This window comes from Pseudomonas schmalbachii (assembly GCF_017589465.1).
In the GTDB taxonomy this organism is placed as follows: domain Bacteria; phylum Pseudomonadota; class Gammaproteobacteria; order Pseudomonadales; family Pseudomonadaceae; genus Pseudomonas; species Pseudomonas schmalbachii.
Window position 1 is genome coordinate 228,946 of record NZ_JAELYA010000006.1, and the last position, 115,343, is coordinate 344,288.

Here is a 115,343-nt window from a genome sequence, read left to right on the forward strand (position 1 = left end):
CCGGCATGTTCCAGCACCCAGGCCAGCATGCTGCTGGTGGTGGTCTTGCCGTGGGTACCGGCGGCGGCCAGCACCCAGCGGCCCTGCAGCACATGGTCGGCCAGCCATTGCGGGCCGGAGACGTAGGGCAGGCCCTTGTTCAGCACGTACTCGACCGCCGGGTTGCCGCGCGACAGCGCATTGCCGATCACCACCAGGTCCGGCGCCGGCTCCAGGTGCGCGGGGTCGTAGCCCTGCATCAGCTCGATGCCCTGCGCTTCGAGCTGGGTGCTCATGGGCGGGTAGACGTTGGCGTCGGAACCGGTCACCCGGTGGCCGAGTTCCTTGGCCAGCACGGCCAGGGAACCCATGAAGGTGCCGCAGATGCCGAGAACGTGAATGTGCATGCAGACTCCTGCAGGAATGCGTGGAATGGGCGGCAGATTAGCACAGCGCCGCCTGCCGGCGGCGGGGCTGGAGGCATCAGACGACGGCGGCTGGCGAGGGTTCCGTGGGGGCCACGAGCCGCGACGCCGTGCAGGTCGCTCCGCCAGCCGCCCGGCGGATTCTGATCTAGAGTTCCATCATCCCGTGCGCATTCGGGAGGCATGCCGTTTCTTCGCCATACATGCCCTGAACCCGGCCTTTTCAATGCTTTTCCCAGCCAGTCCGGAAATCGCCCGGGGCGATGGCGAACAGCTGCGGCGCGCGTTCCCGGGCGCAGCCCTTGTGGAGGACTTAAGGATGACTTCCCCCCTCACCCTGAACGAACTGCGCAAGCTGGCCGCCGCCGGCACCGTCGATACCGTCCTCGCCTGCATCGTCGACATGCAGGGGCGGCTGATCGGCAAGCGTTTCCAGGTCGAGTTCTTCCTCGATGTGGCCCACGAGGAAACCCACGGCTGCGACTATCTGCTGGCCAACGACATCGACATGGAGCCGGTGCCCGGCTACGCCGCCGCCAGTTGGCGGAAGGGGTACGGCGATTTCGTGTTCAAGCCCGACATGTCCACCCTGCGCCTGGTGCCCTGGGTGGAAGGCGCCGCGCTGGTGCTCTGCGATGTGCAGGACCACCACGGCCATGACCTGCCGCACAGCCCGCGCGGCATCCTCAAGCGGCAGATCGCCCGTCTGGAGGAGCGCGGCTACAAGGGCATGTTCGCCTCGGAGCTGGAGTTCTACGTATTCGACGAAAGCTACGAGTCGATCCACCGGCGCAACTACCACCAGCCGAAGACCGCCAACTACGACATCGAGGACTACGCCATCCTGCAGACCATCCGCGAGGAGCCGGTGATGCGCGCGATCCGCCGCAACCTGCAGGCGGCGGGGATTCCGGTGGAAAACTCGAAGGGCGAATGGGGGCCCGGGCAGGAAGAGATCAACGTGGTCTACGCCGACGCGCTGACCATGGCCGACCGCCACAGCATCATCAAGCACGCCTGCAAGGAAATCGCCATGCAGCACGGCAAGGCGCTGACCTTCATGGCCAAGTGGCGCTACGACCTGGCCGGCTCCAGTTGCCATATCCACAACTCGCTGTGGAGCGTGAAGGGCACCAAGGCGCTGTTCCACGACGCCAGGGCCGAGTTCGGCATGTCCGCGCTGATGCGCCAGTGGGTCGCCGGGCAGCTCAAGTACGCCCGCGACATCAGCTACTTCCTCGCGCCGTACATCAACTCCTACAAGCGCTTCCAGGTCGGCACCTTCGCTCCGACCCGCGCAGTGTGGAGCCGCGACAACCGCACCGCCGGCTTCCGCCTGTGCGGCGAGGGCGGCAAGGCGGTGCGCATCGAATGCCGCATCGGCGGCGCCGACCTCAATCCCTACCTGGCCTACGCCGCGCTGATTGCCGCCGGTCTGGCGGGTATCGACGAGAAGCTGGAACTGGGCAAACCCTATGAAGGAGACGCCTACCAGAACAGCCGCCTGCCGGAAGTGGCCAAGACCCTGCGCGACGCCACCACCGCGCTGAAGGGCTCGAAGATGCTCAAGCAGGCCTTCGGCGACGAAGTGGTCGCCCACTACCTGCACACGGCCAACTGGGAGCAACTGGAATACGACCGGCGCGTCACCGACTGGGAACTGCGCCGGGGCTTCGAGCGGTATTGAGCAAATGATCGACTTCCGGGTCACAATTCGTAGGGCACGCAAGGCCGGAGCACATTGCTCTTCGTAGGAGCCAGCTTGCTGGCGATCCCGGATTTACCGGCAATCGCACGGCAATCGGCTGGCACGGTCGATCGCCAGCAAGCTGGCTCCTACAGGTAATCGACGTAGGGCGGGTGCAACCCGCCAAACAATCGATCGAAGGGGGATACGCATGAGCGACAGCATCATCCGCCTGATTTCCCCGGTCGACGGCAGCACCTATGCCGAGCGGCCGTACAGCGACACCGTCGCCATCGACCACGCCGTGCACGAGGCCGAGCAGGCCCAGCGCGCCTGGCGCCGGCGACCGCTGGAGGAACGCGCGGCGTTCTGCAACGCGGCGGTCGACGCCATGCTGGCGATGAGCGACGAGATCGTCCCCGAACTGGCCTGGCAGATGGGTCGCCCGGTGCGCTACGGCGCCGGCGAGCTGCGCGGCTTTGCCGAACGCGCGCGCTACATGATCGACCTCGCGCCCGCCGTCCTGGCCGACATCGATCCGGGACCGAAGCCCGGCTTCCGCCGCTACGTGCGCCGCGAACCGCTGGGCACCGTGCTGGTCATCGCGCCGTGGAACTACCCCTATCTGACTGCAGTGAACTCGGTGATCCCCGCACTGATGGCCGGCAATGCCGTGCTGCTCAAGCATGCCAGCCAGACCCTGCTGGTCGGCGAGCGCTTCGCCGAGGCGTTCCAGCAGGCAAAACTGCCCGCCGGGCTGTTCCACAACCTGGTGCTCGACCATGAGCAGACGGCGACGCTGATCGGCTCCGGGCGCATCCAGCAGGTCAACTTCACCGGCTCGGTGGCCGGCGGCCAGGCCATGCAGGAGGCCGCCGTCGGCCAGTTCATAGGCCTCGGCCTGGAACTCGGCGGCAAGGACCCGGCCTACGTGCGCGCCGACGCCGACCTCGGCCACGCGGTGGAGAACCTGGTGGACGGCGCCTTCTTCAACTCCGGGCAGAGCTGCTGCGGCATCGAGCGCATCTACGTGGACAAGGCGGTCTACCCGCAATTCATCGAAGCCTTCGCCGCGCTGACCCGCCAGTACGTGCTCGGCAACCCGCTGGACCAGTCCACCACCCTCGGCCCGCTGGTCAACCCGAAGGCCGCCGCCTTCGTCCGCGGCCAGATCGCCGCCGCCGAGGCGCAGGGCGCACGGGCGCTCGTCGACCCGAAGGGCTTCGCCGCCATGCCGCCGGACAGCGCCTACCTGGCGCCGCAGGTGCTGGTCGACGTCGATCACCACATGGCGGTGATGCGCGAGGAAAGCTTCGGCCCGGTGGTCGGCATCATGCCGGTGTGCAGCGAGGAACACGCCATCACCCTGATGAACGACAGCCCCTTCGGCCTCACCGCATCGATCTGGACCCGCGACCTCGCCGCCGCCGAACGCATCGGCGATGCGCTGGCCACCGGCACGGTGTTCATGAACCGCTGCGACTACCTCGACCCGGCGCTGGCCTGGACCGGCGTGAAACACAGCGGCCACGGCGCCACCCTGTCGCCGGTCGGCTACGAATGCCTGACGAGGCCAAAGTCGTTCCATTTGCGTCATGAGTTATGACCGGAGGCTGCCGTTGTAGGAGCGGGCCATGCCCGCGAAAAATTCGTGCCACGCCATATCGCGGGCATGGCCCGCTCCTACGGGAACGGCGGCGTTGGGATTCCCTCACCCCAGCCCTCTCCCGGAGGGAGAGGGGGCAGATCGGCGTCGGGATGAATGCCGTGCCAACCGGCAACACTGAACAGTCCCCTCTCCTTGGGGAGAGGGCTAGGGTGAGGGAGAAGCAGCTGCGCCAATACCACAGAACCAACGGGATGACCCCATGACCAAAACCGCCAACTGGACCTACCCCACCGCCGTCCGCTTCGGTGTCGGGCGCATCAGGGAACTGCCGGAACTGTGCCGCGCCCAGGGCATCCAGCGCCCGCTGCTGGTCACCGACCGCGGGCTGGCCAGCGCGCCGATGACCGCCGACATCCTCGCCTCGCTGCGGGAGGCCGGGTTCGGCGTCGCGCTGTTCAGCGATCTCAAGCCCAACCCGGTGGAAGCCAATCTTGCGGACGGACTCGCGGCCTACCGCGCCGGCCAGCATGACGGCGTGGTCGCCCTCGGCGGCGGCAGCGGACTGGACATGGGCAAGCTGATCGCCTTCATGAGCGGCCAGACGCGCCCGGTGTGGGACTTCGAGGATATCGGCGACTGGTGGACCCGCGCCGACGCCAGCGCCATCGCCCCGGTGATCGCCATCCCCACCACCGCCGGCACCGGCTCGGAAGTCGGCCGCGCCGGCGTGCTGACCGACAACCGCACCCACACCAAGCGGATCATCTTCCACCCGGGCATGATGCCGAAGGTGGTGATCAGCGACCCGGCGCTCACCGTCGGCATGCCGGCGAAGATCACCGCCGGCACCGGCATGGACGCCTTCGCCCACTGCCTGGAAGCCTACTGCGCACCCGGCTTCCACCCGCTGGCCGACGGCATCGCGCTGGAAGGCATGCGCCTGGTGGCCGGCGCGCTGAATCGCGCAGTACATACCCCGGACGACCTCGACGCCCGCGCCGACATGCTCGCCGCCGCCGCCATGGGCGCCACCGCCTTCCAGAAGGGCCTCGGCGGCATGCACGCGCTGTCGCACCCGGTCGGCGCGCTGTACGACACCCACCACGGCATGACCAACGCGGTGTTCATGCCCTATGTGCTGCAGTTCAACCGTCCGGTTATCGAGGACAAGATCGCCCGCGTGGCCGCCTATCTCGGACTGCTGCCGCCGGGGTTCGAGGCGTTCCTCGATTTCGTCCTGGAGCTGCGCGCAGAGATCGGCGTGCCGCATACGCTGGCCGAGCTTGGGGTGGACGATGCGCAGGCGGAGTTGATCGCGAAGATGGCGGTGGTCGATCCGTCCGCCGGGGGCAATCCACGGCCGTTGGACGAGGCGGATGCGGCGGGGATATTTGCGGCGGCGATGGCGGGGAGGATTTGAAAACCGCATGGGTATCGCTTCGCTCAACGCCATCCTACAAAAGCCGACTCCGTAGGATGGCGTTGAGCGAAGCGATACCCATCGATTGAAGGCACAGAAGCCGGACGCTTTTCTGTAGGAGCCAGCTTGCTGGCGATCCCAGAGCCACCGGCAATCATGGAGCAGCCGATTGGCACGGTTGATCGCCAGCAAGCTGGCTCCTACAGGGTTCGTGAACCGTCACACCGCGCGGCTTATCCCATGCCTGCGCAACTTCCGATACAACGTATTCCGGCTGATCCCCAGCTGCTCCGCCACCCGGCTCATGTGCCAGCGCTGGCCTTCCAGCACCGCCAGCAATGCCGTGCGTTCGGCGTTCAGCAGCGGGTCGGCGGCAGGTTTCTGCGCCGTCTGCGGAACGGCCTGGCGAATCTCCGCCGGCAGGTCGCCCAGGCGAATCCGCCCGTCCTCGCACAGCGCCACCAGCGTGCGCAGCACGTTGCGCAGCTGCCGCACGTTGCCCGGCCAGGCATAGGCGAGCAGTTGTCGCCGCGCATCCTCGTCGAGCAGCGGCGGGCGGCCCCTGGACTCCTCGCACAATAGATGGTCGAGCAGATCGGCCTTGTCCTCGCGCTCGCGCAGCGGCGGCAGTTCCAGCACCAGGCCGTTGAGGCGGTAGAAGAGGTCTTCGCGGAAGGTGCCGGCGGCGACCAGTTCCGCCAGGTTGCGGTGGGTGGCGCTGATCAGGCGCAGGTCGACCGCTTGCGCCACGCCGTCGCCCAGCGGCACCACCTGGCGCTCTTCGAGCACGCGCAGCAGGCGGGTCTGCAGGGCCAGCGGCATGTCGCCGATCTCGTCGAGGAACAGGGTCCCGCCGTCGGCCTGCAGCAGCTTGCCGCGCATGCCTTCCTTGCGCGCGCCGGTGAAGCTGCCGCCGCGATAGCCGAACAGTTCGCTCTCGATCAGGCTTTCCGGAATCGCCGCGCAGTTCAGTGCGACGAACGCCTTGCCGGCACGCTCGCCGGCCTGGTGCACAGCCTTGGCCATCGCTTCCTTGCCCGAGCCGGTTTCGCCGTGCAGCAGCAGCGGCACGTCATGGGCATACACCTTCAGCGCCCGGCGGAATTCGTTGGCCAGTTGCGGATCGCCCAGGCACAGCCCCGGCGCCAGCGGTTTCGCCACCGCCACCGGGACCGGCACGCTGCGCGGCTGCCCGCGCAGCAGCGCGTAGACCATCCGCCCGGACTGGGTGCGCAACGGCCAGCTCGCCGCCGGCTGCACCTGGGCGCGCGCCAGCAGGTCGTCGAGGCGGCAGTCGAAGAAGTGTTCCACGGAGCGTCCGACCAGGCTTTCGCGGTTGCGCCCGAGCAGGTTGATCGCGCTCTGGTTGGCCGCCTGGATGCGTCCGTCACCGTCGAAGGCGACCAGGCCCTCGCTGAACAGCCCGACCGACTCCGGCTGCAGATGGAAGCGCAGCAGCCACTGGTCCTCGAAGCGCCGGAGGAAGTAGCAGCTCTCGATGGTCTTGGCCGACAGGTTGACCAGCGCCATGGTGTGGAACTGGCTCTGCCGCGACACCTCGCGGCGCGCGGCGGAGACGTCGAGCACCGCCAGCAGATCGCCGTGCGGGTCGAATACCGGGCTGGCGGAACAGGTGAGGCCGGTGTGGCGGCTGCGGAAGTGTTCGTCCTGGTGGATGGTCAGCGCCTGGCGCTCGACCAGGCAGGTGCCGATGCCGTTGGTGCCCTCGTGCGGCTCGCTCCAGTCGGCGCCGAGCCACAGGCCGGCCTGTTCGAAGGTGCGGCGGTCGGCGGCATCGTTGACGCAGTTGAGGATCACCCCGCGCGAGTCGGTGAGCAGCACCGCGTTGCCGGCGCCGGCGAGCTGCTGGTGCAGGCTGGTCATCTCGCCGTTGGCGATTTCCAGCACCTGCTGCAGGCGCTCGCGGCATTCGAGCATGCGTGCGTGTTCGAGCACGACCGGCGCCCTGCTTTGCGACGGATCGAGACGGTACTGCTCCAGGCAGCGCAGCCAGGAGCGGGCGATGGAGGGATCGGCCGCCGGGCCGCTGGCCTGCAACTGGCCCTGGGCCACGGTCATGACCTGGCGGGCGTGGCGACTCAAGTCGTTCGCGCTCATTGTTCTTGTTCTCCGCAACGTGGTCGGATTTTTCAGGCAAGTTCCGACTCGGTTTCCGCAGCATCCTCCGAGTCCGGATGCATTGCAATGTTCGCCCGACCGTCAGGTCAGGACTGTCACGGAAACGGTACAAACTGTCACCCGGCACTGTCCCAGCCCCGCTACAGCGCCGCCTCCGGGATTTCCCAGAAGTCGGCGGAAGCCAGCAACGGCAAGGCTTTCGCTGGCATGGCCCACCCCTTGCACTAGGCTTGAATACATCAACCGCGTCCTCCCAACAAAGACAAGATCCAGGAGACCACCATGCGTTACGCCCACCCCGGTACCCAAGGCGCCCTCGTTTCCTTCAAGTCCCGCTACGGCAACTACATCGGCGGCGAATTCGTCGCGCCGGTGAAAGGCCAGTACTTCACCAACACCTCGCCGGTGAACGGCCAGCCGATCGCTGAATTTCCCCGCTCCAGCGCCGAGGACATCGACAAGGCCCTGGATGCCGCCCATGCCGCTGCCGACGCATGGGGCCGCACCTCGGTACAGGATCGCTCGAACGTCCTGCTGAAGATCGCCGACCGCATCGAGCAGAACCTGGAACTGCTCGCCATCACCGAAACCTGGGACAACGGCAAGCCGATCCGCGAAACCCTGAACGCCGACATCCCGCTGGCCGCCGACCACTTCCGCTACTTCGCCGGCTGCATCCGCGCCCAGGAAGGCGGCGCCGCCGAGATCAACGAGAACACCGTGGCCTACCACATCCACGAGCCGCTGGGCGTGGTCGGGCAGATCATCCCGTGGAACTTCCCGCTGCTGATGGCCGCGTGGAAACTCGCCCCGGCGCTGGCCGCCGGCAACTGCGTGGTACTCAAGCCGGCCGAGCAGACCCCGCTGGGCATCTGCGTGCTGATGGAAGTGATCGGCGACCTGCTGCCGCCGGGCGTGCTCAATGTCGTCCAGGGCTTCGGCAAGGAAGCCGGCGAGGCGCTGGCCACCAGCAAGCGCATCGCCAAGATCGCCTTCACCGGCTCGACTCCGGTGGGCTCGCACATCCTCGAATGCGCGGCGAAGAACATCATCCCGTCCACCGTCGAGCTGGGCGGCAAGTCGCCGAACATCTACTTCGAAGACATCATGCAGGCCGAGCCGGCGTTCATCGAGAAAGCCGCCGAGGGCCTGGTGCTGGCCTTCTTCAACCAGGGCGAAGTGTGCACCTGCCCGTCCCGCGCGCTGGTGCAGGAATCCATCTATCCGGCGTTCATGGCCGAGGTGATGAAGAAGGTGAAGGCGATCAAGCGTGGCGATCCGCTGGACACCGACACCATGGTCGGCGCCCAGGCCTCCGAGCAGCAGTTCGACAAGATCCTCTCCTACCTGGAAATCGCCCAGCAGGAAGGCGCCGAAGTGCTCGCCGGCGGCAAGGTGGAAAAACTCGATGGCGACCTGGCCACCGGTTACTACATCCAGCCGACCCTGCTGAAGGGCAACAACCGGATGCGCGTGTTCCAGGAGGAAATCTTCGGCCCGGTGGTGGGCGTCACCACCTTCAAGGACGAAGCCGAAGCCCTGGCCATCGCCAACGACACCGAATACGGCCTCGGCGCCGGCGTCTGGACCCGCGACATCAACCGCGCCTACCGCATGGGCCGCGGCATCAAGGCCGGCCGCGTGTGGACCAACTGCTACCACCTGTACCCGGCGCACGCCGCCTTCGGTGGCTACAAGAAGTCCGGCGTCGGCCGCGAAACCCACAAGATGATGCTCGACCACTACCAGCAGACCAAGAACCTGCTGGTCAGCTACGACATCAATCCGCTGGGCTTCTTCTAAGCCCCGGCAAGTCTCCCCCAGCTCTCTCCTGCGCGGCCTCCGGGCCGCGTTTTTTTGCCCTGAGCCCGTAGGGCGGGTGCAACCCGCCACGCCGCCGCCACATTGGCGGGTTGCACCCGCCCTACACGCTCTGCACCGGTCGTCACCCTGCGATTCCCTACCCCGGCACAGCGCTAGACTGGAGCCCCGGTACGCACGCGCGAGCCTCATCGCCTTGCCATGCGCCCTCTCCCACAACGGAGGACATGCCATGGACGAAGCCAAACTCAACGAATTCATGGGCCGTCTGGTCAGCGACATGGGCGGCGCGGCCATGCTCGCCAGCGTGCTGCTCGGCGACGAGCTGGGCCTGTACAAGGCCATGGCCGACAACCAGCCAGTCACTCCCGATGAACTGGCCGAACGCACCGGCTGCAATCCCCGGCTGCTGCGCGAATGGCTGAGTGCGCAGGCCGCTTCCGGCTATCTCGAACATGCCGACGGACGCTTCCGCCTGCCGGAAGAACAGGCCCTGGCGCTGGCCGTGGAGGACTCCCCGGTGTACGTGGCCGGCGGCGCGAGCGTGCTGGCCGCGCTGTACCAGGACAAGGACAAGCTGGTCGCCGCCATGCGCGGTGACGGCGCGCTGCCCTGGGGCGATCACCATCCCTGCCTGTTCCGTGGTACCGAGCGTTTCTTCCGCCCCGGCTATCGCGCGCATCTGGTGGAGGAATGGCTGCCCGCGCTGGATGGCGTGGTCGACAAGCTGCGCAGCGGCGCGCGGGTGGCCGACATCGGCTGCGGCCATGGCGCGTCCACGGTGATCATGGCCGAGGCCTTCCCGGCTTCGCAGTTCTTCGGCTTCGACTACCACGCGCCCTCGGTGGAAACCGCCAGCCGGCGCGCCCACGAGGCCGGTGTCGACGAACGCGCGCAGTTCGCCCAGGCCAGCGCCAAGGACTATCCCGGCGAGTACGACCTGATCTGCTTCTTCGACTGCCTGCACGACATGGGCGACCCGGTGGGCGCGGCACGCCACGCCGGCCAGCGCCTGGCAGCGGACGGCAGCGTGCTGCTGGTCGAGCCCTACGCCGGGGACAGCCTGGAGGACAACCTGACGCCGGTGGGCCGGCTGTTCTATGCCGCCTCGACCTTCATCTGCACGCCCAACTCGCTGTCCCAGGAAGTCGGCCTCGGCCTCGGCGCCCAGGCGGGCGAGGCGCGTTTGCGGAAGGTGTTCGAGGAAGCCGGCTTCACCCGCTTCCGGAGGGCGGCGGAAACGCCGTTCAACCTGATCCTCGAAGCGCGGCGGTGAGGTGAAGGCGAAACGAAGCTGCCGTAGGTTGGGCTGAGGTACGAAGCCCAACGATTTCGCTTCGATGCGCCCCCTCACCCCAGCCCTCTCCCGGAGGGAGAGGGGGCACCATGGCGGAACGCGGAGCTCCGAGCTTCCCGGCAACTTCGAACAATCCCCTCTCCCTCCGGGAGAGGGCTGGGGTGAGGGAATACCAGCGACGTCCTATCGCCCCTCGCTACGCCACTGCCTCGGGCTGACGCCGAACCAGCGGCGGAAGGCGCGGGAGAAGGCGCTGGTCTCGGAATAGCCGAGCAGCAGCGCCAGTTCGGAAACAGCCCTGCCCGGCTGGCGCAGGTAGTGCAGCGCCAGTTCGCGGCGGGTGTTCTCGACCAGTTGGCTGAAGCTCAGCCCGGCTTCGCGCAGGCGGCGCTGCAGGCCGGCCGGGGTCAGTTCCATACGTTCGGCGATCACTTCCAGCGCCGGCTCTCCTTCGGCCAGCGCCAGGCGAATCTGCGTGCCGGCATCCTCCAGCAAATCCGGGCGATTGTTCTGCTCGCCGAGGCGGCGGATCACGTCCTGCACCAGGAACAGCAGGTTGGCGTCGCGCTCAGGCATCGGCCGGTCGCGGATGTCGGCCTTGGGCACCAGCAGCGAGTTACACGGGCGCTCGAACAGCAACGGCGCGTCGAACACCCTGGCGTGCTCCTGCCAGCCTTCCGGTCGCGCATGTTCGAAGCCCACCGCGCGCGGCGCCCAGTCGCGGCCGAGCACGTGGCGCAGCAGGTTGACCGCCATGCCCATGGTCAGCTCGGCGTCCTGCCGGCGGTCGAGGATCGCGCCGTGGCGCACCTGGTAGTCGAAGCGATAGCACTCGCCGCAGTCCACCAGGCGGATCAGCGTGTTGTGCTGGTGATAGGGGAAGGCGGCGACGAAGTTCTTCAGCGCTGCTTCCAGATTTTCCGAACAGAGCCCGACGTAGCCCAGCAGGCCGAGCTCCTGCGGGCGGAACTGCTGGCCGTAGCGCAAACCGAAGTTGTCGCAGCCGGACTGCCGCGCCGCCTCTTCCAGCACCTCGCAGTAACTGGTCAGCGCCAGGCTGAGGGTCGGATGGCGCAGGCGCTCGGGATCGACGCCGGCGCTGCCGAGCACGCGGTCGAGGTCACCACCCTGGGCGGTGATGAAGCCATCCAACCCGCTGGCGGCGGCGGACAGTACACCGAGGTTGCTCGCCAGCGGCGCGCCGGGGGTGGCACAGGAAAACAGGGACGGAGTCATGGTGGGCACGCTCGTCGTTATGGGTTGTGAATCGCACGTCGGAAAAGAACGCAGCAAACTCCGTGCCGCGCCCGCGCGATGACTCCGCACGGCACGCGCGCCGCCACTCACGGCCATGAGAATCAGCCCCGTAGAAGAATGGCCCCGCCCCATCCTGGGGCATTGTGTAACACCCCGACACAAGTTGACCGCAGGCGCCGCACGGCGTGCCCGCGGGTCAAGTCCTGGCGGTTTTCGCTCGCTACCATCGGACCCAGGTAACCGTCCACGCCCCGCGGGGCAGAGGAGTCCGCAATGAGCGCATCACAATTAAAACCGACGCTTGGAACCTTGCATCTATGGGGGCTCGCCGTGGGCCTGGTGATCTCCGGCGAATACTTCGGCTGGAGTTACGGCTGGGCCGCCGCCGGCACCCTCGGCTTCCTCGTCACCACGCTGCTGGTGGCGGTGATGTATACCTGCTTCATCTTCAGCTACACCGAACTGACCACCGCCATCCCCCATGCCGGCGGGCCGTTCGCCTACAGCCTGCGCGCCTTCGGCAAGAACGGCGCGATGGTCGCCGGGATGGCCACGCTCATCGAGTTCGTCTTCGCCCCGCCGGCCATCGCCATGGCCATCGGCGCCTATCTCAACGTGCAGTACCCGGAGCTCGAACCGAAGTGGGCGGCGGCCGGCGCCTACCTGATCTTCATGACGCTGAACATCCTCGGCGTGAGCATCGCCGCCACCTTCGAGCTGGTCGTCACCGTCCTCGCCGTCGCCGAGCTGCTGGTGTTCATGGGCGTAGTGGCGCCGGGCTTCAGCTTCAGCAACTTCGTGCTCAACGGCTGGGCCGGTTCCGATACCTTCGGCATGCCGGCGCTCTCCGGCATCTTCGCCGCCATCCCCTTCGCCATCTGGTTCTTCCTCGCCATCGAGGGTGCGGCCATGGCCGCCGAAGAGGCGAAGGACCCGAAACGCACCATTCCGCGCGCTTACATCGCCGGCATCCTCACCTTGGTGACCCTGGCGATCGGGGTGATGATCTTCGCCGGCGGCGTCGGCGACTGGCGCCAACTGGCGAACATCAACGACCCGCTGCCGCAGGCGATGAAGGCGGTGGTCGGCAACGACTCGACCTGGATGCACATGCTGGTGTGGATCGGCCTGTTCGGCCTGGTGGCCAGCTTCCACGGCATCATCCTCGGCTACTCGCGGCAGTTCTTCGCCCTCGCCCGCGCCGGCTTCCTGCCCAGCGGACTGGCCAAACTGTCGCGCTTCCAGACGCCGCACCGGGCGATCCTCGCCGGCGGCGTGGTAGGCATCGCAGCGATCTTCAGCGACAACCTGATCAGCCTGCAGGGCATGAGCCTGACCGCGGCGATGATCACCATGTCGGTGTTCGGCGCCATCGTCATGTACATCATGAGCATGTGCAGCCTGTTCAAGCTGCGCCGCAGCGAACCGCACCTGGAGCGCAGCTTCCGCGCCCCCGGCTACCCTGTAGTTCCGGCCATCGCCCTCGGCCTGGCACTGCTCTGCCTGGCGGCGATGGTCTGGTTCAACCAGGTCATCGCCCTGGTGTTCCTCGGGCTGATGCTCGCCGGCTGCGCCTGCTGCAATATCGTCGTCAGCGCCAACCGCGGAATGCCGGTGCGCTTCGCCAGCGAAGGTTGATCGATAGCTGCGCCGGGCGCTCATGCGCCCGGCGCCGAACCACCAAGGAGTTTCCATGCCCGGATACGCACACAGCATCGGCGGCCAGACCTGGCGCTTCGACAGCCTCAGGGAACTGATGGCCAAGGCCAGCCCGGCGCGCTCCGGCGACTGCCTGGCCGGGGTCGCCGCCGGCAGCGATGCCGAGCGCGTCGCCGCGCAGATGGCGCTGGCCGACGTCCCGCTCAAGCGCTTCCTCGACGAGGCGCTGATCCCCTACGAAGAGGACGAGGTCACCCGCCTGATCATCGACAGCCACGACCGCGCGGCCTTCGCCCCGGTCAGCCACCTGACCGTCGGCGGGCTGCGCGACTGGCTGCTCGGCGAACATGCCGACGAGGCCGCGCTGCGCGCCCTGGCGCCGGGGCTGACGCCGGAGATGGCGGCGGCGGTGTCGAAGATCATGAGCGTGCAGGACCTGATCCTGGTGGCGCAGAAGATCCGCGTGGTCACCCGCTTCCGCAACACCCTCGGGCTGCTCGGACGGCTGTCGACCCGCCTGCAGCCGAACCACCCCACCGACGACCCCGCCGGCATCGCCGCCAGCGTCCTCGACGGCCTGCTCTACGGCAACGGCGACGCCATGCTCGGGATCAACCCGGCCACCGACAGCCTGGCCTCGATCTGCACGCTGCTGGAGATGCTCGACGCGATCATCCGGCGCTACGAGATTCCCACCCAGTCCTGCGTGCTGACCCACGTCACCAGCTCCATCGAGGCGATCAACCGTGGCGCGCCGCTGGACCTGGTGTTCCAGTCCATCGCCGGCACCGAGGCGGCCAACGCCAGCTTCGGCATCAACCTGGCGATCCTCCGCGAAGGCTACGAGGCCGGCCTGTCGCTGAAGCGCGGCACTGTCGGCGACAACCTGATGTACTTCGAGACCGGCCAGGGCAGCGCGCTCTCGGCCAACGCCCACCACGGCGTCGACCAGCAGACCTGCGAGACCCGCGCCTACGCGGTGGCGCGGCACTTCAAGCCGTTCCTGGTGAACACCGTGGTCGGCTTCATCGGCCCGGAGTACCTGTACAACGGCAAGCAGATCATCCGCGCCGGGCTGGAGGACCACTTCTGCGGCAAGCTGCTCGGCCTGCCGATGGGCTGCGACATCTGCTACACCAACCACGCCGAGGCCGACCAGGACGACATGGACATGCTCCTGACCCTGCTCGGCGTGGCCGGGATCAACTTCATCATGGGCATCCCCGGCTCCGACGACGTGATGCTCAACTACCAGACCACCTCCTTCCACGACGCGCTCTACGCCCGCCAGGTCCTCGGCCTGAAACCGGCGCCGGAGTTCGAGGCCTGGCTGGAGAAGATGGGCATCTTCACCCAGGCCAGCGGCCGGGTACGCTTCGGCGACAACCTGCCGCCGGCATTCCGCCACGCCCTGGCGCAACTGGCCTGAGGACAGCGCATGAGCAAGGACATCGACGAACCGACAGCGGGCGTGATCGACAGCCCCTGGCAGCAATTGCGCGCGCTGACCCCGGCGCGCATCGCCCTCGGCCGCGCCGGCACCAGCCTGCCGAGCCGCGCGCGGCTGGACTTCCAGTTCGCCCACGCACAGGCGCGCGACGCCGTGCACCTGCCCTTCGAGCATGCCGCGCTGAGAGAGGGCCTGGCCCGCCGCAACCGGGCGAGCCTGCTGCTGCACAGCGCGGCGGCGGACCGGCATGTCTACCTGCAGCGCCCGGACCTTGGCCGCCGCCTGTCCACGGAATCCGCTGAACGCCTGCGTGAATACGCCGCCGGCCACGCCACGCCGGTCGATCTGGCGATAGTGGTGGCCGACGGCCTGTCCTCGCTGGCCGTGCACCGCCATGCCCTGCCCTTCCTCGAACGCCTGGAGGAACTGGCGCAGGCCGAAGGCTGGACGCTGTCGCCGGTGGTACTGGTGGAACAGGGACGCGTGGCGGTGGCCGACGAGGTCGGCGAACTGCTGCGGGCGAAGATGAGCGTGATCCTGATCGGCGAACGCCCCGGCCTCAGCTCGCCGGACAGCCTCGGCCTGTACTTCACCTGGGCGCCCCGGGTCGGCCTCACCGACGCCTACCGCAACTGCATCTCCAACGTGCGCCTGGAAGGCCTGAGCTACGCCATGGCCGCCCACCGCCTGCTCTACCTGATGCGCGAAGCCTGCCGCCGGCAGCTGTCCGGGGTGAACCTGAAGGACGAAACAGAAGTCGCGACGCTGGACGACGGCGACAACCGCCCCACCGCCAACTTCCTGCTGACCACGTAGGTTGGCGCTGAGCGTAGCGAAGCCCAACATCTTCCGGACGTGGCATCGTTGGGCTTCGCAGGCTCAGCGCCAACCTACTATTCAAACGCCCGCTTTGATTGCGCTTTCAACTCGACTTGTGCAGCATCGGCCGGACTGCTGGCATGACATCTGCAGTATTCCGGCAGCCCGCTCACCGAAAAGACGAGGACCGTCATGCGCATCGTGCAAGCTACCCTCGAACATCTCGACCTGCTCGCGCCGCTGTTCGTCAAATACCGCGAGTTCTACGGAATGCTGCCCTACCCCGAATCCTCGCGGAAATTCCTCGAGAAGCGCCTGCGCCGCAAGGAATCGGTGATCTACCTGGCCTTGCCCGACGACAGCGACAGCAAGCTGCTCGGCTTCTGCCAGCTCTATCCCAGCTATTCCTCCCTGTCGCTCAAGCGCGTGTGGATTCTCAACGACATCTACGTCGCCGAGGATGCCCGCCGCCAGTTGGTCGCCGACCACCTGCTGCAGACCGCCAAGCAGATGGCGCGGGATACCCAGGCCGTGCGCATGCGGGTTTCCACCAGCGTCGACAACGAGGCGGCGCAGAAGACCTACGAGTCGATCGGCTTCCACGAAGACAAGGAATTCAAGAACTACATACTGCCGATCACCGACGAACTGACCTGAGAGCCTGTTTACGATCTGCTGCGCGTCGGCATAACTGCGTTGAAAACGGGCTCGGGATGCTCATTTACTGCGTGTAAACTCCGCTCCCTCGCCCGTTTTCGCCTTGTTCTGCTCTAGCTCGCGAGATCGTAAAAAGCCTCTAAGGCTGCTCACCCGCCGCCAAGCTGCCAGGCGACGCTCAACAGCAGGACGCCGGCCAGCACGCCGATGGCGACCAGTTGCCGGCGCCGCAGACGCGGGGCCGGCGAATCGGCTTTTTCCAGAAGCCGGGCGAGCGCCTGGACGAACTCGGACAGCGCCTCGTAGCGCTGCCCCGCGTCCGGCGCCAGGGCGCGCGCCAGCACCGCATCCCAGCCTGCCGGCAGGCTGCGGTCGTGTTCGGCCAGGGGCGCATAGCGGCAATCCTCCCCATTGTCCGCCAGCGCCGCCTGCGGCCAGCTTCCACTCAGTAGCCAGTAGGCCAGCGCCGCCAGGGCGAACTGGTCGGCGCGGCCATCGGCCGGCAATCCGGCGCGCAGCTCCGGCGCCAGCGGCACCACGCCTTCGGGCAACGCCTGGCGCGGCACGCCCGGGACGATGGCGGCGTGCTCGGGCAGCAACAGTAGCCGCCCGCCTTCGTTGACCAGCACCTGCCGCGGCTCCAGCCAGAGTCCCTGCATGCCGCGCCGTTGCAGCGCGCGCACCGCTTCGACCAGTTGTTCGAGTAATGCCATCAGGCTGAAGGGGTCCAGCGGACGGCGGCTGGCGATCCAGTCCGGCAGGCTGCGCCACTCTCCCTGCGGCATGGCGAACAGCTGGAAGGCATGCTGGCGCGGCACGCGGGTGGACAGCACGCCGGGCAGGCTGGCCACCTTGCAGCGACGCAGCGCCCATTCGCGCTGCCAGAAGGCCTGGTCGGCGGCTGTCGCGGAGGGCAGCAACAGCGCTTCGCGACCATCGGCGTGGCGGGCGCGGAACAGCCGTCCGGGCGGTCCATAGGCGCAGCCTTCGAGCAGGGTCCAGCGTTCCAGCCGATCGCCCGCCCGCAAGGTGCCGGGAGCCGGCCACACGCTCACCGGCACCGGCGCCAGATAGGCCTCGCGATTGCCCGGCAGCACCAGCGCGGCGGCGCCCGGCGCGTGAAGGAAGGGCTCCAGCAGCGTGTCGAGGGTTTCCTCGCGCAGATCGCGGCAGCCGTCCTGCAGCCTCTGCCGGTCGATCACCGTGAGCAGCGGCTGTGGCGCCAGCAACAGCGCATCACCAGCGTGCAATGCCAGGGCGTGCTGGGTCAGCGCCAGTTCGGCCTGGGCGCCGAGGCTACGCCCCTCGTGTCCCGCCAGCTCATGCAGGACGCCATCGCGATAGCGCAGCAGGCCGACATTGCCGCTCTGCAGGAACTGCGCGTCGTCGCCCTGGATCAGCAGGATGCCGGCGGACAGCTCCGGCAAATCCTCGCGTCCACTCTGCAGGCCGCGATACCAGAGCATGTTCAGCGAGGCGAGCACCTGGCGCGCCGCCTGCGCCTCGGACCAGGCCTCGGGGGTGCAGGCGTAGTCGGCGAACAGCGCATCGAGCTGCAGTTCGAGGGTCTGCACCACATTGGCGCAGCCGCGCCCCCAGAGCAGTGCGAGCATGAACACCGGCGGCCGTCCGTGCCGGCCGCCCAGCCATCGCGCGCGCACCCGCGCCGCCTGGGTCGGCAGGTCTATACCGGTGCCCAGGGCCATGTTGATCGCCCCGCGGGCGCTGGAATGAGTACTCATTGCCGCTCCTTGCTCAAGCGGGTCGAGTACCTGACTTGCAGCCTTCATGCCGGAAGGAGCGTGTAATATCCTGCAAACAGTCGCCGATAGCAGGACACGATAAAGCGCGCTCCACTGGTCAGAATCGCCTGCCTATAATGGCCGGCCTTGCAGTTCACCCCCGTCGTATTTCACAGGCGTCTAATGGATTTCAACCCGATCGATCTCATCCTTCACCTCGACACCTACCTGTCCATTCTGGTCAGCGACTATGGCGTCTGGATCTACGCCATCCTGTTCCTGGTGATCTTCTGCGAAACCGGTCTGGTGGTGACGCCGTTCCTCCCCGGCGACTCACTGCTGTTCATCGCCGGCGCCATCTGCGCCACCGGCGGCATGGACCCGTGGCTGCTCGGCAGCCTGCTGTTCATCGCGGCGGTGAGCGGCGACAGTACCAACTACGTGATCGGCCGAACGCTGGGCAAACGCCTGTTCAGCAATCCGGATTCGAAGGTGTTCCGCCGCGACTACCTCGACCAGACCCACGCCTTCTACGAACGCCACGGCGGCAAGACCGTGACGCTCGCGCGCTTCCTGCCCATCGTGCGGACCTTCGCGCCCTTCGTCGCCGGCATGGCCTACATGCCCTACCTGCGCTTCCTCGCCTTCAGCGTCGCCGGCAGCGTGCTCTGGGTCGGTGGTCTGGTCGCCCTTGGCTTCTTCTTCGGCAACGTGCCGTTCATCAAGCAGAACCTCTCGCTGATGATTCTCGGCATCATCGCCTTCTCGCTGGTACCGATGCTGATTGGCGTGATCCGCCACAAGATGCGCCCGGCCGCCAAGCCGCAGACCTCGCAGCGCTGACCGATCGATGTGGTCGTTCAGCGCCTGGCGCCGGCGCCGCACCCTCGCCCGCAATCCGCTGGACCCGGCGCTGTGGACAGAAGTCGTGCACGGCCTGCCGATCCTCGACGGTCTCAGCGCCGACGAGCTGCAACTGCTCGGCGAGCGTGCCGTGCTGTTCCTTCACGCCAAGCGCGTGTCGGCGCTGCCCGGCGTCGAGCTGGACGAACGCCGCCGCCTGCACCTCGCCGCCCAGGCCCAGCTGCCGCTGCTGCACCTGCCGGAGCTGAACTGGTACGGCGGCTTCCATGAACTGGTGCTCTACCCCGACGACTTCGTCAGTCCGCAGAAACACCGCGATCCGGCCGGCGTAGTACATGAGTTCGACGACGAACGCAGCGGCGAAACCTCCCTGCAGGGCCCGGTGGTCCTCGCCTGGCCCGGCGTGGAAAGCGGCGGCGGCTGGGACGCCTACAACCTGGTGATCCACGAACTGGCGCACAAGCTGGACATGCTCAACGGCGGCGCCAACGGCCTGCCGCCGCTGCACCGCGAAATGCGCGTGAGCGACTGGGCCAGCGCCATGCAGTCGGCCTACGACGACCTCAACCGCCAGCTCGACCACGATCCGCACGCCAACACCGCTATCGATCCCTACGCGGCGGAAGACCCGGCGGAGTTCTTCGCCGTCACCAGCGAATACTTCTTCAGCGCCCCCGATCTGCTGGAGCACGCCTACCCACAGGTCTACGCCCAGCTGCGCCTGTTCTACCGCCAGGACCCGCTGGCGCGCCTGCACAAACTGCAACACGAACACCCCGATTATCAGGAAGCAACGCAGGGTTGAACGAAAGTCTGTGGCCTGCGCCGAACAATCTGCCTATAATCGCGCCCACTTTTTTGGCGTGCCCCCTTGGAGTCGACCATGAGCTACAGCAAAGTCCCGGCTGGCAAAGACCTGCCGAACGATATCTACGTTGCCATCGAGATCCCGGCCAACCACGCGCCGATCAAATACGAGATCGACAAGGACACCGACTGCCTGTTCGTCGACCGCTTCATGGCCACCCCGATGTTCTACCCGGCCAACTACGGCTACATCCCGAACACCCTGGCTGACGACGGCGACCCGCTGGACGTGCTGGTAGTCACCCCGTATCCGGTGGCCCCGGGCTCCGTGATCCGCGCCCGTCCGGTCGGCGTGCTGAACATGACCGACGAAGCCGGCGGCGACGCCAAGCTGATCGCCGTCCCGCACGACAAGCTGAGCCAGCTGTACGTGGACGTGAAGGAATACACCGACCTGCCGGCCCTGCTGCTGGAGCAGATCAAGCACTTCTTCGAGAACTACAAGGACCTCGAAAAGGGCAAGTGGGTGAAAGTCGAGGGCTGGGGCAACGCCGACGCCGCTCGCGCAGAAATTCTGAAGGCGGTTGCTGCTTACCAGAAGTAAGTCCGGACCACCCCCTGAAAACCCGGCCACAAGCCGGGTTTTTTAATGCCTGAAAAACGTCTGAAGCCGACCCAAGGCGTCGCTACCAAAGCAGAGCAATAACAAAGCGAGATCTATCGTTGCCCAGAAAACCTGCGCTCATCCTGGTCGGACGTGACAACTGGCAGAAGGATGAATCGCTGAATCAGTTGCTGCTGGGACGCTTCAGCAGACGCAACGACATCCGGATCATCTGGGAAGACCCAGCGGCCGAAGTCATCCAGCGGGCGAGAAGGCTCGAAAGCAGGCTGACCTGGCTACCGGCATTTTCCCGCCGGCTGACGCTGCGACTGACCCAGATCCTATACGGCCTCGCGAACCCATCCTATTTCGTCTACCTGTACCGGCGACGCGGCAACTCCATCCCCGCCCGCTGCCACGACCTGCGGGAGATCGTCGGGAAACTCGGCGCCGAATACACACCTATCGTTCTGTCCCGCTCCGCCGGTGGCAGAGTCGCGTCCCTGATCGCCGACAGCTCGAACATCGAGCAGATCATCTGCATGGGCTACCCGTTCAAGCATCCGCAAATGGGCGATGAGCCTGAGCGATACATGCACCTGCAGCACCTGAAGACGCCGATGCTGATTTTGCAGGGAACGCGGGACGAATACGGTGGACATGACGTAGAGGAACGTTACCGGCTCAGTCCAAGCGTCGAGGTCTTCCTGGTCGAGACGAGCCATGACTTTGCGCTTAATGAGCTGCAGGCCAGTACAGTCTTCGAAAAGATCGAGAGCGTGATAGCCCGGCAGGCTGGAAGGCAGCAGCAAGCCACTCACTGACACCGGCAGCGATCATGCAGCCGATACCACTCCATACATCAGTCTTGTGCAGACTGGGGGCGAGTCTGCCGCCGCCCACGCCAACGGTCGATCAGATGCACCGCCAGCCAGGCATACAGCGCCACGCCGATGAACAGCGCCAGGCGGACGGCGAAGGCGGTGTAGACGTCCTTGCCGGTCTGGCTGTCCTCCACCGACTGGCCGAGCAGCAGGATCAGCGTAGCCAGGGTGTTCAGCCAGAAGCCCGGGCTGGCGCGGCTTGGTGCAAGGCGAAACAGGCGGCGGGCGAGCAGCAGGCTGAACAGCAGCAGCCACAGGCAATACATGAGCAGGCTGGGTTGCAGGGTCAGCAGGCTCCACAGCAGCAGCGCCAGGCCGCCGCCCAGCAGGGTCGAGCCGACCAGTTCGCGGCCGGCGTTGCGGGTTTCGTGGCTGCATACCTGCTGGCCGAGGGCGACCGACTTGAGGATCAGTGCCAGGTAGCGACTGGGATCGATCAGTGCGAGGAGCAGCGCGGGCAGTACCACCAGGGTGGCGCGCAGGGCGATCCAGTTGGCGTCCAGCGGGCTTTCCTGCGCCGGTGCGGGCGGCGCCGAGGCGTCGGCCGGTTCGGGGAACAGCGCGTGGGCGAGGATGGCCGCCAGCACGGCGAGCAGCAGGGCCTTGGCCAGCGCCTCGATCACCGTCAGGGCCAGGTCGAAGCTGGCGGTGCCGGCGCTGGTGATCATGGTCAGGCCGATCACCACGAAGGTGCCGAGCAGCGCGTTGCCGCCGCGCAGGGTGAAGCGGAAGCAGTGGAACAGGCACAGGGCGATCAGCAGCAGGCCGCTGAGCGGCGTGTGCTGCAGCATCGGGATGAGCAGCAGGCCGAGGCTGGTGGTGAGCATCACCAGCAGCGGCAGGGCGAGCGCCGCCTTGAGTGGCAGCGCCTGGCTGCGCAGCGCCAGCAGGTTGGCGGTGAGCAGCGCGGCCAGGAACGGCAGCGGCACACCCAGCCCGTAGCCGGCGGCCAGCGCCAGGGCGGTGCCGCAGGCCAGGCGCAGGGCGCGCCGTGGGCGGGGGTCGCTGGCGGCCATTTCAGTAGGCGAACGACAGCCAGCTCATCACCCGCAGGAACAGACGCCCCAGCAGGTTGAGCGGGTTGCCGGAGGTCGGATAGGCCATCACCTCGGCCTGGCCGCCGACGCGGATCTGGCTGAAGTCGTCGAGTTCCCCCGGAACGAACTCGACCACCACCGGGAAACGTTGCGCGGCGCGCAGCCAGTCGCGGTTGTTCTGCACGCTGGGCAGGTTGCCGGCCGGCGCGTCCTGGCCGACGCTGACGCCGCGGCCGATGCTGCGTATGCGCCCGGCGAAGACCCGCCCCGGCATGGCGTCGAGGACGATGCCGACCGGGCTGCCCTCCTTGAGGTGGCCGAGGTTGTTCTCGGTGAAGTCGGCGGCGATCCACATGTCCTGGATGGCGATCAGGGTCATCACCGGGCTGCCGGCGGCGGCGTACAGGCCGACCTCGGTGCGCAGGTCGGTGATCAGGCCGTCGGCGCGGGCGCGTATCTCGGTATTGCGCAGGTCCAGCCGGGCCTTTTCCAGGGCGCTGGCGGCGCTGCGCAGCTTGGCGTTGTCCTCGCCGCTGCCGCCCTCCTGTTCTCTGGCGCGCTGCACCTCGGCGATGGCGGCGGCGACCTGGCTGGTGGCCTGCACCAGGGTCGCCCGCGACACTTCCAGGCGGCGCAGGGAGATGGTGCCGGGGTCCTCGCGGTACAGGCGTTCGAGGCGGTCGCGATCCTGCCGCGCCTTGAGTTCGTTGGCCTCGGCGGCGCGCTGGTTGGCCAGCGCCGATTCGATGCCGGCGCTGCTGGCGCCGATCTGCCGGCGGGTGCTTTCCAGGTCGGCCTGGGCGCGCTCGACGGCGATGCGGTACTGCTCGTCGTTGACCGCGAACAGCAGGTCACCGGCGCGCACCCGCTGGTTGTTGCGCACCTCGACGCGGGTCACCCTGCCCGCCACTTCGGCGGCCACCGGCACCACGAACGCCTGCAGCCGCGCCTGCTGGGTGTAGGGCGTGTAGCGGTCGGCGAGCAGATACCAGAGCAGGGTCACGCCGATCAGGACGGCGACCAGCCGGGTGCCACGGCGCGATGCGTCGGCCGCGGCGGCGGGTTTGGGCTCAGCGCTCATCGGGAGAGTCCTCGCGGCGGGGCGGATAGGCGGTGTCGAGCAGCTCACCCCAGTCGCTGCGCTTCTGCATCTGCGCGCGGGTGGCGGCGCCGAGCGGGTCCTGCGTGCTCTGCCAGCCGCCACCCAGCGCGCGGTACAGGGCGATCAGGTTGCTCACCGCACTGCTGCGGTTGACCAGGTAGGTGTCCTGCTGGAAGAGCAGCGCGCGCTGGGCATCGAGCACGCGCTGGAAGTCCGAGTAGCCCTCGCGGTACTGCGCGCTGGCCAGCTCCAGCGAGCGCTGCGCGGCAGCTTCGGCCTCGCCGAGGATGCGGTCGCGCTCCAGCGCCTTGAGCAGCCCGGTGGCGGCGTCGTCGGCCTCTTGCGCAGCCCGCCGCACGGTGTCGCGATAGGCCTCGATGAGCTGCTGCAGGCGGGCGTCCTGGGTGAGGATATTGCCCTCGATGCGCCCGTGGTCGAACAGGTTCCACACCAGGCTGGGGCTGCCAAGCAGGTCGCGGGTGACCGAGCTGCCATCCAGCGAGGTGCCCGTCCAGACCAGGCTGCCGAGCAGCGCGATGGACGGGTAGAGATCGGTGGTGGCCACGCCGATCTGCGCCGACTGCGCGGCGACCGACCACTCCGCGGCGCGCACGTCGGGACGGCGCAGCAGCAGCCGGGCCGGCACGTCGTTGAGGTGCGCACGTTCGGGCAGCGGGATCAGTCCATCCTGCTCGCCAAGTTCGCCCAGCGCTCCCGGCGGCCGGCCGAGCAGCACGGTCAGCGCATTGCGGGTGCGCGCCAGTTGGCTCTCGAACTCGGGGATGGTGCTGAGGGTGCCGAGGTACTGGGTCTTGGCCTGTTGCAGGTCGAGCTCGGCGCTGTTGCCGCTGCGGAACAGGCGTTCGGTGATCTCGTAGCTGCGCTTCTGCTTGGCGGCGTTGTCGTGGGCGATGCGCAGGCGCGCCTCGGTGGTGCGCAAGCTGAAGTAGGTGTCGGCGACCTGCGCGCGCAGCAGCACCAGGGCATCCTGGTAATTGGCCTGGCTGGCGAAATAGGCGGCGTCGGCGGATTCGATGGCGCGGGCGAAGCGCCCCCAGAAGTCCAGTTCCCAGGCGATGTCGAAGCCGCCGCTGTACTGCCAGAGATGGCGGTCCACCGGCAGGTTGCCGCCGGACTGGTGGCTGTCCAGGTAGAAGGCATCGGCGCTGGCCTGCTGCACCTGCGGGTAGCGGCCGCTGCGGGCGATGCTCAGCTGCGCGCGGGCCTCCAGCACACGCAGGCCGGCGATGCGCAGCGACGAGTTGCCGGCCTCGGCTTCGGCGATCAGGCGGTCCAGCTGCGGATCGCCGAACTGGCGCCACCACTGCACATCCTCCGCCGGCGAGCGCTGCTCGGTGCTCTGGTCCAGGGCGGTACTGCGCCACTGCTCCGGCCAGTCCTCGCGCGGCGACTCGAAGTCCGGCCCCAGCCGTACGCAACCGGCCAGGCCGAACAGCATGGCGCCGAGCAGCAGTGACTGGCGCTGCATGCCGGGATGGTCAGTCGGCGGACTGCGTCGGGGTTTCCGGCGGCACCTGTTCGTCGACCCATTGCCAGAACAGCTTGTAGCCGACCGCCAGCAGCACCGGGCCGATGAACAGGCCGATGATGCCGTTGCTGACCATGCCGCCCAGCGCGCCGATCAGCACCACCGGCATCGGCACGTCGACACCGCGGCCGAGCAGCAGCGGCTTGAGCACGTTGTCGACCATGCCGGCGACGAACACGTAGATGGAGAAGACGATCACCCCGGTGGTCGGCCCCTCGGTGGCGAACATGAAGGCGATCACCGGCAGCGTGATCAGCGTCGCCGGCAGCTGCATGATGCCCAGCAGCAGCACTCCGAGCGCCAGCAGGCCGGCGGCGGGGACGCCCTTGACGACGAAGCCGAGGCCGACCAGCAGCATCTGGATGAAGGCAATGCCGATCACCCCCAGCGCCACGGCGCGGATGGTGGCGGTGCACAGCTCGACGATCTTGCCGCCGCGTTCCGGGCCGGACAGCCGCATGGCGATCCGCCGGGCGCTGTGCGTGCCGGTCTGCCCGTAGGCCATGATGATGCCGGCGACGATCACCGCACCGATGAAGACCATGAACCCGGCGCCCAGCCCGGCCAGCTTGCTGAGCAGGACGACGGAGAAGTCCCTGATCTGCGGGGCGGCCTTCTGCAGCACGCCGGTGAGGTCGGTGGCCGCCTGCAGCCAGAAGCCATGCACGGCCTTGCCGACCAGCGGCCAGCTTGCCACCGAGTCCGGTGGCAGCGGGATGTGCAGGGCGCCGCCGTGCAGCGCGGTGGCGGCCTCCCGCGCCGATTCCACCAGCGAGCTGCCGAGCAGGTACACCGGCACCAGCAGGATGATCAGGCCGATCAGCGTCAGCAGCGTCGCCGCACGCCCGTCGTGCTGGCCCATGTAGCGGCGCAGGCGCAGGTGCAGCGGATAGAGGGTGATGGCCAGGATCAGCGCCCAGAGCATCAGGTTGAGGAACGGGTTGAACACCTGGTAGCAGAACATGACCAGCACCAGGATCAGACCGGCGCGGATCAGCACGTCCAGCAGGCCCTGGGCTCGACGACTTGGCATCGGCATGGAAAGGCTCCCTTCTTCTTTCGCGTATCCGGCCTCGTGATGTCGATCATATGGAAAGAGGCCCCCACTGGAATGCTAGCGGGTGTTTGCAACTCCGCTATGGCAGACGGCATCGATCACGGCGGCAAAATGACGGAAACATGGCGCGATTCCCATTGGATCGGCGGACGGTTTTCATCGCGTGGCGGCGCCATGGGAGGTGCAGGAACGCCCCATGGGCGCGAATCGCGGTCATGGCCCTACAGATACTCCGGCGTTGCGATCCCCTCACCCCAACCCTCTCCCGGAGGGAGAGGGGGCGCGACGGTGTGAGATGGTACACCATGCCAGCCGGCAACTCCGGACAGTCCCCTCTCCCTCGAGGGAGAGGGCTAGGGTGAGGGGGAAGCATCACGACCATGCAAGACAGTTGCTCCTACGGCCACCGTAGGTTGGCGCTGAGCAACGCGAAGCCCAACATCGCCATCGTTGGGCTTCACTGCGTTCAGCACCAACCTACGTGAGTTCCGGCCCAGCCGTGTAGTGCAATCACTACAAGCGATTCGTGATTTTCCGATCCCCCGTCCCCTGGCCGGCGCGCGACGATCGCGAGCAAGGAGCGACGCGTTTTCCCAGGACACCTACTGGCTGGCCCAGACCGCCAACCGCGGGTTCCAGGGCTCGGCCGATATCGACGCGGACATGATCCGCTACCAGGACTTCAACTTCCTGATCTATTTCGACCCGCAGGGCGCGGTCATCGGCGAAAGCTGGGACATTCCCGGCCGGGAACGCCTGCGGCCGGACGATCCTCGACGGCAAAGGACCGGATTTTCCGTCTCGGCGGCGACGAATTCACCGCCGTGCTCGACGACGTCGAAGAACTGCAGGCCGCCGGCGCGGTCCGCCTGATGGCGACACGGGAGCCATGATGGTTTCGCTCCGAAACGGCGGAGGCGGTATCCGCCCTTGTAGTTCCTGTAGGATCGGGCCAGAAAAAATCTTTCAGATAAGTCCTACAGAAGAACATAAGACGGCTCTGACTTCAGTCACCCGCCCGACAGCGGCTCCTGAGACAGGATGCCACCTTCGAACCCCACCCGAAAAACACCCAAGTTGCGGTACTGCGTATGTCGAACCTACTCAACGCCCGGCGCCTGAGCTCGCTCTATGTGCTCTGTGCCAGCCTGTGGATACTGCTCAGCGACCTCTGGCTGGGGCGTAGCGAAAACACCACCTGGCAGGTCGTGCAGGCGGAGATGTACAAGGGCATGGTCTTCGTCGGCCTGACCGGCCTGCTGCTCTACCTGGTGCTGCGCCTGCACGAGCGGCAACAGAGTCGGCAGCACCGCGCCCTGCTCAAGGGACAGGAGCGGCTGAGCCAGGCGGCGATCGTGTTCGAGTCCACCCAGGAAGGCGTCCTGGTCACGGACCCGCTTCTGCGCATCACCTACATCAATCCGGCCGTCAGCCGTATCACCGGCTACACCGAGGCCGAGATGTTCGGCCAGACACCGCGCCTGCTGCAATCGGGCCGGCACGACGCGCAGTTCTACCGCAGCATGTGGTGCAGCCTTGCCGAGCAGCAGCACTGGAGCGGCGAGATCTGGAATCGCCGCAAGGATGGGACGCTCTACGCGCAGTGGCAGTGCATCCGGGCGATACACGACAGGCAGGGCGAGGTCAGCCACTACGTCGCCGTATTTTCCGACCTGAGCGCCATCAAGCGCAGCGAAAGCGAGCTGCTCCACCAGTCGCTCCACGACGCCCTGAGCGGTCTGCCCAACCGCCTGCTGTTCATCGACCGCATCACCCACGCCCTGGCCCGCTCGCGGACGGACCAGGTCTCAGGCGCGGTGATGCTGCTCGACCTCGACCACTTCCAGCACATCAACGACAGCCTCGGCCATAGCGTCGGCGATCAGTTGCTGCAGCAGGTCGCCCAGCGCCTGCGCAATACCTTCGCGGAAAACATCACCGTGGCGCGCATGGGCGGAGATGAGTTCGCCCTGCTCTGCGAACATTGCCCGAAAGCCGAACAGGCGATTGCGATTGCCGAACAGATCCGCAAGCTGATGGCCGCGCCCTTCCATATCAACGGCCACGACTACAGCATGTCCACGAGCATCGGCATCACCCTGTATCCGGGCGATGCACGCACCGCCGAAAACCTGCTGAGCAACGCCGACTCGGCGCTGTTCAACGCCAAGAGCAAGGGCCGCGCGACCTATGCCTTCTACAGCCAGGAGCTGACCGAGCGCTCGAGCCGCCTGCTGGAGCTGGCCCGCTCGCTGCGCCAGTCCCTCGCCAACAACGAGTTCCGGGTCCACTACCAACCGATCCATGACATGCAGGATGGGCAACTGGTCGGCGCCGAGGCCCTGGTGCGCTGGCAGCATCCGAAACGCGGGCTGGTTCCGCCGGGCGAGTTCATTCCGCTGGCGGAACAGAGCGGCATGATCGCCAGCATCGACCTGTGGGTGCTCGAACAGGCCTGCAATCAGCTGCAGGCATGGCCGGGGCTGCGCTACATCTCGACCAATATCTCTTCGCGGCTATTCTGCGAAGACGACTTCGATATCCGGGTCGCCCGGATCCTCGGCAGGACCGCCGTCGACCCGCGCCGGGTGGAACTGGAAATCACCGAGAGCACCGTGATGCACGATCCAGTCGCAGCACAGGACATGATGGTTCGCTTGCGCGCCCTGGGCGTACAACTGTCCATCGACGATTTCGGCACCGGACAGTCGTCGCTGACCCGTCTCAAGCATTTCCCGGTGCACAAGCTGAAGCTCGACCAGAGTTTCGTCCGTGGCCTGCCGCACGACAGCGCCGACATGGCCATCGCCCGCTCGATCATCACCCTCGGCCACAGCATGGGCATCACCGTGCTGGCGGAAGGCATCGAGCAGGCCGCGCATCGCGACACGCTGCGCGCGCTCGGCTGCGATCTCGGCCAGGGCTACTTCCTCGGCCGGCCGCAACCGCCGGAGAAATGGACTGAGGCTCCCGTCGATATGGCGCCCCGACGGCTGTCGGCCTGCTCAGGGACAAAATGAACACCCGGAAGGACGAAAACCAGACAGCTCATTCCACTCCCCGAGACCCGCCCCATGAACTTGCGCAAGCGCCTGTTCTGCCTGGCCCTCCCCCTCCTGCTGCTGACGCTGCTGGTGATCGGCGCCATGTCGCAGGCGATCCTGCTCACCCGCTTCGATGCGAACGACCGCCAGCAACTGCGGGGCGAAGCCAACAGCATCGCCGTGCAACTGGACAACATGATCACCCGCAGCCAGAACGTCCTGCGCGCGTCGGCCTGGTCGAACCGGCTCTACATGGACATCCAGTACCAGTCGGACCCGCGCAGCCGGTACGAATTCCTGGACATCGACACGGTGCGCAACCAGGACTTCCATTTCGAACTCATCTTCGACAACCAGGGCCGCGCGCATGCTACGCAGTGGGTGCCCCCGGACCTGGACAACCTGCTTCCGGGCCCCCGGCAGCCGACCATGGAAGACCTGCAGCGGGGCGTCCTGGAGCACATCCGGAAGATCGGCCTTGTCGTTGGGCGTCGTGACTCCAGCGGCGCCACGGCGCAGATGGTGCTCATCGAAGGCGTGCCGACGGTGCTGCTCAGCAGCCCGATCAGCAATGACAATGGAACGGCGACGCCGGTGGGCGTGATGGTCGCCGGGCGCTTCCTCGGCACCCAGCGCCTGAATCTGCTGCGCCACCTGATTTCCGGAGACCTGCAGTTCCTGCCGGTGCAGACCGATGCCGCGCAGCACTGGCTGCCCATCTCCAGCCGGGAATTCCTGCACAGTGTCGATATCAAGATCGGTCCGCCCCATGCCACGGCACAGCAGCAGCATGTGGACCTGCAGTTCAGCAACCACCGGCACGAACCCGAGCTGCTCATCCGCATCGTCCAGCCGCGGGAGTTCTACGAGAACGGCAAGCGGGCCATCTGGCTCTTCGTCGGCCTTGCCTCGGTGGCGGCGCTGTTCTCCCTGCTGCTCGTCTATATCGGCCTGGAGCGCTGGGTGCTGCTGCGCGTCCGGCGCCTCAACCGCGAGGTCGCCAGCATCGACCCCCACGATGTCCGGCCGATCCTGAGCATCACCGGCGACGACGAGATCAGCCAGATGACCCGCGGCCTGAACCGAATGCTCGAACAGCTGTCGCGCAGCGAACTGCGCGGCCAGGCGGTGCTCGACTCGATCAAGGAAAGCTATTTCGAGATCGACACCGAAGGCCGGATCGTCCACGTCAACCGCGCGCTCCAGCGTCTCACCGGCTTTACCCAGGAGCAATTGGTCGGCCGCCCGTACAACGAGCTGCTGACCCAGGTGAAGGATCAGCTGGCTATCGACGAGGTGCTGCAACGCCTGCGCGTGAAACCGCTGGAGAACTTCAGGCTCCGCGTGAAGGGCCGCGACGGCGCCCTGCGCTGGCTGGAGGCGAGCTGTTCCGCCGCGCAGGATTCTTCCGGGGCCGTCATCGGCATTCGCGGCTTCCTGCGCGACATCAGCGACCAGGTGGTCTACCAGAACCAGCTACTCGACCTGGCCTACCGCGATCCGCTGACCGGGCTCGGCAATCGCAAGGCGTTCGACGAAAACCTCGAACAGCAGTTGGCCGGTGCGGCGACGAGCGCAGAGACCACCGCACTGCTGTTCCTCGATCTCGACCACTTCAAGGATGCCAACGACCGCCATGGCCACGACCTCGGCGACCAGTTGCTGCGCACCGTGGCCGAACGCCTGCGCAGCAACCTGCGGGGACCGGACAAGTGCTTCCGCCTGGGCGGCGACGAGTTCACCGTGATCCTGCAGCAGTCCGACGAGCAAAGCGCAATGGCCCTCGGCGAACGCCTGCGCCGGGCCCTCTGCGCGCCGTACCAGTTCGACGGGATCTGCATCGACTTCATCTCGCCGAGCATCGGCGTGGCGCTCCACCCGCGGCATGCCACGGCCGCCGAGGCGCTGGTCAAGGCCGCGGACAGCGCCATGTACATGGCCAAGCGCCGGCGCAACTGCTGCTGCCTGTACGACGAGGACGCCGCACCGGCAACTGCCACGGGGGCATCGGCGGGCTGAGCGAGTGCGTAGGGTGGACAACGCGAAGCTTGTCCACCTTCTGTTTCGACATGCCGCTTCGGTGAAAACGCGGGGGCGACCATCCGCTTCGCGGTTTTCACCCTACGGTTCCCCTCGTAGGGACGACTGTCTTATTCCCCTCACCCTAACCCTCTCCCAAAGGGAGAGGGGACTGTCCGGAGTCGCCGGCTGGCACGGCGCGTCACTCCACGCCAATGTACCCCCTCTCCCCCTGGGAGAGGGTTGGGGTGAGGGCGTCGGCAACGCGAGAGCCTCTTCGTAGGAGCGCGCCATGCGCGCGATTCGCGGGCATGGCCCGCTCCTACGCTTCGGTACGGCGCATATGTAGGATGGGTTGAGCTTGCGATACCCATCCTACGTACCACGTCCCCGGCGTTACTCGCTTGCCACGCGGCCGAAGATCTTCTTCGCCAGGCTCATGCGGTGCACTTCGCTCGGGCCGTCGTAGATGCGGAAGGCGCGGGCGTCGCGGAAGATGCGCTCGACGATGGTTTCGGCGGTCACGCCCTGGCCGCCGAGGACCTGTACGCTGCGGTCGATCACGCGCCAGATGGCTTCCGAGCTGATCACCTTGGCCATGCTCGACTCGGTGTTGCCCCTGCTGCCCTGGTCCAGCACCCACGCGCAATCGCGGATGGTCAGGCGGGTGATGTGCATGTCCATCTCGTTGTCGGCCAGCATGAAGCCGACGCCCTGGTGCTCGCCCAGGCGCTTGCCGAATGCCTCGCGCTTGCGTGCGTAGTCGCAGGCGACGTCGTGGGCGCGGCGGGCCTGGCCGAGCCAGCGCATGCAGTGGGTCAGGCGCGCCGGTGCCAGGCGTATCTGGGCGTAGCGGAAGCCCTTGCCGAGCTCGCCGAGCACGTCGCTGGCCGGCACCCGCAGGTTCTCCAGGCGCAGCACGCCGTGGCCGCCGGTGAAGCAGGTGTCGAGGGAATCCATCATGCGTTCGACGATGAAGCCCGGACGGTCGGTATCGGTGAGGAACATGGTGGCGCTGCCGTCTTCCATGCGCGCCATGATGATGGCGAAGCTGGCGCCGTCGAGGCCGGTGATCAGCCACTTGGTGCCGTTGATGACGTAGTCGTCGCCGTCACGCACGGCGGTGGTGGTCATCAGCGACGGGTCGGAGCCGGCGCCGTCCGGCTCGGTCATGGCGAAGCAGGAGCGGATGTGGCCCTGCACCAGCGGGCGCAGCCAGCGTTCCTTCTGCGCCGGGGTGGCGACCACTTCCATCAGGTGGATGTTGCCTTCGTCGGGCGCGTGGATGTTCATCGCGGTCGGACCGAGGGTCGAGTAGCCGGCCTCCTCGAAGACCACCGCCTTGGCCATGTGCGACAGGCCGAGCCCGCCCATCTCGCGCGACGCGTGCGGGGTCAGCAGGCCGTGGGCGCGGGCCTTCTCGACCAGCTCCTGGCGCAGTTCGGCATTCGGACCGTGGGAGGTCTGCCGCGGGTCGCGCTCCATCGGAACGATTTCCTCGGCGATGAAGCGGCGGACCTTGGCCTGCAGGGCAAGCAGTTCTTCAGGCATGGTGAAATTCATGGCGGTTACCTTTGGGTTGGATCAGGGCGTCACGGCCGACGGGTCCATGGACCGGTGCAGGTTTTCCATGACGGTGTGGCGAATGGCGGATTTGTGCGGGTCGTACGGGGTGAAGTTGAGGGTGCGGATGATCGCCCCCTGCACCTGCCCGCCCTGGGTATCGACGTCCAGCACGTTGAGGCAGGCGTTGTCCTGTTCGTAGGCGGCGATGCCGGCCAGCCCGGCGCCGCTGGCCCAGGCCAGCAGCACGCGGTTGACCGCGTCGTGGGTGACCAGCAGCGCGCTGTTCCACTGCGGATCGGCGAGCAGCTCGAAGAAGGCGCCGAGCACCCGCTGCTGGAAATCGACCCAGGGTTCGCCGCGCAGGAACGCAGCGCCCGGCTCGGCGGCACGGCGATAGGCGCCGGAGACTTCGTGCCGATAGCATTCGGCGGGAATCTCGCGCAGGCGCCCGGCGCGGATTTCCTTCAGCGCGGCCCACTCCTCGATCGGCATGGCGCGCTCGCCCAGCACCAGCTCCAGGGTCTGGCGCGTACGCGGGTAGACGGAGCAGATCGCGCGGTCGAAGGCACTGTCGCCCAGCACCTGGCCCAGCGCGCCCGCCTGCTCCACCCCTCTGGGCGACAGCGGCACCTGGCGCGGGTCGAAGGGACGCCCGTCGGCATCGAAGTAATCGACATGGCCGTGGCGTACCAGGTAGCAGCGGCGCCGTCGCACGGCGGCGTTTTCATTCCGGCTTTCCGGCCCGGTGTGGTTCATGCTGGATCGGTCTCGCAATTTCGACTGTGTCGACAAGAGAGCAAGAGCGATGCCAGTTGAACAGACCATCCGGCGAATTTAGTTTTCCCTTGTAAAACAGGTAGTTGAAAAATTTCCCGGCAAATATCCCGGACCACCCGTTTCACATCCGGTATTTTCATCTCAATATTGGAAATATCCGATCAAGGTTGAAACGACACATGAACGCCCAGCCCTCCCTGCCACGCCTGATCGCCCTGCTCACCCACCAGCGCCAGCCGCTGGGCATGAGCCGGGTGGCGCGGATCGTCCAGCAGGTCATCCCGGACTACGCCAACCGCGCCCGCATCGAGGTCATCGATACGCCGCTGGGCGGCGCGCTGGAACTGGCCCGCCGGCTGGAGGAAAGCCAGGCCGTCGATGCCTTCATCTGCACCGCTGCCACCGCCAACTACCTGCGCCAGCACCTGGACACCACCGTGCTGCCGATCCACATGGGCGAATACGACCTGATCCGCGCCCTGGACCTGGCGCGCAGCCACGCCACCCGCGTCGGCGTGATCAGCTTCCAGCAACCGCACCCGGAACTGGCGCGCATGGCCTCGCTGTTCACCGTGGATATCCGCCAGGCCGCCTATACCAACCTGGAAGAGGCGCGCCGTCAGGTCCGCCGGCTGGTGGAGGAAGGCTGCGGGGTGATCGTCGGTTCCTCGACCGCCATCGAACTGGCCGAGGAAGCCGGCGCGCGCGGCGTTTCCGGGCTTGGCGCGGATGCGATCCGCCGCACCCTGGACGATGCGCTGGCGATCTACCGCAGCCGTACCCAGGCCGACGTCCAGCAGCAGCGCCTGAATGCCGTGCTGCGCCACCTCAGCGACGGCGTCATCGCGGTGGACGGCAGCGGCCTGGTGCAATCGCTCAACCCGCGCATGGCAGAACTCATCGACATCTCCCCGGAACAGGCGCGCGGCCGGCCGATCGGCGAAGTCCTGCCGGGCGTGGAAGACCTGCTGGGAACCGGCAGCGGCGAGGAAAACCGCCTGCTCAAGGCCGGCGCCCGAACCCTGGCCGCCACCGTCACGCCGATGTTCGACAATGGCGAGCCGGACGGCATGGTCGTCACCTGCCAGGAAATCAACGAAATCCAGCGCGCCGACCGGCGCATCCGCAGCCAGGCGCGGCCCCGGCAGTTCACCGCGCGCTATCGCTTCGAACAGATCGTCGGCGAGTCCCCGGCGCTGCGCGAGGTACTGCGCCTGGCCGAACGCTATGCGCACACCGACTCGACGGTGCTGATCACCGGCGAGAGCGGCACCGGCAAGGAGCTGATCGCGCAGAGCCTGCACAACGCCAGCCCGCGCCAGCCGGGGCCGTTCGTGGCGATCAACTGCGCCGCGTTTCCCGAGTCGTTGCTGGAGAGCGAGCTGTTCGGCTACGAGGAAGGCGCCTTCACCGGCTCGCGCAAGGGCGGCAAGACCGGCCTGATCGAAGCCGCGCACACCGGCACGCTGTTCCTCGACGAGATCGGCGACATGCCGGTATCGCTGCAGACCCGCCTGCTGCGCGTGCTGCAGGAGCGCGAGGTGCTGCGCCTGGGCGCTTCCGAGCCGACGCCGGTGGATATCCGGGTGATCGCCGCCACCCACTGCGATCTGGTCGCGCGCATCGCCGACGGGCGTTTCCGCGAGGACCTCTACTACCGCCTGAACATCCTGCGCCTGGCGGTGCCGCCGCTGCGCGAACGGCACGGCGATATCGGCATCCTCGCCCGCGCCATCCTGCGCCGCATCCCCGCCCTGCACGGCACGCCGAGGGACGACGAGGAACTGCTGGGACGCCTGCTGCCGCATCTGCTGGAGCATCGCTGGCCGGGGAATATCCGCGAACTGGAGAACATCCTCGAACGCGCCGCGCTGTCCGCCCGCGAACTGGCCCAGGCGGGTTCCGTCGCGGAATTGCGCGCGCTGTTCCCGGAGTTGTTTGCCGCGGCAGCGAATGCCGCCCCGCAGCCGGCGCCGGTGCATGACCTGCGCCAGTTGGGCAAGGCCGCCGAGGCCGCCCATGCCCGCCAGGTGCTGGAGGCCTGCGCCGGCGACCTGGAGGAAGCGGCGCGGCGCCTCGGGGTCAGCCGCTCCACGCTGTGGCGGCGGCTGAAGGCGGCGCGGGGCAACTGAGCCCGGCCGCCTCCGCCCGGGCGACCGTTACTGGTCGCCGCCGACGTTCACCCGCTTGGTGGCGAACAGGCCGCCGATCAGCAGGTCGCCGTCTTCCAGCAGCGCGGTGATGCCGCCCCAGGCGTTCCACTTGCGGCTGTCGTCCGGGAACTGCCAGCTGGCCTTCTGCTTGCCGGTCTTCCAGTCCAGGCCGACGTACTCGTAGTCGCCGTTCTGCTTGCTGGCGAGGTAGATCATGTCGCTCTTGGCGGAAATCACCGGGACCATCACGTCGGTGTTGTCCACCTCGGTGTTGACCCAGGACTTCTTGAACGACTTGCTGGAGGTATCCCAGTCGAATTTCACCACGCCCTTCGGCGCCGGGCGGGTGACGCCGGCGGTCATGGCGTTGCCCCAGATGTCCGCGGCGGCTTTCTCATAGGTGTTGTTGAGCAGCGCCACGCCGTAGCCGAGCACCGCCGGCGACGGTTCGACCGTGGCCTTGGAGATTTCCAGCGGGATCTGGTCGGCGATACGCGCGGACTTGGTGCCGGGCTTCTGCTTGAAGCCTGCGGGAATCTCGTCGCGCCAGAAGGCCACCAGGTTGGCGCCCTTCGAATCGCCGTCGGAGATCACCACCAGCTTGTCCGGGTCGTTGCCGAAGCCCATCAGGGTCGGCGTGGTGCCGGAGCCGCCGGAGCGGGTCAGCGCGCCCATGCTCGCCGCCTGTTCCGGGCTCATGGTGTTGTACTCGGTCTCCCAGCCGCCGTCGGCCTCGTCGTAGGACAGCTTGGTGCCGGTCCAGACGACCTTCAGCATGCGCTTGGAGGTGACGACGTAGATGCCGCCCTTCTCGTCGATGCAGATGCTGTTCTCCACCGCCTCGCCGGGGAACAGCAGGGTGCCCATCAGATTGAGGTCGCGGTCGACAAGCATCAGCGCGCCGTGGGCGGCCGCGGCGATGTGCCCGTCGTAGGTCATGCCCATGCCGACGATGGCCGACTTCTGCAGTTCGGCAGGCAGGGCGCTGGCGAAGTTCTGCGACTTGACCACCCGCAGCGGCTTCTGCGGATCGTTGTCGTCGGTGCTCTTGAGGATCTGCAGGCCGCCGAACGCCGCGTAGTGGTTGCCGTCCTTGTCGATCATGTTGTACACGCCGTTCGGCACGAAGCGGCGCTCGAAACCGAGGGCCTCGACCTTCTTCGACAGGGCGAGCAGCTTGCCGTCGTCACCGGCGCGGCGGGCCGCATCGGTTTCCTCCAGCAGGGCCTGGATCGCTTCCGGCGAGGCCTTGGCGTTGTACGCCTCCAGCCCCGGATACGGCAGCACGGAGACCAGGTCGTAGCGCTCGCCGGTGGCGTTGATCTTGCGGATGCCATCGATGCCGGCGGCGATGACGATGGTCTGGTCGCCTTCCTTCTTCACCGTCGGGTTGGAGGTGAACACGGTGGGTACCGACTTCACATCCGCCGCACCCAGCTTGCGGCCCTTGGTCGGACCGGCGTGGGCGACCGAGTCGGTGGCAGCGGGGTTGTCGTGGGAAATCGGGTAGACGCTGTCGGTCAGCCAGGTGTTGCGATTCGGCAGGTCCTGGGCGTTCGCGCTGCTGGCGGCGGCCAGGGCGATGGCGAGCGAGGCCAGGGCAAAGGTCTTCATGGATGGGTCTCCGCTATCGGTTCTTATCGTTAAAAGTCGGGTGCCAGAGGAGGATTCTGTCCGTTTGCCGGCGCAATTCAATTGTCGCTTCGGACGATTTTGCACTCGTCTCCCGGCCGGAAACCCCACCGCGACGGCACCGCTGGCAGTCGCCCGAATTTGCCCGCAAGCCGCGTCTCTGCTAGTGTCGCCGGGTTCCGAACTGCCCGCCGAGAAGTCCCCATGGCCCGCAAGAAAGCTTCCCTCGATTTCGAACAGTCCCTCGCCGAACTGCAAACCCTGGTGGAACGCCTGGAAAGCGGCGAACTGTCGCTGGAAGACTCCCTCGGCGCCTTCGAGCAGGGCATCCGCCTGACCCGCGAGTGCCAGACGGCGCTGAGCCAGGCCGAGCAGAAGGTGCAGATCCTCCTCGAACGCGACGGCGAACTCAGCGAAGCGCCCTTCGCCCCGGAAGGCGACGAGGCATGATTCCGACCTACCAGGCGCGCAGCCAGGCGCGCGTCGATGCCGCGCTGGAAAAACTCTTCACCCCGCCCCGCCAGGAACTCGCCCGCCTCTACCAGGCCATGCGCTACAGCGTGGTCAACGGCGGCAAGCGCGTGCGCCCGCTGCTGGCCTACGCGGCCTGCGAAGCCCTCGGCGGCGACCCGGCCCGTGCCGATGGCGCGGCCTGCGCGGTGGAACTGATCCACGCCTACTCGCTGGTGCACGACGACCTGCCGGCGATGGACGACGACGACCTGCGCCGCGGCCAGCCGACCACCCATATCGCCTTCGACGAAGCCTGCGCGATCCTCGCCGGCGACGGCCTGCAGGCGCTGGCCTTCGAAGTGCTGGCGGATGCCGAACGCAACCCGCAGGACGCCGAAACCCGCCTGCAGATGACCCTGGAACTGGCCCGCGCGGCCGGTTCCGCCGGCATGGTCGGCGGCCAGGCCATCGATCTCGAAGCCGTCGGCCGCAGGATCGACCAGGCCGCGCTGGAAACCATGCACCGGCACAAGACCGGCGCGCTGATCGAAGCCAGCGTGCGCCTCGGCGCCCTCGCCAGCGGCCACGCCAGCGCCGCCAGCCTCGACGCCCTCGGCCGTTATGCACAGGCCATCGGCCTGGCCTTCCAGGTGCAGGACGACATCCTCGACGTGGAAAGCGACACCGCCACCCTCGGCAAGACCCAGGGCAAGGACCAGGCCCACGACAAGCCCACCTACCCCGCCCTGCTCGGCCTAGACGCCGCCAAGGCCTACGCCCTGGCCCTGCGCGACCAGGCGCTGGCAGCGCTGGAAGGCTTCGACGAACGCGCCGAACCGCTGCGCGAACTGGCCCGCTACATCGTCGAACGGCGCAGCTGAACCCGATCCGCGGATTGTCGCGGATCAGCCGATTGGCGGGCTTGCTTGGGCCAATCCGGCGCTTCGGGTAAACTCCCGCATCTTTGAATGACCTAATAACGATCAGCCTGATGCCCACGACGTTCCACGAGATTCCCCGGGTGCGCCCCGCCACCCCCGTGCTCGACCGCGCCGATACGCCGGTCGAGCTGCGCCGTCTCGGCGAGGCGGAGCTCATCACCCTCGCTGACGAACTGCGCCAATACCTGCTCTATAGCGTCGGCCAGACCGGCGGGCACTTCGGCGCCGGCCTCGGCGTGATCGAACTGACCATCGCCCTGCACTACGTCTTCGACACCCCGGACGACCGTCTGGTGTGGGACGTCGGCCACCAGGCCTACCCGCACAAGATCCTCACCGGTCGCCGCGAGCGCATGTCCACCCTGCGCCAGAAGGACGGCCTGGCCGCCTTCCCGCGTCGCTCCGAGAGCGAGTACGACACCTTCGGCGTCGGGCACTCCAGCACCTCCATCAGCGCCGCCCTCGGCATGGCCATCGCCGCGCGGATGCAGGGCTCCAGCCGCAAGTCGGTGGCGGTGATCGGCGACGGCGCGCTGACCGCCGGCATGGCCTTCGAGGCGCTGAACCACGCCTCCGACGTGCAGGCCGACATGCTGGTGATCCTCAACGACAACGACATGTCGATCTCGCGCAACGTCGGCGGCCTGTCCAACTACCTGGCGAAGATCCTCTCCAGCCGCACCTACAGCAGCATGCGCGAAGGCAGCAAGAAAGTGCTGTCGCGCCTGCCCGGCGCCTGGGAAATCGCCCGCCGCACCGAGGAATACGCCAAGGGCATGCTGGTCCCCGGAACCCTGTTCGAGGAGCTCGGCTGGAACTACATCGGCCCCATCGACGGCCACGACCTGCCGACCCTGATCGCCACCCTGCGCAACATGCGCGACCTCAAGGGCCCGCAGTTCCTGCACGTGGTGACCAAGAAGGGCAAGGGCTTCGCCCCGGCCGAGGCCGATCCGATCGGCTACCACGCCATCACCAAGCTGGAGCCGGAAGGCGCCCCGGCGCACTCCGCGCCGAAGAAGGGCGGGCCGAAGTACTCCAGCGTGTTCGGCCGCTGGCTGTGCGACATGGCCGCCCAGGACCAGCGTCTGGTCGGCATCACCCCGGCGATGAAGGAAGGTTCGGATCTCGTTGCCTTCAGCGAACGCTACCCGGGCCGCTACTTCGACGTGGCGATCGCCGAGCAGCACGCCGTGACCCTCGCCGCCGGCATGGCCTGCGACGGCGCCAAGCCGGTGGTGGCGATCTACTCGACCTTCCTCCAGCGCGGCTACGACCAGTTGATTCATGACGTCGCGGTACAGAACCTCGACGTGCTGTTCGCCATCGACCGCGCTGGCCTGGTCGGCGAGGACGGCCCGACCCACGCCGGCAGCTTCGACCTCTCCTACCTGCGCTGCATCCCCGGCATGCTGGTGATGACCCCCAGCGACGAGAACGAACTGCGCAAGCTGCTGACCACCGGCTACCACTTCCAGGGCCCGGCGGCGGTGCGCTACCCGCGCGGCACCGGCCCGAACACCCCGATCGAGCCGGAACTGACCCCGGTGGAAATCGGCAAGGGCGTGATTCGCCGCCAAGGCGCGGCCGGCAAGGTGGCCTTCCTGGTGTTCGGCGTGCAACTGGCCGATGCCCTGCAGGTCGCCGAGAAGTTCGACGCGACGGTGGCCGACATGCGCTTCGTCAAACCACTGGACGAGGAACTGGTGCGCCAACTGGCCGCCAGCCACGACCTGCTGGTGACCATCGAGGAAAACTCAGTGATGGGCGGCGCCGGCGCCGCGGTCAGCGAATTCCTCGCCCGCGAGAACCTGCTGCAACCGGTCCTCCATCTCGGCCTGCCGGACTACTACGTCGAGCATGCCAAGCCGGCGCAGATGCTGGCGGAGTGCGGGCTTGATGCGGCCGGGATCGAGAAGTCGGTCAGCGAACGACTGGCGCTGCTGAAGGGCTGATCCGAGCGTAGGGTGGATGGCGCTCTTCCATCCACCATTGCGGGGCCGCATGCGCGGCCATGGTGGATCGATGGAGCGGGATCCACCCTACGCACCGGTGATCGCCTGCCACGCAGGATGGCGTTGAGCGAAGCGATACCCATCACAAGAAGCCATGAGCAGAAACCGCCGCCGATCCACGTAACCCCTTATTGATATTGCCATCCACGGGCGCCCCCCTTAAGGTGCGCCCGTTTTCGTTCGAGGTAACGGGAAGCAGGTGAAAGACCTGCGCTGCCCCCGCAACGGTAACCGACGCGGCATCCAGTGCCGCAGCATCGCCAAGGCCACTGCTTTACGTGGGAAGGCGGCGATGTGACGTCGGCAGCCCGGAGACCGCCCTCGACGCGATCCGACAGGTGTTGCGGAGGGCATCACCGTCAAGCGCGGCTCCCCCTGTCTCTGCCCGCCCTTGCCTACGCCCTCCTCGAAAGACGACTTTTGAGGAACCATCCAATGAAACTCTCCCGAATAGCACTGGCCGTGGGCCTTCTGCCCGGCGTCGCATGCGCGGCCGGCAACGACGTGCTCGACCTCGCCCCGCTGGTAGTCACCTCCGGCCGCTACGCCGAACCGCTGCCCAAGGCCACCGCCGCCACCACCGTCTTCACCCGCCAGGACATCGACCGCCTGCAGGTCCGCAGCGTCGGCGAGCTGCTCGAACGCGTGCCCGGCGTGACCGTCAGCCGCACCGGCGGCGCCGGCAGCCTGACCAGCGTGCTGATGCGCGGCACCAGCAGCGCGCAGACCCTGGTGCTGGTCGACGGCCAGCGCATCGCCTCCGCCTCCAGCGGCACCACCAGCCTGGAATTCCTCGACCCGCAGCAGATCGAGCGGATCGAAGTGGTGCGCGGCGCGCGTTCGGCGCTGTATGGCTCGGACGCCATCGGCGGGGTGATCCAGATCTTCACCCGCAAGGGCGAAGGCGACGGGCTCAAGCCCTACGTGCGCCTCGGCGCCGGCAGCGACAGCACCTTCGAGCGCAATGTCGGCCTCTCCGGCGGCGACCAGCAGACCCGCTTCAACCTCGGCGCGGCGCTGAACGAAACCGATGGCTTCGACGTCACCCGCGACAGCTTCGGCGCCAATGGCGACGACGACGCCTACCGCAACCGCTCGCTGAGCATGAACCTGTCGCACCGCTTCAACGACAGCCTGGAAGCCGGCTTCAGCGCCCTCGACCAGCGCGGCCAGATCGAGTTCGACGATCCGTTCTTCGGCTCGCTGCCGACCGTGGACTTCCAGCTCAGCAGCTTCTCCGGCTACCTCGACGGCAAGCTCAACGACAGCTGGAGCAGCCGCCTGGACATCGGCCACGCCGAGGACAAGCGCGACACCACCGACGACCTCGGCCTGACCGACCCAACCCAGTTCAACACCTACCGAGACTCGGCGAGCTGGGTGAACACCCTGAGCCTGAACGACAGCCACAAGCTGCTGGTCGGCGCCGACTGGTACGAGGACCGCGTGCACGGCACCACCGATTTCGTCGAGGACTCGCGCTGGAACCAGGCCGCCTTCATCCAGCACCGCTATAGCGGCGACGCCTTCTCCACCGAACTCGGCCTGCGCCACGACAAGAACGAGCAGTTCGGCAGCGAGAACACCTGGAACGCCGCCCTGACGCTGCCGCTGAACGCCGCCAACGACCTGGTCTTCTCCTACAGCGAAGGCTTCCGCGCGCCGACCTTCAACGACCTGTACTTCCCGGACTTCTGCTTCGGCGGCGCCTGCTTCGCCAGCGCCAATCCGAACCTGCAGCCGGAGAAGTCGAAGAGCTACGAAGTGCAGTGGCGCAGCCGCTACGCCGAGAAGGGCTCGCTGGAAATGTCGCTGTACCGCACCGACCTCGACGACGCCATCGTTCTCGACCAGAACTTCATCCCGCAGAACATCCAGACCGCACGGGTGAATGGCTTCGAGGCGGCAGTGCGCCAGGAACTGTTCGGCTGGCAGGGCAGCCTCGCCCTCGGCATCACCGACCCGCGCGACCGCGACAGCGGCCACACCCTGCCCCGCCGCGCCAAGCGCACGCTGTCCCTGGACCTGGACCGCGCCTTCGGCGACTTCTCGGTGGGCGCCGGCTGGCGCGCGGTCAGCAGCCGCTACGACGACGCCAACAACACCGTGGAGATGGGCGGCTACGGCCTGTTCGGCCTGCGCGGCGAATGGCGCGCCACCAGGGAACTGGCGCTGCAACTGAAGCTCGACAACCTGTTTGACAAGGATTACGAGGAAGCCACCTACAGCACTCCGAACGGCCGCTTCGGCTACAACACCGCAGGCCGCACGGCGATGTTCGCGGTGACCTGGACGCCTGAGCTCTGATCGATGGGTATCGCAACGTTGTGTAGGGCGGGTGCAACCCGCCAGGGCTGGCGCGCCATTGCGGCGGGTTTCACCCGCCCTACGACTCCATCCCGGGGCCGCATGCGCGGCCATGGTGGATCGGTGGAGCGTGATCCACCCTACGCGGCGCAATCCCACCACGTAGGGCGGGTGCAACCCGCCAAGATTACCCCAACACCCCCGCCATCCGCCCCAGCTCCGCGCAATCGCGCGCGTGCCAGTCGGTGATCTCCGGCCAGGGGTTTTCCGGCAGGTTGACCAGCGCCGTACGTGCCCCCGCAGCGCGGCCGCATTCGAGGTCGAAGCGGTAGTCGCCGACCATCACCATCCGCGCCGGCTCGACCCGCCATTGCCCGGACAGGCGCAGCAGGCCGTCGCCGCTCGGCTTCGGCCTCGCCTCACCGCGGCCGAATATGTCCTCGCTGACGAAGCATTCGCCCAGGCCGATGGTCTGCAGGGTCAGCAGCGCCAGCTCATGGGCGTTGCGGGTGAGGATGCCGAGCCGGCAGCCCGACTCGTGCAGCGCCCGCACCAGTTCCACGGCACCGGGCGCGGCGGTGGAGATCAGCGCCAGCTCACGCTCGTGCTCCAGCAGCCAGGCATGCTTGGCCGCCGCCTCGTCCTCCGGCAGCGCCGCCAGGTGGCCGAGGATGTCGTCTTCCTGCGGAATGCCCAGCGCGCGCTTGATCGCCGGGAAGTCGTGCACGGCCAGGGTCAGGGTGCCGTCCATGTCGAACACCCAGTGGCGGATGTCGCCGAGCCTCATGCCCGGTCCTTGCGCTGGCGGATCAGGCCTTCCTGGGCGGTGGACGCCACCAGTTGGCCTTCGCGGTTGTAGATGCTGCCGCGGGCGAAACCACGGCCGTTGCCGGACCACGGGCTGTCCATGGCGTACAGCAGCCACTCGTCCGCACGCAGGTCGCGGTGGAACCAGATGGAGTGGTCGATGCTCGCCACCTGCATGGTTTCCTGCCGCACCGACACGCCGTGGGGCATCATCGACGTGGTGATGAAGTCGAAGTCCGAGGCGTAGGCCAGCAGGTACTTGTGCAGCGCCGGGGTGTCCGGCAGCTTGCCGTTGGCGCGGAACCAGTAGTACTTCACCGGCTCCATGGGCTGCGGATCGTAGGGATCGACGTGGCTGACCGGGCGGATCTCGATGGGTTTCGGGCACAGCAGCTTGTCGCGAATGCGCTCGGGAATCAGGTCGGCGTGCTTGCGGGTCAGCTCCACTTCGGTCGGCAGGTTCTCCGGGCCGACCACGTCGGGCATCTGCCCCTGATGCTCGAAACCTTCCTCGTCGTACTGGAACGACGCGCTGAGGAAGAAGATCGGCTTGCCCTTCTGGATCGCCGTGACCCGCCGGGTGCTGAAGCTGCCGCCGTCGCGCACGCGGTCGACGTGGTAGACCACCGGCTTGCTGGCATCGCCGGGACGCAGGAAGTAGCCATGCATGGAATGGACGTGGCGGGTTTCCTCCAGCGTCTGGCTGGCCGCCGACAGCGCCTGGCCGATCACCTGGCCGCCGTAGAGCTGACGGAAACCGAGGTCCTGGCTCACGCCGCGGAACAGGTTCTCCTCGATCTGCTCCAGTTTCAGCAGCGCCACCAGGTCGTCGAGAATCTGGGTCATGAACACTCCTTACTGATCGGATGGGGCCTAGTCGCGCCGGGGTTCGGGGTATGCGGGCAGACTGGTCAGACGAGTGTCCCACACCGCGCGGCCGATGGTGAAATGATAAAGGCTGACCAGTGAGTCGCCATCGAGACCCAGCAATTCGTGCACCGCCGGGTCGAAGAAGCAGCCGATACCGGTGCCGGAAAGCCCCGCCGCTTCGGCTTCCAGATAGAGCAGTTGGCCGATCTGCCCGCACTCCCAGTACAGCCGCGGATAGCACCAGGCGCCCTCGGCCAGCGCCGCATCGAGGTCGGCGAGCATGGCGAAGGCCACGCAGCCGTCGCTGGCGATGTCCTGCCCGCAGGAGAGGAAGGCCGACAGCCCGCGCGCATCGCCCTGCAGCAGACGGTACAGCGGCAGCTCGTCGTCGACCTTCTGCCAGAGGAAATCCTCGCGCAGCCCCGCCGCCGGCCGCCCGCTACGCGCCAGCCAGTACAGACCGGGATCGAGCCCCTGCACGCGGTGGACGAACAGCAGCAGATCGACCCGCGCCGGCTCGCCGGTACAGACGAAAGGCACTGGCGAGTTGGCCGGCAGCAATCGGCGCAGCCAGGCCAGCAGCAGTTCCGCCTGGATGCCGCCGCGACCATCCAGCGCCTGCGCGCTGCGCCGCCGGTGCAGGATGGGGCGCAACGGCAGCCCCGGGTTATCCACAGTCGATTGCGCGAGCGCTGCCTGCCATGGCCGTGGCGGTAAGGCCGGAGCACGGCACAGGCCATGCACCCGCTCCAGCTCGGGCCAGTCGCGGTACTGGCGCGACAGGCGATTCGGCCGGCCGCTCAGTTCCAGTGCCTGCAGTCCGGCCAACAGGCGTTCCGGCAGCACGGGCTCCACGTCCTGCGGAGGACCGATCCAGAGCAGCGCATCCACCGCCTCGCGCTCATGGAAGCCGTCGCGATCCAGGCCGAACAGCGCATCCAGCCGCATCTCGCCAATCCCGCGCAGCAGACGCACTTCCCAGCCCAGCACGCTGGCGGCGATGGACAGGCAGGCCAGCGCATGGCCGAGATCGTGGTGGCAGTAGCGATAGGCGCGCTCGCCGTACTTCCACGCCTCGCGCCAGGGAATGCTGGACAGCGCCAGCAGCAGGCCGCCGCCAGGCAACTCATCGGCCAGCGCCGCCGGCAGTTCGGCGCGCACCTCCAGCGCATGCGCCTCCGCCGTGTAGTGCGCCAGCACGGCGGACGTGTCCACAGCCCCGGCGGGCAGCAGCAGATAGGCCTCGGTCGGATGCAGGTTGCCGCTGGACGGATTGACCCGCAGCGCCCAGCGGTTGCCGCCCGCCTCCTTCCAGGCCGACAGCGCCAGGCTGTCGTAGAGCAGTTGCGACACGCCGGCCAGATCGAGCGGCGCCGGCTCGCCCAGCGGACCGGCAAACACGCTGTCGTACGGCGGCGATTCCTCCTGCGGGCGATGCAGCAGCTCGATCAACCGCGCCCCGTCGTAGCGGCGGAACGGCGCCGGCTGGGTCGCCCAATCCAGCCGTCCGGGGCCGGGGGCGAACTGTTGCGGGCTGTGCATGCTCAGCCGGTGGTAGGCACGTACCGCGTCTTCAGGCGTCATCGGCAAGCTCCTGCCACTGTGCACGAGTCAGACGATAGAGCACATGCGGGCGCAGCGGATGGCCGACGGGCAGGCGCGGATGCTCGAAGTCGCCCTGCTCGTCGCGGCGCATTCCGAGTCGCCGCATCAGGCCCTGCGACGGCAGATTGGCCGGTACGGTGAAGGCCACGACCTCTGCCAGCGCCAGTTCCTCGAAGGCGAAACGCAGCGCCGCCCGCGCCGCCTCCAGCGCATAGCCCTGGCGCCAATGGGCCTGCATCAGGCGCCAGCCGATCTCCACCGCCGGGGTGAACGCCGCCTCGAAGCCGACCCGCTGCAGCCCGACCACACCGAGGAAGACTCCATCCCCGCGCCGTTCGACTACCCACTGGCCGAAGCCATGCTCGGCGCAATGCACGCGGATGCGCAGCGCCAGCGCGTCGCTGTCCTCGCGGCTCATGCATTCGGGGAAATGGCGCATCACCTCGGGATCGGCATTCAGCGCGGCGAACGCCGGCAGGTCCTCGTCGCGCCAGGGGCGCAGCAGCAGGCGCGGAGTCGTCAGCGTTCTCATCGCTATACGGCGCTCTGCGCCAGCTGAAAGATCATCGAATAGCTGAAATAGCTCGCCGGATGCACCGTGTAGCGGCTCAAGCCCCATTGTGCGCAGAGCTCGGCTTCGGTAGGCAGCAGCTCTCCGACTGCCGGGCAGCCATCGCGGATGTCCTGCATCAGGATATTGGCGAGGTCGACATGGCGCGGCGCGGGCGCACTCAGCATGTCGTCGTCGAGGCTGTTTTGCCGGGGCTTCATGGCCGGGTCGTGACCTTGGGGAAGCGATGGAAAGGTTTCCCGATGATACAGCGGCAAAACGTCATTGACATAAATATTCGAATGTTCGAACATTTGATCAACGACGCCGTATCGACAACAACAGTCGCTGCTTCGAAGGAGTTTCCTTCCATGCCTGCCATCGATTTCCTTCCCCAATCGCCCAACAATCATCAGCAAGCCCGGGGTACTGACATTCCGCGAACTAGCCGATACGGCCTCCATCGGTCCGGCGCCGGACGGCACATCACCATCGATGCAACCGGCGCTGGAGCCTTCGCAGGAGTTCATGGTCGACGTCTGGAGTCGAAGCGATTAGAGACATCAAGGATGTGCGCCGGATAGTGTCGTGGCTGTATTTCCAGATGGCGCAAACTCAATAACTTCCGTTCGAACCTGATAAATAAATATTTCTACTGTGTATGCGCCTTCAGTTGTTGCGCAGAACCTGTCGCGCCAATGGAGTGCGGCAAAAGCCTTGGCATTACAACAAGAACAATAAAGGGTCGTGATTTGATGCGTGCTAATCCCCTGCTTTTTCCAATTCTTCTGCTCGGTTGTAATCCCATGTTCGCCGAAGCAGAAAACAATCCCCTGGAGCAAAACCGCCCTCTCCGGCCACCTCTTCCGCGCTGGCTCGAGGATTACCGATTTCTCGACGATCAGGACAAGCGCACAGATGCCTTCGACTCTGTTCGCTATCGGCGCCTGGGCGAGGACGCCTGGCTGCAGCTGGGCGGAGAGGCTCGCTATAGTGGCTATGCGGTGAAGAATCCCTTCTACGGCAAGACCAGCGTGGCCGATGACACCTACATGCAACAGCGTCTCCAGGTCCACGGCGACCTGCACTTGTTCGATGATCTTCTGCGCGTATTCGGACAACTGGAAAACACACGAAGTTGGGGACAGGATATTCAATCTCCCCGCGATGAAGGGCGAAACGATATTCATCAGCTCTTCATTGAAAGCAATAGCAAACTCGGTTCTGGAACACTTGGCGCGAGACTGGGGAGGCAGGAAATGGCATATGGCGCACCGACACTGGTTTCATATGCTGAAAGCCCGAACATTCGCCAGGCATTCGATGGACTCAGAGTATCGTTCAACCAGCCTGGAAGTTATCGAATCGACGGTTTCTACACTCGCCTCATTCGTTATGACGGCGACAACTTCGATGACAGTTCCGACAATAAAAGAAAGCTGTACGGCCTCTACGGAACGATGCAGCTGTCCGCTCTAACAGGGCTCGATCTCTACGCGATGGCCCTGGAACAGAAGGATCGCAAGCTGCTCGGTACGGTCGGCGACGATGATCGCTACACCCTAGGCGCGCGAGCCTTCGGTGCCAGCAACGGCTTCGACTGGAGTTGGGACCTGATCCACCAGCAAGGCCAATTCGGTCGCCAGGACATCGAGGCCTGGGGCGTGCTGGGCGAAACTGGCTACACCTTCGCGAATCCGTGGAAGCTGCGCGTGGCCCTGCATATGGATGCCACCAGCGGCGACAAGGACAGCCGGGATGGAACGGCCGGAACCTTCGACCCCATGTTCCCGCGCAATGGCATCTACGGCGAGGCCAACCTGACCACCCCGGCCAACCTGATTGCCGTCGGCCCCATCGTGAGCTTCGTCCCGCACCCCAGGCTTCGTATCGAGCCCGGCATTTTCAGGCTATGGCGGGAAAGCACCGAGGATGCCGTGTACACGCCGGGTATGCAGCCGGTTCAGGGCACCGCGAACGCTTCCGGCAAGGAAATCGGCACTGCCTATCGCTTCAATGTCCGCTGGATACCCACCGCCAATCTCACCCTGGACCTCGACTACGAATTCCTGGATGCCGGCCAGGTCATCCGAGAAGTGGATGGCAAGGATTCGAGCTTCGTGAGCCTGCGTACGTCTTTCAGATTCTGAGGCCATGAAGAAGACAAACATGAAGGATTCGACGGAAAGCGTGATCCCCACTCCGGAGGGATTCAGGAAAACCAGAACCACCGAGCCACAACAACAAAGAGGTATCCCTGTGAAACTTGGAAAACTTGCTGCTGCGCTGTGCACGCTCTACATGGCCAGTTGCTCTGCACTGGCTGATGACCGGCCCAACCTCCTGATCATCGTTGCCGATGACATGGGCTACAGCGATATCGGCAGTTTCGGTGGTGAAATCGAAACCCCGAACCTCGATGCGCTGGCCAGGAACGGTGTGCGGCTGACCGGGTTTCATACGGCGCCCACTTGCTCCCCGGCGCGCTCGATGCTGCTGACCGGCACCGACAATCACCAGGCGGGCCTCGGCAACATGGCCGAACTGTTGCAGCCCGAACAGAAGGGGAAACCCGGCTACGAGGGATATCTCAACCAGCGGACCGCCAACATCGCGGAAGTCCTCAAGGCGGCCGGTTACCACACCTACACCACGGGCAAATGGCATCTCGGCCGGGCCGACGACCAGACGCCGGGAGCCCGGGGCTTCGAGCGCTCCTACGTCCTGCTGCAGGGCGCCGCCAGCCACTATGACGATCAGATTCCCGATCGCAACGTCGATCCCAAGGCGCTTTATCGCGACGACGGGAAACTCGTGGACGTGCCCAAGGGTTTCTTTTCCACGGAGTTCTATACCGACAAGCTCATCGAATACCTCGATGCCGACAGGCAGGACGGCAAGCCGTTCTTCGCCTACCTGGCCTATACGGCGCCGCATTGGCCGCTCCAGGCGCCGGACGAATGGATCAGGAAATACGAAGGCCGCTATGCGGGGGGCTATGAGAAGGTCCGGCAGCAGCGTCTGGCGCGCATGGAGAAACTCGGGATCATCGCTCCCGGCACCCGGCCGAACACGCCGATGCGCAACGCACTGCCAGGCTGGAGCGAGCTCACCGAGCAGCAGCGCATGGAGCAGGCACGCAGCATGGAAGTGTACGCAGCCATGATCGACAACATGGATCACCACATCGGGCGTCTGCTCGATCACCTGAAGTCCACCGGGAAACTCGATAACACCGTCATCCTGTTCATGTCCGACAACGGCGCCGACGGCAACTCGCCTCTCGACCTCCCCGGCAGCCGACAGTGGATCGAAAGCACCTTCGACAACAGCCTGCAGAACATGGGGCGCAAGGGATCGTTCATCGACTATGGGGCGCAATGGGCCCAGGTGAGCGCCACCCCGTGGCTGTATTACAAGGGCTTCACCAGCCAGGGCGGGATCGTCGCGCCAGCCATCCTCAATATTCCGTCGATGCAGGGACAGGGCAGCATCAACAGGGAAGTCTTCAGCGTGATGGATGTAATGCCGACCTTCCTGGAACTGGCCCACGTCCAGCACCCCGGCACCCGCTTCCAGGGGCGTGAGGTATACCCCATGCAGGGCCGCTCCATGCTTCCGGCCCTCGCCGGCCAGGCGCAGCCCGAGCGTGTGATCGGCTGGGAGCTGCTGGGGCGCCGTGCGGTGCGCAAGGGCGACTGGAAGATGATCTCGCTCAAACCGCCGTATGGAACCGGCCGGTGGCAGCTCTACGACATCGCCAGGGACCCCACCGAAGCGCGGGACATTTCCGCCGAGAATCCGCAAAAGGTCGCCGAACTGGCCAGCGACTGGGATACCTACGCCGCACGCAACCAGGTGCTGACCACGCCGGTGAACATCAAGTACGGCTTCCAGACGTGCCTGTACGGGAAGTGCTTCAGGTAATCCAGCGGATCGCCGTGCTCCGGCGTGGTGGCTGCCACGCCGGAGCACGCTGCTCGTGCAACTCGAGCTTGTAACTGCTGTGGAACTTGCCATGCTTCGTCGTCCAGGATACCTGTTCATCCCCTTGCCGCCGTCTGGCCGGTGACCATTGGACAGGTGCCGCTTCGGCCCTGACCAACGCAGCCACAGCATGCCCGTTCCCTTGATCTATCACGACGACTACAGCCCGCCGTTCCCGGAAGGCCATCGCTTCCCGATGGAGAAATTCCGCCTGCTGCGCGATCACCTGATCGACAGCGGCCTGACCAGCGACGAGCAGTTGCTGCGCCCCGAACCGTGCCCTGTGGATATCCTCGCCCTGGCCCATGACCGTGGCTATATCGAGCGCTACTGCGGCGGCGAGATGACCCGCGAGGAACTGCGCCGCCTCGGCCTGCCGTGGAGCGAAGCGCTGGCGCTGCGCACCGTGCGCGCGGTGGGCGGTTCGCTGCTCGGCGCGGAACTGGCGCTGCAGCACGGCCTGGCCTGCCATCTCGCCGGCGGCACCCACCACGCACACCACGATCACGCCTCGGGCTTCTGCATCTTCAACGACCTGGCGGTGATCGCCCTCTACCTGCTGGAAAGCGGCAAGGCCGGGCGCGTGCTGATCTTCGACTGCGACGTGCACCAGGGCGACGGCACCGCGCGCATCCTCGAGCACGTGCCGGACGCCGTCACCGTCTCGCTGCACTGCGAGAAGAACTTCCCGGCGCGCAAGGCCCGCAGCGACTGGGACATTCCCCTGCCGCTGCACATGGGCGACGCGGATTATCTGCGGGTGGTGGACGATGCGCTCGACTACCTGCTGCCGCTGTACCAGCCGGACATCGTGCTCTACGACGCCGGCGTGGATGTGCACAAGGACGATGCGCTGGGTTATCTACAGCTCACCGACGCCGGCCTGGCGGCGCGCGACGAGCGGGTTATCCACAAGTGCCTGGCGCGGGACATCCCCGTGATCGGCGTGATCGGCGGCGGCTACGACAGGGACCGCCATGCGCTGGCGCGGCGCCATGGCATCCTCCACCACAGCGCCCGGCGGGTATGGGATCGCCTGGGGATGGCTCAGGCCACGCGGTAGCGGGCGTTGTCGGTGCACATGCGCAACTGCGGCCGCTGCGCCTCCCAGCGGGAGAACTCGCGCTCCGAATAACCCAGCAGGGCGGCGGCGCGCCCGCGGTAGCCGGCGCCATAGGTCTTTCTGCAGAACAGCATCACCTGCTCCGCCACGTGGCATTTGAGCAGATCGGCCGGTTCGAGCGGATGCAGGGCACCGCGGTATTTCGGGGCGACGCCGTCCCACATCATGTACAGATAGAGGTTGTGCAGGGCGATGCGCAGCGACAGCTCCTCCAGCGGCCGTTGCTCGAAAGCCAGCCTGGATGAGTGCAGATTCCTCTCCAGACGATCCAGCATGAGCGCAGTCGCCTCGTTGAGCAGCTTGCGAATCTCGATCTGCGGCATGCGCCGGATAACGATATCCAGGCCGTCGACGCGAACGCGGGTGTCATGTCCCTCCAGCAGCAACAGGGCTTCGTGGGAACGCAGGTAATCTCGAACTTTCATCAGCTTCGAACCAAGAGTTTTTTCGAAGGCCGATACTGAAATCTGCGTCCGGCGAAGTAATGTCGGAAACCCCCGAAACTCGCTTCTGAAATTCCTAATCCTGCTCGAAAGGACAACTTTTCCACGTTTTCTGTGGAGCCGTCTGTGGATAAGCCGCGCAAAACCCTGGCAAGCGCCCGCTAGTGCTGGCGTGGCAATGGCTGACGACAAATTGATCAGCCCCTGACGCTGGGGGCTACGCTAGAATGCGCGCCCCGCTTCCAGCCCGTACCGATCCAGATGACCGACAACAGCACCCTCGCCTCCCGCTCCGCCGTGATCATCGGCGGCGGCCCCGCCGGCCTGATGGCCGCCGAGGTGCTCGGCGCCGCCGGGGTGCGCGTGGACCTGTACGACGGCATGCCCTCGGTGGGCCGCAAGTTCCTCCTGGCCGGCGTCGGCGGGATGAACATCACCCACTCGGAACCGCGCGAACCCTTCATCGCCCGCTACGGCTCGCGCAGCCGCGAGATCGCCGCCCTGCTCGAAGACTTCGACAGCCAGGCGCTGCGCGAGTGGATTCATGGGCTGGGCATCGAGACCTTCGTCGGCAGCTCCGGGCGGGTCTTCCCCACGGACATGAAGGCCGCGCCGCTGCTGCGCGCCTGGCTCAAGCGCCTGCGCGAGAGCGGCGTGGTTATCCACACCCGCCATCGCTGGCAGGGCTGGAATGCCGACGGCAGCCTTCGGATCACCACGCCCGAGGGCGCGCTGACGGTCCAGGCCGATGTGGTGGTGCTCGCCCTCGGCGGCGGCAGCTGGCAGCGGCTGGGCTCCGATGGCGCCTGGGTGCCGCTGCTGCAGGAGCGCGGTGTCGAAGTCGCCGCGCTGCAACCGGCCAACTGCGGCTTCGAGGTCGCCGGCTGGAGCGAGTTCTTCCGCGACAAGTTCGCCGGCGCGCCGGTGAAACCGGTCGCCATCCGCCTGGACGACGAGCCCGCGCGCCAGGGCGAGTTCGTCATCACCGCCGGCGGCGTCGAGGGCAGCCTGATCTATGCGCTTTCCTCTGCCGTGCGCGAGCGGATCAACGCCACGGGCTCGGCGACGACCCATCTCGACCTGCTGCCCAACCGCAGCCAGGAGCAGATCGCCAGGGCCCTGGCGCAACCGCGCGGCTCGAAATCGATGGCCAATCATCTGCGCAGCCGCCTCGGCCTGGATGGCGTGCGCGCCGGCCTGCTGCGCGAGTTGTCCACAGCAGACACCTACAACGATCCGGCCCGGCTGGCTGCGGCGATCAAGTCCCTGCCCCTCACCGTGATCCGCCCGCGCCCGCTGGACGAAGCGATCAGCAGCGCCGGCGGCGTGACCTTCGCAGCCATGGATGAACGGCTGATGCTGAAGGCGTTGCCGGGGGTGTTCTGCGCGGGAGAAATGCTCGACTGGGAAGCGCCCACCGGCGGCTACCTGCTCACCGCCTGCTTCGCCAGCGGCCGCGCGGCCGGGCTCGGCGCCCTGGCCTGGCTCGAACAGCGGCCCGCTGACTAAGCTTTCGTTCTTACTGCCCAGGAGTTCCTTTCATGCCTACCCCACCCTGGTGGCTGCTCATCCTGCCGCTGATCGCCGGCACCTGCCTGCCGCTGCAGGCCGGCATCAACGGCCAGCTCGCCCGGCAGGTATCCAGCGTGCTGGCCGCGGCGATGATTTCCTTCATGGTCGGCACCGCCGGGCTGATCGTCCTGACCCTCTGGCAGCGGGAAATCCCCACCTTCGCCGCCCTGCGCGGGCTGAACTGGTGGCACTGGTGCGGCGGCTTCCTCGGCATGTTCTTCATCTTCATCGCCGCCTACTCGGCACCGCGCATCGGTGCGCTGATGTTCATGGTGCTGGTACTCGCCGGCCAGCTGGGCATGGCGATGACCCTCGACCACTTCGGCTGGGCGGGCTTCCGCGAGGCGCCGGTGAGTGCGCTGAAGATCGGCGGACTGGCGCTGATCGCCGCCGGCATCTGGATGATCCGCAAGGGCTGAAATCCGCGAAGCACCTGTAGGGCGGGTGCAACCCGCCATTTCGGGGCAAGGAATCTGGCGGGTTTCACCCGCCCTACGGTTGGGTAATGAATTGTCGTGCCCGGGCTCGGCGGCTATAGTCGGGTCCGGCGTTCTCCACGCCTCCCGTCCGCGGAAAGGGCTGCGCCCAGGTGAATCCACAGCGTATTCCCGATACGACTCCCGGCCATCAGCGGACCAGGCCAGCTCAAGGAGATCGTATGTCTGCCCCCCGCTACGCCACACCCTGCACCGACGGCCGCATCAACCTCGAACAGCAGCGCAAGCGCGCTAGGGAACTGCTTCGCGACCTGCTGCGTAACGTTCCGGCTGCACACGCCATCCTGCTCCAGCACCTGCCCGCCGGCCTGCAGCGCCCGCCGCGCCTGGCCGATGCGCAATGGCTGATCGCCCGTGAACTGGGCTTCGCCAGTTGGCCGAAGCTCAAGGCCCACGTCGACGCCATCGACTTCGCCGCGCGCCATCCCGGCTTCGCCGCCGATGACGAAGCCGCCTGCCTGCACCTGCGCTGCGGCAACGACATCGCCCACAGCCTGGAGCTGGCCGGTTTCCGCGGCGAGTTCCGCATGTTCGCCGATCCGCTGGTGATGGGGCCGGTGCCGGATGTCGCGCTGGCCGACTACCTCCCCCTGCGCGCCGACTTCATCAGCCGCTCATTCGATATCCCGCCCGCCGATTCGCTGGGCCGGATGCGCGAGGAATACGCCGTGCTCGACGGTCTCGCCGAACGCCCGCGGGTGGTGCTCTGGTGCGAGGCGGATGCCTATGACCAGTTGTTCCTGATCCGCGTGCTCGCCAGCCTGGAACGGCTGCCGGCGCGGCTGGAACTGATCGAGGTCGACGGGGTGCCCGGCGTCGGGCGCTTCATCGGCATCGGCCAACTGGCGCCCGATGTTCTCGCCTGGCTCTGGCCGCAACGCCGCGCACTGGGCGACAACGCCCTGCATCTGGCACGGCGCGCCTGGGCCGCCTACTGCAACCCGTCGCCACGCGACTGGGCGGAACTGGCCCGGCAGCCAACGCCCGCCCTGCCCCTGCTCGGCACGGCGCTGCTCCGCCAGTTGCAGGAACTGCCGTCCCTGCGCGACGGCCTGTCGCTGACCGAACGCCTCGCCCTGCAAATACTGCGCGACAGCGAGGGACTCACCTTCGGCCAGGTCTTCGCCGAACTGATGACCCGCCGCGAACCGCTGCCCTATCTGGGCGACCTGATGCTCCATGCCCTGCTGCGTCCGCTGATCGACTCACCGACGCCGCTGCTGCATGAACGCGACGCCCACCTGCCCTGGCCACAGCGGCCGCTGGAGCTGACCGGACTCGGCCGGCAGGTGCAGGGCGGCGAACGCTACTGGCTGGACCAGGCCGCGCCGGAGCGCTGGGTCGGCGGCGTGCGCCTGCGCGCCGGACAGTCGCACTGGGCGCTGGATGACGACTTGCGGCCGGTCTGGAAAGACTGATCGTCGAATCGGCGCGCAATCCTTGATCAACCCCACTATGATTGCGCGCCTTTCCACTGCTCCACCAATAGGGCCTGTTGACGTTTCGTTCCGACCGCGACGGAGCCTGTTTTTGCGCGGAGCAAGGCGCGAGGAGAGTGGTTTGGTTATTCCAAATGAACGACGAGCAACGCAGCGCCGCGCAAAAACAGGCCCGTCCCTTCGGGTTGCGCGGCAAATGGCGCCATGCGTCGTTGCGGGACTTGGCAAGGGGGCGACCATTCCCTGCGTCCCACGCCTAGCCTGGCGCCATTTGTCGCAGCAACGCGGTTCGGAACGAAACATCAACAGGCCCTAATGCCATGAAGAAAATGCTGGTCGCCGACGCCGACGTCGAGCGCCTCGACACCTGGGCCAGATACACCAAGGATCTGTGCCGCGATTGCCATGCCACCTGCTGCACGCTGCCGGTGGAAGTGCGCATCGGCGACCTGATCCGCATCGGCGTGGTCGACGAATTCGAGCGCGGCGATCCGCCGAAGAACGTCGCCAAGCGCCTGCTCAAGGAAGGCATCGTCGAGCGCTTCAACCAGAAGAGCGGCATCTTCACCCTGACCCGCACCAGCAACGGCGACTGCCTGTACCTGGACCGCAAGTCGCGCCTCTGCACGATCTACAAGAATCGTCCGGACACCTGCCGCAACCACCCGCAGATCGGCCCGCGTCCGGGGTATTGCGCATATCGGAAGAAAACTTCCTGATCTTCGTGGTTCAGGGCTCGATCCCGGTCGGCACGGATTTGATCCAATCGCGCAAGGTCAGGAACAACGCACCGGAGTCCCGGGAACCCTGCCACAGCCGCCCCCGTTCGACATAACGGCTGTCACCGATCTGGTAGCGCAGGGTTCGCTCGTCGCCCAGTTGGCCGGCGAAATGCCCCGTCTGCCAATCGAGCAACAGAACCCTGACCGTCTCACGCACGTTGGCATCCAGGGCCTGGAGATAGGCACTGGCATCGTCTGCGGCCCACTGGTCCAAACAGGCCGAGCATGCAAGAGCATCGCCCTGCGTCTCTATCCGCCCCCGATAGATCGACTGGCGCCCTTGCATCAGTTCGATTTCGCTGACCAGCTTCAGACTGCGCGAGTCCCGGCTGAGCACACCCTGGGGCGCAACGACCAACGTAAGCACAGCGGCATCGGACACCTGTTTCCCCGCCTTGGTCAGGGCAGCAGCAAAATGCTCCCCGAACCAGTCATGCCGAGGGCGAGCATCGAGTGCCGACTGCAGCGGGGCAACCCGCTGATCGGCCTCGGTCTGCCGGGCATCCTGCACCGATGTCTGGGTCATGCCGGCCACCAATGCCATACCGATGGCCACACCCAGTGCGGAACCACCCCCGGCACCGGAGTTGCCGACGCCGCTCACGGAGCTGTGCAGGTTCTGTGCAGTGGCCGTGCCGTGCTGGATGATGCCGGCACCGTCATTGGCGACTTCGCTGCGCAACAAGCGGCGCTCGCCCGGCTCGATCCGCAGGGCAAGCGTCTGGCCAACGACGATACTCTGCAGGTCCACCGCCATGCTCGGCCGCAACGCCTCGCGGCTGCCGCAAGCGCTCAGCAGCAGCGCCAGCGCCAGAACACCCGCAAAGCGACCTTTCACGGCCTGGCCGCGGACAATTGCTGGTTGCGGAACACCCCGAGCAGGCTCTGCTGGGTCGAGTCCAGCGCCTGATAGAAGGCATTGGTCAGATTCGGGAAGTCCGGCGCCTCGTCCCATTCGCCATCGGCGCTGTGACTGAAGACATTCGGTTGGTAATAGAGCAGGTGGTTGTCGTTCAGATCGATGACGTAGGTAGTAACCACGACCTGTGCGACCGGAACGCTGGTGGGCACCATTCCGTAGTAGGTGCGCATGGTACCGGCACTACCGAATTCGAAGAGCACCAGCTTGTCGATCTGTTTCTGCGACTTGAGCGGCTGGAAGTCCTTGCTTGCATAGCCGGTCTTCTCGGCTTTGTTCTTGGCCAGGGTATCGAGTACGAGCGGGTCGTCGATGTTGACCGCCTGGTAGCCATCGGCTCGCAGCTGTTCGCCGACTTGTGCGGGGATGCTGCGCAGGCTGCTGGAATCCCATGTTTCCACTTTGCTGCGCAGGCCAGCCGCGAGGCCATTGTTCACTGCCATATCCAACAGTCCCTGCTGCCCGGCCATGATGACCGTGGGTTTCGGCACCTGGGTGTAGGCGATGCCTATGCGCTCCTGCTTTTGCGCCCAGAACGACTGGTCCATGGGGACGGGTGGCTGCGGCGTGGCACAGCCAGTCAGCAGGACGAGGCAAAGCAACGGCAACCCGAAGAGGGCCCGGCGGAATTCGTTCATCAGTAATCCTTATCTGAGAAGGTCTCCCGGCGGGATACCCGGAGACGCTCAACGGATTTTGATATAGCCATTTGACACCACGCAATGCCCGGTCACGCGGGCTGCGCCCCAAATGCCGCCTCGTTCAAAGTTTCGGAAATAGCCAACTTCTCCTTGCGCAATTCCTGACGGGTCAACGTAATCCGTCCACGGCAGATCACCGGTCAGGTGCGCAATCGATTGCCACGACAGACCGGCGTCCGATATCCCCACCCGCGACTGGAACGGCCGCCCGCTATACTGCGCGCTTCGCCCTGGAGCCTGCATGACTGCCCTGCTTGCCGACGCCTGGCGGCACCGCCCGACCCACCGGAAGGTCTGGGCGCTGGCCGCGCCGATGATTCTTTCCAATGTTTCCGTGCCGCTGGTGACGCTGGTCGACAGCGCGGTGATCGGCCATCTGCCGCATGCCCACCAGCTCGGCGCGGTGGCGGTCGGTGGCAGCCTGTACACGCTGCTGGTCGGCGTGCTCGGTTTCCTGCGCATGGGCACCACCGGTTTCGCCGCACAGGCAGCGGGACGTAGCGACGGAGGCGCGCTGCGCCGGATTCTTGGACAGGGACTGCTGCTGGCGCTGGGACTGGCTCTGCTGCTCAGCCTTATCGCGGTGCCGCTGACACCATTGGCGCTGGGCCTGATGCAGCCGTCGGCGGAGCTGGACGCGCTGGCCCGCGAGTTCTTCCACATCCGCCTGTACGGCCTGCCGGCGGCGCTGGCCAGCTATGCGCTGGTCGGCTGGTTCCTCGGCACGCAGAACGCCCGCGTGCCGCTGGCGATCCTGCTCACCACCAACCTGGTCAACCTGGTCCTGGAGCTGTGGTTCGTCCTCGGCCTCGACTGGGGCGTGCCCGGCGCGGCGCGGGCCTCGGTGATCGCCGAGTGGAGCGGCGCGCTGCTCGGCCTGGCCCTGACCGGCGGCGCGCTGCGCAAATATCCGGGCCTGCCGGAGTGGTCGCGGCTGCGCCGCTGGGCGAGCTGGCGGCCGCTGCTGACGGTCAATCGCGACATTTTCATCCGCAGCCTGGCGCTGCAGGGCGTGTTCTTCCTGGTCACGGTGCAGGGCACACGCCTGGGCGACGCCACGGTGGCGGCCAACGCGCTGTTGCTGAACGGCCTGATGATCACCTCCTACGCTCTCGACGGTCTCGCCCACGCGGTCGAGGCGCTGTGCGGCCATGCCATCGGCGGGCGTGACCGCACCGCCCTGCGCCGTTCGCTGGTGGTCGCCTGCGGCTGGTCGCTGCTCGCCAGCCTGGCCTTCGTCGCCTTCTTCGGTTTCGCCGGGCACCTGTTCATCGCCATGCAGAGCGACATCCCGGAAGTCCGCGCCACCGCCGACCACTACCTGCCGTACCTCGCCTGCCTGCCGCTGATCGGCATGTGGAGCTACCTGCTCGACGGCCTGTTCATCGGCGCCACCCGCGCCCGCGAGATGCGCAACGCCATGCTGCTGGCCTGCGCCGGCAGCCTGCCGCTGGGGATCGCCCTGCAGCCGCTGGGCAACCACGGCCTGTGGCTGGCGTTCCTCTGCTTCATGCTGCTGCGCGGGCTGATTCTCGGCGGCTATGCCTGGCATCTGACCCGGCGGGATGGCTGGCAGGCACCTGCCAGTGCCTGAGATTGAGCGCCCGGGCGTCCGCCGGACTGGCGCTGGCGGGACATGCCCACTAGATTCCCCAGAGTCGGTTGTCCGCTGCGCTGCATAGAGGGACCTAGCCCATGGCCCAAGCCATCGCCGCCTATCTGCACTTCATCTCGATCTTCATGCTGTTCGCCCTGCTGGTGCTGGAGCACCGGCTGTTCCGCCTGCCGCTGACCCTGGAACGGGCGCGCAACCTGGTGATCGTCGACCTGCTCTACGGCGTCTGCGCCGGGCTGGTGCTGCTCACTGGCGTGGCGCGGGCGCTGTGGTTCGCCAAGGGGCCGGAGTTCTACCTGTACAACAGCCTGTTCGTCGCCAAGGTCGGGCTGTTCGTGCTGGTCGGGCTGCTGTCGAGCTACCCGACCTTCACCTACCTGAACTGGCGCAACGAACTGAAGGCCGGGAACATCCCCGCCCCCAGCCCCCGGCAGGGCACGCTGGTGGTGCTGACCATCCGCGTCGAGCTGCTGCTCCTGCTGTTCCTGCCGCTGCTGGCGACGCTGATGGCGCGCGGCTACGACCTGCAGAGCCTGGGCCTCAGCTTCCACGTGCCCTAGATTTTCAGCAATCCCGTCAGGCGCCGGCGCAACGGCGGGATATCCACAGCCGCGATGCGTATGCGGAAGCGTTCGCGCAGCAGTTCGATGAGTTCGTCCGGATCGTCCACCCTCCGCTGCTCGACCTGTCCGTCCGCCCAGCGCCGGTTGAACTGGCCGTCGTTGAGGGTCAGGCGCACGCCGTCCTCGCTGATGGCGGCCTTGAGGAAGCGGCGGAACACGCTGTCCGGATGGGTCGAGGTGAACCAGTTGCGCGGCAGGTAATCGAGCCACAGCTGCGGCGCCAGACTGAAGTGATACAGCGGCTGCCAGCCCGAAGTGCCATGCACCGCCAACTCCAGCTCGCCCTCGCGCGGACCGGGAAGGATGCGCCAGCCACCGGGCAGCTCCTCACCGATCACCAGCGGCAGCGCCCGGTCCAGTGTCGGACCGCCGAAGCCGATATCCACCAGGCGGATGCCCTCCTCCAGATCGATGCGCAGCAGCAGGTGCGATTGCTGGGTCAGCTCCACCTCCGCCGGCACGCCCCAGCGCACCCGCGCCACCAGCAGCGTGACGCGGTAGCCGAGGCTCGCCAGCAGGCGCGCGAACAGGCTGTTCAGCTCGAAGCAGTAGCCGCCGCGGCCGCCCTCGACCAGCTTGGCGAACACCGCATCCGGCTCGATGCGCACCGGCCGCTCCAGCAGCACGTCGAGGTTCTCGAAAGGCAGGTGGTGCAGCGCGGCGTCGATCAGCCGGTCGAGGTTCGCGGCGGTCGGCGGGATCGCTTCCGGCGGCAATTCCAGGCGGGCCAGGCAGGCGTGCAACTGCTGCGGAGTGAAGGGGTTCAGTGGGGTCATGAGCGGTCTCCTTGTCTCAACGATCTTCCGGGATCAGCAGCGGGCCGCAACCCTGGTCGGTGATGAACACTGCCAGCAATTGCGCCGGCTGGCTGGCGCTGGGGCTCTCGGCGAACAGGTGCAGCACGCCGGTCGGTTCGAACCAGGTCTGCCCGGCGCGGTAAGTCTGCGCCGGCAAGGAACACTTTCATGCACATGGACAGCCTCCGATCAGGAAATCCGTTGGACAGGTGCGACTGTATGCCGCCAATGGCATAGTCGGCAGAGCCAAGATTCGTGGAAGTGACTGGGACATGAAAACACTGGGCCTGAACCTCGACCCCACGCTGGCACTGCCGATCTACCGCCAGCTCTACGAACGCTTCCGCGAAGCGATCGCCAGGGGAACGCTGCGCCCGGGCGAGCGCGTGCCGCCGGTGCGCGGGCTGGCCAGCGAGCTGGGCGTGGCGCGCGGCACGGTGGAGCTGGCCTATCAGTTGCTGACCAGCGAAGGCTATCTGCAGGCCAGGGGGCCGGCCGGCACGGTGGTTTCGCCGCAACTGGCGGAACGCGCCGCGACACCAGCGCAACGTCCTGCATCAGTGGCCGAACAGGTGCACCCCGGCCTGATCGCCCACGGCCCACAGATTCGTCCGTTCCAGCTCGGCCTCCCGGCGCTGGACGCCTTCCCCCGCGCGCTCTGGGCCCGCCTCGCGGCGCGTCGTCTGCGGCAACTCAGCCCGGCCGGGCTGGCCTATCCCGATCCATGCGGCCATGCGCCGCTGCGCCAGGCCATCGCCGGCTACCTGGGCGTCTCACGCGGGATTACCTGCGATCCGGCGCAGGTGTTCATCTGCGCCAGCTACCAGGGCGCGCTCGACATGATCAGCCGTACTCTGCTGCGCCTCGGCGACAAGGTCTGGCACGAGGACCCCGGCTATCCACGCAGCCGCGAACTGATGCGCGCCGCCGGGGCAAAACTGGTGCCGCTGCCGGTGGACGCGGACGGCCTGCGCGTGATGGACGGACTGGAGCGCGCGGCGGATGCGCGCTTCGCCGCGGTCACGCCGTCGCAGCAGAGCCCGACCGGCGTGGCGCTGTCGCTGCCGCGGCGCCTGGCGCTGCTGGACTGGGCGGCCGACGCCGGCAGCTGGATCATCGAGGACGACTACGACAGCGAATACCGCTACAGCGGCTTCCCTCTGCCGGCGCTGAAGAGCCTCGACCGCCAGGGCCGGGTGCTCTACACCGGCACCTTCAGCAAGGTGCTGTTCCCGTCCCTGCGCCTGGGCTATCTGGTCGTGCCGGAAAGCCAGGTCGACGGTTTCGTGCGCAGCTTCCAGACATTCTCCAGCGGCTGCTCGGAACTGCTGCAGGCGACGCTCTGCGACTTCTTCGTCGAGGGCCATTTCGCCCGCCACCTGAAGCGCACCCGCAGCCTCTACGCCGCGCGCCGCCAGTTGCTGCGGTCGGCGCTGGAGGAACAGTTGGGGGATCGCCTGAAGTTCGCCGACCTGCCCGGCGGCCTGCACCTGATCGGCCGGGTGGACGGCGACGACCGCGCCATCGCCCAGCGCGCCCACGCCAACGGGCTCGGCCTGCAGGCGTTGAATGCCTGGTGCGTGGAGGCCCGCCATGAGCCGGCGCTGATGCTGAGCTTCACCAATGTGGTGGATGAAGAAATGGCGACAAGGCTCGCCGAGCGAGTCGCGAAGGTGATGGAGCGTCCGTAGGTTGGCGCTGAGCGCAGCGAAGCCCAACATCCGCCGACGCCGGGTACTCCGCTGTTGGGGTTCGCGGGCATGGCCTGCTCCTACAGGTGAACTCCGAACCGTAGGGGCAATGCATCGTCATGATGCTTCCCCCTCACCCTAGCCCTCTCCCGGAGGGAGAGGGGACTATTCGGAGTCGCCGGCTGGCACGGTGTACCACCTCACACCGTCGCGCCCCTCTCCCTCCGGGAGAGGGTTGGGGTGAGGGAATCGCAACGCCGGAGTACCCGTAGGAGCTGGCCACGCCCGCGATCATCAGCGCATCAGGACGACAGATAGGAAGAGCGCGTCAGCCCCAGGCGCAAGGCATCGAGGTATTGGGTGCGTTCGCGGGCGGTGAGCTTGGCGCGGGCTACCTTGTCGCGGTAGTGGGTCATCAGCTCCTCCGGCGACAGGTGCACGTAGCGCAGCATGTCCTCGATGGTGTCGTGGGTCTCGATACCGGCGTGGTAGTAGCTGCCGTCGGCGTTCTGGTAGACGTTCACCGAGTCGGTGTCGCCGAACAGGTTGTGCATGTCGCCGAGGATTTCCTGGTACGCGCCGACCAGGAACACGCCGATCATGTACTCCTCGCCTTCCTTCACCTCGTGCACCGGCAGGCTGGTCTCGATGCTCTGCTCGTCGACGTACTGGGTGATCTTGCCGTCGGAGTCGCAGGTCAGGTCCTGCAGCACGGCGCGGCGGTCCGGTTCCTCGCCGAGGCGGTGGATTGGCAGGATCGGCAGCACCTGGCCGATGGCCCAGGTGTCCGGCAGGCTCTGGAACACCGAGAAGTTGCAGATGTACTTGTCGGCGAGCTTGTCGTTCAGCTCGTCGAGCACCTGGCGATGGGAGCGCTGGCGGGCCTTGAGCTGGTTGTGCAGGCGGCGGCAGATGGCGAAGTAGCACTGCTCGGCGAGGGCCTTCTGCGCCAGGGTGATCTTGCCGTCGGCGTACTGGCTGGCCGCTTCGCTCATGTAATGGGTGGCGCGCCAGTAGGTCTCGGTGACCATCTCGGCGTCGGTCGGGCCGAGCATGTCCGCCAGCCACTGGACGATTTCCGGCTGCTCGGCACGATCGGTGATCTTCGGCAGCTCGTCGTTGTGCCGCTCGACGTCGGTGACCTGGGTGATCAGCACCGCATGGTGCGCGGTCATCGCGCGACCGCTCTCGGAGAAGATGTGCGGATGCGGCAGGCCCTGGGCGTCGCAGAATTCCTTGAGCATGCCGACCACCACACCGGCGTAGTCGTCGATGTCGTAGTTGATCGAGCTGGCGTTGCGCGAGTGGGTGCCGTCGTAGTCCACGCCGAGGCCGCCGCCGACGTCGACGTGGTCGACCGGCAGGCCGAGCGCGCGCAGTTCGCCGTAGTAGCGGATGGCTTCCTTGAATCCGTGCTGGTAGTCGGCCAGATTGGCGATCTGCGAGCCCATGTGGAAGTGCAGCAGGCGCACGCCCTGGTCCAGGCCGGCCTTGCGGAAGCGCTCGACCACCGACAGCAGCTGCGCCGCGGAAAGGCCGAACTTGGCCTTCTCGCCGCCGGTATCCGCCCACTTGGAAGACGCCAGCGAGGACAGCCGCACGCGCAGGCCGACCTGCGGCAGCACGCCGACGGTGGCGGCTTCCTCGATCACCAGCTGAACCTCGGACTCCTTCTCGATCACGATGAACACGTTGTGGCCGAGCTTCTGCCCCATCAGCGCCAGCTTGATGAACTCGCGGTCCTTGTAGCCGTTGCAGACGATGGTGCCGCCCTTCGGCGCCAGCGCCAGCACGGCCATCAGCTCGGGCTTGGAGCCGGCTTCCAGGCCGATGGAGACGTTCTGCGTGGCGATGATGCTTTCCACCACCGCTTCCTGCTGGTTGACCTTGATCGGGTACAGCGCGGTGTAGCGGCTCTGGTATTCCAGGCGCGCGATGTTGGCGTCGAACGCGCCGGTCAGCTTGCGCACGCGGTCCTGCAGGATGTCCGGGAAGCGCACCAGCAGCGGCAGCGACAGCCCCGCCTCGCGCAGCTGGCCGACCAGCCCGTGCAGATCGATCGGCTGGCCGTCCACACCCTGCGGACGCGCCTCGACATTGCCGGCGTCGTTGATCGCGTAGTAGCCAGCGCCCCAATGGCGAATGCCGTAGATGCTGCGGCTGTCTGCCACGGTCCAGTTGCTGCCGTCGTCTTTGCGGGTCCGTCTGGCGGCCATGCGCGGTGTTCTCCTCGAAGAAAGAGTGATGGCCGCCGGCGAACCCGGCAGGCACGAATAAGGTAAACGACAGGTGTGACGCTGCCGTGTAGACCGCCTTGCCCGGCGGTTAGTTTAGGAAAACATGGCGAAGGCGCACGCGCCCGGCTGGTGTCTCCCATCCAGGGAGCGGGCTGGGGGCAGCCCGCTTTCTGCAGGGGAGAGGCGCTTCAGCCGCCGGATTTCTTCGCTTTGAGGCCGCGCTTGGTCAGCTCTTCGATGAGCAGTTCGACGTGGTCGCCCTGGATCTCGATCACGCCGTCCTTGAGGCTGCCACCAGTGCCGCAACGGCGCTTGAGCGCGGTCGCCAGATCTTTCAGCTCGTCGCCTGCCATGGGCACACCGCTCACCGTGGTCACGGTCTTGCCGCCGCGCCCCTTGGTTTCCCGGCGCACGCGGGCGATGCCGTCACCGGCGGGGATCACCGCCTGCTTGCAGATGCACTCGGCAACGGGCTTGCCGCAGTCCGGGCAATGCCGGCCAGCGTCGGTGGAATACACGAGACCGCCGAGGGCGGAGAGAGAAGAAGCTTTCTTGACCACCGGGCTATGTTCCCTGGATTGGCCTCTGTGGGCCAGGTCAATAGTAAGGCCGGCTGTCGCCAACCGCGACGCCCCACTCAGGCAGGGGCTGCGCATACCCGGCCGTGGGGGCGGCCGGAAAGGTCGCGCAATTTACCAGCATTGGAGGCAATTGCTAAGAGCAGAAATGCGCCATTAATCGGTGGATTGGCGACATGCGGGACGTCGAGGCGTTTCGTAGGGCGGGTGCAACCCGCCAGGCCACTCCGCATTGGCGGGTTGCACCCGCCCTACGTGACTATTGCGTCCCCACGGAGAATCGCCTGTTATCCTCCACGGAAAACCAGAGAGGAGCCCCGTATGACTTCCACCCTGTTCATCACCGGCGCCACATCCGGCTTCGGCGAAGCCTGTGCGCGGCGGTTCGCTCGCGAGGGCTGGTCGCTGGTGCTTACCGGCCGACGCGAGGAGCGCCTGCAGGCGCTGGCGAAAGAGTTGTCCGCGCAGGCCGAGGTGCTGCCGCTGGTGCTGGACGTGCGCGACCGCGCGGCGATGACCGCCGCCATCGACAACCTGCCGTCCGGCTTCGACAGGCTGACCGGCCTGATCAACAACGCCGGCCTCGCCCTCGGCACCGACCCGGCGCAGGACTGCGACCTGGATGACTGGGACACCATGGTCGACACCAACATCAAGGGCCTGATGTACGCCACCCGCCTGCTGCTGCCGCGGCTGATCGCCCACGGGCGCGGGGCGAGCATCGTCAACCTGGGGTCGGTGGCCGGTCGCTGGCCCTATCCGGGCGGCCATGTGTACGGCGCGACCAAGGCGTTCGTCGAGCAGTTCTCGCGCAACCTGCGCTGCGACCTGCAGGGGACGGGGGTGCGGGTGAGCAATCTGGAGCCGGGGCTGTGCGAGAGCGAGTTCAGCCTGGTGCGCTTCGCTGGGGATAAAGAACGCTACGACAAGACCTACGCCGGCGCCGAGCCGATCCAGCCGGAGGACATCGCCGAGACGATCCACTGGCTCATGACCCAGCCGCCGCACATCAATATCAACAACCTGGAGATCATGCCGGTGAGCCAGGCATGGGCGGGGTTCGCGATCCATCGCAAGGGGTGAATGCCCACGTAGGTTGGCGCTGAACGCAGTGAAGCCCAACGTTTGCCGAACGTGGCATCGTTGGGCTTCGCAAGCTCAGCGCCAACCTACGAAATGCCTGAACGGCACGAAGCCCAACATCGGGTTCGCCAATGTTGGGCTTCACTGCGTTCAGCACCAACCTACGGTGCGGTCAGAACAGCTTGAGGAAGTTGATGTACAGGCGCGGTTCCTTGCCGTTGTCGCCGTCGAGTTCCTCGGCGCTCACCGTCCGCGTCAGCGGGAAGGCGATTTCCGGGGAGATGTACATGTCCTTCATGACATTGAAGTGGATGCCGAGACCAGCCGACGCCAGGCTCTCCGAGTCAATGTCGCGCGGCTCGTTGTTCCACACCTTGCCGATGTCCCAGTAGCCGTAGTACTGCGTCGGCATTTCCTGGTCCATGAAGTTGTGCAGGTGGTTGTACTGCAGCTCCACCTTGCCGGCCAGGCCGTTGTCGCCGGTGATCTCGGACGGGTCGTAGCCGCGGCCGAACTGGCTGCCGCCGACGCCGAACTGTTCCGGGCTGAGCAGCGCATTACCGAACGCGGTCTGGCCGGTGATGGCGAGGTAGAGGTTCATGTTCTCGACGATCGCGCTCATGTCCTGGATGCGCTGGGCGTCGAACTGCAGCTTGGTGAAGTCGGTCTCGCCGCCGTAGCGCGAGGGGTTGCTGCGGTCTTCCGCGCTGGCGCCCATGATGTCCAGGCCCTTGCTGAGCTCGGCCTTGAACAGGTTGCGGCCGCCGTACTTGTCGGCGAAGTCGTAGCTGGCGCCCAGGCGCACGGCACGGATACGGTCGTCGCTGGACGGCGGCTGGTCCGGGTCGTCCAGGTATTCCGCCTTGCCGTTGAACCAGGTGAAGCCGATGGACGTCTTCAGCGTCTCCGAGCGGCTGCGAATCCACGGATAGGTGACGCGCGCCGCCAGGGTGTCGCCCGAGCTGTTGGCGTTCAGCGGGACGATGGTGTCCGCGTTGCCCTCGTTGTGCTGGCCGAGCAGGCTGAGGATGGCGCCGTCGTTGCCGACCGGTACGTCGTACTGGCCTTCGACGAACGACATCTTGTCGCTCTCTACCGAGCGGCCGAGGCGCAGGGACAGGTTGTCGCCAAGGCCGAACGGATCGTTCACGCCCACCCCGCCATACACCTGCCACGGGCCGAAGAAGCGGCTGTCGCGGTTGTCGAAGCCGACGAAGCCTTCCACCTTGCGCAGCTCGTTGGTCACGCTCAGGTCGGTGCCTTCCAGCCCTTGCGAGGGCGACAGGACACCCTTGGCGTCATAGCCGGACAGGTCGTTCATCAACAGCATGTTGCGTTCGAGGGTCTTGGCCTTGATCGGCACTTCCTTGCGGATGTTGTCGGCGTAGGCCTGCTGCGCGCGGTTGGGCTTTTCGTTGAAGCGTACGTCGTTGACCTTGCCTTCGATGACCTTGATGGTCAGCTGGCCGTTCTGCACCTTCTGCGCCGGCACGAAGGCCCGCACCAGCAGGTAGCCGTCCTTGCGGTAGCGGCGGTTGATCCGCGCCACCACATCGTTCACCTCGGCCAGGCTCACCTGCCGGCCTTCCAGGTACTTCTGCAGCTCGGCGAAGACGGTCGGCGGGTAGACGGTGACGCCTTCCAGGTTGACCTTGCTGACGAAGAAGCGGGTGCTGCTGGCCGCCGGCTGCGGAGTCGTGGACGGCTCGGTTTCCGGGATTTGCACTTCGGTCGCGCCGGGTCTGGACGGCAGGCCGGTCATGTCGGAAGGCAAGCCGCGCTGGCCGTCGGCGCCGGGAATTTCCATGCGGCCCGGATCGAGACGGGGCGGCGGGGCGACACCAGCGGCGGACGATACGCCCGGCAGCAGGCCGAGAAGCAGGCCGGAGCAGAGCATCACGGCGGCGGAAAGGCGATTCAGTTTCATGGACGGCGCTCTCATTTCGCACCTCCTTTTTCGTTTTTCAGAGCCTGATTCAGGTCGCGTGGAATGACGGTGCGGTTCCAGTCGGGAATCTGGAACTTGCCTTCCTTCGCCATGTTGTTGACGTAGGTGAGGATGTCGCCGATTTCCGGCAACGTTTCGTACTTGTCCTCGTAGGAGCGCGGCTTGCAGATCAGCTGTACGTCGTAGGTGCGGGTGACCGCCGGGGTGACGGTGTAGCCGCCGATGACCGCCGAGGGCGATTCCACGGCGTTGCAGCGCTCGGTGCCCGGTGCCTGGGCGGTGATCGGTGCGCTGGCAGCCGTTGTTTCGCCGGGGGCTGGGGGAGCAGGCGGAGCCGATGGTTCCGTGGGCACGACAGGCGGCGCCGGAGGTACGGGCTGGTCGGGAATCCGCACCGGGCCGGTGATGGTCAGGGTGCCGTTCTTGACGGTAACCCGGTAGTTGGGGTTGTTGAACGGCGAGTCCTCGTGGATGCCATACGCGCCGATGTCCTCGCCAGGCTGGCGGGTAACGCTGCCGTTCAGCTTGTCATCCGCGAACTTCAGGCCCTCCACATCGTAGGTCAGCGCCGGATCGGGCTCGCCCTGGAGCTTGCTCTTGTCATGGATGGTCACCGTCGCATCGGCGGGTGTGATGGTCAGGGTGCCGTTCTCGAAGACCAGGGTGTAGTTGCCGCCCTTGCCTTGGGTATTGAGGTCAATACCACCCTGGCGAATCGCATAGTTGCCGACGTTCTCGCCAGCACGGGTACCCGCACCGTCACGCGCCACCGCTCCACCGTTGAGGACTTCGCCCTCCGTGTCGCCATTCTTCAGACCGCTCACCACGCCATGGGTCAGCGCCGGATCGGCATCGCCGTAGACCTTGGTCTTGTCGTCGGCTTTCACGGTCAGCTGGGCCGGGGTGATGGTCAGCTTTCCGTCCTTCATGCTCGTCTGATAACGGCTGGAGACGAACGGGTCGGCCTCGAAGGTCCCGTCCTCGGACTTGACGTCATAAGTACCGATATTGGATGCCTTGGTGGCATCAGTGGCGTAATCCGTCTGGGCAATGAAGCGGTTCTGATTCAATTGCTGGTCGACGAAATCATCCACTGCCTTCACGGCCTTGCTGTTGTCATCCGCATCATTGGCCAGGCCCAGTTCGGTATGGCTGAACTGCGGATTGTCGTCGCCGTACTCACGAATGGCGTCGTTGATCTTGCCTTCGACAGCGGCAGCCTGTCTCGAATTGAGGTCGACGCCCTTCTTGCCGTCCCCCATTTCGGTATCGGTGGTATCGGTAGTCTTCAGGTACTGGACCTTGGCAGCTTCGTAGTAGGTTTTCGCCTGCTTCGGATTCATCCATTGGCCGTCTTCCATCAGGTAACCGAAGGTAGTCTTCACCTCCGTGGTAGGAGCGCCGAGCGCCACTACCAGCTCCTCGGACTTGCCGGTATTGGCGTTATGCTGGATTTCACCGGTGATCTTCGCCCCGGGAGCGTCGGCGTACTGTTGCACGCCCCAGCCGGGTGTCATCGAACCTGCGACGGGATCGGAGTCGATCGCCACGACCTGGCCCTGATAGGCATCGAAGGCGAAGCCGGGGGGCAATTCATCGACGTCCAGCTGCTTGCCCTCACCGGCAACCGTTTTATTGACCCTGACCTTGTTGGTCTTGCTCGTATCGGGAATCAGCTCCCAGGTAATGTCCGGGCCGGAAGTGGATTTCTGGGTGAATGTCAGGCCCTGGATGAAATAGTCGGAGCTGTCTCCCAATGCCGCGAACTCTTCCGGGGTGAGGCTCAGCGGGTTGCCGTCGGCATCCACGTAGTTGACGGCGCTGAAGATCAGATAGTCGAACTCCTGGCCGCCGAACGACAGGTCAACGTTGACATTCGTAGCGCCATCTTTCGCCACGTAAACCTTCTCGCCGAGCTTGTTGATGGTCTGCGAGGTCACCCCGTCCATGCTTTCCGGGATGCCACCCGGGACGCTGTAGGGCGAGTCGACTTTGCCGACATTGACCGCGCCGCTGGCGTTGGTCTGGTTGTAACGGAACACGCCGTTGCTGGCCTGACCGGCCATAAGGGTGCCGGCATAGTTCAGCGGGCTCTCCAGCAGCACGCTGGCGCCGGCGACCGCGACCTTGTCGCCGATCAGAGCGGTATTGGCCTGCTGGATCACCGAAGCGGTGTTGGAAGTCTTGATCCAGATGGTGCCCTTGCCGACGTCGATGATGGCGCGGCTCAGATTGGGGTCGCCCGTCTTGCCGGCAGAGGCATCGTTGAGCATCACATCGCCGGTAGCGGCAATGACCAGGTGGCCATTCTTCAGCAGGATCGGTGCATTGATATAGATCGAACCGCTGTCATTGCGCTTGGCATCCGCATAAGCGTTGCCAGTGTCGTTGTAGGCCGTGACGGTGCCGACAGTACCGCTGGTAAGCAGGCGCAAGCCGTAATAGTTGCTCGAGCCGTCGGTTCCTACGATGGGCGCGACGATGGCCGAGTTGACATTGATGCGCTCGGTGGCGGTGATGTCCACATTGCCGGTCTTGAGGCCTTCGGCAATCGCACTGGCCGCAACAGAACCGTCCGCGCTGCCATCGCTATCGGCGTCTTCGATATTGACCACCGCCGGATCGAGCAGCCAGGTACCTGCCTGTTTGCTGCCGCTGGTATCGACCTTCGCATCCGCCGTAACGGTCAGGCGCTTGCCGGAAGTCTCTACCACCCCGCCCTTCTCGCCACCCTTGGCGCTGGCCGAGCCGGCGAATTTGGTGTCGCCATCGGACCAGACCACCGCCTGGCCGCCATCCTTCTTGCCATCGGCGACCAGTTGCGCGCCCTTGGCCACGCTGGTGCTCTTCGCCTCCTTCTCCGGGCCCTTGCCCTGGTAGCTGCCGCCGACGAGGATCTTGCCGCCCTTGTCCTGGGTACCCGAGGCGTCGAGTTTCGCGCTGTCGGTCAGTTCGACCTTGTCGCCCAGCACGGTGATGTTGCCGCCGTCCGGCCCCTTGGCGGAAAGCGTGCCGGTGACCGTGGTGCGGTCGGCGCCGCTGATGACGATATTGCCGCCCTGGTCGGTGCCGACCGAGTCGGCGACCACGTTGCCGCCGACGCTGACCACCGATTCGAGGGCGTCCAGCGCCTTCTTCGCGCTCATGATCACGGTGCCATCCTGCGCGACGAGGGTGCCGGCGTTGGTCAGGCTGTAGGTCTCGCCAGGCTTCGAGCCGACCATGTCGTTGTCCACCACCACGCCGATCAGCCCGTCGCCGGTGAAGTCGAGGGTCGCCTGCGGGCCGCTGGCGAGCATGATGGTGCCCTTGTTGGCGACGATCCTGCCGTCGTTCTCGACCTGCGCACCGAGCAGCACCACCAGGCCCTTGTCCTCGGCGGTGATCTCGCCTTCGTTGTGCACCTTGCCGGTCAGCTCGGCCATTACCCGGTCGGGGCTCAGCGGATCGACGGAGATGCCCTGCAGGAAGCGGTTCAGCTGATCATCGCTGAACTTGCCGGCGACCGCGGTCAGCGCGGCAGTGTTGATCTTCGCGTTCGGGCCGATATGGATGCCGTTGGGGTTGGCCAGGATGATGTGGCCGTTGGCCTGGAGCTGGCCGAGGATGCGCGACATGTCCGCGCCGGTGACACGGTTGAGGGTGATCGCCTTGCCGTTGGGCTGGACGAAGGTCACCTTGTTGCCTTCACCGATGTTGAAGCTTTTCCAGTCGATGGCGCTGCGCTGCTTGCCGGCCGGAGTGGTGATGGTCATGTTCGGGCCGCTGGTGCTGATGGAGCTGCCCTTGGCGTCATTGACATCCGGCAGGTCGGCCGCCGTGGAATCGAATGCATCACCCAGGCCAAGCAGGCCGGTGAAGGCCATGGCGACACCCAGTGCCACGCGTTTCAGCCCGGAGCCGGGCATGTGCGACAGACTGAGCGGGTGATTGCGGCGATCTTTCTTCATGTGAATCTCCTGGAGCGGATGTAGCCCATACAACTTGGCTACGGGACGCCGCACATACTTCCCTGACAGGAGTCGGAGAAAGATCAGAGAATCACGAAAGCTCTGTAGGAATTACCGTACAAATTCCTAGGAATTGCTCTGAGTCAAACGCAGGGTGAGCCGGGCAAGCGGCTCGTCGGCCGCCGGAGCGAGCAGTTCCAGCTCGCCGCCCATGAGCTCTGCCAGGCGCATGCACAGCGCCAGGCGCGGGTCTGGCGTGGCGGGTGACTCGACGACGCCTCCGGCGGCATCGACGAAAGCCGCCACTCTCCAGACGAGATGGGCATGGCTGTGCTCTTCCGCGTCGGTCCGCAGGATGACCTCCCGCGCCCCCTGCCTGGCGCAGTGCAGCAGCAGCGCCTGGACCATGTGCCGATAACGCCGGACATCGATCCAGGCCATGGTGGCCGGGCGCTCGCTCTCGATACTCACCCTAATGGCGATGTTCTGCCGCAGGAAGCGCTGCGCCGCCTCGATGCTGAGCTGCCGCAGCTCGGTGGAGCGCGGGACCAGCAGCGACTCGCCGTTCTCCAGCCGGGCCAGGTCGATCAGCGCCTGCAGGCGCTCGCGCAACGACTGGACTTCGAGCTGCATGCGCGGCAGCTCGGAAATTTCCGGAGCCGCCCGTAGCGCATTGCCGAGCAGCGTCTGGATGGACTCCAGCGAGTGACGGAACTCCTGGCCGACGTCGAGCATGAAGCCCATGCGCTCGCGCTTGAGGGACTCCAGACGCTGGTTGGCTTCAGTGAGCGCGAGGATCTCCAGCTCATGGTCGGAAATATCCGCCACGAAGCAGATCATCCCCACCAGTTCGCCATTCCTGATGTATGGAATCCCCCAGTGCCGCAGCACCTTGCGCACAGGCTGCAGTACCAGCAGGTCCATGAAATAGGGCTGCTGCCGGGCAACGGCGTCCACGTAGCGCTGGTAGAGATGCAGCGCCTCCTCCGGAGCCAGGCGGGAGGAGCCCGTCAGCCGGCTGAGCGGGAGCATTCCTTCATCCAGCTCATGGAATTCCAGGAAGTAACGGTTGTAGGCCAGCAACACGCCATCCCTGTCGCGCAGGCAGAACGGCAGCGCCAGGCCGTCGAACTGGGCGTGGAACATTTCCTCGATCGTTTCGGCTTCCCCATGAACGCCCGGGTGCGCGGCCTCGCCCGGCACCCGGCCACCCAGCAGGTTGTTGCGCCGGGAGATTTCCAGCAACTCGACCAGCGACCCTGCATTGAGCTTCTGCAGCAGGCGGATCTTGTAGGTGCTGACGGTGCGGTCGCTGATCGCCAGCTCTTCGGCGATGTCCTTGTTGCTGCGGCCGCTGGCCAGGTAGCGCAGGACGGTGAGTTCGCGCGGCGACAGGCTGCCGAGCTGGTCCGACTCGCCCATCCGGGTGTTCTGCGCATCCACGCTGCCCAGCGCGCGCACCGGGAAATAGCTGCGCCCACGGAGGATCGCGCGCACCGCTTCGAGCAGTTCGCCCGGCGCATCCTGCTTGCCGATGAATCCGGAACTGCCGGCCTGCAGGCTGAGGCCGGCGAAGTGCTCGGTATTCTGCGCCGTCAGCACCAGGGTACGGACAGCGCTGCCGCGCTGCCTGAGCTGGCGGATGACTTCCAGCCCGCCCAGGCGGGGCAGGACCAGATCGAGGACCAGCAGGTCGGGCTCCTGCTCCAGGGCCTTCTGCAGGGCATCGCGCCCGTCGTCGACCTCGGCGATCACCTGATGGCCCTCGGCCTCCAGCATCTGCCGGATGGATTGCCGGGTCAGGGGCTGTTCGTCGGCCACCACGATCCGTTTCATCTGGCCTTGCACTCCGTGCAGTGGATTCCTCGACAGCGTAGAGGCTAAATCCGCAATGCGCCGCATCCGCCGGGGTTCTTGTCGCATTGCAGGCAGGCACTCCGGTGCCCGGCCTTGCTACCCTTTCCCCCCGCCTGCACCACTAGGGTCTTACCAGGAATCTTCATGTTCAGCCCGCTCGTCACCTTCCCCGCGCTGTACAGCGCCACCCTGCTCATGCTCGCCGGCACCGGCCTGCTCACCACTTACCTCGGCCTGCGCCTGACCGCCGAAGGCACCGGCGACCTGTGGGTCGGCGGGATGACCGCGGCCTATTACCTGGGCCTGGTCTGCGGCGGCAAGTTCGGCCACCGGCTGATCGCCAGCTTCGGCCATATCCGTTCCTACGTGGCCTGCGCCGGCCTGGCCACGGTGGCGGTGCTGCTGCATGCGCTGGTCAGCCAGCTGGAGGTGTGGCTGGTGCTGCGCTTCGTCACCGGCGCGGTGATGATGAACCAGTACATGGTGATCGAGAGCTGGCTGAACGAGCAGGCGGAGAGTCGCCAGCGCGGCAAGGTGTTCGCCGGCTACATGGTGGCCGTCGATCTCGGCCTGGTGCTCGGCCAGGGGCTGCTGGCGATGAGTCCGGCGCTGGATCACCGGCCGCTGCTGCTGGTGGCGATCTGTTTCGCCGCCTGCCTGATCCCGCTGGCCATGACCCGCCGGGTCCACCCGGCCAAGCTGGTGGCGGCGCCGCTGGATTTGCGCTTCTTCTGGCAGCGTGTGCCGCAGTCGCTGGGGACCATCTTCGCCGCCGGCCTGATGATCGGCGCCTTCTACGGCCTGGCGCCGGTGTACGCCAGCCGCAACGGCCTGGACACCTCGCAGTCGAGCCTGTTCGTCGGTATCTGCATCCTGGCCGGCTTCTGCGTGCAATGGCCGCTGGGCTGGCTGTCGGACCGCATGAACCGCAGTTGGCTGATCCGCGGCAACGCCCTGCTGCTGTGCCTGGCGGCGGTGCCGATGTGGGGCCTGTTCCCCCTGCCCTACTGGGCGCTGCTGGGCAACGGCTTCCTCACAGGGATGCTGCTGTTCACCCTCTATCCGCTGGCGGTGGCGCTGGCCAACGACCATGTGGAGCAGCCGCGGCGGGTCGCGCTGTCGGCGATGCTGCTGACCACCTACGGCGTCGGCGCCTGCATCGGCCCACTGATCGCCGGCGCGCTGATGCGCCATTTCAATCCGGGGATGTTCTACGTGCTGATCTCGGCCTACTCCCTGCTGCTGATCTTCTGGGTGCGGCCGAAGACAGTCAGCGGCATGCCCCAGGTCGACGAGGCGCCGCTGCACCATGTCCCGATGCCGGACACCGCCAGCCCGATGTCCGCGGCGCTCGATCCGCGGGTTGAGGAAGTACCGGAAGACCTGGTGGTGGAAGCGCCGCCGAGCATCGGTCGTTCCGACGGCAGCAGCGAAACGCGGCAATGAACAGCGTTGTAGGGCGGGTGTAACCCGCCACATGGCGGTCTGACCTGGCGGGTTGCACCCGCCCTACAGAGTGGAAGCGCCAAGGAAGGAGCGGAAATAAGAAGGCCCGGCTTGAAAGCCGGGCCTTTCTTGCGCCTTGCGGCGTATTGCGAGCGGCGGGCGTCAGCCGATGCGGACCTGTTCGCTCATCTGCTTGTGCAGACGGTCGATGGTCTTTTCGGTGCCGTTCTCGGCTACGCGAACCTGCTCGGCCATCTGCTTGTGCAGGCGATCAATGGTCTTTTCGCTACCGTTTTCGGCTACACGAATCTGCTCGGCCATCTGCTTGTGCAGGCGGTCGATGGTCTTTTCGCTACCGTTTTCGGCTACACGAATCTGCTCGGCCATCTGCTTGTGCAGGCGGTCGATGGTTTTTTCGGTGCCGTTTTCGGCGATCACGTTGATCTGGCTGGCCTGGGAAACCATCGACTCCTGCGGAGCGGCGAAAGCGGCGCCGGCGGCCAGGGCGGAGAGGGCAAAGCCGAGTACGAGAGTGCGTTTCATGGTGTGGCTCCTGGAAGAGTGGGGGAGTTCGTTGAACACGGAGCCATTGTCTGTTCTGGATTATCGATTTTGAAACGATGCATGGAGATAGTCTTCATTAACGACATCGATTCATATTTATTCTTTTAAAAACAAATAGTTGATTTTATAAATTGACGTCTATCAACGGCCATGATGGCAACTATCGGTCAAAACATTAATATCCAATTATTGGATAGATAGACCACGACAGCCTTCCACACCCGCGTGGGAGCGGATTGCGCCTGCAGCTGTCCAACGAAAACCGGGCATCTGCCACACTGGAACGATGCGCAACCCGCCCGGGCATCGAAGCGGCAACAAGGAGTTCTGCATGACGCGCGGCTCGAAAATCGGCCTGTGGGCCCTATCGACCCTGCTCACCCTGCTGTTGGCGGCCCTGGTCTTCGCCGCGGTATTCGACTGGAACCGGGTCCGCCCGCTGGTCAACGAAAAGGTTTCCGCCGCCCTCGGCCGCCCCTTCGCCATCAACGGCGAGTTGCGGGTCATCTGGCATCGCGGGGACGAACAGGACGGCTGGCGGGCCTGGGTGCCCTGGCCGCGCTTCAGCGCCAGCGACCTCACCCTCGGCAACCCCGACTGGACCGCCGGCAAGACCCGCGCACAGCGCTTCGCCAGCCTGGACCGCGTGGAGTTCAGCCTCTCGCCGCTGCCCCTGCTGTGGCAGCGCATCGTCATTCCGGAAATCACCCTGAGCAAACCCAGCGCCGACCTGCTGCGCCTGGCCGACGGCCGCGCCAACTGGGATTTCCAGCTGCCGGCCAGCGAGGAAGAGACGCAGCAGCCGTCACCATGGAAGCTGGAAATCGGCTCCATCGGCTTCGACCAGGGCCGCGTCGGGCTCGACGACCAGCAATCGAAAACCCGCGTCGAAGTGCAGGTGGACACCCTCGGCAAGCCGGTGCCCTTCGCCCAGTTGGCCGGCAAGGCCGTCGCCGGCGCAGGGGCCGCGTCCACCCAGGACTATGTGTTCGGCTGGAAGGTCAAGGGCGAGTACAAGGGCCAGCCCCTCGGCGGCCAGGGCAAGGTCGGCGGTGTGCTGGCCCTGCAGGACGCCGGTTCGCCGTTCCCGGTGCAGGCCGAGATCAGCGCCGGCAGCACCCGCGCCAGCATCGTCGGCACCCTGACCGATCCGCTCAACCTCGGCGCCCTCGACCTGCGGCTGAAGCTCGAAGGCCGCAGCATGGCGCACCTCTACCCGCTGACCGGCATCACCCTGCCCGACACCCCCGCCTACTCCACCGACGGCCGCCTGCGCGCCGAACTGAACGACCCGGCCGGCGCGGTGTTCCACTATCAGGGCTTCAACGGCAAGGTCGGCGACAGCGACATCCACGGCGACCTCACCTTCGCCAATCGCCAGCCACGGCCAAAACTCACCGGCAAGCTGAACTCGAAACAACTGCGCATGGCCGACCTCGGCCCGCTGATCGGCGCCGACTCCAACGCCGACAAGCAGGCGCGCGGCCAGAGCACGCGGCAACCGGCGGACAAGGTGCTGCCGGTGGAAGAGTTCCGCACCGAACGCTGGCGGACGATGGACGCCGACGTCGAACTCACCGGCCAGCAGATAGTCCGCGACGGCGACCTGCCGATCAGCGACCTGGATGCCCACGTGGTGTTGAACGATGGCCTGTTGACCCTGCAGCCGCTGCGCTTCGGCGTGGCCGGCGGCAAACTCGACGCGCAGATTCGCCTGGACGGCAGCATGGCGCCGATGCGCAGCCAGGTTGATCTGAAGGCGCGCGGCTTCAAGCTGAAGCAACTGTTCCCGAAATTCGCGCCGATGCAGACCAGCTTCGGCGAGCTGAACGGCGACGCCACCCTCAGCGGCACCGGCAACTCGGTGGCGACGATCCTCGGCGGAGCCAACGGCGAAATGAAGCTGCTGATCAACGACGGTGCGATCAGCAAGGGGCTGATGGAAATCGCCGGACTGAACGTCGGCAACTACCTGGTAGCGAAGATGTTTGGCGACGAGGACGTGAAGATCAATTGCGCCGCCGCCGACATCGGCCTCGCCAAGGGCCTGGCGCAACCGCGGGTGTTCGTGTTCGACACCGAGAACGCCATCATCCGCGTCGAAGGCAGCAGCAACCTCGCCAGCGAAACCCTGGACCTCGACATCGTCCCGGAGAGCAAGGGCATGCGCATCTTCTCCCTGCGCTCGCCGCTGTACGTGCAGGGCACCTTCAAGAACCCCCGCGCCGGCGTCCACGCGATCCCGCTGGCAGCGCGCGGCGCCGGCATGATCCTGCTCGGCGTCGCAGCGGGCCCGGCCGCCGGCCTGCTGGCACTGGTAGCGCCCAGCCAGCGCGAGGACAACCGCTGCGCGGCGCTGCTGACGCAGATGGGGAAACGCTGAAGCAGGGCTTCCCCGCAGGAGCGCGCCATGAGCGCGATGGCTTTAGTGCCTGTGGCGGTCGCGGGCATGGCCCGCTCCTACGGAGGACTCCGCTGTAGGAGCGAGCTCTGCTCGCGAACATCAGCCACGCAAAAGCTTCGCGAGCAGAGCTCGCTCCTACACCAACTCCCAGCGGGCGAGCAGCAACCGTAGGATGGGTTGAGCGAAGCGATACCCATCAACCGCGGCGCCCACCATGGCCTCAATAGATCGGGATATACAGATCGACTTCCGCTTCTGGATCATCCGGCCCGCTGAAGCGCTCGTCGTAGCGCTCGAAGTCCACCCCGCTCTTCGGTTCCAGGCCAAGCCGGGCCAGCAGTTCCGAGTAGATCGCCTGGAAGCTGTCGGCGATCTGCTCGACCGTGCCGTGGTGGGTGAACACCGCGTACTTCTGCGCCGGCACCGCGAACTTAACCATGCCTTCCGGCAGCGAGGCGCTGTCCGGCACGCGGATGCCGGCGACGTAGTGCAGCTCGCCGGTCGGCGCCTGGCTGCAGATGCCATAGGCGACGCCGGGTTCGAGGCGCGGGAAGATCTCCTCCTCGCGCGGCAGGAAGCGCTGCCAGAGCAGGCCGAGGCTGTCGTTGGGAGTGGTGCCGACGTACTCCATGCCGATCACGCAGAAGCTGGGCAGCTCGACGATGCGATGTTTCATGGCGCAAGACTCCAGAACGTAGGTTGGCGCTGAGCGCAGCGAAGCCCAACATCCGGTGGGCGCAGCGCCATGTCGTTGGGCTTCGCACGCTCAGCCCAACCTACCACGCTGTCAGCCGTAACGCTTCTTCGCCTCGATGGCCAAACCGCTGCCGATGCTGCCGAAGCGGTTGCCATCCACGTGCCGCGCGTTCGGCAGCATCGCCGCCACGCTCTGGCGCAGCGCCGGCACGCCGCTGGAGCCGCCGGTGAAGAACACCGTGTCGACCCGCTCCACCGGCACATCCGCCTGCACCAGCAGCTGCGTCACGCTGTTGCGCACGCGCACCAGCAGCGGCTCGATGGCGTCCTCGAACAAACCGCGGGTCAGGTCGGCGGAGAGACCGGCCTCGATGCGCGACAGGTCGATGCTGCGCGCGTCGATGTCGGTCAGCTCGATCTTGCTGGCCTCCACCTGCATCGCCAGCCAGTGCCCGGCGCGCTGCTCGATCAGCCTGAACAGGCGGTCGATACCGGTGGCGTCGACGATGTCGTAGCGCATGTTCTTCAGCGCCAGCTGCGACTTCTGCGCGTACACCGCGTTGATGGTGTGCCAGGTGGCGAGGTTGAGGTGATAGCTGGTCGGCATGAAGGCGTCGCTCTTCATCCGGCTGCCGTAGCCGAACAGCGGCATCACGCCCTGCAGGCTGAGCTGCTTGTCGAAGTCGGTGCCGCCGACGTGCACGCCGCCGGTGGCGAGGATGTCCTCGTGGCGGTCGGCCACATCGCGGCGCTCCGGCGCCAGGCGCACCAGGGAGAAGTCCGAGGTACCGCCGCCGATATCGACGATCAGCACCAGCTCCTCGCGCTCGACGCCGCGCTCGTAGTCGAACGCCGCCGCAATCGGCTCGTACTGGAAGGACACCTCGTCGAAGCCGATCTTCTTCGCCACCGCGACCAGGGTGTCGGAGGCTTCCTTGTCGGCCTTCTCGTCGTCATCGACGAAGAACACCGGGCGGCCCAGCACCACGGAATCGAACTCGCGCTCGGCAGCCGCTTCGCCGCGCTTCTTCAGCTCGCCGAGGAACAGCCCGAGCAGATCCTTGAACGGCAGCGCGCTGCCCAGCACGGTGGTCTCGCTCTTCAGCAGGCTGGAACCCAGCAGGCTCTTCAGCGAGCGCATCAGGCGGCCTTCGTAGCCTTCGAGGTATTCGTGAAGGGCCAGGCGGCCGTACACCGGGCGGCGTTCCTCGACGTTGAAGAACACCACCGACGGCAGCGTGATCTTGCCGTCCTCCAGCGCGATCAGGGGCTCCGCGTCCGGACGCCACCAGCCGACGGTGGAATTGGAAGTGCCGAAGTCGATGCCCAGGGCGCGGGCCGGAGAGGTGTGCAACATGACGCGAAGGGTCCGGGAAAAAAACGGCCGCGCAGTTTACGCGAGAGACGCCGGGGATGCTCGTCCGTCGGGCGGATCATCGAGTCGCGAAAGGCTGGCGCAAGTTTGATACTGTATACAATCTCTCCGCCCCCACTTCCTGCTGTATCCGGACCTCACCATGCAAAGAGCCTCCCACCACGAACTGCGCGCCGCCTTTCGCGCGCTGCTGAACTCCCATTCCTGCTATCACACCGCCTCGGTGTTCGACCCGATGTCCGCGCGCATCGCCGCCGACCTCGGCTTCGAAGTCGGCATCCTCGGCGGCTCGGTCGCCTCGCTGCAGGTGCTGGCGGCGCCGGACTTCGCCCTGATCACCCTCAGCGAGTTCGTCGAACAGGCCACCCGCATCGGCCGCGTCGCCCGCCTGCCGGTGATCGCCGACGCCGACCACGGCTACGGCAACGCGCTGAACACCATGCGCACGGTGGTGGAACTGGAACGCGCCGGCATCGCCGCGCTGACCATCGAGGACACCCTGCTGCCGGCGCAGTTCGGCCGCAAGTCCACCGACCTGATTCCGGTCGAGGAAGGCGTCGGCAAGATCCGCGCGGCGCTGGAGGCGCGGGTCGACGAGGACATGGCGATCATCGCCCGCACCAACGCCGAACTGCTCGACGTCGACGACGTGATCCGCCGCACCCTCGCCTACCAGGGCGCCGGTGCCGACGCCATCTGCATGGTCGGCATCCGCGACTTCGAGCACCTGGAAGCCATCGCCAAACACCTGCGCATCCCGCTGATGCTGGTCACCTACGGCAACCCGAAACTGCGCGACGACCAGCGCCTGGCGCGCCTCGGCGTGCGCATCGTGGTCAACGGCCACGCGGCCTACTTCGCAGCGATCAAGGCGACCTACGACTGCCTGCGCGAACAGCGCGGCGTCGACGCCTCGGACCTCACCGCGTCGGAACTGGCGAAGAAATACACCATGCCCGAGGAGTACCAGATCTGGGCGCGGGAATACATGGAAGTGAAGGAGTGACGCGCAGTCAGTCGGCCGGCAGATGGGCCAGCAGATACTCGATCTGGGCGTTGAACGGATAAAGCAGGGTATGCCCGGCGTTGCTGGTCAGCAGCAGGTACTGCCAGCGTTTCTGCAGCATTCCGTGCTGCCGCGACGCGTCCCTGTCGCCGTTCGGCAAGTCGTCGAACTGCTTGCCGATCGCGCCGACGAGGCTATCCAGCTCGGCCTGGTCCTGCGTTTCGCCGAGCAGCTCGCGGTTCGCCTGAAGCGCCTTGAGCAGAGCCAGGCGGCGCAGATTGCCGGTCAATGACGGTGGCCGCTTCCGCCCGGCGTCCACGAGGATGAACGCGTCGAACAGCGCGGAAACTTCCCGCGCCTGGGACACTGCGCTCTTCAGCTCGACATCCCTGCTCGTGTAGGCATCCCGGACCTTCTCCACCGTGCCGCGATAGAGGCCCCACATGTCCCGCAGGCTGGCGGCGTTCCTCTGGCCGGATATCCCCTCCTCGAATATCGGGCCCAGCGCGTCCAGCCGCGCGAGGAAACGCTCGTCGCCGGTTGCGCTGTACAGCAGCAGATAGCGCTGAATGTCCACCATCACGGCGTTGGGTGGCAGAGGCTCGGCCGTCGAGGCGACTGGATAGCCCAGCAGGGTGAAAGCCAGGAGGGAACAGAGGGAGAAGAGGATGCGGCGCATCGTCGGTAACCGCCAACTATGGAAAATGGCGCCATTGTTTGGGGCGGCAAGGAACTTTTAAGTAGGACGAATCCGATAGATAGGCTTATTCGTTCCGATATTTCGTCGCCCAGTTACTCGTGCGACTTGCAAAGCGGGGCCGGATCACCAATATCCTGCCAGGAAGACGCAACGCTGAAGGAGGTCGCCATGGCCAGCGGCTGGGCAAACGACGGTGCAGTGCAGGAACAGATCGACAGCACGATCGAGGACGCGGTCGCCCGTGCGCGCAGCAACCTGCCGCGCGGCGAAAGCCTGACCCACTGCGAGGAATGCGACGCCCCCATCCCCGAGGCCCGGCGCAAGGCCGTGCCCGGCGTGCACCTGTGCGTCGCCTGCCAGACCGAGCACGACAAGGAAGAAGCGGCCTTCGCCGGATACAACCGGCGGGGGAGCAAGGATAGTCAGTTGCGCTAGCACCGCCGCTGCATCTGTAGGGCGGGTGAAACCCGCCACTTCCGCCCGTGCCTTGGCGGGCTTCACCCGCCCTACGATTACTCCCCGACCGTTTGGCTCTCCATTTCTCCACCGCCCCAATCGAGCGGGTAAATACCTTGCCTTACCCATCGGTGAAAGGATGACCATGGCCAATCCTGCACGCGGCAGACGAGACCGTGTTTCAGCGGATTGCCATGGAGATAATCGAAGTGTTGCTGGAAGTCCTGCTCGTTACGTATCCGGTGCTCCCAGAAGCGTTGTTGCCATAGCGTGCTCTGGCGCTTCGCGGAACGCCGGAGCGTCAACAGGTCAGGACGAAAGTATTGTTCGCCACAGGCATGGGAAACATGCCGTTTGATCAGTCGCCAGCGGTTAGAGAAGTCCGCATCGCCATCGGGTAATGTCCAGATGGCATGTAGGTGATCGGGCAATATCACCCAGGCGTCGATTCGGAAGGGACGGGTTTTCCTGACTTCCTGAATCCCATGCCGCAAGGCCAGGCGAATATCGGGATTGGTCAGGATGCTCTGACGACGTTCGGTTACCACGGTGAAGAAATAGGTGCCGCCAGACACGGCAGCGCGACGGTACTCCGGCATGACAACTTCCTTGTCGGCCAATCGAGACGCCGGATGCTAGCAAGGTAGGGCGGGTGAAACCCGCCAAGGAGTGCACGAAACTGGCGGGTTGCACCCGCCCTACGGGGTGGTTCTGTAATCCAGCTGCAGTTGCATGAAGGTCAGGTCCAGCCAGCGGCCGAACTTCTGTCCCACCTGCGGCATCTGTCCGATGGTGGCGAAGCCGAGGCGTTCGTGCAGGCGGATCGAGGCGGTGTTGCCGCTTTCGATGGCGGCGACCATCACGTGCAGGCCCTGGACGCGGGCGCGGACGATCAGGGCTTCCATCAGCAGCGGGCCGATGCCCTTGCCGCGCTGGTCGTTGCGCACGTAGACCGAGTGCTCCACCGTTTCGCGGAAGCCATCGAAATTGCGCCACGGGCCGTAGCTCGCGTAGCCGACCACCTCGCCGCCCTCCTCCGCCACCAGCACCGGGAAGCCCTGTTGCAGGCGGGCGGCGAACCAGTCGCGGCGGTTGGCGAGGTCGACCTCGATTTCGTTCCAGATTGCCGTGGTGTTGAGCACGGCGTCGTTGTAGATGTCGCGGATGCCGGGCAGGTCGGCTTCGCTGGCGTCGCGGATGACGAGGGACATGGCGGGCTCTCGAACAGTGGATGGGCGGACGATAACCAAAGCCTCAGATCGCCACCAGTCCGCGCACGCCCTCGGCTTCCATGTCGGCGCCCCTGCCCTGCTGGACGATCTCGCCACGGGCCATCACCAGGTACTGGTCGGCCAGCTCGGCGGCGAAGTCGTAGAACTGCTCGACCAGCAGGATCGACATGTCGCCACGCGCCGCGAGCTTCCGGATAACCGCGCCGATCTCCTTGATCACCGAGGGCTGGATGCCTTCGGTGGGCTCGTCGAGGATCAACAGGCGCGGCCGGCTCGCCAGCGCGCGGCCGATGGCGAGTTGTTGCTGCTGGCCGCCGGAGAGATCGCCGCCACGGCGGTGCTTCATTTCCAGCAGCACCGGGAACAGTTCGTAGATGAAGCCGGGGACTTCCTTCGCCTCCTTCGCGCTGAAGCGGGACAAGCCCATCAGCAGATTCTCTTCCACGGTCAGGCGCGGAAATATCTCCCGCCCCTGCGGCACATAGGCGATACCGGCCTGCACGCGCTGATGCGGCCTGCTGGCGGTGATCGCCTTACCTTCCCAGCTGACCTTGCCTTCCTTCGCCGGCACCAGGCCCATCAGGCATTTCAGCAGCGTGGTCTTGCCCACGCCGTTGCGCCCGAGCAGACAGGTGACCTCGCCGACCGTCGCCTCGAACGACAGGCCCCGGAGGATGTGGCTGCCGCCGTAGTATTGGTGGAGTTGTTCGACTTGCAGCATGTTCTCTTCCTTATCGTTCCCACACGGCGCCCGCCCGTAGGATGGGTTGAGCGCAGCGATACCCATGCGGCCACGCCATGTTGGGTATCGCTTCGCTCAACACCAACCTACGAAAGTGCCGCCCTTCGATCATGCAGCCGGCGACGCTCAGCGTCCCAGGTAGACCTCGATCACCTCATCGTTCGCCTGCACCTCTTCCAGCGAACCCTCCGCCAGCACGTGCCCCTGGTGCAGCACGCTGACGCGGTCGGCGATGCTGCCGACGAAGCTCATGTCGTGCTCCACCACCATCAGCGAATGCGTGCCGGCGAGGGACTTGAACAGTTCGGCGGTGAACTCGGTCTCGGCGTCGGTCATGCCCGCCACCGGTTCGTCGAGCAGCAGCAGTTGTGGCTCCTGCACCAGCAGCATGCCGATTTCGAGGAACTGCTTCTGCCCGTGGGAGAGCAGCCCGGCCGGGCGATTGCGCGATTCGCGCAGGCGGATGGTGGTCAGCACGTCCTCGATGCGGTCCTTCTGCTCGCCGCTTAGACGAGCGCGCAAACTGGCCCACACCGACTTGTCGGTCTTCTGCGCGAGTTCGAGGTTCTCGAATACCGAAAGCGCCTCGAACACCGTGGGCTTCTGGAACTTGCGGCCGATGCCGGCCTCTGCGATCTCGACCTCGCTCATGCGGGTCAGGTCGAGGGTTTCGCCGAACCAGGCCTTGCCGCTGTCCGGGCGGGTCTTGCCGGTGATCACGTCCATCAGCGTGGTCTTGCCCGCGCCGTTGGGGCCGATGATGCAGCGCAGCTCGCCGACGCCGATGTACAGCGTCAGATCGCGCAGCGCCCTGAAGCCATCGAAGCTGACGTTGATGTCTTCCAGGGTGAGGATGGTACCGTGGCGCACGTCCAGTCCCGGCGCGGCGCTCTGGCCGACGCCGAGGGCATCGCGGGCGCTGCCGCTGGGGTCGACCATCGGATCGAACATCAGGTGGGGAACGGCTCTCATTGCTCCTTCTCCTTGCGCAGCAGGCCGATGATTCCTTTCGGCAGATACAGCGTGACGACGATGAACAGCGCGCCGAGGAAGAACAGCCAGTATTCCGGGAAGGCCACGGTGAACCAGCTCTTCGCCCCGTTCACCACGCCGGCGCCAAGCAGCGGGCCGATCAGCGTGCCGCGTCCGCCGAGGGCGACCCACACGGCGGCCTCGATGGAGTTGGTGGGCGACATCTCGCTGGGGTTGATGATTCCTACCAATGGCACGAACAGCGCGCCGGCGAGCCCGCAGATCACCGCGCTCAGGGTCCAGACGAACAGCTTGTAGCCGCGCGGATCGTAGCCGCAGAACATCAGGCGGTTCTCCGCGTCGCGCAGGGCGGTGAGCACCCGGCCGAACTTGCTGCGCGCCAGTCGCCAGCCGAACAGCAGGCTGCCGGCGAGCAGCAGGACGATGGCGACGAACAGCGCGGCGCGGGTTTCCGGCGCGGTGATCGGGAAGCCGAGGATGCTGCGGAAGTTGGTGAAGCCGTTGTTGCCGCCGAAGCCGGTCTCGTTGCGGAAGAACAGCAGCATGCCGGCGAAGGTCAGCGCCTGGGTCATGATCGAGAAGTACACGCCCTTGATCCGCGAGCGGAAGGCGAAGAAGCCGAACACCAGCGCCAGCAGCCCCGGCGCCAGCACAACCAGGCACAGCGCCCAGAGGAAGTGCTGGGTGCCGGCCCAGTACCACGGCAGCTCGCTCCACGAGAGGAAGGTCATGAACGCCGGCAGCCCGTCGCCAGCGGCCTCTCGCATCAGGTACATGCCCATGGCGTAGCCACCGAGGGCGAAGAACAGCCCGTGGCCGAGGGACAGCAGCCCTGCATAACCCCAGACCAGGTCGAGGGCCAGGGCGACGATGGCGTAGCAGAGAATCTTGCCGGTCAGCGTCAGGCCGTAGGCGGACAGATGCAGCGCGTTGTTCTCCGGAAGCAGGTGCAGCAGCGGCAGCGCCAGCAGCGCGACGAAGGCGACGGCGGCCACGCCAAGGGTGGCTTTCGGTCCGATCTTCTGCGCGGCGGTAACGGTAAGTGGCTGGTTCAATCGATGACCCTCCCCTTCAGAGCGAAGAGCCCCTGCGGACGTTTCTGGATGAACAGGATGATCAGCGCGAGGATCAGGATCTTGCCCAGCACCGCGCCGATCTGCGGTTCGAGGATCTTGTTCGCCACGCCCAGGCCGAACGCGGCGAACACGCTGCCGGCGAGCTGGCCGACGCCGCCCAGCACCACCACCAGGAAGGAGTCGATGATGTAGCTCTGGCCGAGGTCCGGGCCGACGTTGCCGACCTGCGACAGCGCCACCCCGCCAAGCCCGGCGATGCCCGAGCCGAGGCCGAATGCGAGCATGTCCACCCGCCCGGTGGGCACGCCGCAGCAGGCCGCCATGTTGCGGTTCTGCGTCACCGCGCGGACGTTCAGGCCGAGGCGCGTGCGGTTCAGCAGCAGCCAGGTCAGCGCCAGCACGCACAGGGCGAAGCCGATGATGACGATGCGGTTCCACGGCAGCACGAGGTTCGGCAGCACCTGGATGCCGCCGGACAGCCACGCCGGGTTGGCCACCTCGACGTTCTGCGCGCCGAACAGCACGCGCACCAGCTGGATCAGCACCAGGCTGATGCCCCAGGTGGCGAGCAGGGTTTCCAGCGGGCGGCCGTAGAGGTGGCGGATCACCGTGCGTTCCAGCGCCATGCCGATGGCGGCGGTGACGCAGAAGGCCACCGGCAGCGCCAGCAGCGGATACAGCTCCAGCAGACCGGGCACGTATCGCTGGCAGATCAGCTGCACCACGTAGGTGGTGTAGGCGCCGAGCATCAGCATCTCGCCGTGGGCCATGTTGATCACCCCGAGCAGGCCGTAGGTGATGGCGAGGCCAAGAGCGGCGAGCAGCAGGATCGAGCCCAGCGACAGGCCGCTGAACGCCTGCCCGAGCAGTTCGCCGACCAGCAGGCGACGCTTCACTTGTCCGAGGCTGGTGGCGGCGGCAGTGCGCACGCTGTCGTCCGGTTCCACGGCCGGGTCGAGCAGGTTTTCCAGCCGGGTACGCGCCAGCGGATCGCCGGACTCGCCGAGCAGGCGCACGGCGGACAGGCGCACCTGCGGATCGGCGTCGGCCAGTTGCAGGTTGGCGAGGGCCAGTTGCAGGGCGTCCTTCACGCCGGCCTCGACTTCCACGGCGATGCGCTGTTCGAGCAGCGTGCGTTGCGCGGGCTTGGCGCTCTTCTGCAACTGGCGCGCGGCGTCGAGGCGGACTCTTGTGTCGTGGGCCACCAGCCGGTGGCTGGCCAGCGCGGTGTTGAGCAGGCCGCGCAGGCGGTTGTTCAGGCGCAGCTTCTGCGGCTCGCCATCCGGGGCGATGTCGCCTTCGGTGGCGTGGTAGCTGCCGTCATCGCCGAGCAGAAACGGCTGGCCTTGTGCATCGATGGCTACGCGGCCTGATTGCAGGGCGATGAGGAAGCCGAGGCGCGCGGCATCGGGTGCGGCGGCCCAGCTTTCCAGCAGGCGGGCCTGGCTGGAGCTGTCGGCAGAGGTGAAGTCCTGCGCGGGGGTGGCCAGGGCTGGGATAGAAAGCAAGACAACCAGTAGCAGGGCGCAGGTTTGGATAAGTCGGGTCATAGGGTGTCCTGATGGAACTGTGCCCGGGGTTTCCCCTCTCCCCTGCCCTCTCCCGGAGGGAGAGGGGGTTGATGGGTGCCGGCGGAAACCATGGCGTTCATCTCACGCCGAACAGTCCCCTCTCCCTCCGGGAGAGGGTTAGGGTGAGGGCGCTTTCGTTCCGCGATCGATCAGTTACTCCGCACCGCAAAATCCGGCTTCTTGTCATTCCCCGGAATGAACGGACTCCACGGCTGCGCGCGGATCGGCTCGGCGGTTTTCCACACCACGTTGAACTGCCCGTCGTCCTGGATCTCGCCGATCATCACCGGCTTGTGCAGGTGGTGGTTGGTCTTGTCCATGGTCAGGGTGAAGCCGGACGGCGCCTTGAAGGTCTGCCCGCCCATGGCCTCGCGCACCTTGTCCACATCGGTGCTGCCAGCCTTCTCGACGGCCTGCGCCCACATGTGGATGCCGACGTAGGTGGCCTCCATCGGATCGTTGGTCACGGCGGTGCTGTAGTTCGGCAGGTTCTTCGCCTTGGCGTAGGCCTTCCAGTCGGCGACGAACTTGCTGTTCTCCGGGTTCTTCACCGACTCGAAGTAGTTCCACGCGGCAAGGTTGCCCACCAGCGGCTTGGTGTCGATGCCGCGCAGTTCTTCCTCACCCACGGAGAAGGCCACCACCGGCACTTCGGTGGCTTCCAGGCCCTGGTTGCCCAGCTCCTTGTAGAACGGCACGTTGGAGTCGCCGTTGACCGTGGAGATCACCGCGGTCTTGCCGCCGGCGGAGAACTTCTTGATGTCGGCGACGATGGTCTGGTAGTCGGCATGGCCGAACGGCGTGTAGACCTCCTGGATGTCCTTGTCCTGCACGCCCTTGCTGTGCAGGAAGGCGCGCAGGATCTTGTTGGTGGTGCGCGGGTAGACGTAGTCGGTGCCGAGCAGGAAGAAGCGCTTGGCCGCGCCGCCGTCCTCGCTCATCAGGTATTCCACCGCCGGGATGGCCTGCTGGTTCGGCGCGGCGCCGGTGTAGAAGACGTTCGGCGACATCTCCTCGCCCTCGTACTGCACCGGGTAGAACAGCAGGCCGTTCAGCTCCTCGAACACCGGCAGCACGGATTTGCGCGACACGCTGGTCCAGCAGCCGAACACCACCGCGACCTTGTCCTGGGTCAGCAGCTGGCGCGCCTTCTCGGCGAACAGCGGCCAGTTCGACGCCGGGTCGACCACCACCGGCTCCAGCTTCTTGCCGTTCACCCCGCCCTTGGCGTTGATCTCGTCGATGGTCATCAGCGCCATGTCCTTCAGCGAGGTCTCGGAGATGGCCATGGTTCCGGACAGCGAATGCAGGATGCCGACCTTGATGGTCTCGGCGGCCTGGATGGTCCAGGACAAGCCCATGGCGGCGATGGATGCGGAAAGGGTGAAGGCCTTGATCAGGCTGCGACGTTGCATGGGGCGATCTCCATTCACAAAGTTTTGAATTGACTGTCTTGGGCAGTGTTCAAAAGGTCTTCCCGGTCACCCTTGCGTCGCCAGCGAACGCTGTCTGGCGCTGTGCAGCATGTGCAGGGTGATCTTGCGTACTTCGGCCTTGCTGACCTCTATGTGGGTCTTCAACAACAACTGGGCTTCCTCGCAGCGGCGCGACAGGACCGCGCCGAGGATGCGCGCGTGCTCCTCGTAGGTGAGCTCGACGCGCGGCCCCTGGGTGAAATCCAGGCGGCGGATGATGCGGATCTTCTCGCTGACCTCGGCGTGCAGACGGGCCATCTCGCGATTGCCGGCAGCCTCCACCAGCAGGCAGTGGAAGCGCTCGTCCAGCCGCGATACTTCGCGACCGTCCTGCAGGCGTTCTTTCGGCGCGACCATCCAGGTCCGGCGCAGCAGCTCCAGCGCCTCCGGCAGCTCCCCGGCCGGGCGTTCGCAGAGGCGCCGAACCGCTTCCAGTTCGAGGACGATACGCACTTCGTAAAGCTCCTCGAAGTGGTGGAAGTCGAACGGACGCACCTGCCAGCCGCTGCGGAAATACACCTCCAGGTAACCCTCGCGCTCCAGCCGGTACAGCGCCTGGCGCACCGGCGTGCGGCTGACCGCCATGCGCTCGGCGATCTCGCCTTCGCTGAAGCGGTCGCCGGGCAGCAGGCGGAACTCGAAGATGTCGTCCTTGAGCAGCGAGTAGATGCGCTCGGCAAGATTCTCCGGGCGCTCGCGGACGATCCTTTGCGGGCTGGCCAACTGCATCTCAGGCGGCCTCGATCGGTTTCAGCAGGAGCAGCGCGTCGCCCGGCGTGACCGCCTTGCCCGGCTGGCAGCGCACCGACTTGACCGTGCCGCTGACCGGCGCGATGACCGCCAGCTCCATCTTCATCGCCTCCACCACCAGCAGCGGCGCGCCGGCCTCGACCAGTTGGCCGGGTTCGACCAGCACCTTCCACACGCTGCCGCACATGTCGGCGCTGACCAGATGGTGGCCGTCCAGCTCCTGCTCGTCGTCCGCTTCAATCGCCAGCGGCACGGCTTTCGCCGGGTCGTCGTCCTTCCACAATTGCGCCTCGGCGTCGAAGGCCGCTTTCTGCCGAGCCTGGAAGGCGGCGATGTCGTCGCTGTTGCCTTCCAGGAAGCGGCGGTATTCGGCGAAGTCGAACTCGGTCTCCTCGATGCGGATTTGCGCCCTGCCCTCGCGGAAGGCTTCGCGGAATTCGTCCAGCTCGGCCTCGCTGACCGGGTAGAAGCGCACCTGGTCGAAGAAGTGCAGCAGCCACGGCTGGCCATCCCGGAACTGGGCATTCTTCACGAACTTGTTCCAGATCGGCAGCGTGCGGCCGACCAGCTGGTAGCCGCCGGGCGAATCCATGCCGTAGATGCACATGTACATGCCGCCGATGCCGACGGTGCCCTCGGCGGTGTAGGTGCGCGCCGGGTTGTACTTGGAGCTGAGCAGCCGGTGGCGCGGGTCCAGCGGCACGGCGCAGGGCGCATCGAGGTAGACGTCGCCGAGGCCGAGGATCAGGTAGCTGGCGTCGAAGATGATCTCGCTGACCTGCTCGCGGCTATCCAGGCCGTTGATGCGCTGCAGGAAGTCGACGTTGTTCGGCAGCCACGGCGCCTCGGCGCGCACCGTCTCGCGGTAGCGGGTGACCGCACCCAAAGTGGCGCTGTCCTCGAAGGCCATCGGCAGGTGGACGATGCGCGTCGGCACCTTGAGATTGGCCACGTCGCCGAGGCCGCGTTCCAGGCGCAGCAGATGGTCGAGCAGAGTCTGCTGGTGCAGCACGCGGCTGTCGTAGCGCAACTGCAGCGAACGCACGCCCGGCGCCAGTTCTTCCAGGCCCGGCAGCGGATCGGCCTTGAGCGCTTCCATCAGCAGATGCACGCGCAGGCGCAGGGCGAGGTCGAGCAGGTTGTCGCCGTATTCGAGGAGGATGTAGGCATCGCCAGCCTGGCGGTAGACGGCGCGCGGGTGCCCGTCCCCGGCCGGCAGCTCGGCCAGCACGGTGGCGGAAACCGTGTTCGACGGTTGCAGGCTGGGAACCGGCAGGGTCACGGCGGAGATCGCCGCCAGCGCCTCGATGCTGCCCAGTTGCGCCTGCTCCAGGCTCTGCGCCTGCTTGAAGCTGATCGGGTGGAAACGCAGCCGGTCGCCGGGCTTGACCTGACCGACCTTCCACAGTTCGGCCTTGGCGATGGTCACCGGGCAAACGAAACCGCCCAGGCTCGGACCGTCCTTGGTGAGGATCACCGGGGAGTCGCCGGTGAAGTTGATCGAGCCGATGGCGTATTCGCAGTCGTGCACGTTGGACGGGTGCAGTCCTGCCTCGCCACCGTCCGCGCGGGTCCATTTCGGCTTCGGCCCGGACAGGCGCACGCCGAGGCGGTTGGAGTTGTAGTGGACTTCCCACTCGGCGGCGAAGAATTCCTCGATGGATTCCTCGCTGAAGAAGTCCGGCGCACCGTGCGGGCCGTAGAGCACGCCGATATCCCAGGTGTTGCCATAGTGCGGCAGCAGGCTGGCATCCATCGCCTGCGGCGGAGCCACCGGCGCCGGCGTGGTGCAGGCGGCCAGTTGCGGCTGGGAGATCGCCAGCATGTCGGCCGGGCGCAGGGTGCGGCCGGCATGGCCGCCGAACTGGCCGAGGGCGAAGGTCGAGCGGCTGCCGAGATACACCGGCACGTCGAGACCGTTGCGCACCGCGAGGTAGGTGCGGCAGCCGTTCTTCGCGCGGCCGAGGCGCAGCACCTGTCCTGCATTCACGCTGATCGGCTGCCAATAGGTGACGGGTTCGCCATCCAGCTCGGCCGGGCAGTCGGCGCCGGTCAGGGCGATCAGCGCATCGCAGTGAAAGCGCAGGGTCGGGCCCTGCAAGGTGAATTCCAGTCCGGCGGCGCTGGCATGGTTGCCGACGATGCGGTTGGCCAGGCGGAAGGCGAAGTCGTCCATCGGGCCCGAGGGCGGCACGCCGATGTCCCAGTAGCCGAGGCGACCGGGGAAGTCCTGCACGCTGGAATAGGTGCCGGGCTCCAGCACTTCGATGACGCTGGGGCGGTAGGCGAAGTCGTCGAGCATGCGCGTCCACACGCTGCCAACGGCGAAGCGCGGGTCGGCGATCACCTGGCGCAGGTAGTCGAGGTTGCTGGCGATGCCGTGCAGGCGGGTTTCACCAAGGGCGGCCTGCAGCTTTGCCAGGGCCTCGGCGCGGTCATCGCCGTGGACGATCAGCTTGGCGATCATCGGGTCGTAGTGCGCCGACACCTCGGTACCACTGGCGACCCAGCCGTCCACCCGCACGCCTTCCGGGAAGTGCACCTCGGTGAGCACGCCGGGGCTCGGCTGGAAGTTCTTCAGCGGGTCCTCGGCGTAGATGCGCACCTCGATGGAAGCGCCCTGCGGCGCGCGGGCCAGCGCCTGCCAGTCCAGCGCGTCGCCGGCGGCCACGCGCAGCATGCATTCGATCAGGTCGAGGCCGGTGACCATCTCGGTGACCGGGTGCTCCACCTGCAGGCGGGTGTTCACTTCGAGGAAATAGAAGGCATCGCGGGCGCCGTCGTAGATGAACTCGACGGTGCCGGCGCTGCGGTAATTCACCGACTCGCCGAGGGTGATCGCCGCCGCGTGCAGCTTCTCGCGGGTAGCCTGCGGCAGGTTCGGTGCCGGGGTTTCCTCCACCACCTTCTGGTTGCGCCGCTGCAGCGAGCAGTCGCGTTCGCCGAGGGCGACCACCCTGCCCTTGCCGTCGCCGAAGATCTGCACCTCGACATGCCGCGCCTGATCGACGAAGCATTCGAGGAACACCCCGGCATCGCGGAAGAACTGCTCGCCCATGCGCTTCACGCTGTCGAACGCGGCGTGCAGGGCTTCGGCATCGTCGCAACGGGTCAGGCCGATGCCTCCACCGCCGGCGGTGCTTTTCAGCATCACCGGATAGCCGATGAGTTCGGCGGCCTCCAGCGCCTGTTCGACGCTGTCGAGCAGACCGGTGCCCGGCGCCATCGGCACACCGGCCACGGCGGCCAGCTCGCGGGCGCGGTGCTTGAGGCCGAACTCGCGAATCTGCCCGGCGGTCGGACCGATGAAGGCGATGCCGGCGGCCTCGCAGGCATCGGCGAACTCGGCGCTTTCCGAGAGGAAGCCGTAGCCCGGATAGATCGCCTGCGCCCCGCTCTGCCTTGCCGCATCGAGAATCCTGTCGATGCGCAGGTAGCTGTCGGATGCCTTGTCGCCGCCGAGGGCGATGGCCATGTCTGCCATGCCGACGTGGGCGGCGTTGCGGTCAGCGTCGGAATACACGGCGACGCTCTTCACGCCCAGCGCCTTGAGGGTGCGGATGGCGCGGACGGCGATCTCCCCGCGGTTGGCGATCAGTACGGTGTGGAACATGGTCGATCCCTCGGCTTGTACGGTTGATGAATGGAAAGGGCCATCCACGGAAACCGGCGCTACGCATCTGCAGGTTGGAAAGGTAGGTTGGCGCTGAGCGCAGCGAAGCCCAGCAATCGTCGGCAGCCATGCCGTTGGGCTTCGTACCTCAGCCCAACCTACGAGGTGACAAAGGCGCGCCAGCCGCCGAAGGCGGTGATGTCGCGGGCGCCTTCCAGGGCGTACGGCTCGCAGATGAAGCCCTTCACCCAGCGCCCGTCGGCCAGCTGCAGGTTGCCGATGCCCAGCGGCGGCGGGATCTCGGCGACGAACTCGCCGAAGCGCGCCAGCGGGATGTCCCACAGCTCGACGATGATCTGGCTGCCGTCCGCGGCCTTGGCCAGGCCCGGCTTCGGCGGCACCGTGCCGGCCAGAGCGTAGAGGCGGTACTGCGAGGCGGTGAGCGTCTTCTCCACGAACACCGCATCGCGAGTGGTGAGCTGGAAGTTCAGCGGCATGCCGGTGAGGTGCGCGCCAACCACGGCGACCCGCACGCTGCCCGCCGGCTGCGCATCTGCCGCCTGCACGGGGATGGCGCGGCCGGTGGCGCCCATGGGCAGGTCCAGCGCGACCTGCCAGCGCTTGCCGAACGCGGCCAGTGCGCGGTCATGCCAGGCCGGGGCTATCAGGGTGATACCGGCCGGCAGGCCATCGGCGCGGAATCCGGCCGGCAGGGCCAGCGCGGAGAGGTCGGCGAGATTGGTGAAGTTGGTGTAGGTGCCGAACTGGCTGTTGAACAGCACGGGCGCCTCGGCCATCTCGGCGATAGTGCGGATGGTCGGCGACGTCGGCACCACCAATGCGTCGAAGCCGGCCAGGCTCCGGTCGATCTTCCGCGCCAGCTCGGCGCGCAGGTATTCGGCCTTGTAGGCGTCGGTCGCGCTGTAATCGAAGCCCTTGGTGACGATGGCGCGCACCACCGGGTCGATGGCCTCGGGGTTGGCGTTCAGCATGCCCTCGGTGGCCACGGTGCGCTCGGCGACCCAGGAGCCCTGGTAGAGCTGTTCGGCCAGTTCGCGGAACGGCGAGAAGTCGATGGGCGTGACCTCGGCGCCCAGCTCGCGCAGCTTGGCGATTGCCTGCTCGAAGACTGCCTGGGTTTGGCTATCGCCGAAGAATTCCAGTTGGTCAGGAATCGCCAGCTTCGGCGCGGCGCCCATGCCGACCGGCGCGCTATTGGGGTTCTGCCTTGCGTAAGGATCGGCCGCATCGTAGCCGCCGGCGATGCCGGCGACGGTTTCCGCATCGGCCACGGTCAGGGCGAAGACCGAGATGCAGTCGATCGTACGACAGGCCGGCACCAACCCGGTATTCGACAGCCAGCCCTTGGTCGGCTTGAGCCCGACGATATTGTTGAAGCCCGCCGGCACCCGCCCGGAGCCGGCGGTGTCGGTGCCCAGCGCGAACGGCACCAGCCCGCGCGCCACCACCGAGGCGGAACCGGAGCTGGAACCGCCGCTGACGTATTCCGGCTTGAAGGCATTGCTCACCGCCCCGTAGGGCGAACGGGTGCCGACCAGCCCGGTGGCGAACTGGTCGAGGTTGGTCTTGCCGATCAGGATGGCGCCGGCCGCACGCAAGCGCGCGACCACGGTCGCATCGGCTTCGGCCCGGTAGGCGAACTGCGGGCAGGCGGCGGTGGTGGCCCAGCCGGCGGCGTCGATGTTGTCCTTGATGGCGAAGGGCACGCCGTATAGCGGCAGCTTGTCGATCTGACCGCCGGCGGCATCGAGCAGGGCCTGCAGTTCGGCCAGCTGCGTATCGAGCTGCGCGGCGCTGGCGAGGCTGATCCAGGCGTTGTCGGATTCGCTCAGCTGTTCGCGGAGGGCGTGCAGCAGTTCGGCGGGCTGCAACTGGTCGCGGTAGGCCTGCTGCCAGTCGGAAAGGGTAAAGGCGAAGGGGGCGTTGGACATGCTCTGAAATCCCGTCTTGTATCCAAGATGGGTTAGAGCAAGGGTGGTGCCAGGTTCGCTAACTGCCTGTTATCACTGGAATAAGCAGGTTTCTGAGAGGTATTCCGAGTGGTTTTGGCGCACCGCCACAGGGCGGCGCGCACGGGCATAGGGCGCTGTCGTACCCCCTCACCCTAACCCTCTCCCGGAGGGAGAGGGGATTATCCGGAGTTGCCAGGTGGCATGTCGTACCTCCCGATGCCATTGCGCCCCCTCTCCCTCTGGGAGAGGGCTGGGGTGAGGGAGCCCCTGCGCCGGATCATCCTCAACAAAACACCGTGCCCTGGCTCACGGCGTGACGAAATACCCCCGCACCCCGGTCATGATGATCTGCGCCGCCAGCGCACAGACGAACAGCCCCATCAGCCGGCTGACGATCTGCAAACCGTCCTCGCCCAGGAACCTCTCGATCCTGTCCGACAGATAGAGCGTCACGCCCAGGGTGACGCACGCAGCCGCCACCGCCAGCATCGACAGCAGCTTGTCCTCCCATGGCTGGCCGACGCCCATCACCAGCAGCGCACCGATGGTGCCGGGGCCGACGGTGATGGGGATGGTCAGCGGGACGATGGTGACGTCCTGCTGCACGTTGTCGCTCTGCACCGCCGAACGCCCCTGCGCCATGCCCAGCGCGGAGATGAACAGCACGCTGCCGGCGCCGATGCGGAAGGCGTCGGCGGTGATGCCGAACAGGGTGAAGATGTAGCGGCCGAACAGGTACAGCAGCAGGCTGGCGATCAGCGCCGCCAGCGCCACGCGCCAGGCCATGCGCTTGCGGTCGCGCGGGGCGAAGCCGCGGCTCAGGCTGATGAAGCAGGAAAGCACGAAGAACGGGCTGTAGAGCACCAGCATCTTCAGGTACACGGTGAGCATCAAGTGCATGGAAACGACTCGTCCGGCTGGAATTACGGGCGCCGCGCGCCCCTGGCAGAGAGCATAGCGGCGCCTGGTGACGCGGTCATGGCCGTGTGAACGTACGTTACGACGGCAGGGCGTCCCGTTGCTGGCGGTGGTCGCGTTCGCGCACCCAGTAGGCGACCAGTTCGCGCAGCTGCGACAGTTCCACCGGCTTGGCCATGTGGCCGTCCATGCCAACCAGCCGCGCGCGCTCCTTGTGTTCGCTGAGGATGTGCGCGGTGAGTGCCACCACCGGCGTGCGCGGGCGCTGCTCGCTGGCCTCCCAGGCGCGCAGGCGCTCGGTGGCGGAGAAGCCGTCGAGCACCGGCATCTCGCAATCCATCAGCACCAGGTCGTACTGGGTCTTCTTCATCGCCGACAGCGCTTCTTCGCCATTGCTGGCGGTATCCGGCCGCAGGTTGAGCTTGCCGAGCATGCCGCGAATGACCTTGGTGGAGATGCTGTTGTCCTCGGCGACGAGGATGCGGAAGTCGTTGGGCAGTTCCGCCGGCAGCGGCTCGCTGCCCGGCTGCTGGCCGTCGCCGACGTTGCTGCGCCCGCGCCGGTTGAGTTCGTCGGCGAGGGTGGCCTTGAGCGTATAGCCGGCCACCGGCTTGGCGAGGATGCGCTTGATCCCGGCGTTGCGCGCCACGACCTTGCTCGGCGCGTTGTTGATGCCGGTGAGCATGATCAGCAGCAGGTCGTGATTGAGGTTGGGGTCTTCCTTGATCTTGGTCGCCAGTTGCATGCCGGTCATGCCGGGCATGTCCTGGTCGAGCAGGACCACATCGAAATACTCGCGCAGATGCGCCTTGGTGCGCAGGTGGGCCAGCGCCTCCTTGCCCGACGACACCGCGCTGACGCTCATGCCCCAGGCACTGCACTGCTGCAGGACCACCTTGCGGCAGGTCTGGTTGTCGTCGACCACCAGCAGGCGCGCGCCCTGCAGCGGGCTGTCGAGGTCGGCGGCCGGCTGTTCGAGCAGTTGCTGGTCGAGCGGCAGGCTCATCCAGAGCGTGCTGCCCTGCTGCTCGCCGCATTCGATGCCGAATTCGCCGGACATCAGCTGGATCAGGCGGCGGGCGATGACCAGGCCGATCTGCCCCTCCTCGCCAGCCGGCGTCAGGTAGTCGCGGCTCTGCAGCTTGGCCGAGAGCAGCGCCTGGCGCTCGTAGTCCTCCAGCGGTCGGCCGCTGTCCTGCACGGCGATGCGCAGGCGCTTCTGCCCTTCCGCGCCATCGAGGGCGACCACCAGCAGCACCTCGCCCTCGTCGGTCTGGCGGAAGGCATTGTCCAGCAGGCTCAGCACCACCTGGCGCAGGCGCGTCGGGTCGCCGCTGATCACCCGCGGCACCTGCGGCTGGGTGAAGCTGATCAGCTCGACCTTCTGCTGCTCGGCCTTGGCGCGGAAGATCGCCAGGCAGTCGTCGATCAGCGCGGCGAGGTCGAACGACACCTCGTCGAGTTCGATCTGGCCGGTTTCCAGCCTGGAGATGTCGAGGATCTCGTTGATCAGCACCAGCAGTTCGTTGCCGGAACTGTGGATGGTCTGCACGTAGTCGCGCTGCTTGGCGGACAGGGTGGTGTCGAGCAGCAGTTCGGTCATGCCCAGCACGCCGTTCATCGGCGTGCGGATCTCGTGGCTGATCTTGGCGAGGAATTCCGCCTTGGCCCGCACCTCGGCCACGTTCGCCGCGCGCCGGCGGCTGGCGTTGAACTGGTCGCTCTGCATCTTGCGGTGGCGCTCGGCCGACGCCTGGCTGAGCAGGAAACCGACGCCGGCGGTGATGCCGAGCAGACCGCTGATCAGCCACTCGCTGCGGGTCGGCACGTAGCCGAGCAGCGCCGGCAGGCTGAGGGTCCAGGCGCAGACGAAGATCGCCATGCCGACCACGAACAGGCGCGCCGGCTGGTAGCCATGCGCCCAGTAGTAGACCGAGACCAGCAGCATGCTCAGGCTCGCCACCACGATCAGCCCGTAGAACAGGGCGCCGATCGACATCGCCAGGAAGTAGTACAGCGGCACGCCGAGGACCATCGCGCCGAGCACGCCGCCGAGCAGCAGGCGCCGCAGTGGCAGGGCCGGGGTGGTATGACGGAAGAAGGCGGCGGTGTAGCCGATGCCGCAGAACATCGCCAGCGCCAGCGCCAGTTGCGCGGCCAGCGGTTGCCAGCCCTGGTGCGCGCCGAACAATGGGCTGAAGAGGCCGAACAGCATGGGGCATGCCAGCAGCAGGAAGGCATGCACGCCGGCCAGCCAGAGCCCGCTGCGCAGACCGGTGTAGGCGAAGCGGACGAGGTTGTAGAGCAGCAGCATGGCCAGGCCGCCGAGCAGCGCGCCGAACAGCAGGGTGCGCAGTTGGTAGTCCGGCTGCAGGCTGCTTTCCAGGTTGATGCAGGGATACAGCGGATGACTGGATTCCAGGCGCAGGTAGAGGTCGAGTGGCACTGTGCTGACAGGCAGCGGCAGGAGCACGTCGCTGTTCAGCCAGGGGCGGACGTAGGACGACTGGTTGCCGGCGCTCCGATGTTCGAGCAGTTCCTGGCCCTGCAGGACGAACAGTTCGAGGCTGTCCAGGTTCGGCGCGAACACGCGCAGTTGCTGCTGCGCAGCCTGCGGCTCCAGGTGGTAGTGCAGCCAGATCGCGCCAGCATTGGCCGGGGCATGCACGTCCTCGACGTCGGAGATGGGGCTGAATTGCTGATGGAAGCGTGGCGCGATGACATCCTGCAGATGCAGGCGCGCTTCACCGTCGTGCAGTTGCGACCAGCCGGATGCATGCCCTTCCGCGCCGGTCGAATCGACGACCAGGACAGACAGCAACACGCAAACGAGGAGTCCTGTGGCAATCCAGAGCCGGCGCACGGTGAAATCCCTTCGGTAGGCAGTGGGCGGATTATAGTCAAGCGCCCGAATCTAGTTGTTATCCGGGCATGCCAGCGCCCGTAACGAGGAAGCGGGCCGCCGGAAGGCGGCCCTGCCCTCAGCCTTCGCCGCGCTCGCGGGCGATGGCGCGATAGCCGATGTCCTTGCGGTAGAAGCAGCCGTTCCAGCGGATCTTTTCCGCCAGGCGGTAGGCCTGCTGCTGGGCGTCGGACACGCTCTTGCCGATGGCGGTGGCGCACAGCACGCGGCCGCCGCTGGTGACGATCTTGCCGTCCTTCAGCGCGGTGCCGGCATGGAACACCTTGCCGTCCAGCGCGGCGGCATCGTCCAGGCCTTCGATCACGTCACCCTTGGCGTAGTCGCCCGGGTAGCCGCCGGCAGCCAGCACCACGCCCACGGTCGGACGCGGGTCCCAGGTCGCCTCGACCTTGTCCAGCGCCTTGGCCAGCGCGGCCTCGACCAGCAGGACCAGGGAGCTTTCCAGACGCACCATGATCGGCTGGGTTTCCGGATCGCCGAAGCGGCAGTTGAACTCGATGACCTTCGGCGCGCCGCTCTTGTCGATCATCAGGCCGGCGTACAGGAAGCCGGTGTAGACGTTGCCTTCCTCGGCCATGCCGCGCACGGTCGGGTAGATCACTTCGTCCATCACGCGCTTGTGCACGTCCGCGGTGACCACCGGGGCCGGCGAGTAGGCGCCCATACCGCCGGTGTTCGGGCCGGTATCGGCGTCGCCGACGCGCTTGTGGTCCTGGCTGGTGGCCATCGGCAGCACGTTGGCGCCATCGACCATGACGATGAAGCTGGCTTCCTCGCCGTCGAGGAATTCCTCGATCACCACGCGCGAACCGGCCTCGCCGAAGGCATTGCCGGCGAGCATGTCGCGCACGGCGTCTTCGGCTTCTTCGAGGGTCATGGCGACGATCACGCCCTTGCCCGCCGCCAGGCCGTCGGCCTTGATCACGATCGGAGCGCCCTTCTCACGCAGGTAGGCCAGCGCCGGCTCGACCTCGGTGAAGTTCTGGTAGTCGGCGGTGGGAATCTTGTGGCGCGCCAGGAAGTCCTTGGTGAACGCCTTGGAGCCTTCCAACTGGGCGGCGCCGGCGGTCGGGCCGAAGATGTCCAGGCCACGGGAGCGGAACAGATCGACCACGCCCTTCACCAGCGGTGCTTCCGGGCCGACGATGGTCAGCTGCACGTTCTTCGCGGCGAAGTCGGCCAGTTGCTCCAGCGCCAGCACGTCGATGGCGACGTTCTCGCACTTGGCTTCGGTGGCGGTGCCGGCATTGCCCGGGGCGACGAAGACCTTCTCGACGCGCGGGTCCTGGGCGACTTTCCAGGCCAGGGCGTGTTCACGACCGCCGCTGCCGATGATGAGTACGTTCATTGGAACTCTCCTGAACAGTTCCGGCCCGGCCGGATCGTTGGGTATCGCTTCGCTCCACCCAACCTACGAATTCTTTACAACCAAATCTCGAGGGGCGCGATGAAGCTGGTAGATGCAAGGCGCCCGAGCGTTCACCAAGCGGAGTTGCCTACTGGCAATGAGCATTGGGGAACGTTCGGGCAACGCAGCAGATGCCTGCTTCAGTGCGTCCTTACCACCTTAGTGGCGGAAGTGGCGCATGCCGGTGAAAACCATCGCAATGCCGGCTTCGTCGGCAGCGGCGATCACCTCGTTGTCACGCATCGAGCCACCCGGCTGGATCACCGCGGTGATGCCGGCCTTGGCCGCGTTGTCGATGCCGTCGCGGAACGGGAAGAAGGCGTCAGAGGCCATCACCGCACCCTTCACTTCCAGACCGGCATGCTCGGCCTTGATGGCGGCGATGCGGGCGGAGTTCACGCGGCTCATCTGGCCGGCGCCGACACCGACGGTCTGACGGTTCTTCGCGTAGACGATGGCGTTGGATTTGACGAACTTGGCCACTTTCCAGGCGAAGATCAGGTCGTGAATTTCCTGCTCGCTCGGCGCGCGCTGGGTAACGATCTTCAGATCGGCCTCGGTGATCATGCCGATGTCGCGGCTCTGCACCAGCAGACCGCCGTTGACGCGCTTGAAGTCCCAGCCAGCGGCACGCTCGGCCGGCCATTCGCCGCATTCGAGCAGGCGCACGTTGGCCTTCGCGGCAACCACTTCGCGGGCGGCGGCGGAGACTTTCGGGGCGATGATCACTTCGACGAACTGGCGGTCGACGATGGCCTTGGCGGTTTCGCCATCCAGCTCGCGGTTGAAGGCGATGATGCCGCCGAACGCCGACTCGGTGTCGGTGGCGTAGGCCAGGTCATAGGCCTTGCGGATGCCGCCTTCGTTTTCCGGAACCACGGCGACGCCGCACGGGTTGGCGTGCTTGACGATCACGCAGGCCGGCTTGACGTAGCTCTTCACGCACTCCAGCGCGGCATCGGTGTCGGCCACGTTGTTGAACGACAGCTCCTTGCCCTGCAGCTGCACGGCGGTGGAGACGCTGGCCTCGCCCTTCTTTGCCTCGACGTAGAACGCCGCGCTCTGGTGCGGGTTCTCGCCGTAGCGCATTTCCTGCGCCTTGATGAACTGGCTGTTGAAGGTGCGCGGGAAGGCACCGCGGTCGGCGGTGGACAGGGTGTCGCGGGACTGGTCGATGGTGCCCAGGTAGTTGGCGATCATGCCGTCGTAGGCGGAGGTGTGCTCAAACGCCTTCAGCGCCAGGTCGAAGCGCTGGACATAGGTCAGGCCGCCGGCCTTCAGGCTCTCGACGACGCCGGCGTAGTCGCCGGCGTTGACCACGATGGCGACGTCCTTGTGGTTCTTCGCTGCGGAACGGACCATGGTCGGGCCGCCGATGTCGATGTTCTCGATGGCGGTCGGCAGGTCGCAGTCGGCCTTGGCGACAGTCGCTTCGAACGGGTACAGGTTGACCGCCACCAGGTCGATCGGCTTGATGCCGTGCTCTTCCATCACCGCGCCGTCGATGTCGCGACGACCGAGGATGCCGCCGTGCACTTTCGGGTGCAGGGTCTTCACGCGGCCGTCCATCATTTCCGGGAAGCCGGTGTAGTCGGCCACTTCCACGGCGGCGATGCCGTTGTCCTTGAGCAGCTTGTAGGTGCCGCCGGTGGAAAGGATTTCCACGCCGAGGGCAGCCAGCTCACGGGCGAAGTCGACGACGCCGGTCTTGTCGGAAACGCTGATCAGCGCGCGGCGAACGGGAAGGCGGGTGGTTTGATCGGTCATCTGTAAACCATCTGTAGGCTAAGGAAGGTGACGAAAATGCAGTTGGAAGCCGGAAGCAGGGACGAATCCCGCTTGCAGCTTCCAGCTTCCAGCTTGTAGCTTGCCGCTCCTGCTCCCTAGAGCAGGTCGTACTGCTTGAGCTTCTTGCGCAGTGTTCCACGGTTCAGGCCCAGCAGTTCCGAGGCCTTGGTCTGGTTACCCTTCACGTAGTTCATGACGGTTTCCAGCAGCGGTGCCTCCACTTCGCAGAGCACCATGTTGTATACGTCCGTGACCGGCTGCCCTTCGAGATGGGCGAAATAGTTGTGCAGTGCCTTCTCGACGCTGTCGCGAAGGGTCTGGCCCTCCTGCGTCGGCGTGGTCAGGTGCTGTTTCAGGTTGGCGTTGTCGCTCACGGGTGTAGTTCCACTCACTAAAGTCTCGGTCATCGTTGTCATGCAGCCACCCCTTTCCCATTGTTGTGGCGCTCGGCGAAGAACTGCCTGACGCTGGCGCACTGTGCATCCGTGTCCTGCAAACGATTGAATTGGGCGCGAAACTCCCCTGCGCCCGGCAAGGTCGCCAGGTACCAGCCCGTATGTTTGCGGGCGATCCTCACGCCTTGTTCCTCCCCATAAAACCCATGCAATGCGGCGAGGTGTTCGAGCAGGATGCTCTCCACCTCATGCAGCGAAGGTGCCGGCAACTTCCTGCCGGTGTTCAGATAGTGCTCGATCTCGCGGAAGATCCACGGCCTGCCCTGAGCGGCCCGGCCGATCAGCAGGGCATCCGCCCCGGTCTGTTCGAGCACGTGCCTGGCCTTCTCCGGCGAATCGATATCGCCATTGGCGAACACCGGGATCGAAACCGCCTGCTTGATCGCCGCGATGGTTTCGTACTCGGCGTTGCCGGTGTACAGGTCGGCGCGCGTCCGGCCATGCACGGCCAGCGCCTGGATGCCGGACTGTTCGGCAATACGCGCCACGGTCACCCCGTTCCTGTTGTCCCGGTCCCAGCCGGTACGGATCTTCAGGGTCACCGGTACGTCCACGGCGGCCACCACGGCTTCGAGGATGTCGGCAACCAGCCGTTCATCCCTGAGCAACGCGGAACCCGCCGCCTTGTTGCACACCTTCTTTGCCGGGCAGCCCATGTTGATGTCGATGATCTGCGCGCCCAGCTCCACATTGCGCTGGGCGGCTTCCGCGAGCATCTGCGGGTCGCCGCCGGCGATCTGCACCGAACGTGGCTGATCCTCGCCGTCGTGCACCAGGCGCAACCGCGACTTGCGGCTGTTCCACAAGCGCACGTCGCTGGTGACCATTTCCGAGACCACCATGCCGGCGCCGAGGCGGCGGCAGAGCTGCCGGAAGGGACGATCGGTCACGCCCGCCATGGGCGCCAGGATCAGTCTGTTGGGCAATGTGTAAGAGCCGATGCTTACCACCGACATGGCATCCCTGTTATGGGGCGGAATCACGGCATCCTGCGCCAGGAGCCTATGACTCGCGGCCACCGAGCCAGCAAAAAAGGGAGGGCATGATACCTGCTCTCGGTGACCGGATAAAGGCGATTTTGGATAAATTCTGAACAGCGGACGCCTTATTGCCGGACGTGCAAAGACGAGCGGAGGTGGCGGATCGGCACCGTCTGGACTACCCGCGCGGCCTATTCCGGCGAATGGAAGCTGAGGCTGTAGTTCACCGCTTTCGGACCCGGATCGAGGATATCCAGGGAGATGTGGATGGGCGTCTGCGGCGGCATTTCGGCCTTCCCGGCCAACTCCCCGCTGAGGTACTCGCTGGGCTTGAAGCGGCGACTGGCGAGCAGCTGGCCGTTGAGGTCGGCGAAGCGCAGTTCCAGCAGCGGGAACGGCTGCGAGAAGTTGGCACGGTTGTAGATGATCGCATCGACGATCAGCGCGCCGGTGAAGTCCGGATGACTGCGCACCACCAGGTTGCTGCTGCGGATCTGCTCGACGTCCACCTTGGACGGCAGGGTGCAGCCGAGGCTCGGGCAGACCTGGGCGAACCAGGGGCGGTACTGGTCCTGGCGGGCCAGTTCCTCGAAGTGATAGGCGATGTACTGGAAAGCCAGCCCGCCGAGGGCGACGAGGACCAGCAACAGTCCGAGGATGCGCCGGCCCCAGTGTTTCTTCGGCTTTTCCCAGTCGAGATGCAGCGGCTCGTCGCTCAGGTCGCGCAGGCTCTCATCGCGCAGCGCGGGCCCCGTCCGCGGGGCGACCAGGACCTCCGGATGCTCGTCCGGCTCGTCCTCCGCCGCCGGCTCGTCCAGCTCGTCCACGTCATCGCGGCGGGCACTGAAGCGGGGCAGGTCGTCCTCATCCTCTTCCGCCGGACCGACGGCGGCGGCTTCCGGCTCATGGGCCGGATCGGCGACTATCGAGGACTTCGATTCGACTTCGGGCTCGGATTCATCGGGCTCCGCTTCCTCCCCGACGCTGTCGAGGCTGCCGAGGCTCGGCTCCTGGCGCGAGCTGTCCGGGGCATCCTGCTCTTCCTCCAGCAGCTCCTCGGCCCAGCGCTCATCGTACGGCGCGCGCTTGTCGTCGCCCTGTTTGAGCAGTGCATCGGCGGGCTTGGGCGCACCTTCGATGCTGAGGAACTCCTGGGACAGCTCGAATTCGTCGAGCCGGGCCAGTTCCTCGTCGAAGTTCAGGCCTTCGAGATCGAGATCGTCGTGAATCCACAGCGTCTCGTCGCCGCCCTTCTTCGCGGGCGCAGCGGGCTGCTCCGTCGCCGGAGCGGACTGCGGCGTGTCGACGGCATGGCGCGCGGAATGGGGAGCGAGTGGCGAGCCGAGCATGGCGGCGCTGCCGGAAGGCCCGGTCGGCAGCGCCGCGGCCGGCGGCTCGACCGCTTCGGCAGCGACGGCCGGCTCCGCTGCAGGCGCAGGCTCGCTCTTGTTGCCCGACGCATCCAGCATATGTTGCGGCGCGTTGAACACCTTGAGGCACGCGCCGCAGCGAACAGCACCATTGGCCGCCCCCAGTTGCGTCTGGCTGACGCGGAAACTGGTGCTGCAATGCGGGCACTGGGTGATGAAGCTGTCGCTCATGCGGCGTTCCGACGAAAAATCAGGCGCTTAGTTTAACCCAAGGGCAACTCGGGAAGGAATTTGCCCACAATCAGCGACGGCGACCACTGATGCGAATCCAGCCGTCCTTCTCGGCGGTCGGATCGAGCTCGAAGCTGTCGGCGTAGGCGGCCCGCACTTCCTCGGCCTGCTCGGCGAGGATGCCGGACAACGCCAGGCGGCCGCCCTGCTTCACCAGCGCGGCCAGTTGCGGTGCCAATGAGACCAGCGGACCGGCCAGAATGTTCGCCACTACCACGTCCGCCGGCTCGCGCGGCAGGTCTTCCGGCAGGTAGACCGGGAAGCGCGCCGGCTCGATGCCATTGCGCGAGGCGTTGTCGCGCGAGGCTTCCAGCGCCTGCGGGTCGATATCGGTGCCGACCGCCTGCCTGGCGCCGAGCAGCAGCGCGGCGATGGCGAGGATGCCGGAGCCGCAGCCGAAATCCAGCACGTTGCAGCCGGCCAGCTCCTGGCCGTCCAGCCATTCCAGGCACAGCGCGGTGGTCGGATGGGTGCCAGTGCCGAAGGCCAGGCCCGGATCGAGCAGCAGGTTGACCGCTTCCGGCTCCGGCGCGGCGTGCCAGCTCGGCACGATCCACAGGCGGCGGCCGAAGCGCATCGGCTGGAAGTTGTCCATCCAGCTGCGCTCCCAGTCCTGGTCCTCGATGCGCTCGATCTGGTGCTCCGGCAGCTCGCCGCCGGTCAGCAGTTGCAGATGGGAGACCAGCGCGGCCTCGTCGGTATCCGCCTCGAACAGCGCCAGCAGGTGGGTGTGCGACCACAGCGGGGTGGTGCCGAGGTCCGGCTCGAAGATCGGCTGGTCCTCGGCGTCCATGAAGGTCACCGAGACGGCGCCGACTTCCAGCAGGGCGTCTTCGTACTTTTCCGCCTGTTCGGGGGTGATGGCGAGTCGGACTTGTACCCAGGGCATGCGATTACTCCCGAAAATCAGGCGATAGAAAATGCGAAGGAGCGGACAAGCCGCTCCTTCAGGGTGCACATGATAGCTCTTGCGAGGATATCAGTGCTTATCCATACCCAGTTTCTTCTCCAGGTAATGGATGTTCACACCGCCCTTGCAGAACTCTTTATCGCGGACCAGATCCTTGTGCAGATCGGTATTGGTCTTGATGCCGTCGACGATCAGCTCGTCGAGCGCATTGCGCATGCGCGCCAGCGCTTCGTCGCGATCCTTGCCGTAGGCGATGACCTTGCCGATCAGCGAATCGTAGTTCGGCGGAACCGCATAGCCGCTGTACAGGTGCGAATCGACGCGTACGCCGTTGCCGCCCGGAGCGTGGAAGTGCTTGACCGTGCCGGGACTCGGCATGAAGGTCCGCGGGTCTTCGGCGTTGATCCGGCATTCCAGCGCGTGACCACGGATCACCACGTCTTCCTGCCTGATCGACAGCTTCTGGCCCGAGGCGATGCGCAGCATTTCCTTGACGATGTCGATACCGGTGACCATCTCCGACACCGGATGCTCCACCTGAACGCGGGTGTTCATCTCGATGAAGTAGAAGCGGCCGTTCTCGTAGAGGAACTCGAAGGTGCCGGCGCCACGGTAGCCGATCTCGATGCACGCCCGGACGCAGCGTTCCAGCACTTCCTGGCGGGCCTTCTCATCGATACCCGGGGCAGGCGCTTCTTCCAGCACCTTCTGGTGACGGCGCTGCAGCGAGCAGTCGCGGTCGCCGAGGTGGATGGCGTTGCCCTGGCCGTCGGAGAGAACCTGGACTTCCACGTGACGCGGGTTGGTCAGGAACTTCTCCAGGTAGACCATGGAGTTGCCGAACGCGGCACCGGCTTCGGTACGGGTCAGCTTGGCCGACTTGATCAGGTCCTCTTCGTCGTGGACCACGCGCATGCCGCGACCACCGCCGCCACCGGCGGCCTTGATGATCACCGGGTAACCCACCTCGCGAGCGATCGCCAGGGCGGTTTCCTCGTCTTCCGGCAGCGGACCGTCGGAACCCGGCACGGTCGGTACGCCGGCCTTCTTCATGGCGTCCTTGGCGGAAACCTTGTCGCCCATCAGGCGGATCACGTCAGCGGTCGGACCGATGAACGTGAAGCCCGAACGCTCGACCTGCTCGGCGAAGTCGGCGTTTTCGGCGAGGAAGCCGTAGCCCGGGTGAATGCCGTTGGCACCGGTGACTTCAGCCGCGGCGATGATCGCCGGGATGTGCAGGTACGACTGGCCGGCCGGGGCCGGGCCAATGCACACCGCTTCGTCGGCCAGCGACAGATGCATCAGCTCGCGGTCGGCGGTGGAGTGCACCGCCACCGTCTTGATCCCTAGCTCCTTGCACGCGCGCAGTATGCGCAGCGCGATTTCGCCACGGTTGGCGATCAGCACTTTTTCCAGCATCGGGAACTCCCTGTGCCTTAAACGATGGTGAACATCGGCTGGTCGAATTCAACCGGCTGACCGTTTTCCACGAGGATCGCACCGATGGTGCCGCTGGTTTCGGCTTCGATGTGGTTCATCATCTTCATCGCTTCGACGATGCAGAGGATGTCGCCTTTCTTCACGGACTGGCCGACTTCGACGAAGGACGGCGAGCTCGGCGACGGCGAACGGTAGAAGGTGCCGACCATCGGCGAACGCACGACGTTGCCGTTCAGTACCGGAGCCGCGGGAGCAGCGGCTTCGGCGGCCGGGGCAGCAGCGGCGACCGGAGCGGCGGCCGGAGCCGGAGCATAGGCCGGAGCAGCGGCATAGATCGGCTGGGCAGCGGTCTTGCTGTGGCGGCTGATGCGTACCGACTCTTCGCCTTCGCGGATTTCCAGCTCGTCGATACCGGATTCTTCGAGCAGTTCGATCAGTTTCTTGACTTTACGGATGTCCATTAGCTTCGCACTCCCAGGAGGTCACGGGCGTTCAAGTTGTTCAAAGGCGGATTCAAGGGCCAGGCGGTAGCCTGTGGCGCCGAGACCGCAGATCACCCCTACCGCCACGTCGGAGAAGTAGGAGTGATGCCGGAATGGTTCTCTCTTGTGCACGTTGGACAGGTGCACTTCGATGAATGGGATGCTCACTGCGAGCAATGCGTCACGTAGCGCGACACTTGTATGTGTGAAAGCGGCCGGATTGATGATGATGAAGTCCACGCCTTCGCCGCGCGCGGCATGAATGCGGTCGATCAATTCGTACTCGGCGTTGCTTTGCAGGTACTGCAGGTGATGGCCGGCCTCGCGGGCGCGGCGCTCCAGGTCCTGGTTGATCTGGTCGAGGGTGACCGCGCCGTAGACGCCGGGCTCGCGGGTTCCCAGCAGATTCAGGTTCGGACCATGCAAAACCAGTAGGGTCGCCATCTGGATTCTCGTCTCTGTGTTCTGGCTGGTGGAAAACTGGCCCGGGACTATGCCGGAAACCCGGACTGACTGTCCAGTCACACGTAGTTAGCCGTAGATGCCGACATATTGCCTGACAATTGCGACAAAAACCTTTCTGCCGACCGCCGATCGGATCAGCGGCGCGAACCGGCCTCGGACAGGCGTGCGGCCAGGGTCGCGGCGTCGGTTTCACCGATGATGCGCAGATCGCTCCATTCGTCGCCTCGCGCCGAGAAGAACAACAGCGCCGGCGGGCCGAACAGCTTGTAGCGATCGAGCAGGCTCCGCTGCTCCTCGGTGCTGGCGGTCATGTCGAAGCGCAACAGACGGTATCCCGCCAGTTGCGACTGCACCTCGGGCGCCGGCAGCACCTGACGCTCGATGATCTTGCAACTTATGCACCAGTCGGCGTACCAGTCGAGCAGCACCGGCTTGCCGGCAGCCTTGGCCTCGGACAACGCGCCATTGAGCTGGTTCGGCGTGGTGACATTCATCCACTCGCCCGGAGCCGAGGCCGCGGGACCTGTAGTGATCGACGGGCCGGAATGGCCCAGCGGACGCAGCGGGTCGGACTCGCCGCGCAAGGCGCCAGCCCAGGCCGCCACGGCGTACACCAGCAGCATCAGGCCGATCAGCTGCGAGCCGCGCTGCAGCGGTTTCTTCGGTCCGAGCTCAAGGGTGCCGAGGGCGATGGCGATGCCGCCGGCGAGCGTGCCCCACAGGGTCAGCGCCAGCGGACCGGGAACGACCCGCTCCAGCAGCCAGACCGCCACGGCGAGCAGCAGCACGCCGAAGAAGTTGCGCACGCCGGTCATCCATGCACCACCTTTGGGCAGCAGTGCACCACCGCCGGCGCCGAAGATCACCAGCGGCGTGCCCATGCCAATGCCGAGCGCGAACAGCTTCAGGCCGCCGCCCAGGGCATCGCCGGTGCTGCTGATATAAAGCAGCAGGCCGGCCAGCGGCGCCGACACGCAGGGCGACACCAGCAGGCTGGAAAGCACGCCGAGGGTCGCCGCGCCGGCGATGGAGCCGCCACGGGCGCCGGACGCCATGTGGTCGAGGCGGTCGCGAACGAAGGCAGGCAGGCGCAGTTCGAAGACGCCGAACATGGCCACGGCGAACAGCGCGAAGAACGCCGCGAACGGCACCAGCACCCAGGGCGACTGCAGCATCGCCTGCAGGTTGAGCTGGGCGCCGAACATGCCCATCAGCGCGCCGAGCACGGCGTAGCAGGCGGCCATCGGCAGCACGTAGGCCAGCGACAGGGTCAGCCCGCGCATGCCGCCCGGACGGCCGCGCAGGACTACCCCGGAGAGGATCGGCAGCATCGGCAGCACGCAGGGCGTGAAGGTCAGGCCGAGGCCGGCAAGGAAGAAGAACAGGATGCCCTTGTCCAGCCCGCCGCCGCTCGAACCATTCCGGCCGGCAGCCGGCGCCAGGGCCTTCGCCGGGCCGCTGAGCACCGTCGCCTGCATCCCGTCGGCGACACTCACCCGCGCGGTTTCCGGCGCATAGCAGAGGCCCTTGTCGGCGCAGCCCTGGTAGGTGACCAGCAGGGTGAACGGGCGCTTCTGCGGGTTGTTCAGCGGCACCTCGATATCGGTGATCGCGTAGTACACCTCGGTGTCGCCGAAGTATTCGTCATGGTGCTTCTTGCCCGGCGGCAGTTGCACCTCGCCCACGCCGATGTCGGCCGGATCGACCTGGAACTTCAGGCGGTGGCGGTAGAGGTAATAGCCGTCGGCATTGATGAAGCGCAGGCGCACCGTCTGGCTGCTGCTGTCCTCGACGCTGAGGCGGAAGGCTTCGGCGACCGGAAGGAAATCGCCCTTGGCGGAACTGACCGCGCCGATCCCGCCTGCCGGGGTGGTCGGTTTGTCGAAAAGGCCAGCGCTGGCGGGCAAGACGACCAACAGCAGGATCAGGGTCAGCAGGCGGCGCATGAAGAACTCGCGGACAGTGGAATGGCCGCATGATAGCGGAAAGCGCCGGAAGCGGGCGCCTCCGGCGCGGCGGCTTGTGTGACAAAACCTGAGCGCGGCGATCAGCCCCGCGCCGCCCCAGATGCGACATCAGGTCGCAGAGAATGGCGTACCGATGGGCGGAGCCTGTGGACAATCTCGTCGCCCCACTCCCGGAACATGGCCCGCCCGATCATGAAAAAAGCCCGGCATCCGGGGCAGATGCCGAGCTGCAAGGGAACCCGATCCGGAGCGGAGATCGGGCAGTCACATCCTCACTTCAACGCAAGCCATCACCACGCAGGGCGGCAGGCGTGAACTCGCCGGCCTTGGCGGTAAAGCCGAAGGTCATGTTCTGCCGTTCCTCGTTGCGCAGGCCGCCTGCCACGTAGCGGCCGGCGATCAGGTCGTAGAGGGTTTCCACAGCGTAGAACTGCGCCTGCTGGTCGTAGCGGTACAGCGAGTGGCCTTCGGCGATCCGCCACAGTTGGCCGCGGCCGTCGTAGTGATCGACCTCGGCCAGTTGCCAGCTGTCCTCGTCGAAATACATGTGGCGCTTGGCATAGATATGGCGCGCACCCGGCTTGACGGTCGCCTCGACTTCCCAGACGCGGTGCAGCTCGTAGCGGGTCAGGTCCTGGTTGATGTGGCCGGGCTTGACGATGTCCGAGTACTTCAGATTGGGCGACTCCAGCTTGTAGCTGTTGTAGGGGATGTACATCTCCTTCTTGCCGATCAGCTTCCACTCGTAGCGGTCCGGGGCGCCGTTGAACAGGTCGTAGTTGTCGGCGGTACGCAGTCCGTCGGAAGCGGAGCCCGGACCGTCGTAGGCAACCTGCGGGGCACGCCGCACGCGGCGCGAGCCGGCGTTGTAGACCCAGGCCAGGCGCGGCTCGGCGACCTGGTCGATGGTCTCGTGGACCAGCGTGACCTGGCCGGCGAGGCGCGCCGGAGCGGTCACCCGCTGCTTGGCGTAGTACATGATGTTGCGCATCTTGTCGGCGTCGTAGTCGGCCAGCAGGTGCGGGTAGACCTGGTCTTCCTCGAAGCGCACCGGGGTGAAGGAGCCATCGGTCTGCGGGGTCATCTGCACCACGATGCGGCGGAAGTTGTCGCCCTGGTAGCGGGTCAGGTGGTTCCACATCACCTCGACGCCGTTCTTCGGCAGCGGGAAGGCGTACAGGCGGCCGCATTCGGCGAAGTTCTTCAGGCCCGCGCCGCCGTTGATCTCTTCCACCGACTGCGCGCACTGTTTGGCGCCGGCGGCGATCCTGTCCGGCACCGTGACGCTGCGATGAGTCGCATAGACCGGCATCTTGTAGGTGTCCGGGTAGCGCTTGAGCATCGCCTCCTGGCCGATGCTCAGCTTGTCCTTGTACTGCGCCATGTTGGCGGCGGTGATGACGAACAGCGGCTTCTCGCCGGCGAACGGATCGGCGAGGAAGCCCTTGGCGTCCACCGCGCCGGCGTTCTTCGGCAGGCCGCCGGTCCAGGCCGGGATGCTGCCGTCGGCGTTGCCCGCCTTTTCCGCGCCGAGCGGAGTGAGCGTGGTACCGAGCTTCGCCGCTTCATCGGCGCTGACGCCGGCCATGGCGATCTGGGCGGCGAGCAGGCTGGCGGCCAATACCGCCGATTTCTTGATCAGTGTGCGCATGTCGAAATCCCCACCTTAGAAGTTCACGCCGAAGCTGAGCGAAATGTTGTCGCGGTCGATGTTGGTGTTGTAATCGCCGTCGAAGTAGTTGGTGTACGCCAGGCTCGCCGTGTAGGTGCTGCGGTAGTTGGCGTCGATGCCGAGGCCGACTGCCTTGGAGCCTTCGTTGAACACCGGGCCGTAGCCATCCACGTCGTGGGAGAACGCCACGTTCGGCTTGACGTTCCAGCCGGCGATCAGGTTGTCGTAGGACAGTTCGGCGTAGGTGCGGTAGCCCCAGGAGGTGCTGGTGAAGAAGCCGTGGCGGCTGTTCGGACCGAAATCGCCGTATACGGTGTCGCGGCCGTAGTAGACCTCGCTGAGGCGTTCCAGGCCGCCGATATGGGTCACGCCGACCTCGCCGAGCAGGGTCAGCGAGTTGGCGCCGAGCATCGGGTCGAACAGGTGGATAAAGGTGGTCTGCGCCTGGGTGACTTCCTTGCGGCGGTAGCCCTTGTTGTCCGCGCCTTCCACCGAGTCGATGGCGGTCGTCGCCGGGGAGCCGGTGAGGTCGAGGAACACCGGGTTGAGCATGGCCGCGGCGGTGACGTTGCTGTTGAAGCCGACCGGCGCGTTCGGCCGGTAGCTGATTTCGCCGCTCCAGGCGGTGCCGGTGGGCAGCGTGGTGGCGAAGGCCAGGCCGTAGAGGCGGATGTCTTCCGGGTATTCCAGGAAATAACTGCCCGTGCCGAGGGCCGTCATCATCGCCGCAGGGGCGAACGCGGACGGGTCCGGCAGCGCGTTGGCGAAGGCCGGGCTGTTGATGTAGTTCACCACGCCGCTGGCGGTGTGCGTGCCCAGCTGCGGCGAACGGCTGTGGTAGTTGACGAAGTAGGCCGAGTATTCGGTGTCCTCGTTCAGCCAGCGCAGCGCCAGGCCGAACTGCCCGCCGTCGCGTGCATCGCGGTTCTTGGTGCGCGGCACGATCAGCCCTTCGCCGCTGCTGGTGGTGCGATAGTCGAGGCCGGCCGCCTGGGCAGCCGCCAGCAGGGTCGGGTCGTCCTCCAGGCCGCCGAACACGCTGTTGAAGTTGTCGTTGCAACCCTTCGGCGCCGCATCGTTGCCGAAGAAGGTGCCGCAGTTGTCGAGGGCGTGGTGGTCCCACTCGATCTGGTAGAAGCCCTCGACGTTCAGCGAGTCGGTGATGCCCTGGGAGGCGTAGATCAGGTTGACCGGCAGCAGCGCTTCCTTCAGCTCCGCGCCCGGACGGCGCACGGCGGAGATGTCGATCGGGTTGACCACGTTGATCGAGTTGCCGATGAAGGTGCTCTCGCCCCAGCTCACCACCTGCTTGCCGAGGCGCACGTTGCCGCGCTGGCCGAACAGCTCGTAGTTCTGGTTGATGAAGGCGTCGAGGAACTCCGCGCCGGAGGACTTGGCCAGGCGGTCGCGGCCGCTGTCGTCGATATCCTTGAACGGCCGGTGTTCGTCCTTCAGCTCGAAGTCGTACCAGTACTTGCCGCGCACGAAGGCGCTGGTGTCGCCGTAACGCAGTTCGAGGTCGTGCAGGCCCTTGAAGATCTTCGAGAACGTCTCGCCCTTCTTGAAGTTGAGGCGACCGTCATCGTTACTGGAGGACTGGCCGTTACCGCCGTTGCTCGCGTCGATCAGGTCCTGGCTTGCCGACTGGGTCTGCCAGCTGGCGCCCACGGACAGCGACGAGTCGAACTGCCCCTGGATCTCCCCGATACTGAAATCCACCGCGCCTGCGGGTGCGCTGGCCGCTGCGGTCAGCGCC

General features: G+C 66.3%; 90 protein-coding genes and 1 riboswitch (2 of these 91 only partly in view). Of the genes, 36 read left to right on the plus strand and 54 right to left on the minus strand.

Translation table 11 applies throughout. From position 1 onward, the window contains the following. Positions 1-386, minus strand: the 5' portion of a protein-coding gene (gene mpl, locus JFY56_RS16585) for a UDP-N-acetylmuramate:L-alanyl-gamma-D-glutamyl-meso-diaminopimelate ligase (protein WP_208314997.1). The gene continues 967 nt to the left of window position 1, outside the view; only the first 386 of its 1,353 coding nucleotides appear in the window; its start codon is at positions 384-386; its stop codon lies beyond the left edge, outside the window. Positions 387-723: 337 nt separating this feature from the next. Here mpl and JFY56_RS16590 point away from each other — a divergent pair, with 337 nt between their 5' ends. The 3 genes from JFY56_RS16590 to JFY56_RS16600 all read left to right on the plus strand — a co-directional run bounded on the left by JFY56_RS16590 (position 724) and on the right by JFY56_RS16600 (position 5,120). Further along, positions 724-2,091: a glutamine synthetase family protein gene (locus JFY56_RS16590; protein ID WP_208314999.1), complete on the plus strand. Its 1,368-nt coding sequence runs from the start codon at positions 724-726 to the stop codon at positions 2,089-2,091. A 211-nt stretch (positions 2,092-2,302) separates the two neighbouring features. Further along, positions 2,303-3,697, plus strand: a complete 1,395-nt coding sequence (locus JFY56_RS16595) for an aldehyde dehydrogenase family protein (RefSeq protein ID WP_208315001.1) — start codon at positions 2,303-2,305, stop codon at positions 3,695-3,697. Between the two features lie 262 nt (positions 3,698-3,959). Continuing rightward, positions 3,960-5,120, plus strand: coding sequence for an iron-containing alcohol dehydrogenase (locus JFY56_RS16600; RefSeq protein ID WP_208315004.1), 1,161 nt, complete (start codon positions 3,960-3,962; stop codon positions 5,118-5,120). Between the two features lie 219 nt (positions 5,121-5,339). Here the strand turns inward: JFY56_RS16600 and JFY56_RS16605 are convergent, their stop codons facing one another. Continuing rightward, complete coding sequence (locus tag JFY56_RS16605; protein ID WP_208315005.1) at positions 5,340-7,238, minus strand: sigma-54-dependent Fis family transcriptional regulator; 1,899 nt, start codon at positions 7,236-7,238, stop codon at positions 5,340-5,342. 303 nt (positions 7,239-7,541) lie between these two features. On the opposite strand from JFY56_RS16605, the gene exaC reads away from it, so the two are divergent. Both exaC and JFY56_RS16615 read left to right on the plus strand, forming a co-directional pair. After that, positions 7,542-9,062 carry an acetaldehyde dehydrogenase ExaC gene (exaC, locus tag JFY56_RS16610; protein WP_208315008.1) on the plus strand — a complete coding sequence of 507 codons (1,521 nt, stop codon included), beginning with the start codon at positions 7,542-7,544 and terminating at the stop codon, positions 9,060-9,062. 250 nt (positions 9,063-9,312) lie between these two features. After that, positions 9,313-10,356, plus strand: a complete 1,044-nt coding sequence (locus JFY56_RS16615; protein ID WP_208315010.1) for a class I SAM-dependent methyltransferase — start codon at positions 9,313-9,315, stop codon at positions 10,354-10,356. 204 nt (positions 10,357-10,560) lie between these two features. Here the strand turns inward: JFY56_RS16615 and qhpR are convergent, their stop codons facing one another. After that, positions 10,561-11,613, minus strand: coding sequence for an AraC-like transcriptional regulator QhpR (gene qhpR / locus JFY56_RS16620; protein ID WP_208315012.1), 1,053 nt, complete (start codon positions 11,611-11,613; stop codon positions 10,561-10,563). Between the two features lie 294 nt (positions 11,614-11,907). Between qhpR and eat the strand changes: the two genes are divergently transcribed. From eat to JFY56_RS16640, 4 genes are all read left to right on the plus strand, one after another. After that, positions 11,908-13,272, plus strand: a complete 1,365-nt coding sequence (gene eat / locus JFY56_RS16625) for an ethanolamine permease (RefSeq protein WP_208315014.1) — start codon at positions 11,908-11,910, stop codon at positions 13,270-13,272. A 55-nt stretch (positions 13,273-13,327) separates the two neighbouring features. Next, entirely contained in the window at positions 13,328-14,722 is a 1,395-nt protein-coding gene (locus tag JFY56_RS16630) for an ethanolamine ammonia-lyase subunit EutB (RefSeq protein WP_208315016.1), read from the plus strand. 9 nt (positions 14,723-14,731) lie between these two features. Beyond that, positions 14,732-15,559 (plus strand): ethanolamine ammonia-lyase subunit EutC, encoded by an 828-nt coding sequence (eutC, locus tag JFY56_RS16635; protein ID WP_208315018.1) that lies wholly within the window; start codon positions 14,732-14,734, stop codon positions 15,557-15,559. A 195-nt stretch (positions 15,560-15,754) separates the two neighbouring features. Continuing rightward, positions 15,755-16,219, plus strand: a complete 465-nt coding sequence (locus JFY56_RS16640; RefSeq protein WP_208315020.1) for a GNAT family N-acetyltransferase — start codon at positions 15,755-15,757, stop codon at positions 16,217-16,219. 149 nt (positions 16,220-16,368) lie between these two features. Here JFY56_RS16640 and JFY56_RS16645 read toward each other — a convergent pair whose 3' ends face one another. After that, positions 16,369-17,961: a serine/threonine-protein kinase gene (locus tag JFY56_RS16645; RefSeq protein ID WP_208315022.1), complete on the minus strand. Its 1,593-nt coding sequence runs from the start codon at positions 17,959-17,961 to the stop codon at positions 16,369-16,371. A gap of 183 nt (positions 17,962-18,144) precedes the next feature. Between JFY56_RS16645 and JFY56_RS16650 the strand changes: the two genes are divergently transcribed. The 4 genes from JFY56_RS16650 to JFY56_RS16665 all read left to right on the plus strand — a co-directional run bounded on the left by JFY56_RS16650 (position 18,145) and on the right by JFY56_RS16665 (position 21,060). Further along, positions 18,145-18,804: a DedA family protein gene (locus tag JFY56_RS16650; RefSeq protein ID WP_208315024.1), complete on the plus strand. Its 660-nt coding sequence runs from the start codon at positions 18,145-18,147 to the stop codon at positions 18,802-18,804. A gap of 7 nt (positions 18,805-18,811) precedes the next feature. Continuing rightward, a complete protein-coding gene (locus JFY56_RS16655; protein ID WP_208315032.1) occupies positions 18,812-19,630 on the plus strand; it encodes a M90 family metallopeptidase in 819 nt (272 codons plus the stop codon). A 78-nt stretch (positions 19,631-19,708) separates the two neighbouring features. Continuing rightward, positions 19,709-20,236, plus strand: a complete 528-nt coding sequence (gene ppa, locus JFY56_RS16660; protein ID WP_208315034.1) for an inorganic diphosphatase — start codon at positions 19,709-19,711, stop codon at positions 20,234-20,236. A gap of 119 nt (positions 20,237-20,355) precedes the next feature. Beyond that, positions 20,356-21,060, plus strand: coding sequence for an alpha/beta family hydrolase (locus JFY56_RS16665; protein WP_208315036.1), 705 nt, complete (start codon positions 20,356-20,358; stop codon positions 21,058-21,060). 38 nt (positions 21,061-21,098) lie between these two features. Here JFY56_RS16665 and JFY56_RS16670 read toward each other — a convergent pair whose 3' ends face one another. From JFY56_RS16670 to JFY56_RS16685, 4 genes are read right to left on the minus strand one after another with little or no spacing between them, the layout of a single operon-like run. Continuing rightward, positions 21,099-22,136 carry a DUF2955 domain-containing protein gene (locus JFY56_RS16670; RefSeq protein ID WP_208315038.1) on the minus strand — a complete coding sequence of 346 codons (1,038 nt, stop codon included), beginning with the start codon at positions 22,134-22,136 and terminating at the stop codon, positions 21,099-21,101. Position 22,137: 1 nt separating this feature from the next. Then, on the minus strand, positions 22,138-23,238 hold the full coding sequence (locus JFY56_RS16675) for an HlyD family secretion protein (RefSeq protein ID WP_208315040.1): 1,101 nt from the start codon (positions 23,236-23,238) through the stop codon (positions 22,138-22,140). Further along, positions 23,228-24,748: an efflux transporter outer membrane subunit gene (locus JFY56_RS16680; RefSeq protein WP_208315042.1), complete on the minus strand. Its 1,521-nt coding sequence runs from the start codon at positions 24,746-24,748 to the stop codon at positions 23,228-23,230. The genes JFY56_RS16675 and JFY56_RS16680 overlap by 11 nt, the downstream gene beginning before the upstream one ends. A gap of 10 nt (positions 24,749-24,758) precedes the next feature. Further along, complete coding sequence (locus JFY56_RS16685; RefSeq protein ID WP_408004421.1) at positions 24,759-25,841, minus strand: AI-2E family transporter; 1,083 nt, start codon at positions 25,839-25,841, stop codon at positions 24,759-24,761. A 528-nt stretch (positions 25,842-26,369) separates the two neighbouring features. On the opposite strand from JFY56_RS16685, the gene JFY56_RS16690 reads away from it, so the two are divergent. The 3 genes from JFY56_RS16690 (at position 26,370) to JFY56_RS16700 (ending at position 30,928) form a co-directional block, all read left to right on the plus strand. Next, positions 26,370-26,738, plus strand: coding sequence for a hypothetical protein (locus JFY56_RS16690; RefSeq protein WP_208315045.1), 369 nt, complete (start codon positions 26,370-26,372; stop codon positions 26,736-26,738). Positions 26,739-26,956: 218 nt separating this feature from the next. Further along, the gene (locus tag JFY56_RS16695) at positions 26,957-28,885 is read left to right on the plus strand and encodes a putative bifunctional diguanylate cyclase/phosphodiesterase (protein WP_208315046.1); all 1,929 of its coding nucleotides are present in this window, start codon (positions 26,957-26,959) and stop codon (positions 28,883-28,885) included. A gap of 54 nt (positions 28,886-28,939) precedes the next feature. Beyond that, positions 28,940-30,928: a diguanylate cyclase domain-containing protein gene (locus JFY56_RS16700; RefSeq protein ID WP_208315048.1), complete on the plus strand. Its 1,989-nt coding sequence runs from the start codon at positions 28,940-28,942 to the stop codon at positions 30,926-30,928. 396 nt (positions 30,929-31,324) lie between these two features. Here the strand turns inward: JFY56_RS16700 and JFY56_RS16705 are convergent, their stop codons facing one another. Next, entirely contained in the window at positions 31,325-32,491 is a 1,167-nt protein-coding gene (locus JFY56_RS16705) for an acyl-CoA dehydrogenase family protein (RefSeq protein WP_208315050.1), read from the minus strand. A gap of 21 nt (positions 32,492-32,512) precedes the next feature. Next, complete coding sequence (locus JFY56_RS16710; protein ID WP_208315052.1) at positions 32,513-33,250, minus strand: histidine phosphatase family protein; 738 nt, start codon at positions 33,248-33,250, stop codon at positions 32,513-32,515. Positions 33,251-33,450: 200 nt separating this feature from the next. On the opposite strand from JFY56_RS16710, the gene prpR reads away from it, so the two are divergent. Continuing rightward, positions 33,451-35,403, plus strand: coding sequence for a propionate catabolism operon regulatory protein PrpR (prpR, locus tag JFY56_RS16715; RefSeq protein ID WP_208315054.1), 1,953 nt, complete (start codon positions 33,451-33,453; stop codon positions 35,401-35,403). A gap of 27 nt (positions 35,404-35,430) precedes the next feature. Here prpR and JFY56_RS16720 read toward each other — a convergent pair whose 3' ends face one another. Continuing rightward, on the minus strand, positions 35,431-37,038 hold the full coding sequence (locus JFY56_RS16720; RefSeq protein WP_208315056.1) for a hypothetical protein: 1,608 nt from the start codon (positions 37,036-37,038) through the stop codon (positions 35,431-35,433). Between the two features lie 222 nt (positions 37,039-37,260). On the opposite strand from JFY56_RS16720, the gene JFY56_RS16725 reads away from it, so the two are divergent. From JFY56_RS16725 to JFY56_RS16740, 4 genes are all read left to right on the plus strand, one after another. Continuing rightward, positions 37,261-37,506 (plus strand): exodeoxyribonuclease VII small subunit, encoded by a 246-nt coding sequence (locus tag JFY56_RS16725; RefSeq protein ID WP_208315058.1) that lies wholly within the window; start codon positions 37,261-37,263, stop codon positions 37,504-37,506. Further along, on the plus strand, positions 37,503-38,390 hold the full coding sequence (gene ispA, locus JFY56_RS16730) for a (2E,6E)-farnesyl diphosphate synthase (protein ID WP_208315060.1): 888 nt from the start codon (positions 37,503-37,505) through the stop codon (positions 38,388-38,390). Before JFY56_RS16725 ends, ispA begins: the two co-directional genes overlap by 4 nt. A gap of 110 nt (positions 38,391-38,500) precedes the next feature. Beyond that, entirely contained in the window at positions 38,501-40,405 is a 1,905-nt protein-coding gene (gene dxs, locus JFY56_RS16735; RefSeq protein ID WP_208315062.1) for a 1-deoxy-D-xylulose-5-phosphate synthase, read from the plus strand. Between the two features lie 205 nt (positions 40,406-40,610). Continuing rightward, a riboswitch (cobalamin riboswitch) is annotated at positions 40,611-40,802 on the plus strand. Between the two features lie 98 nt (positions 40,803-40,900). Continuing rightward, positions 40,901-42,772, plus strand: coding sequence for a TonB-dependent receptor domain-containing protein (locus tag JFY56_RS16740; RefSeq protein WP_208315063.1), 1,872 nt, complete (start codon positions 40,901-40,903; stop codon positions 42,770-42,772). Between the two features lie 187 nt (positions 42,773-42,959). Here JFY56_RS16740 and JFY56_RS16745 read toward each other — a convergent pair whose 3' ends face one another. From JFY56_RS16745 to JFY56_RS24440, 5 genes are read right to left on the minus strand one after another with little or no spacing between them, the layout of a single operon-like run. Next, positions 42,960-43,559 carry an HAD family hydrolase gene (locus JFY56_RS16745; protein WP_208315065.1) on the minus strand — a complete coding sequence of 200 codons (600 nt, stop codon included), beginning with the start codon at positions 43,557-43,559 and terminating at the stop codon, positions 42,960-42,962. Continuing rightward, positions 43,556-44,425 carry an acyl-CoA thioesterase II gene (gene tesB, locus JFY56_RS16750; protein WP_208315067.1) on the minus strand — a complete coding sequence of 290 codons (870 nt, stop codon included), beginning with the start codon at positions 44,423-44,425 and terminating at the stop codon, positions 43,556-43,558. Before tesB ends, JFY56_RS16745 begins: the two co-directional genes overlap by 4 nt. Before the next feature lie 27 nt (positions 44,426-44,452). Next, positions 44,453-46,033 carry a nitroreductase family protein gene (locus tag JFY56_RS16755; RefSeq protein WP_208315069.1) on the minus strand — a complete coding sequence of 527 codons (1,581 nt, stop codon included), beginning with the start codon at positions 46,031-46,033 and terminating at the stop codon, positions 44,453-44,455. Continuing rightward, entirely contained in the window at positions 46,023-46,586 is a 564-nt protein-coding gene (locus JFY56_RS16760) for a GNAT family N-acetyltransferase (RefSeq protein WP_208315071.1), read from the minus strand. The genes JFY56_RS16755 and JFY56_RS16760 overlap by 11 nt, the downstream gene beginning before the upstream one ends. Positions 46,587-46,588: 2 nt before the next feature. Then, entirely contained in the window at positions 46,589-47,134 is a 546-nt protein-coding gene (locus JFY56_RS24440; RefSeq protein WP_236032767.1) for a GntR family transcriptional regulator, read from the minus strand. A 276-nt stretch (positions 47,135-47,410) separates the two neighbouring features. On the opposite strand from JFY56_RS24440, the gene JFY56_RS16770 reads away from it, so the two are divergent. The 3 genes from JFY56_RS16770 (at position 47,411) to JFY56_RS16780 (ending at position 51,654) form a co-directional block, all read left to right on the plus strand. After that, positions 47,411-48,754, plus strand: a complete 1,344-nt coding sequence (locus JFY56_RS16770; RefSeq protein WP_208315073.1) for an alginate export family protein — start codon at positions 47,411-47,413, stop codon at positions 48,752-48,754. A gap of 151 nt (positions 48,755-48,905) precedes the next feature. Continuing rightward, positions 48,906-50,531 carry an arylsulfatase gene (locus JFY56_RS16775; RefSeq protein WP_208315211.1) on the plus strand — a complete coding sequence of 542 codons (1,626 nt, stop codon included), beginning with the start codon at positions 48,906-48,908 and terminating at the stop codon, positions 50,529-50,531. 190 nt (positions 50,532-50,721) lie between these two features. Beyond that, entirely contained in the window at positions 50,722-51,654 is a 933-nt protein-coding gene (locus JFY56_RS16780; RefSeq protein ID WP_208315074.1) for a histone deacetylase family protein, read from the plus strand. On the opposite strand, the gene JFY56_RS16785 is transcribed toward JFY56_RS16780, so the two are convergent. Next, entirely contained in the window at positions 51,639-52,139 is a 501-nt protein-coding gene (locus JFY56_RS16785) for a hypothetical protein (RefSeq protein WP_208315077.1), read from the minus strand. The genes JFY56_RS16780 and JFY56_RS16785 overlap by 16 nt on opposite strands. A 279-nt stretch (positions 52,140-52,418) precedes the next feature. Here JFY56_RS16785 and JFY56_RS16790 point away from each other — a divergent pair, with 279 nt between their 5' ends. From JFY56_RS16790 to JFY56_RS16805, 4 genes are all read left to right on the plus strand, one after another. Continuing rightward, positions 52,419-53,666 (plus strand): TIGR03862 family flavoprotein, encoded by a 1,248-nt coding sequence (locus tag JFY56_RS16790; protein ID WP_208315078.1) that lies wholly within the window; start codon positions 52,419-52,421, stop codon positions 53,664-53,666. A 32-nt stretch (positions 53,667-53,698) separates the two neighbouring features. Continuing rightward, positions 53,699-54,148: a DMT family transporter gene (locus tag JFY56_RS16795; RefSeq protein ID WP_208315080.1), complete on the plus strand. Its 450-nt coding sequence runs from the start codon at positions 53,699-53,701 to the stop codon at positions 54,146-54,148. 239 nt (positions 54,149-54,387) lie between these two features. After that, positions 54,388-55,644: a DUF1835 domain-containing protein gene (locus tag JFY56_RS16800; protein ID WP_208315082.1), complete on the plus strand. Its 1,257-nt coding sequence runs from the start codon at positions 54,388-54,390 to the stop codon at positions 55,642-55,644. 341 nt (positions 55,645-55,985) lie between these two features. Continuing rightward, positions 55,986-56,384 (plus strand): YkgJ family cysteine cluster protein, encoded by a 399-nt coding sequence (locus tag JFY56_RS16805; RefSeq protein ID WP_208315084.1) that lies wholly within the window; start codon positions 55,986-55,988, stop codon positions 56,382-56,384. Positions 56,385-56,394: 10 nt separating this feature from the next. On the opposite strand, the gene JFY56_RS16810 is transcribed toward JFY56_RS16805, so the two are convergent. Together JFY56_RS16810 and JFY56_RS16815 are read right to left on the minus strand one after the other, a co-directional pair. Continuing rightward, positions 56,395-57,285 carry a hypothetical protein gene (locus tag JFY56_RS16810; protein ID WP_208315086.1) on the minus strand — a complete coding sequence of 297 codons (891 nt, stop codon included), beginning with the start codon at positions 57,283-57,285 and terminating at the stop codon, positions 56,395-56,397. After that, positions 57,282-58,004 (minus strand): hypothetical protein, encoded by a 723-nt coding sequence (locus JFY56_RS16815; protein ID WP_208315088.1) that lies wholly within the window; start codon positions 58,002-58,004, stop codon positions 57,282-57,284. Before JFY56_RS16815 ends, JFY56_RS16810 begins: the two co-directional genes overlap by 4 nt. Positions 58,005-58,308: 304 nt before the next feature. Here JFY56_RS16815 and JFY56_RS16820 point away from each other — a divergent pair, with 304 nt between their 5' ends. Both JFY56_RS16820 and JFY56_RS16825 read left to right on the plus strand, forming a co-directional pair. After that, positions 58,309-59,661 carry an MATE family efflux transporter gene (locus JFY56_RS16820; protein WP_208315090.1) on the plus strand — a complete coding sequence of 451 codons (1,353 nt, stop codon included), beginning with the start codon at positions 58,309-58,311 and terminating at the stop codon, positions 59,659-59,661. 101 nt (positions 59,662-59,762) lie between these two features. After that, positions 59,763-60,242, plus strand: a complete 480-nt coding sequence (locus tag JFY56_RS16825; protein ID WP_208315092.1) for a DUF2214 family protein — start codon at positions 59,763-59,765, stop codon at positions 60,240-60,242. On the opposite strand, the gene JFY56_RS16830 is transcribed toward JFY56_RS16825, so the two are convergent. Both JFY56_RS16830 and JFY56_RS16835 read right to left on the minus strand, forming a co-directional pair. Beyond that, positions 60,239-61,072 (minus strand): arylamine N-acetyltransferase family protein, encoded by an 834-nt coding sequence (locus tag JFY56_RS16830; RefSeq protein ID WP_408004425.1) that lies wholly within the window; start codon positions 61,070-61,072, stop codon positions 60,239-60,241. The genes JFY56_RS16825 and JFY56_RS16830 overlap by 4 nt on opposite strands. A 25-nt stretch (positions 61,073-61,097) precedes the next feature. After that, complete coding sequence (locus JFY56_RS16835) at positions 61,098-61,259, minus strand: cupin domain-containing protein (RefSeq protein ID WP_208315095.1); 162 nt, start codon at positions 61,257-61,259, stop codon at positions 61,098-61,100. Positions 61,260-61,374: 115 nt separating this feature from the next. Between JFY56_RS16835 and pdxR the strand changes: the two genes are divergently transcribed. Beyond that, positions 61,375-62,793 carry a MocR-like pyridoxine biosynthesis transcription factor PdxR gene (pdxR, locus tag JFY56_RS16840; protein WP_208315097.1) on the plus strand — a complete coding sequence of 473 codons (1,419 nt, stop codon included), beginning with the start codon at positions 61,375-61,377 and terminating at the stop codon, positions 62,791-62,793. Between the two features lie 302 nt (positions 62,794-63,095). Here the strand turns inward: pdxR and speA are convergent, their stop codons facing one another. Beyond that, positions 63,096-65,009: an arginine decarboxylase gene (gene speA, locus JFY56_RS16845; protein WP_208315098.1), complete on the minus strand. Its 1,914-nt coding sequence runs from the start codon at positions 65,007-65,009 to the stop codon at positions 63,096-63,098. Positions 65,010-65,218: 209 nt separating this feature from the next. Further along, positions 65,219-65,590, minus strand: a complete 372-nt coding sequence (locus JFY56_RS16850; RefSeq protein ID WP_208315100.1) for a translation initiation factor Sui1 — start codon at positions 65,588-65,590, stop codon at positions 65,219-65,221. Positions 65,591-65,929: 339 nt separating this feature from the next. Between JFY56_RS16850 and JFY56_RS16855 the strand changes: the two genes are divergently transcribed. Beyond that, complete coding sequence (locus JFY56_RS16855) at positions 65,930-66,691, plus strand: SDR family oxidoreductase (RefSeq protein WP_208315102.1); 762 nt, start codon at positions 65,930-65,932, stop codon at positions 66,689-66,691. Between the two features lie 172 nt (positions 66,692-66,863). On the opposite strand, the gene JFY56_RS16860 is transcribed toward JFY56_RS16855, so the two are convergent. The 3 genes from JFY56_RS16860 to JFY56_RS16870 form a co-directional block, all read right to left on the minus strand. Further along, complete coding sequence (locus JFY56_RS16860; protein WP_236032768.1) at positions 66,864-68,618, minus strand: ShlB/FhaC/HecB family hemolysin secretion/activation protein; 1,755 nt, start codon at positions 68,616-68,618, stop codon at positions 66,864-66,866. An 11-nt stretch (positions 68,619-68,629) separates the two neighbouring features. After that, the gene (locus JFY56_RS16865; protein ID WP_208315106.1) at positions 68,630-72,589 is read right to left on the minus strand and encodes an MBG domain-containing protein; all 3,960 of its coding nucleotides are present in this window, start codon (positions 72,587-72,589) and stop codon (positions 68,630-68,632) included. A 126-nt stretch (positions 72,590-72,715) separates the two neighbouring features. Beyond that, entirely contained in the window at positions 72,716-74,425 is a 1,710-nt protein-coding gene (locus JFY56_RS16870) for a response regulator (RefSeq protein WP_208315108.1), read from the minus strand. Positions 74,426-74,590: 165 nt separating this feature from the next. On the opposite strand from JFY56_RS16870, the gene JFY56_RS16875 reads away from it, so the two are divergent. Then, the gene (locus tag JFY56_RS16875; protein ID WP_208315110.1) at positions 74,591-75,892 is read left to right on the plus strand and encodes an MFS transporter; all 1,302 of its coding nucleotides are present in this window, start codon (positions 74,591-74,593) and stop codon (positions 75,890-75,892) included. A 162-nt stretch (positions 75,893-76,054) separates the two neighbouring features. On the opposite strand, the gene JFY56_RS16880 is transcribed toward JFY56_RS16875, so the two are convergent. Then, positions 76,055-76,435 (minus strand): phage infection protein, encoded by a 381-nt coding sequence (locus JFY56_RS16880; RefSeq protein ID WP_208315112.1) that lies wholly within the window; start codon positions 76,433-76,435, stop codon positions 76,055-76,057. 352 nt (positions 76,436-76,787) lie between these two features. Between JFY56_RS16880 and JFY56_RS16885 the strand changes: the two genes are divergently transcribed. Beyond that, positions 76,788-78,839 carry an AsmA family protein gene (locus JFY56_RS16885; RefSeq protein WP_208315114.1) on the plus strand — a complete coding sequence of 684 codons (2,052 nt, stop codon included), beginning with the start codon at positions 76,788-76,790 and terminating at the stop codon, positions 78,837-78,839. Positions 78,840-79,080: 241 nt separating this feature from the next. Here JFY56_RS16885 and JFY56_RS16890 read toward each other — a convergent pair whose 3' ends face one another. Both JFY56_RS16890 and JFY56_RS16895 read right to left on the minus strand, forming a co-directional pair. Continuing rightward, positions 79,081-79,536 carry a GyrI-like domain-containing protein gene (locus JFY56_RS16890; RefSeq protein ID WP_208315115.1) on the minus strand — a complete coding sequence of 152 codons (456 nt, stop codon included), beginning with the start codon at positions 79,534-79,536 and terminating at the stop codon, positions 79,081-79,083. Between the two features lie 111 nt (positions 79,537-79,647). Beyond that, positions 79,648-80,913 carry an Hsp70 family protein gene (locus JFY56_RS16895; RefSeq protein ID WP_208315116.1) on the minus strand — a complete coding sequence of 422 codons (1,266 nt, stop codon included), beginning with the start codon at positions 80,911-80,913 and terminating at the stop codon, positions 79,648-79,650. A 160-nt stretch (positions 80,914-81,073) separates the two neighbouring features. On the opposite strand from JFY56_RS16895, the gene JFY56_RS16900 reads away from it, so the two are divergent. After that, positions 81,074-81,937, plus strand: coding sequence for an isocitrate lyase/PEP mutase family protein (locus JFY56_RS16900; protein WP_208315117.1), 864 nt, complete (start codon positions 81,074-81,076; stop codon positions 81,935-81,937). Between the two features lie 7 nt (positions 81,938-81,944). On the opposite strand, the gene JFY56_RS16905 is transcribed toward JFY56_RS16900, so the two are convergent. Further along, positions 81,945-82,616, minus strand: coding sequence for a hypothetical protein (locus tag JFY56_RS16905; RefSeq protein ID WP_208315118.1), 672 nt, complete (start codon positions 82,614-82,616; stop codon positions 81,945-81,947). A 189-nt stretch (positions 82,617-82,805) separates the two neighbouring features. Between JFY56_RS16905 and JFY56_RS16910 the strand changes: the two genes are divergently transcribed. Beyond that, positions 82,806-83,072, plus strand: a complete 267-nt coding sequence (locus tag JFY56_RS16910; protein WP_208315119.1) for a DksA/TraR family C4-type zinc finger protein — start codon at positions 82,806-82,808, stop codon at positions 83,070-83,072. A 77-nt stretch (positions 83,073-83,149) separates the two neighbouring features. Here JFY56_RS16910 and JFY56_RS16915 read toward each other — a convergent pair whose 3' ends face one another. The 24 genes from JFY56_RS16915 to JFY56_RS17030 form a co-directional block, all read right to left on the minus strand. Beyond that, entirely contained in the window at positions 83,150-83,692 is a 543-nt protein-coding gene (locus JFY56_RS16915; RefSeq protein WP_208315120.1) for an REP-associated tyrosine transposase, read from the minus strand. A 99-nt stretch (positions 83,693-83,791) separates the two neighbouring features. Further along, positions 83,792-84,304: a GNAT family N-acetyltransferase gene (locus JFY56_RS16920; protein WP_208315121.1), complete on the minus strand. Its 513-nt coding sequence runs from the start codon at positions 84,302-84,304 to the stop codon at positions 83,792-83,794. 43 nt (positions 84,305-84,347) lie between these two features. Next, on the minus strand, positions 84,348-85,046 hold the full coding sequence (gene urtE / locus JFY56_RS16925; RefSeq protein WP_208315122.1) for an urea ABC transporter ATP-binding subunit UrtE: 699 nt from the start codon (positions 85,044-85,046) through the stop codon (positions 84,348-84,350). 147 nt (positions 85,047-85,193) lie between these two features. Continuing rightward, positions 85,194-86,039, minus strand: a complete 846-nt coding sequence (gene urtD, locus JFY56_RS16930; RefSeq protein ID WP_208315123.1) for an urea ABC transporter ATP-binding protein UrtD — start codon at positions 86,037-86,039, stop codon at positions 85,194-85,196. Further along, positions 86,036-87,115 (minus strand): urea ABC transporter permease subunit UrtC, encoded by a 1,080-nt coding sequence (urtC, locus tag JFY56_RS16935; protein WP_208315124.1) that lies wholly within the window; start codon positions 87,113-87,115, stop codon positions 86,036-86,038. Before urtC ends, urtD begins: the two co-directional genes overlap by 4 nt. Next, positions 87,112-88,686, minus strand: a complete 1,575-nt coding sequence (urtB, locus tag JFY56_RS16940; RefSeq protein WP_208315125.1) for an urea ABC transporter permease subunit UrtB — start codon at positions 88,684-88,686, stop codon at positions 87,112-87,114. The genes urtC and urtB overlap by 4 nt, the downstream gene beginning before the upstream one ends. A gap of 170 nt (positions 88,687-88,856) precedes the next feature. Continuing rightward, positions 88,857-90,122 (minus strand): urea ABC transporter substrate-binding protein, encoded by a 1,266-nt coding sequence (urtA, locus tag JFY56_RS16945; RefSeq protein ID WP_208315126.1) that lies wholly within the window; start codon positions 90,120-90,122, stop codon positions 88,857-88,859. A 66-nt stretch (positions 90,123-90,188) separates the two neighbouring features. Beyond that, positions 90,189-90,911: a GntR family transcriptional regulator gene (locus tag JFY56_RS16950; RefSeq protein ID WP_208315127.1), complete on the minus strand. Its 723-nt coding sequence runs from the start codon at positions 90,909-90,911 to the stop codon at positions 90,189-90,191. Between the two features lies 1 nt (position 90,912). After that, a complete protein-coding gene (gene uca / locus JFY56_RS16955) occupies positions 90,913-94,545 on the minus strand; it encodes an urea carboxylase (RefSeq protein ID WP_208315128.1) in 3,633 nt (1,210 codons plus the stop codon). A 158-nt stretch (positions 94,546-94,703) separates the two neighbouring features. Then, entirely contained in the window at positions 94,704-96,497 is a 1,794-nt protein-coding gene (gene atzF / locus JFY56_RS16960; RefSeq protein WP_208315129.1) for an allophanate hydrolase, read from the minus strand. Between the two features lie 327 nt (positions 96,498-96,824). Further along, entirely contained in the window at positions 96,825-97,418 is a 594-nt protein-coding gene (locus JFY56_RS16965; protein WP_208315130.1) for a MarC family protein, read from the minus strand. A 97-nt stretch (positions 97,419-97,515) separates the two neighbouring features. Further along, positions 97,516-100,299 carry a hybrid sensor histidine kinase/response regulator gene (locus JFY56_RS16970; RefSeq protein ID WP_208315131.1) on the minus strand — a complete coding sequence of 928 codons (2,784 nt, stop codon included), beginning with the start codon at positions 100,297-100,299 and terminating at the stop codon, positions 97,516-97,518. Positions 100,300-100,417: 118 nt separating this feature from the next. Continuing rightward, positions 100,418-101,707 carry a phosphoribosylamine--glycine ligase gene (purD, locus tag JFY56_RS16975; protein WP_208315132.1) on the minus strand — a complete coding sequence of 430 codons (1,290 nt, stop codon included), beginning with the start codon at positions 101,705-101,707 and terminating at the stop codon, positions 100,418-100,420. 219 nt (positions 101,708-101,926) lie between these two features. Next, complete coding sequence (gene purH / locus JFY56_RS16980; RefSeq protein WP_208315133.1) at positions 101,927-103,534, minus strand: bifunctional phosphoribosylaminoimidazolecarboxamide formyltransferase/IMP cyclohydrolase; 1,608 nt, start codon at positions 103,532-103,534, stop codon at positions 101,927-101,929. A 116-nt stretch (positions 103,535-103,650) separates the two neighbouring features. Continuing rightward, the gene (gene fis / locus JFY56_RS16985; protein ID WP_208315134.1) at positions 103,651-103,971 is read right to left on the minus strand and encodes a DNA-binding transcriptional regulator Fis; all 321 of its coding nucleotides are present in this window, start codon (positions 103,969-103,971) and stop codon (positions 103,651-103,653) included. Then, positions 103,968-104,966: a tRNA dihydrouridine synthase DusB gene (dusB, locus tag JFY56_RS16990; protein WP_208315135.1), complete on the minus strand. Its 999-nt coding sequence runs from the start codon at positions 104,964-104,966 to the stop codon at positions 103,968-103,970. Before dusB ends, fis begins: the two co-directional genes overlap by 4 nt. Positions 104,967-105,181: 215 nt before the next feature. Next, positions 105,182-106,591 (minus strand): DUF3426 domain-containing protein, encoded by a 1,410-nt coding sequence (locus tag JFY56_RS16995; protein ID WP_208315136.1) that lies wholly within the window; start codon positions 106,589-106,591, stop codon positions 105,182-105,184. Positions 106,592-106,661: 70 nt separating this feature from the next. Beyond that, a complete protein-coding gene (gene prmA / locus JFY56_RS17000; protein ID WP_208315137.1) occupies positions 106,662-107,540 on the minus strand; it encodes a 50S ribosomal protein L11 methyltransferase in 879 nt (292 codons plus the stop codon). Between the two features lie 90 nt (positions 107,541-107,630). Beyond that, complete coding sequence (gene accC / locus JFY56_RS17005) at positions 107,631-108,980, minus strand: acetyl-CoA carboxylase biotin carboxylase subunit (RefSeq protein ID WP_208315138.1); 1,350 nt, start codon at positions 108,978-108,980, stop codon at positions 107,631-107,633. Between the two features lie 17 nt (positions 108,981-108,997). After that, a complete protein-coding gene (gene accB, locus JFY56_RS17010) occupies positions 108,998-109,462 on the minus strand; it encodes an acetyl-CoA carboxylase biotin carboxyl carrier protein (protein ID WP_208315139.1) in 465 nt (154 codons plus the stop codon). A gap of 21 nt (positions 109,463-109,483) precedes the next feature. Next, the gene (gene aroQ, locus JFY56_RS17015; RefSeq protein WP_208315140.1) at positions 109,484-109,927 is read right to left on the minus strand and encodes a type II 3-dehydroquinate dehydratase; all 444 of its coding nucleotides are present in this window, start codon (positions 109,925-109,927) and stop codon (positions 109,484-109,486) included. Positions 109,928-110,082: 155 nt separating this feature from the next. Continuing rightward, on the minus strand, positions 110,083-111,894 hold the full coding sequence (locus JFY56_RS17020) for a protein-disulfide reductase DsbD (protein ID WP_208315141.1): 1,812 nt from the start codon (positions 111,892-111,894) through the stop codon (positions 110,083-110,085). 298 nt (positions 111,895-112,192) lie between these two features. Beyond that, a complete protein-coding gene (locus JFY56_RS17025; RefSeq protein ID WP_208315142.1) occupies positions 112,193-113,566 on the minus strand; it encodes a DUF1329 domain-containing protein in 1,374 nt (457 codons plus the stop codon). A 15-nt stretch (positions 113,567-113,581) separates the two neighbouring features. Then, positions 113,582-115,343: the 3' portion of a DUF1302 domain-containing protein gene (locus JFY56_RS17030; RefSeq protein WP_408004422.1), read on the minus strand. The gene runs 50 nt beyond the window's last position; the window shows 1,762 of its 1,812 coding nt (coding positions 51-1,812); its start codon lies off the right edge, out of view — the gene reads right to left on this strand; the stop codon is at positions 113,582-113,584.

What these genes read in the sequence shown, in the direction of transcription:
- JFY56_RS16590 (WP_208314999.1), top strand. Translation starts at nt 724, where the DNA reads ATGACTTCCCCCCTCACCCTGAACGAACTGCGCAAGCTGGCCGCCGCC.
- JFY56_RS16595 (WP_208315001.1), top strand. Translation starts at nt 2,303, where the DNA reads ATGAGCGACAGCATCATCCGCCTGATTTCCCCGGTCGACGGCAGCACC.
- JFY56_RS16600 (WP_208315004.1), top strand. Translation starts at nt 3,960, where the DNA reads ATGACCAAAACCGCCAACTGGACCTACCCCACCGCCGTCCGCTTCGGT.
- JFY56_RS16605 (WP_208315005.1), bottom strand. Translation starts at nt 7,238, where the DNA reads ATGAGCGCGAACGACTTGAGTCGCCACGCCCGCCAGGTCATGACCGTG.
- exaC (WP_208315008.1), top strand. Translation starts at nt 7,542, where the DNA reads ATGCGTTACGCCCACCCCGGTACCCAAGGCGCCCTCGTTTCCTTCAAG.
- JFY56_RS16615 (WP_208315010.1), top strand. Translation starts at nt 9,313, where the DNA reads ATGGACGAAGCCAAACTCAACGAATTCATGGGCCGTCTGGTCAGCGAC.
- qhpR (WP_208315012.1), bottom strand. Translation starts at nt 11,613, where the DNA reads ATGACTCCGTCCCTGTTTTCCTGTGCCACCCCCGGCGCGCCGCTGGCG.
- eat (WP_208315014.1), top strand. Translation starts at nt 11,908, where the DNA reads ATGAGCGCATCACAATTAAAACCGACGCTTGGAACCTTGCATCTATGG.
- JFY56_RS16630 (WP_208315016.1), top strand. Translation starts at nt 13,328, where the DNA reads ATGCCCGGATACGCACACAGCATCGGCGGCCAGACCTGGCGCTTCGAC.
- eutC (WP_208315018.1), top strand. Translation starts at nt 14,732, where the DNA reads ATGAGCAAGGACATCGACGAACCGACAGCGGGCGTGATCGACAGCCCC.
- JFY56_RS16640 (WP_208315020.1), top strand. Translation starts at nt 15,755, where the DNA reads ATGCGCATCGTGCAAGCTACCCTCGAACATCTCGACCTGCTCGCGCCG.
- JFY56_RS16645 (WP_208315022.1), bottom strand. Translation starts at nt 17,961, where the DNA reads ATGAGTACTCATTCCAGCGCCCGCGGGGCGATCAACATGGCCCTGGGC.
- JFY56_RS16650 (WP_208315024.1), top strand. Translation starts at nt 18,145, where the DNA reads ATGGATTTCAACCCGATCGATCTCATCCTTCACCTCGACACCTACCTG.
- JFY56_RS16655 (WP_208315032.1), top strand. Translation starts at nt 18,812, where the DNA reads ATGTGGTCGTTCAGCGCCTGGCGCCGGCGCCGCACCCTCGCCCGCAAT.
- ppa (WP_208315034.1), top strand. Translation starts at nt 19,709, where the DNA reads ATGAGCTACAGCAAAGTCCCGGCTGGCAAAGACCTGCCGAACGATATC.
- JFY56_RS16670 (WP_208315038.1), bottom strand. Translation starts at nt 22,136, where the DNA reads ATGGCCGCCAGCGACCCCCGCCCACGGCGCGCCCTGCGCCTGGCCTGC.
- JFY56_RS16675 (WP_208315040.1), bottom strand. Translation starts at nt 23,238, where the DNA reads ATGAGCGCTGAGCCCAAACCCGCCGCCGCGGCCGACGCATCGCGCCGT.
- JFY56_RS16680 (WP_208315042.1), bottom strand. Translation starts at nt 24,748, where the DNA reads ATGCAGCGCCAGTCACTGCTGCTCGGCGCCATGCTGTTCGGCCTGGCC.
- JFY56_RS16685 (WP_408004421.1), bottom strand. Translation starts at nt 25,841, where the DNA reads ATGCCAAGTCGTCGAGCCCAGGGCCTGCTGGACGTGCTGATCCGCGCC.
- JFY56_RS16695 (WP_208315046.1), top strand. Translation starts at nt 26,957, where the DNA reads ATGTCGAACCTACTCAACGCCCGGCGCCTGAGCTCGCTCTATGTGCTC.
- JFY56_RS16700 (WP_208315048.1), top strand. Translation starts at nt 28,940, where the DNA reads ATGAACTTGCGCAAGCGCCTGTTCTGCCTGGCCCTCCCCCTCCTGCTG.
- JFY56_RS16705 (WP_208315050.1), bottom strand. Translation starts at nt 32,491, where the DNA reads ATGAATTTCACCATGCCTGAAGAACTGCTTGCCCTGCAGGCCAAGGTC.
- JFY56_RS16710 (WP_208315052.1), bottom strand. Translation starts at nt 33,250, where the DNA reads ATGAACCACACCGGGCCGGAAAGCCGGAATGAAAACGCCGCCGTGCGA.
- prpR (WP_208315054.1), top strand. Translation starts at nt 33,451, where the DNA reads ATGAACGCCCAGCCCTCCCTGCCACGCCTGATCGCCCTGCTCACCCAC.
- JFY56_RS16720 (WP_208315056.1), bottom strand. Translation starts at nt 37,038, where the DNA reads ATGAAGACCTTTGCCCTGGCCTCGCTCGCCATCGCCCTGGCCGCCGCC.
- JFY56_RS16725 (WP_208315058.1), top strand. Translation starts at nt 37,261, where the DNA reads ATGGCCCGCAAGAAAGCTTCCCTCGATTTCGAACAGTCCCTCGCCGAA.
- ispA (WP_208315060.1), top strand. Translation starts at nt 37,503, where the DNA reads ATGATTCCGACCTACCAGGCGCGCAGCCAGGCGCGCGTCGATGCCGCG.
- dxs (WP_208315062.1), top strand. Translation starts at nt 38,501, where the DNA reads ATGCCCACGACGTTCCACGAGATTCCCCGGGTGCGCCCCGCCACCCCC.
- JFY56_RS16740 (WP_208315063.1), top strand. Translation starts at nt 40,901, where the DNA reads ATGAAACTCTCCCGAATAGCACTGGCCGTGGGCCTTCTGCCCGGCGTC.
- JFY56_RS16745 (WP_208315065.1), bottom strand. Translation starts at nt 43,559, where the DNA reads ATGAGGCTCGGCGACATCCGCCACTGGGTGTTCGACATGGACGGCACC.
- tesB (WP_208315067.1), bottom strand. Translation starts at nt 44,425, where the DNA reads ATGACCCAGATTCTCGACGACCTGGTGGCGCTGCTGAAACTGGAGCAG.
- JFY56_RS16755 (WP_208315069.1), bottom strand. Translation starts at nt 46,033, where the DNA reads ATGACGCCTGAAGACGCGGTACGTGCCTACCACCGGCTGAGCATGCAC.
- JFY56_RS16760 (WP_208315071.1), bottom strand. Translation starts at nt 46,586, where the DNA reads ATGAGAACGCTGACGACTCCGCGCCTGCTGCTGCGCCCCTGGCGCGAC.
- JFY56_RS24440 (WP_236032767.1), bottom strand. Translation starts at nt 47,134, where the DNA reads ATGAACTCCTGCGAAGGCTCCAGCGCCGGTTGCATCGATGGTGATGTG.
- JFY56_RS16770 (WP_208315073.1), top strand. Translation starts at nt 47,411, where the DNA reads ATGTTCGCCGAAGCAGAAAACAATCCCCTGGAGCAAAACCGCCCTCTC.
- JFY56_RS16775 (WP_208315211.1), top strand. Translation starts at nt 48,906, where the DNA reads ATGGCCAGTTGCTCTGCACTGGCTGATGACCGGCCCAACCTCCTGATC.
- JFY56_RS16780 (WP_208315074.1), top strand. Translation starts at nt 50,722, where the DNA reads ATGCCCGTTCCCTTGATCTATCACGACGACTACAGCCCGCCGTTCCCG.
- JFY56_RS16785 (WP_208315077.1), bottom strand. Translation starts at nt 52,139, where the DNA reads ATGAAAGTTCGAGATTACCTGCGTTCCCACGAAGCCCTGTTGCTGCTG.
- JFY56_RS16790 (WP_208315078.1), top strand. Translation starts at nt 52,419, where the DNA reads ATGACCGACAACAGCACCCTCGCCTCCCGCTCCGCCGTGATCATCGGC.
- JFY56_RS16795 (WP_208315080.1), top strand. Translation starts at nt 53,699, where the DNA reads ATGCCTACCCCACCCTGGTGGCTGCTCATCCTGCCGCTGATCGCCGGC.
- JFY56_RS16800 (WP_208315082.1), top strand. Translation starts at nt 54,388, where the DNA reads ATGTCTGCCCCCCGCTACGCCACACCCTGCACCGACGGCCGCATCAAC.
- JFY56_RS16805 (WP_208315084.1), top strand. Translation starts at nt 55,986, where the DNA reads ATGAAGAAAATGCTGGTCGCCGACGCCGACGTCGAGCGCCTCGACACC.
- JFY56_RS16815 (WP_208315088.1), bottom strand. Translation starts at nt 58,004, where the DNA reads ATGAACGAATTCCGCCGGGCCCTCTTCGGGTTGCCGTTGCTTTGCCTC.
- JFY56_RS16820 (WP_208315090.1), top strand. Translation starts at nt 58,309, where the DNA reads ATGACTGCCCTGCTTGCCGACGCCTGGCGGCACCGCCCGACCCACCGG.
- JFY56_RS16825 (WP_208315092.1), top strand. Translation starts at nt 59,763, where the DNA reads ATGGCCCAAGCCATCGCCGCCTATCTGCACTTCATCTCGATCTTCATG.
- pdxR (WP_208315097.1), top strand. Translation starts at nt 61,375, where the DNA reads ATGAAAACACTGGGCCTGAACCTCGACCCCACGCTGGCACTGCCGATC.
- speA (WP_208315098.1), bottom strand. Translation starts at nt 65,009, where the DNA reads ATGGCCGCCAGACGGACCCGCAAAGACGACGGCAGCAACTGGACCGTG.
- JFY56_RS16855 (WP_208315102.1), top strand. Translation starts at nt 65,930, where the DNA reads ATGACTTCCACCCTGTTCATCACCGGCGCCACATCCGGCTTCGGCGAA.
- JFY56_RS16860 (WP_236032768.1), bottom strand. Translation starts at nt 68,618, where the DNA reads ATGAAACTGAATCGCCTTTCCGCCGCCGTGATGCTCTGCTCCGGCCTG.
- JFY56_RS16865 (WP_208315106.1), bottom strand. Translation starts at nt 72,589, where the DNA reads ATGAAGAAAGATCGCCGCAATCACCCGCTCAGTCTGTCGCACATGCCC.
- JFY56_RS16870 (WP_208315108.1), bottom strand. Translation starts at nt 74,425, where the DNA reads ATGAAACGGATCGTGGTGGCCGACGAACAGCCCCTGACCCGGCAATCC.
- JFY56_RS16875 (WP_208315110.1), top strand. Translation starts at nt 74,591, where the DNA reads ATGTTCAGCCCGCTCGTCACCTTCCCCGCGCTGTACAGCGCCACCCTG.
- JFY56_RS16880 (WP_208315112.1), bottom strand. Translation starts at nt 76,435, where the DNA reads ATGAAACGCACTCTCGTACTCGGCTTTGCCCTCTCCGCCCTGGCCGCC.
- JFY56_RS16885 (WP_208315114.1), top strand. Translation starts at nt 76,788, where the DNA reads ATGACGCGCGGCTCGAAAATCGGCCTGTGGGCCCTATCGACCCTGCTC.
- JFY56_RS16890 (WP_208315115.1), bottom strand. Translation starts at nt 79,536, where the DNA reads ATGAAACATCGCATCGTCGAGCTGCCCAGCTTCTGCGTGATCGGCATG.
- JFY56_RS16895 (WP_208315116.1), bottom strand. Translation starts at nt 80,913, where the DNA reads ATGTTGCACACCTCTCCGGCCCGCGCCCTGGGCATCGACTTCGGCACT.
- JFY56_RS16900 (WP_208315117.1), top strand. Translation starts at nt 81,074, where the DNA reads ATGCAAAGAGCCTCCCACCACGAACTGCGCGCCGCCTTTCGCGCGCTG.
- JFY56_RS16905 (WP_208315118.1), bottom strand. Translation starts at nt 82,616, where the DNA reads ATGCGCCGCATCCTCTTCTCCCTCTGTTCCCTCCTGGCTTTCACCCTG.
- JFY56_RS16910 (WP_208315119.1), top strand. Translation starts at nt 82,806, where the DNA reads ATGGCCAGCGGCTGGGCAAACGACGGTGCAGTGCAGGAACAGATCGAC.
- JFY56_RS16915 (WP_208315120.1), bottom strand. Translation starts at nt 83,692, where the DNA reads ATGCCGGAGTACCGTCGCGCTGCCGTGTCTGGCGGCACCTATTTCTTC.
- JFY56_RS16920 (WP_208315121.1), bottom strand. Translation starts at nt 84,304, where the DNA reads ATGTCCCTCGTCATCCGCGACGCCAGCGAAGCCGACCTGCCCGGCATC.
- urtE (WP_208315122.1), bottom strand. Translation starts at nt 85,046, where the DNA reads ATGCTGCAAGTCGAACAACTCCACCAATACTACGGCGGCAGCCACATC.
- urtD (WP_208315123.1), bottom strand. Translation starts at nt 86,039, where the DNA reads ATGAGAGCCGTTCCCCACCTGATGTTCGATCCGATGGTCGACCCCAGC.
- urtB (WP_208315125.1), bottom strand. Translation starts at nt 88,686, where the DNA reads ATGACCCGACTTATCCAAACCTGCGCCCTGCTACTGGTTGTCTTGCTT.
- urtA (WP_208315126.1), bottom strand. Translation starts at nt 90,122, where the DNA reads ATGCAACGTCGCAGCCTGATCAAGGCCTTCACCCTTTCCGCATCCATC.
- JFY56_RS16950 (WP_208315127.1), bottom strand. Translation starts at nt 90,911, where the DNA reads ATGCAGTTGGCCAGCCCGCAAAGGATCGTCCGCGAGCGCCCGGAGAAT.
- uca (WP_208315128.1), bottom strand. Translation starts at nt 94,545, where the DNA reads ATGTTCCACACCGTACTGATCGCCAACCGCGGGGAGATCGCCGTCCGC.
- atzF (WP_208315129.1), bottom strand. Translation starts at nt 96,497, where the DNA reads ATGTCCAACGCCCCCTTCGCCTTTACCCTTTCCGACTGGCAGCAGGCC.
- JFY56_RS16965 (WP_208315130.1), bottom strand. Translation starts at nt 97,418, where the DNA reads ATGCACTTGATGCTCACCGTGTACCTGAAGATGCTGGTGCTCTACAGC.
- purD (WP_208315132.1), bottom strand. Translation starts at nt 101,707, where the DNA reads ATGAACGTACTCATCATCGGCAGCGGCGGTCGTGAACACGCCCTGGCC.
- purH (WP_208315133.1), bottom strand. Translation starts at nt 103,534, where the DNA reads ATGACCGATCAAACCACCCGCCTTCCCGTTCGCCGCGCGCTGATCAGC.
- fis (WP_208315134.1), bottom strand. Translation starts at nt 103,971, where the DNA reads ATGACAACGATGACCGAGACTTTAGTGAGTGGAACTACACCCGTGAGC.
- dusB (WP_208315135.1), bottom strand. Translation starts at nt 104,966, where the DNA reads ATGTCGGTGGTAAGCATCGGCTCTTACACATTGCCCAACAGACTGATC.
- JFY56_RS16995 (WP_208315136.1), bottom strand. Translation starts at nt 106,591, where the DNA reads ATGAGCGACAGCTTCATCACCCAGTGCCCGCATTGCAGCACCAGTTTC.
- prmA (WP_208315137.1), bottom strand. Translation starts at nt 107,540, where the DNA reads ATGCCCTGGGTACAAGTCCGACTCGCCATCACCCCCGAACAGGCGGAA.
- accC (WP_208315138.1), bottom strand. Translation starts at nt 108,980, where the DNA reads ATGCTGGAAAAAGTGCTGATCGCCAACCGTGGCGAAATCGCGCTGCGC.
- accB (WP_208315139.1), bottom strand. Translation starts at nt 109,462, where the DNA reads ATGGACATCCGTAAAGTCAAGAAACTGATCGAACTGCTCGAAGAATCC.
- aroQ (WP_208315140.1), bottom strand. Translation starts at nt 109,927, where the DNA reads ATGGCGACCCTACTGGTTTTGCATGGTCCGAACCTGAATCTGCTGGGA.
- JFY56_RS17020 (WP_208315141.1), bottom strand. Translation starts at nt 111,894, where the DNA reads ATGCGCCGCCTGCTGACCCTGATCCTGCTGTTGGTCGTCTTGCCCGCC.
- JFY56_RS17025 (WP_208315142.1), bottom strand. Translation starts at nt 113,566, where the DNA reads ATGCGCACACTGATCAAGAAATCGGCGGTATTGGCCGCCAGCCTGCTC.